This is a genomic window from Paenibacillus glycanilyticus (assembly GCF_030161375.1).
Classification (GTDB): Bacteria; Bacillota; Bacilli; order Paenibacillales; family Paenibacillaceae; genus Pristimantibacillus; species Pristimantibacillus glycanilyticus_B.
In genome coordinates, this window is record NZ_BSSQ01000024.1 from 1 (window position 1) to 115,343 (window position 115,343).

A 115,343-nucleotide genomic window follows, 5' to 3' on the forward strand; every position below is an offset into this window, starting at 1 on the left:
TGGTGTTGGTGTTGGTGTTGGTGTTGGTGTTGGTGTTGGCGTTGGTGTTGGCGTTGGTGTTGGTGTTGGTGTTGGCGTTGGCGTTGGTGTTGGCGTTGGCGTGCTAGTCGCCGTTACTTTGATTTCGTCCAGATTGACGTTCGCCGTATCGCCGGCATCATATTTGTAAGCAATCGTATTGTTGCCGGCACTCAGAGTAAGCGTTTCTGCTTTTGTTCCCCAAGTATCCCAATTCGCCAAATTCGGAAGCGCGGTCTGACGGATTTTTGTCCCGTTCACGTAGATACTGACAGTCCGGGAGGCACCGTTTGCGTTTGCGTACTTCAATGTAACGTCGTAGCTTCCTGCGGAGGATACGTTAGCCGTAAACGATGTTGCCGCCCCTTGCGTCCAATAGCCGTCTACAAATCCGGTACCGGAGTAACCGGGATGATCCGTGTTGACTTTCGCTCCGCCGGACAGAGACGCCAACTCCGCTTGATATGTACCTGGAGCAGGAGGAGTGCTAGTGCCATAAATTTCGAACTCGGAGAGCTGCGCCGCCGGCCAGCCTGTATTTGCCGTGACGTTAAGGCGGACATAACGCGTAGTTGTCGCCGCAAAATTTATCGTTACCGAGTTATTGGATACGTTAGGATCAAACAGATAACCCGTTGAAGCCACGATATTGGTGAACGTTGAGCCGTCATTGCTGCCTTGCACGCTTAACGTTTGCGTTCTTGCCCCCCAGCCCGCAGGCAGCTTCAGAACAACTTGATCAATGCTTGTAGCGGCTCCCAGGTCCACCTGGATCCATTGCGGAAACGCATTATTCGTACTTTCCCAATAAGTCGCCTGATTGCTGTCTTGTACATTGCTCGGGGCGTAGGTTTGCGATTGGCCGCTCGCGGTTATCGTCTTCCCTAACGATAAGTTTGGCCCTCCGGCAGCGGAAGCAGGTTCCCCGGCCGTCCATATCAAGCTGGTAATCAGCATGGATGCAATAAGCAGCCACACCACATACTTGTTGCGCATTTTATTCCTCCTCAAATGTTAGATGCCGTTCACTCATGGAAGCGATTGCAAGTTGTCCTTTTACAGCTCCTCCTTTCCGTAAGCGTATCTCTAATTATAGGAACATCGTAATTGAAGCCATAAGATGCAAATCTACGAAAAGTGTAGGTGATTCCAAGTTTATTGAAATAGAGCAGCAAATAAAAAACAGCGCACCCGACAAGGGTGCGCTGCATGAAGCAACCGTTAAGCCAACACGACCTGATCTTTCCTAGAGCCTCTCAACCAGCATCCGCCAACCAACATTCCGCCGGAAAAGACGGCTTCGCGCGGCGGTGCGGCCGCGATGGCATGCTGGGCGTTTAGCGCACGCGCCAAGGAGAAACTTGCTCGATCTCCCGCCTTTGGAACAAGTGAAGCCGATGACAGAAGCGGATAAGTTCTTAACAGCGCATCATCCGTAATCCAGCCGAATTTCTCAGCCAGGCGCGAGCCGCGCGCAAGCAAATCGCCATTGCCAAATGGACTCCACGAATCCAGAATGTTATCCGAGCCCACTTGCACCCGTACTCCTTCTTCAAGCAGCAGATCCACGGGTGGCATCGGCCTGTCGATCGGAACGCTAGTCATGATAGATACCCCGTTGTCTCTTAGTTTCTGGGCCAACAACCGCGTTTCCGCTTCGCTGACCTGCCCTAGACAATAAGCATGACTTACGGCTGTACGGCCGCTATTCCCCGCTTCTCCGGTTAAATCCGCAAAACGGTTAATCGTATAGATGCCAAGCTGGCCGGGATCATGAAGATGCAAATCCACGCCGGCATTAAATTCCGCGCTGAGCTCAAACATCGCGTTCAGACTCGCATCCACCTGCCCATCCAGACCAGCCGGATCAACCCCGCCTACCAAGTCGGCTCCTGCCCGAAGCGCTTCTTTCATGATAGGCATTGACTGCGAACGCAATAATCCTTGCTGAGGAAAAGCAACGATTTCGATGTCCATTCGACCTTTGAAATGCTCTCTGACCTCAAGCACATCCTCCAAATGGGATAAGCCAATCTTTGGATCCACATCCACATGGGTACGAATGGCTGTCGTCCCGTTCATCAAGAGCAGCTGCAACAGGCGGTGCGCCCGCTCTGCAGCCCGCGTAGGCAATGATTCCAGCATTTGCTTCTCGAATGCCAGCTGGCCGGGCAACGTGATAAATGGCTGTAGAGGTTTCCATGGCTCTCCGAGAAAATGTTTGTCCAGATGGACATGCATGTCGGACAACGCCGGCAGATACTGCAATCCCTCCGCGTCCCATAATTGAGCGAGATCAACCTCCGCATTTCTCGTCTGATCGCTTGATACGATGTCCGCAATACATCCAGTCATTAAATCCAGGGTCAAATCAAACAAACTTCCTTCTATTTGAACATTTTTCAAGATCGTTTTAGCTACCATTTCCTCTCACCTTCATCCCTTTTACTCAAGTTGGCTAATGCGCGCCTAAATAAGCTTTTACCATTCGCTCGTCCCGAAGCAAATCCTCAGACGGGCCGGACATGGCAACAGTCCCTTTATCCAATACATATCCTCGGCTCGCAAGGTGAAGGGCTTTATGGGCCATCTGTTCAACCAGCAGAATCGATGTCCCCCCTTGGGCCATCCCGTAGATCGCTTCGAATATTTCATTCACAATGATTGGGGCGAGGCCAAGTGAAGGTTCATCGAGCAGCAACAGCTTGGGCTTGCTGATCATCGCTCTAGCCAGGACAAGCATTTGCTGTTCCCCGCCGCTTAAGGTATAGGCGAGCTGGTTTCTGCGCTCGTGCAACTTCGGAAACTGTTCGTACAACGGGTCCAGTTCCCTCGCGAATTGTTCTTTTCTGACCGAGCCGATCTTTTGTTTCAAGCCCATTCTTAGGTTCTCGATGACCGTTAACGTTCCGAACACTTCCCGTCCCTCCGGTACGAGAGATACACCCAAGTTTGCGGTACGGTTAGCCGGCGTTGCCGTTATATCCTTACCTTCCAGCAACACCGTGCCGGAATTCGGTTTAACTAGCCCTAATACCGTTTGAAGAAGCGTCGATTTGCCAGCGCCGTTCGAACCTATGATGGCTACGATCTCGCCTTGCTTGACCTCGATGTCTACGCCTTTTAATGCTTCAACCGGGCCGTACCTGACCGCCAACCCATTAACGCTCAGCATCCGCGGCCACCTCCTCTTTGCCCAAGTAAGCCTGAATGACTCTTGGATCATTAAGAAGCTCTTCCGGTTTGCCCGTTCCGATCACTCTGCCGAAATCCAGTACGGTAACGGCATCCGATACGCGCTGCACAAAATCCATATGATGCTCGATGAGCACAATCGTCAATCCGTAATGAACAAGCTGCTTCAACAAATCCTCCAGCTGCTTGATCTCGGCTGCCGTCATGCCTGCAGCCGGTTCGTCCAGGAGCAGGACGCTTGGTCCAGTCGCTAGCGCCCTTGCAATCTCGACCATTCTCTGATGGCCGTAAGGCAGCTGGCTTGCGGACATATGCCGGTTACCTTCGAATCCGATCAGGTCAAGAAGGAGATGCGCCTTTTCCCGTAAAAGCTTCTCTTTGCGCCGTTGTCCAGGCGTTCGGAGCATCGCCGCGCCAAGACCGGTTTTTGCCTTAACCGTCATTCCCGTCATTACGTTCTCCAGTACGGTCAACTCCTTGAACAGCCGGGAATGCTGGAAGGTGCGGGCAATGCCTAATCCGGAGACCGACGAGAGAGATCCGGATAAAGAAGTTCCATGCAACTCCATCGTGCCGGACTCTGCCGCATACAAACCGGATATGACATTGAGCAGCGTCGTTTTGCCTGCTCCGTTTGGTCCAACTAACGAATGAATCGTTCCAGCCGTTACCGCAAAGGAAACATCGCTTAATGCCTTCAATCCGCCAAATGATTTATGAATGTTATCTAGACGCAGAGCGGCTGCCTTACCGATACGGCTCTTTATTTCTTGCTCAAACAACGTTCCATCGCTCGTCGCGTTGATTAATCGCCCGTCTTCCTGCGTAGCTAGCTTTAGTCCCAAACGCGCTTCCAACCAATCGTTCAAGGTCCCCATGATGCCCTTGGGAAGAAAATAAAGCACGGCAAACATAATTCCCCCATACAGCGCCATGCGCAGCTTTTCCATCTCCAGCAATTCCGGCAGGAAGACCAGAATAATGGCCCCAATTACCGGTCCAAGCAATGTACCGGATCCACCCAATATAACGATTAACACAAGTTGAACCGAAGCTTGAAAGTGATATGTATCCGGACTGATGAAGCTGTTCGTATGGGCATACAAGGTGCCTGCCAGTCCGGCGAGAACCGAGCTGACAGCAAAGCCGACAAATTGAGGCTTAAACTTCCGTATGCCAAGGGATGCGGCGGCAATCTCGTTCTCCTTCGTTGCGATCATGGATCTTCCCCAAGCTGAACGCCTGATATTATAAGCAAGAACTAATGACGCTGCCGCAATGACCAATACGAGCACATACATGCTTTGCAAGTCAAAGTCGTAACCGCCAAGCTTTGGCTTTGGGATTCCCGAGATGCCTAGCGGCCCTCCGGTCACAACATCCCATCTGATCAAAGCCTCATGCACGACAACGCCAAAAGCTATGGTGATCATCGACAAATACACGCCGCCTGCTTTTATCGTAGGAATGGCAATTATACTGCCTATCAATAGCGATACTGCAATTCCGGCAAGCGCGGACAGCCAGAAATTCAATCCGTATTGCGTACTCGCAATCGCAGATGTATACGCGCCTGCTGCCATTAGTCCAGCATGACCGATCGAGACAATTCCGCAATAACCGACCAGAATGTTCATTCCGACACAAGTAATCACGTAGATGCCGATTGTAAAAAATAAATTAAGCATATACGTATCCGTCGTCCACGCGGCGGATACTAAAGCGGCTGCCGCAACTATTCCGCCTACCGGCACTGATCTGCGGAAGATTCTGCTTTTATTGATTCCGTTCATTTCCGCTTCCCCCCAAGTAAGTCTGCCCTATACCTTCACCAATGTTTTCCGGACGTTAAACAGCCCCATCGGCTTCCAGTACAACACAAGAATAACGATTCCGTAGACGAACATCTCCCGGAACGCGGTTGAGACGTATTGGCCAATAAACACCTCTGCTACGCCTAGCAGCAATCCTGTGCCTACAATCCCTTTTGGATTATTGACGCCGGCAAGAATGGCGACGGAAATCGCCTTTAACCCAAGCGGCAAGCCAACATCGACGGACACCGCGTAATTGGTTGACATTAAGGCTCCGCCAATCCCCGCAAGCAGACCGCTTAAGACATAAGCGACAGCTACGACGCGTCCGCTGTTAATTCCCATCATCTCTACCGCTGTCCGGTTATCTGCCGTTGCCCGCAGCCATAATCCCCAGTGGGATTTCTGGTAGAACAGAATTAACAGAGCGAGCAAGATCCCGACAATCGGGAAGAAAATAAACTCTTTCCAGTAAATCCCCGCCTCGGCGATACGCAACATACCGTTGCCGGCCGGAGAAGGGACAACCCCTTCATCCGGACCGTTGAAGTATAGCGCAACATCTTGAATAATAATGCCTACCGCGATTGTGCTAAGCACCCACTCGACGGAGTTGGCTCCCTTATCGAATTTACGGATTGCCAGCCTCTCAATGACGAGATTCAGCAAGGCAACAACGATAATAGAAGCGGCAAACGCCAGCGGGAATGGCAAGCCCGCATGCTCGGTAAATCCAAACAGCAATACGCCGCCTACCATAACGAGTTGTCCTTGCGACATGTTTAATGTCCCATTGACGACATAGGTCAAGCTGTAGCCAAGTGCGATAACCGCATACAAGCACCCTACAGCAAGACCGCTGATGATTAATTGCAATACCAGTGACATAACGATCCCTCTTTCCGCTTCGTTACTGCTTGTCGGAAACGACAAGCTTGCCGTCCTTCCAAATGGACATCAAATACGAGTTCACGTCAATCGCATCATGATTTTCTTTCGTAAAGGCTTGATCCCAATCCTTAATCACCCCGCTGTAAGAACCAAGATTGCTTTCCAGCGTATTTTTGATCGCTTCGCGGTCCTTTTTCAGATTCCCCGTCAGTTCCGTCCGTTCAATCGCTTGGAACAACATCATCGCCCCGTCATAACCTTGCGCCGCAGAGGCGAATGTCGTAGGAATATGGTCAAATTTGGCGGTAAAATCTTCCAAAAACGTTGCCGCGGGCTCCCGGGTCTGCTCGACGTTAAAGTTAGCCGTCTGTATGGCATACGTCCCTTCGGCAAGCGCTTGCCCCACTTCTTGAACGCCTTTGTTCGCCATGCCGTTCTCGCCTACTATCGGCACCTTCCAGCCCAGCTTATCCATGGCTTGCAGCACGTATCCATTGCCGGCACCTTGCCCGAACAAATAGATCACCTCCGCGCCACCTTCCTTGGCGTGATTCACTTGCGCCGTCATGTCTTTATCCTTGGCGTTATCGAACGACTCAACCGCAACCGGCTTCAGCCCTTTTTCTTCAAGCGCCTTCGTCATTGCCGCCGCTGCGCCTTTCCCATAACCGCCGTTCTCATGAAGAATTGCGATTTTGTCTGTAGGGAAATGATCATTAATGAATTTGAGAGCGTATTGAGCCGTAACGTTCGCGTTCATCCTTACTCCAAAGGTCCAAGGCATGCCGCTTTCGACCGATGCCGGCACATTGGAGGTCGCGACAATAAACGGAAATTTCTCTTCCAGTATGATTGGAGACTGCGCTAGCATTACCGTACTGTAGAAACCGCCTATTGCACCCAGCACTTCTTCCTTCTGGCCAAAGTCCCTAATAATGCTGATCCCTCGCGTCGGGTTCTGCTCGGTATCGCGGACAACGAGCTCCACTTGGCGTCCATGAATCCCGCCTTTTGCATTAATCTGATCGACCGCTACCTGTACCCCTTGATACAAATTAATAGAATTCATGGCGTTATCGCCTGTTGCTTCCGTGGACATTCCGATTAGAATCGGCTTATCCTCCGCATTTCCTGCGGCAGGCTTATTACCTCCGCAGCCAGCCAGCGCCAGCACCAAAATGAGCGAACTTGCCGCGTACCACCTTTTAAACTTGTATGGCTTCAACATATCGAATCCCTCTCCCCGTGTCATGTTTTCTAACCTTCGTTTAAGCTAAATTCAGAATAAAGGTTCATCGGAGGAAAGTCATTGGCTATCCCGTCTAAAAAACAGACCGTTTTTTGGATGATGAATCCAAATTCAGGTTTACACCAACCCTATGACGTGTTACATTTCATAACATCATAGTTTTGGGCAAGAAGGGATGGGAGTCAATTTGCTGTTAAGCGAACTACTCGAGAACGGAATCTTTGAGCATGCGCGAGTTATCGCCGGGGAGCAAGGGCTCCAGCGTCAAGTGCAGACCGTCAATATTATGGATGCTCCGGATATCATTCGTTTCCTTAGACCGGGCGAACTTCTCTTGACGAACGGCTATTTCATGAAGGAGCAGCCTAATATGTTCATGGAGTTAATGCGGGACATGCAGCGCATGGCCTGTACGGGCATGGCCGTGAAGACCGAACGGTTTAAACTGGCCATCCCCGAGGAAGCTTTGCAAGAAGCAGACCGGCTCCGCTTTCCGATCATTGAAATTTCAAGGCTGGAATTGTCATTGGGAGAAATTTTGCAGAGATCAACCAGCCTGATCATGAACAACAAAAACGACGAGCTGCAATACGCCTTGCAAATCCATAAACAGTTCTCTGAAATGATCATGAAAGGAAAAGGAATTACCGGAATTGTTGATGCTCTAACCAAACTGCTCTCTTCCCCTATCCTTCTGCTCAACGGCAAACTGCAGATGATCGCCGAATCTAAACAGAGGCATTCGTCCATGATGACCGCGTTGGCTGCTGCGGCTGAATCCGTCCTGGACGGGGCGGCAACACCGTTGCAACCGACTTCCTTTTGCCTCGTCGATCCATCGCTCCGCAATCGTTGTCACGTTCTGCTGTATCCGGTTCATACTTACCGCCACGAAGGTTATTTAATTTCCTTCCATCCCATCGAGAAAATGTCCCGCTTATTCGGCCTGACACTAGAGCAAGCCGCCAATGTCATCGGCATGGAGCTGACGAAAGCGCAAGCGGTGAAAGAACGTTCCCGCCGCTACAAAAACGAGTTTTTCTCCGACTTGATCGACGGCTACATCGCTTCCGAAGCTGAAGCTATCCATCGTGGCAAAAAATACGGCCTGCAAACCGGAGGAACTTGGGTGTTATTGGCGGCTCGGCAGGATGGAACCACTTGGAGAAGCGGAATAAGCGAAAGCCAGCTTGACCGGCAGGAAGAGCGGAATGTAGCCGAACGGGAAGAACTTTATGAACGCATTAAACGCCAGTTCATGTTGCTCGGGCATTCTTTTGTCATGTTTACCAAAAACGATTCCTTTGGCCTGTTGTTGCATATTTCTACTTCAGGTTGGGACAAAGTCCTCTTTATCCAACAGTTATCGGATCTGACCGCGCGAATGTACGCCGATTATGGACTAAGCTTGTCCATCGGCATCGGCAAACCCGTCACGAACGCGCTTGGCATACGTCTCTCTTATGAAGAAGCGGTTAAAGCCCTTCAATTCGGCTACCGGCTCAATCGGTCCAAGTTCGTGCAGTCCTATCAGTCGAAGGACATCGGTTATTTGTTTCACATGTTGCCTCAAGAAGAGCTGAAGCAATTTTACGAGGAGGCTTTCCAAGGGTTACGGCAAATGGAGGAGGCGGAGAGGAAGGAACTTATTCGAACGCTTAGCGCTTTCTACGATACGCAATGCCAATTGATGGATACCTCTAAGCTGCTGTTTGTTCACCGCAACACCGTCATCTACCGCCTGGACAAATGCGAGAAGCTGCTGGGTATTAAACTGAAGGACCCCAATGAAAGTCTTCGGCTTCGCATCGCGCTTGCCATTGAGCCCCTATTAGCCGGCAGCAGCTCCACGTTCGTCAAATAATAGGTAACGCGAGTGTGTGATCGGACAAAAAGAATGTGATATCCGGCCTAGCAAATATATCCCCTCTCATTTAATATCGAACTACTATGTGAATCTAGGAGGAATTATGTTGCGAAACAGCCAAGTTGAGATCAGTCAAATTCAGCACTCTCCCTTACAACCGTTATCCTATCGGTCCGTTCAAATCAATGATGCGTTTTGGAGCCCCCGCGTTCAAATCGTCTTGAACCAAACGATTCCGTATCAATACGAACAATGCGAAGAAACCGGCCGCCTTGAGGCTTTCAAGCTGAACTGGAAACCCGGCATGGACAAACAGCCGCATTTCTTCTGGGACTCTGACGTGGCCAAATGGCTGGAAGCAGCCAGCTACAGCCTAGGCTTGCAAGCCGATCCGGAATTAGACCAGCTGGTCGACAATGTCATCGATCTGATTGTATCCGCGCAGCAGCCGGACGGTTATTTGAATACCTATTTCACGGTGGTGGAGCCGGAGAAACGCTGGCTGGATTTGCGAGACGGACATGAACTCTACTGCGCGGGACATCTCATTGAAGCGGCCGTTGCCCATTATGAAGCGACAGGCAAGCGCAAGTTGCTGGACGCCATGATCCGATATGTCGATCATATTGATTCCTTGTTTGGCGACGAACCGGGCAAGAAACGCGGCTACTGCGGGCATGAAGAGATTGAACTTGCGCTTGTGAAGCTATACCGGTTGACCGGCGAAGAGCGTTTCCTGCGCCTGAGCACCTTCTTCATCAATGAGCGCGGCCAAACGCCGAATTATTATGATTTGGAAGCGGCTGAACGGGGAACGCCTAATCTGTTCGACGAGCATAACGGCCGGGTTGGCATTCACGACGTGAAGATCCATACGCAGAGCCATCTTCCGGTTCGGGAGCAGACGGAAGCCGTCGGACATGCGGTCAGAGCAATGTATCTGTATGCGGGGATGGCTGATTTGGCAGCAGAGAACGGGGATGCTTCTCTAACCGAAGCTTGTCAGCGGCTCTGGCACAACGTAACCGCGAAACGCATGTACGTGACGGGCGGAGTCGGCACCTCATCCCATAACGAAGGGTTCACGCGGGATTATGATCTGCCTAACGAATCCGCTTATTGCGAGACCTGCGCTGCGATCGGATTAATGCTGTGGGGACACCGCATGCTGGCCCTTGATTGTAATGCCCGTTATAGCGATACGATCGAACGTGCCCTGTATAACGGTATTATTAGCGGAATGTCGCTTGACGGCAAAGCGTTCTTCTACGACAACCCGCTTGCAAGCAATGGAGACAAACACCGCAAAGAATGGTTTGGCTGCTCCTGCTGTCCGCCGAATATTGCGAGACTGCTTACTTCGCTTGGCAGCTACATTTACTCCTCGGATAACCGTACAGCTGCCGTTCATCTGTACGTGCAAAGCGAAGGCTCCTTCACGCTCCAAAGCGGCGAGGTCTCGCTCCGCCAGGAAACGAATTATCCGTGGGACAGCGCGGTTAAATTGACGGTTGGGACCGCTTCCGACATCAGCTTCGCGCTGAAGCTTCGGATCCCGGGCTGGTGCCCGCAAGCACGGATCTTCGTCAACGGAACCGAATGGCCGGCGGAAGAATGGCAATTGGTAAATGGCTACGCCGTCATTGACCGCGTGTGGTCGGATAGCGATGTTATCCATCTAGATCTGGCCATGCCGATTCGCCGCGCCTATTCGCATCCTAACGTACACGCGAACGCCGGGCGAGTTGCCTTGACCCGCGGGCCGCTCGTGTATTGCATCGAACAAACCGACCATGAGGCAGACGTAGCCGTCATCGGGCTGCCAGGCGATGCCAAGCTCCAGTCCCGGCATGACGCATCCTTGCTCGGCGGCGTTACCGTTCTGGAAGGATCAGCGGTTGCGATGGAGCAAGGCGACTGGCAGGATGACTTGTACCGGAGCGAACCTCCGGCATGGCGGAACGAGCCATTCACGGCCATTCCCTATTATGCCTGGGATAATCGCGAAGACGGCTCCATGCGCGTGTGGATTTTGGAGGCTTAGTTAGAAGGCGCTAATCCCATTAAAAAAAGACCCCGAAATTTCAGGGTCTTTTTTTGCGCTTAATTAATCGTAATATTATCCACGGTTACGGTAGCGGTATCCGCGTACCATACTCGGAATTCGAGATTCCGTCCCAATGTCTGATTGAAGGAAAGGTTGAAATCCTGATACTGGTTGGCTGAAGTGAACTGCTGTCTTGTCAGAGTCGCTTGCGTCACAACGGTATTCGAAGCGGCATCCCATACGTCGATAATTGCCACATTAGCATTATCGGATGTGTTGTTATCCACCTTCAGACGGTATGTGATCGTACGGTTTCCTACCGGAACATTCGTGTCGTAAGGACCGTACATCATATGCCCGGTACCGTCGAGTGAAGGCGTAGCTTGCCAGCCGTCCCCGCTCACCCGGCCTAACGAATGGCCCACTACCGAACCTTCCGCTTCGTATTTGCCAATTCTTTTTGTTACGGTTACCTTATCAATGCTGATCGTCGCTTTATCCCTGTAATAAGCCCTGAATTCCAGGCTGCTTCCGGCAGGATTGTTGAAGGACAGGCTGAAATCTTGGTAGGCGTTGTTCTTCTTGAATTGATTGCGGTATACGTCAACCGAAGCTAGCGTTTGCCCGGTCGTATTATCGCGTACATCCAAAGTCACGACATTGTCGTTTGTACCCGTATTGGTATCGATCTTCATTTTGAAGGTAGCCGTGTTGCGTCCTGTTGGAATGGAATTGTCATAGTTGCCGGACAACATGTACCCTGCATTATGCGCGCTAACGTTTGCCGACCAGTCGCTGCCGCTGGCTGCGCCGGTTGCATGCGTAAAGGCCGTTTCAGCCTCATATTGCTTCACGACCGCGGATGGATCAGTCGGCAATTGGTTGTTTTCGCGCATCAATTGGAAGTAAGTATCCGGTCTTACAAATACGATATTGCTGTTGCTGCTGAAATTATTTACCGCGTTGACGATCATCTGGTACGTGACATCCCAAGGATTGGATTGTATGCTCACGAATCGGGGAGCCGTTCCGTCCCAGCCGGCAATCGCGTTGTTAATCTCGGAAATAATCGTGGCTTGCGAATAACAATAAGTTGCGCTTAAGCCTTGCGTTGGCTGCGAATTGCCATAAATCGTAATTGGGCTGCCCGCATTTTGTCCCGTTAACCCTAACAACGACGGAGCATATTGCGCAAAGCTCGCTCCAACGTTTGCATTAATGCCGCCGGTAATCGTATTCCAGATGGTGGCAACCTTTAAGCCCGCACGGTTCATGTAATCATTGGATAAAGCTACAAAGCTGTTCAAATAGGTCTGGTTCGCCCAGGAGTTCGGATACGTATAACCAATGCCGGAAGGTCCGGAAATAAGAGCATCGTTAGGAGTGGCGCTATTATACAAATAGTTCAGTACACCGGGCATCGCATCCAGCATAGCCGGCGACACGGTCCAGCCTAGAGGTACGGCTCCTCGGTTAGGAGAATCCCACAGTTTCTTGAAGCGATGCTCCATATATTGCAGATTGTCGCCGTCACTCATAATTAGCGAGACGTAAATCTTGTTCTGAAGCGCTGGTTTGTTTGGCACCGGCTTCACGTTAACCGTTCTGGAAGTACCGCCAAATACGGTCAAATTGGACGACCAGTCGCTGGCCACTGTCGAGATGCCGTATTCGGACGCCGCTTGAACGCCAATCGCTTCATCCGGCCACCAACCCATGTAGACCCCGCTGCCATAAGGCATATCGGAGAAGAAGCTTTGCAAGAGTGTTTTTTCAGCCGGAACGGATGGATCCAGCCACACAACAGCCGCACCCGTTGCCAGGGCATAATCGCGCAAGGCGCCTTTAATACCCGGGTTTAAGCCGATTAGAAGCCTGTGAGTCACGGACGACCAATAATGATCATGCAAATATTGATACACTTGCAGCTTTGTAGTGAAATCTCCCCGCAAATCATCTAATATCGGCAGATTATACGGAGCGGATGTCAACTTGCTCACCAGACTCGGCGGCGCTACAATCCCTCCGGATTGCGAAGCGATCGTTGTAGCGAGGTTAACCGTATCCGGCAAAGCATCGTCATAAACGACAATCCCGCTAATCTCGCTGGCGTATTTGGTTATGAGCGACCAATTGTCCGCTACGTCGACATGTCCCATGCCGAGATCATTCAGCCATTTGTCTTTTCCGTCTTCATTCCTGACGTTATCGTCATACGAATAAATTCTTGGCTGTGTTTTGTTGACAAGTCCCTTAAGCGTCGTGAACAATACGGCTTCATCCGATTTGCCCTGTTGAATGGAACCTACGGCATCCACCTTCGTGTAAGCCCGGCCGTACCAATAAACCCTGAATTCCAAAGAATGGCCTGCGACCGGGTTCGTATAGTTCAGCGTGAAGCGCTGATAGGACCCGGCTTGCGTCCATTGCTGGCGCGTAATATCCCGGGTTGCAAGAGTTTGTCCAGACGTGCTGTCTCTAACATCAACCGTAACGATCACATCATTGTTAGCCGTATTATTATCGACGATCATGTCGAAATACGCTTGGTTTGCTCCCGCCGGAATATCCGTAGCATAAGGGCCGTATACCATGTGCTGATTAGGAGCGTCAATTGACGTTTGAGCCAGCCAGCCGTTGCCGTCCAAATGGCCCGTGCCGTGTCCAACCTGCGTGCCTTCTGCTTCATAGCGATATTCGCCTACCAGATTCATGACGTCCAGCGTGGAAGCAGGCGCCGAGAATGAGGGGAGTATTTGTCCCGCCGGCCAGGATAATCCGGCTGCCTCCGCTTTGGGAAGCCCTAGGATTGGAGAAGTTGCAGCCAATATGACCGCTGCGAGGAATGCTGAACCTACCTTCTTATTCCATTTCATCTCAATTCTCCTTTTTACCGTTAAATTTCTTGCAACTTCTTATGCGAGTCTCGCCAGTTGCCCGAAACATCCTTAAAACCCCCTCCTCCTACCACCTGCCCTCCACTATGATTTACGCATACAGACGGCAAAACAAAAAATAAGCGCTCCACAATCATGACCGTCTGCCTGAAAGTGTAAGCGCTTTATTCTTTAAAGATTATATCACTCATATTATTCATATTCAATATATCTATTTCTATATTTTACAGTTATTCTTCCATATTCTTTAACAGCTTGTCCTCCGATTCGTTTATAGTGAATACATACAGGGAGCTAGGTCAGGAGGAACAAATGTTGAAACGGGCAACAACCATTATGGTGCAAGGAACCGCATCCGATGTCGGTAAAAGCGTAATCACTACGGCGCTTTGCCGTATTTTCACGCAGGATGGCTGGCGAACGGCACCTTTCAAATCGCAAAATATGGCGCTAAATTCTTACGTAACATTGGACGGCAAAGAGATCGGCAGAGCGCAAGGCGTACAGGCAGAAGCTTGCGGCATAGCGGCTACGACCGATATGAATCCGATCCTCATTAAGCCGACCGGGGACATGAAAGCTCAAATCGTCGTGCATGGCAAACCTTTGGAAGAGATGAGCGCCTGGCGCTATCGGGAGGAATATATCCCGCTTGCCGAAAGCATTGTGGTAGAGGCGCTGGACCGCCTTCGCGCGGACTATGACGCAATCGTGCTGGAAGGAGCCGGCAGCCCGGCGGAAATTAACCTCAAAGACCGGGATATTGTCAATATGCGGATGGCCAAGTGGGCGGATGCCCCCGTTCTGCTTGTCGCGGACATTGACAGAGGTGGCGTGTTCGCTTCCATTGTAGGTACGATGGAGCTATTGGAAGAAGACGAGAGACGCCGCGTGAAGGGATTCATCATCAATAAATTCCGCGGCGACATTAGCCTGCTGCAATCGGGACTGGATTGGCTGGAGGAACGCACCGGCATTCCGGTGCTAGGCGTGATTCCTTATGTGCCAAATTTGGATATTGAAGCGGAGGATTCCGTCGTACTGGAGAGACGCGCCGAATCAAACTTTAACGATGCGAAGGAGCTGGACATTGCGGTTCTGAAGCTTCCGCGCATCTCGAACTTTACCGACTTCGATCCGCTTGAAGCAGAACCTGACGTCACGCTTCGTTACGTCGAAAGCGTTAACCAACTCGGACAGCCGGACATCATGATCATTCCGGGTTCCAAGAACTCCGTGGAAGACCTGCTCTTCCTAAGGCACTCCGGCTTAGCGGATGCCATTGCGACACGAGTCGCGGAAGGCTGCTTCCTCGTCGGGATTTGCGGCGGTTATCAAATGCTTGGACATAAGCTGTTTGATCCGCACCAGGTCGAATCCGCGAATGGAGAAGCAGACGGACTTGGCTTCCTCCCTCTCTTCACGACCTTCTATCCAGAGAAACGGACGGTACGCGTAAGCGGCAGCGTAACGAGCGGGCATCCCGATTGGCTTGCGATGCGGGGACTAACCGTGGAAGGTTACGAAATTCATATGGGTCAGACGACTTCACAGACGGAAGTCCACTCCCTGCTCACGTTAGACGGCCAAGCTGAAGGAACGATCTCGGGCGATGGCAGGATTTTTGGTACGTATGTACATGGAATATTCCATAACGACGATTTTCGAAGGCAATACCTGAATAAGGTACGGATACATAACTATCTGGATCCCGTCGAAGCCATTCTCCCTTTCCGGAGCAGACAGATTGACGCCTTCGATCGGCTCGCCGACCATGTCCGTGCCCATCTGGACATGGAGAAGATCTATCAAATAATCAACATCAACCAGACATAATTAGAAAAGGCATCCTCGGATGCCTTTTTTTAATGCGAACGATTTACGATTTAACTATCCTCGAATTCTGTGGCTCCGGAAGCTCTGCGAAGCGATTTAATATCTTGCAAAGGCGGTTGGCCAAACAATCTCCGGTATTCCCGATTGAACTGTGAAGGACTTTCGTATCCTACGCTCAATGCAGCCGTAGTCGCCCCAATCGGACCGCTCATCATCAGGCGCCTTGCTTCCTGCAGCCGAAGCTGTTTCTGATATTGCAATGGCCCCATCGTGGTCATGGCCTTAAATTTGTGATGCAGTCCGGAAGTGCTCATGTTGCAGGACTTCGCCAGCTCCTCGACCGTGAAAGGCTGCATGTAATTGGCCTGAATCCAACCAATCGCCTTCGCTACGCCTTCCGCCCGCTGATCGAACAAAACCTTCTGCATGAACAAATGCCCAAATTCTCCAGAGAGCAAATTAAAAATCATTTCCTTCTTCATCAGCTCGGATAGAAACCGGGCTTCTTTCGGCTTATCCAGCACCTTAAGCAACCTATAAAAAATATCGAGCAAACCGGCATCCGATTTGCCTATAAAAGCAGCGGCAGTCACATCTTTTTCTTTCGGCTCCACCGCCATATCGGCCTCCATGACAACGGAAGCGATCTCTTGCGTCGTGAAATCAACCCGAAGTCCGATATACGGCGATTCTTCCGAAGCTTCAACAACCTGGCCAAACGCGGGAATGTCGAGCAAGGAAGCTACATAATCCCCGGCTGCGTATTGAAAAATCTCCTGGCCAAGATAAAGTTTTTTCGTCCCTTGGAGAATTAGACAAAAAGAAGGCGTCAGCACCCCGGGACAACGCTCCGTATCGCGGCTTCTCCTAACGATGGAGAGATACGGGACAATCGTTGGATTACGGCCCTCTTCCAAGGACATTTGCTTTGTTATGGCAATAAGTTGATCAAGCATTTTCACGCCTCCCTCTGATTTCAGATTATATAAGTACTCAGAAGGCTTGCATAGCAAAGAATAAGCGAATTGCAGCTTTAGGCAATTATTAAGCAGGAACGATCTACTTCCATCCATGGTTTCCCCCCATAATAACTCTCAGAACCACAAATCATGAAACAGGGAAGGAACATGCAATATGCATACATCCAAATGGATGATTCTTACAATTATTATCGCATGCCAGCTTATTGTAGTGCTTGATGCGTCTGTTATGGTAACCGCCATTCCTCAAATTGGCCATTCCCTTCATATGTCGACTACCAGTTTGACATGGGTTCATAACAGCTACATTTTGGCATTTGGCGGCTTTCTGCTGCTTGGCGCCCGGGCCGGAGATCTATTGGGACGCCGAAAAATGCTCGGGATCGGAATCGCGTTATTCACGCTCACCTCATTGCTTGCCGGGCTAGCGCCAACCGCATCCTTTCTGCTCGTCTCCCGGTCCTTTCAAGGATTTGCGGCTGCCCTCGCCACGCCTGCCGCACTCGCTTTGTTATCGGCGAGCTTTGTAGAAGCGAAAGAGCGGGCTCGCGCCATTGCTATGTACAGCGCCGTATCGGCTGCAGGCGGCAGCGTCGGGCTAATTATCGGCGGATTTTTCACCGACTTTGTATCCTGGCGCTTCGGTATGTTTATTAATGTACCCATCGGAATTGTTCTTCTATATTTGGTACAAAAGCATATCCAACCAACAACGGTCCGTGCAGGACGTTTCGATCTTGGCGGCGCGCTAACGTCGGTTATGGGAATGTCGGCATTGGTGTATGGTCTCGTCCAAGCAGCCGAACTCGGCTTCGGGAACCCCGGTTCTTGGATTCCGCTTGCAGCCGGGCTTATTCTGCTCGCCGTATTTATCCGGATTGAAGCTAGAGCCGCGGAGCCTATTGTTCCTCTTCGGTTATTCGCGAGCCGCCAGCGCGCAGGCGCTTATCTGGGAAGATTCTTGATGGTAGGCGGAAACTTCTCGCTCTTCTTCTTCATCCCTCAATATTTGCAAAATGCACTTGGGTTCACTTCATTTGAAGCAGGCCTTGCCTTCTTGCCTTTTACAGTCGCTCAATTCGGAATGATGTATGTTATACCGGGACTTGTTCGCCGCTACGGCAACATTAAAGTACTTGCAGCCGGTCTAATAATTGCAATTATAGGAACGTTATTGCTCAGCCGCAGCATTGGGGGGCTAACGCATTTCTTTCCGGAAATGTTCATCCTGCTTGCGATTATGGGAATTGGTGCCGGCATGGTATTCCAACCTCTCACGACCATGGGGCTTACCCACGTGGAGCCTCAAGACAGCGGCGCGGCTTCCGGCCTGATTAACGTTGCGCATCAAAGCGGCGCCTCCTTTGGCCTCGCCGTACTCATCACGGTGTTCAATGGATCCAACCTCTCCGGTCAACCGGCAAATCTGGCGTTTGCGCATGCGGTCTCCAGCGCCATGCTAGGATCCGTCGCTTTCGTTAGCGCTGCACTGTTAGTGACTCTCATCTGCTTTGGTACGGTTAGACAAATTCGGCGCAAACAAGCTTTGCAGATTAATAAATAAAGATAAGAAAGGCTGCCTATTGTCGTTATAGGCAGCCTTTCTTATTTACTATTTACTAACGACGGAAGTTTGTGGAGCCGCCGCCGAGGCTTTGCTCAGCGATTTCAACCAAACGGCGAGTAATCGATCCGCCAATCTTGCCGGCATTGTACGTTGTAATATCACCGTTGTAACCATCACGCGATAACGAAATACCTAGTTGCGAAGCCACTTCGTATTTCATTTGATCCAAAGCTTGCGATGCTTGCGGTACCACTAAAGAATTGCTCTTAGCCATTTAAAAGCCCTCCTAATGTGTAGGTGTTGTGATGTAATTTTTGGTGCTGAAATTAATTTCTCCAACGCCATCCACATTATGCAAGGTGCTAGAAAACTTTTTTAATAACGTAGCCAAACGCTCATTTCGCCAGGTTCCCTGTTACCCCACAAGTAATACGGAACCGCCTTGAACCGAATCGATTTGAGCTGTTTATTCAACACCCGGTACGGCATCCCTGCCTCCCAACCGGCATTGTCCGTTACATAACCGTCACCTTCTACAACAACGCAACCTCCAAGCAAATCGGGAACTAAGCGTTCCGTTAAGCTAGGCTGATCGGCAAGCGACAAGGAAGCTAGCGGCTTGCCGTTATCGGCTTCTTCCAAACAATAGACGAGCGGACCGCGTTGGATGGCAGCTTTGCCGGCATCCGCGCGAATGAGCGGGTTAGCCGCAATTAACGTCGTCTCGATTGGCAGCAGCCACTCCACCTGATCGTTGTCCTTCCATGTCCGGTCGATCTTCGCATAACCTTGCTCGATCCGGTATTGCTGTATTTCGCCGTTAATCTTTAAGGTTGGACGTCCGTTATTATACCAATTCGGAATACGCAGCGATAAATCAAACTCGGCACCGTCTGGACTGTCAGTAAGAGATACCGTAAACGTGATTTGTCCGTTCCACGGCAGCTCCGACTGTTGGCTTAACGTCACCTTGCGTCCTTCCGTCTCGAACGATACTTCGCTGCCGATGTACAAATGGACGTGAACCGTACGGCCGTCTTCCGACACGCCGTAAATGTACTCATCGAGAGAACTGATCAAGCGTGCTACGTTAGGCGGACAACAGGAGCAGCCGAACCATTTCTGGCGGACCGGCTTTACATGGAATCGATCCGGGCTTTTGCTGCTTGCCTCCGGCCACACCTCAAGGGGGTTCACATAGAAGAAATGTTTGCCGTCTTTCGCCATGCTTCCAAGCACGTTGTTGTACAAGGCCCGCTCCATAACGTCGGCGTATTCGCTTTTCGCTTCCAATTGCAGCATCCGCCGCGCCCAGAAAATCAAGCCAATCGACGCGCAAGTCTCCGCATAAACGGTGTCATTGGGGAGATCATGGTCGAACGTAAACGCTTCGCCCAAATGCGTTGCGCCAATGCCGCCCGTGATATACATCTGTTTGCCGGTTGTATTCGCCCACAGCCGCTCGCAAGCTTCACGAAGCTTGCTGTCGCCCGTAAGGCGGGCAAGATCCGCCATTGCGGTATACAGATATACCGCGCGAACGGAATGGCCGACCGCAACCGGTTGTTCCCGAACAGGAAGATGGCTTTGATACACTTCCAGATTAGGCTCGCCTTGGGCCCAGATCGTTGTCCGTCCGCGGCGTTCCCACTCTTCGAGAAAATAGCTAGGCTTGCTGCCACGCTCGTCAATAAAGTATAAGCTGAGGTTCAAATACCGCTCTTCTCCGGTTGCGTGATAAAGCTTAACTAAAGCAAGCTCCACCTCCGGGTGACCGCAATAGGCCTTCATCTGGCCTGGATTCGTGCCGAACAAGCTGGCGATCAAGTCCGCAAAACGGCAGGAAATGTCCAGCAGCTTGCGCTTGCCCGTCGCCTCGTAATAAGCAACAGCCGCTTCGAACAAATGGCCCGCACAATACAATTCATGTGCTTCATACAGATTGGTCCACTCTTTGCCCGGTTCTTGGATGGTGAAGTAGGTATTGAGATAACCGTTCTCGCGTTGCGCTTGTCCGATCAAATCGATTGCTTCGTCCGCAATTGTCTCAAGCTCCGGGTCGGGATGACGTTCAAGCGAGTATGCAACAGCCTCCAGCCATTTATAGAGATCGCTATCTTGAAAAATCCATCCGCCAAACTCGCCTGTCTCAAGCCCCGCGGCAATCCGGAAATTACGGATGGAGTAGCTTGGCTCCGCATCCTGAATCCGATCGTTTAAGGCTTCCCATTGATACGGAATAACCGTGTCGCGCACTAGCTTCGAATATTCATTCCAGAAATGATCCTGAATCGATGTTTGGATTTGTTTCATGATAGCCTCCTCATATAATTAACGAATAAACGATAAAAATTGACTCTATGTACATACGAGTATATGCTTTATTTACTTCGCTAAACAGAAACGGATTGAACTTATTCTTATACAAAATAACACAGTAAGGCGTGTGGGTTTATTTTGAATACCAATGACTTCGTACGATTGCAAACTCCGCCTCTCCCCTACTATTGGGAGTCTGGCCGCTCCGAATTCCGCGTTGGGGACCGGCATCCCAATCGAAGAAATCTCGGCATATTTGACTTGATTATTGTAGCGGAAGGAGAGCTGTTTATCGGTGAGAATGGCCAGGAATGGGCGCTTGGTCGAGGAGACTCTTTACTGTTGCTTCCGGACGGGGAACATTATTCGGTTAAACCTTGCGAGCAGAACACGGTATTTTACTGGGTGCATTTTGAACATAGGAGCTGGAGCACAAGCGCCAAGCAAGGAGCAACAGCCAAGTCTTTCGCTAATCCCCATGCGATTTGCTTGCCGAAGCAGCTTTCGCTCGCCGATCCGGACAATGCCTTTAAGCTGATGCGGCAGCTTCTCCGGTTAACAGTCGGCGATTCCTTCTGGGAGGAACAAAACTTGCTATCGGCACTTCTCTCTTTGCTCGAGAGCGAAAGCTTGAACAAGACAAGCACGCCGGCAACCCGCCTTGCGGAGAAAGCAGCCTTTTACATTCAACAGAACTTCCGGGACGACATTACAAGCGAGATCCTGGCCGAAGAGCTTCATTTCCACCCCAATTACATCGTTCGTTGCATGAAGAAAAAATACGGCTTGTCGCCAAGCCACTATTTGCTCGAGTTCCGTCTGGAACAAGCCAAAAAACTGCTCTTAACTTCGGAGTGGACGATTGAACGAATCGCCGACGAGGTAGGATTCCGTTATGCGCCTTATTTCTCCGCTTGCTTCAAACGCAGAGAAGGCGTATCCCCGCTTCGCTATCGCAAATCGGTACAGAAATGAGAAGGGGCCGTCCCAAAAGGTAGGTGATCGCTCACTGCCAAGACGGCTCGCATTAGCAATTAAAGAGTTTTTTATAAAATGGCGCAGCAGAGGATTCACCCTTGCAGCGCCATTTTTGTCCTTCTGCTTTTCTTGGAGCCTGTTTTCTAGTTGCTGAACAGCATGCTCCTGCTTTTCGCTAGTGATGTCGGAAGTCTCTTCGAGCTCAGGAAGATCTAAGTTTTTCAGCGCCTGATCTTCCTATTTCTCTGCTTCTTCGATGGCAGCGAACCAGATTGCACCTTTTCGTGCAACTTCATCTTTTGTTAAATGATTGAAGAACAGCTATAAATGCAGTCTCTAGCACGTCTTTCATACGCTCAGAGCGAAACTGTTAATGGTGTGGATTCTAACAAGGGATGGATTCTTTTTTTGAGAGTTTTTTGAACAGGTGAAAGGCAGACGGAGCATTAAATAATTCTGGAGAAGCGAAGCTCATGCTTACGAAGTAGCTTTCTTTCAGAAAGCTTTGAAGCGTTCGCTTTTGTAAAGGGATTCCTACCTCTGAAATATTAATTCAAGGAATCCCTGAGCAATGGCGATCGGAAGAACATTTAATGCGCAGACTGCTGTTTAACCTACATAAAAAAGAGGGTGCCCCTCCGTCATTTTCATGACTTATGGGACACCCCCTTTCTTATTAACGCTGCTGCAGCAATCGAATGATTCGTTCGTAATCAAATACATTGTACGTTTTGAATGCTAATTTATGATGGCTGGCTCCTTCGGCGAAAGGGAAAACAATGTAATCTTTATTCCGTTCGTACTCCGTAGACAATTTGTCCTTGTTGATCACCGTTACTAGCATAGCATCGTCATCCGTTTGGAACATCGATTTCTTCATCACTTTGACTTCGGATTTACTAATAATAAAATAACCTCTGAACCGTACATCATTGATTAAGATGGTTAGATCTTTGATTTTGGTTTCGGCATTGTCTGCTTGGGCAGCATTGTCTGTGTCGGCGGCATTCTCTCCGCTCTTCGAAATAGCTCGGCGCAATCTCATCTCACCGGGCTGCTTGTCATTCGTGCCTGCCTGATCCACCAGCTTCTGCAGCAGATGCACGATCTCAGATAAACCAATAAAGAGAAAACCTCCCGCAACGCCCGAAAGCCACCAGTACAGCGCTAGGATCGGATGAAAGCCTCCCGCCTGAGTGGAAGCCACAACGATACCCGTTATGAAACTTATTGCAATGATTATAATCCCGATACCAAACAAGCAGGTAGAAATCGTATTTCTCATGTTGTTTCCCATTATCTATGACTCCTCGTCTGTCAGCGTAACGTTTCCTAACGGAATCATAGCAAAATTTAGTAGATTTAACCAGATTTTATTTCTTTGCTATTTCCGCTCCTGCTCCTGGATGACTTGCTCAATCCCGAGCAGAATCAGGTTCAAACCAAACGAAAAAGACTCGTCGGAGCCGATTAATTCAAACAAACCGTCCTTATACATTCTTTGGAATTCTCCCGCATCCGTCTCGCTCATCGAATGAAGCAATCGGTCGAGTTCTCCTTCGGGCAACACTTCCTGGTCGTTAACAATGGTGGAATAAATTCGTTGATGCTGTTCATTGTCCAAAACAAAATAGAGAACAAAATTGATGAGCGTGTTAACCGCTTGCAATCTTTGCCCTTCCTTAAGCGGCGTCGCTTCCATGCAGAGCAACATCCGGTTAGTGAAACGGATCATGTCAGGTTCGAGAGGCAACGTCAGCATCATTAATTGCGCAGAGCATGGATAACGGCTAAGCACTTTCCGCACCATAATGGCAAACTCCTCAAGCTGCTCTTTCCAATCGCCTTCGGAATGAAACTCCTCCACAATGATTCTTGATACTTGGTTGGCCAACCTCTGATAAAGACTTTGTTTGCTCTTGAAATACCAGTATAGAGACGGAGCTTGGATGCCTAACCTGTCGGCTAATCGTCTCATGCTTAATTTCTCAATGCCGTCTTCTCCAAGCAGTTCCCACGAACATTCTAATATTTTGTCCTCCGAAATTTGAGGCTGTTGTTTTTTCATCCTAAATCCGCCCTTTTATCTAACAGTGTAAGATTATGCTTTACAGGTTCTTAAGATGATGATATCATCTAACACTGTAAGGCACAACCTAACACTGTTAGATAGAACTAAACAAAAACAGATAAAGAAAGAAGTGACCCGCATATGGATACAGAAAATCTTCATTATTTCGAAAAAGCACCGGTCCCTAAAGCCGTAGCCCACTTCGCATTACCCGTCATGCTAGGCATGTCAATGAGCGTCATTTATTCGATCTTGAACGCCTTTTTCCTCGGTACGCTTGGCGATACGTCCATGTTGACCGCGCTCGCGCTAACCTTGCCGTTATTCGCGGCCATTATGGCTCTGGGCAACTTGATTGGCATCGGCAGCGGCACCTTCATCTCCCGGCTGCTTGGCGAGAAAAAGCTGGACGATGTTAAGCAGGTGTCCTCATTCGCCTTGTACAGCAGTTTAGCTCTCGGAATTATCCTCATGGCTATCGGTCTCCCGTTAATCGATCCGATCGTACACGGCCTCGGAGCAACGCCGGACTCTTTCGGATTCACAAAGGATTATGTCACCGTTATGCTCATTGGATCGCCGTTTGTCGTGTTGTTCTTCACGCTTGAAAATATTGTGCGCTCAGAAGGCGCGGCGATCACATCGATGATCGGAATGATTATCAGCGTTGTCGTGAATATTATTCTTGATGCGCTTGTCATCTTTGTTTTCCATTGGGATGTTGTCGGGGTCGCGACGGCTACGGTGATCTCCAACTTGATTGCAAGCATCTATTTCATTTTCCATATGGGATATAAAAGTCCATTTTTGACCGTGTCGGTCAAATGGTTCAAAGCAAGCAAAGATATATTGAGCAATGTGTTCAAAATCGGCGTGCCCGTCTTTATTATGAGTATCTTCCTTGGCGCTATGTCGCTCATCTTGAATCATTTTCTAGCAGAATACGGAGATCAGGCTATTGCGGCTTTCGGATTATCGTCCCGTTTATTGCAATTTCCCGAATGTATACTGATGGGATTATGCGAAGGAGTCGTGCCGCTTATCGCTTTCGCTTTTACAGCCAATAAAGCCCGAATGCAACAAACGATTAGTTTCACCATTAAAGCGATCATAACGCTCGCCGTATTGTTTGGCGTGATTGTCTATTTAACTTCGGACTACTTGATCGGCTTTTTCACGAATGATCCGCAATTAATCGAAATGGGCAGCTACATTTTGCATGTAACGTTCTTATCCTTGTTTATTTCGGGAACAACTACGTTGTTTACGGGAATATTCCAAGCTACCGCTCAAGGAACAGCCGCTTTTATTATGTCAATCATCCAAGGGATTACTCTCATCCCCGTATTGTTTATCGCTAATCATCTGAACGGTTTCCACGGGGTCGTCTGGTCGCTTGTCATCGCGGATGCGGTCGCTTTCCTCGTAGGCGCAACCATGCTCTATATCCTCCGCAACAAACTGCAGCCGGATTTGGAAGCTTTAGCACAATAATAGATTATAAAAAGAAGCAGGCAACTGATCACCATCAGTTGCCTGCTTCTACTATTCGCTTACGCCGTCAGAACAGGTTTTGGAATACTCGCGCGTGGTGCATTCACTTCGCTTGGAATGCCTGCTCGGAATTCAAACCCTGCCGTTTTTTCATCAAACTCTGCTTTGGCCTGCTCAAGTATGCCATCTTTATTAACAAGCAAATCGTAAGCCGATAAGGCCATTAGCTTAGCTGCATAATGCATGCCTTTCATGCCGATTGTCGAACCAAATGCCGCTGTTGCTTGCCAAGTGTGGAACTGTACGCCAAACGGCGCGCAAGTCGTGAAAATCTGGCCCATCGGCACGATCCAAGATACGTCGCCAACGTCGCTGGAGCCTCCAACCGTAATGCCATATTGCCTTTTGTCATTCCCCATTGCAGTAGGAAGAATAGACAACATTGGACCAGATGAAGCGAGTACCGCAGGATCTACGCTGCCACGCAATTGTTCTGCGAATGTTATCTCTTCTTCCGTGAACGATATAGTCTCTACCAGTTCCGCTTGGGCAAACATGAGATCATTTAACGCAACGTTAGGCAACGTATCAAAACATCCGGCTTTAATAACCCAATCCACCGTTGTTTCCGTCATCATCGCAGCCCCTTGCGCAACTTTTATTAGCCGGGCATAAAGATCGTCCACTTGCTTGCGATTCGCCCCGCGGAGGAAATAGTAGACGCTTGCTTTATCCGGCACGATATTGGGAGCTAATCCACCGTTCGTAATTTGATAATGTATACGGGAACCGTCCGGCACATGCTCCCGCAAATAATTGGCGCCAACGTTCATAAGCTCGACCGCATCCAATGCGCTTCGGCCAAGATGCGGCGCGCCGCCTGCATGGGCGGTTCTGCCGTGGAAGTAGAATTCCACTGCCGTTAATGCCTGCATGCTGAAATTGGCCGTCGCATTACCCGTGCCCGGATGCCAGGTCAATACAGCGTCAAGGTCATGAAAAATACGGTCGCGTGCCATGAAGGTTTTGCCTGACAACAATTCTTCCGCAGGACAGCCGTAATAACGGATCGTGCCGGAAATGCCCTCCTCCTTCATCCTCATGCTGAGAGCAACAGCGGCTTCAACACCAGCTGTGCCAAGCAGATTATGGCCGCACCCATGGCCAGGTCCCCCATTCACGATTGGACTCTGCTCAAAGGCGACATTCTGGGATAACCCTGGCAAAGCATCAAATTCGCCAAGTATGCCGATGACGGGATTCCCGCTTCCAAACTCCGCAACGAAAGCTGTGTCAACTCCGCCAACGCCGGTAGTTACGCGGAAGCCTTCTCCTATCAAATATTCCGATTGAAGATTTGAAGCGTACACCTCTTCGTATCCCACTTCGGGGTGATCCCAAATGTTTTTCGCCATTTCGGCAAAGACGTTTCCGTTTGTTTCCATCCAGGTTACGAGATCTTGTTTGCTCATACCTAATCACTCCTTGGCTATGAATTTAGATTAGTGGGACACGTGAAGCGGCGGTGTATTCGAATTCGAAACCTCATCGTTTAATTTCGACGATGCAATTGCAGCCATTTGTTTCTTAGAAGGCAATGTCAGCGTTGTGAGCGCGGCCAGTACACAAGACACGGTCAAGAACATAAACGCGCTGGTGTAGGAACCGCCGGATGCCGAGATCAGGAAGCCCATAATCATCGGCGAAAGAATGCCTGCCGCTTGTCCCCCGAAATTAATCATTCCGAATGCGGTACCCACGACTTTCTCTTTCATGTAACGGTGCGGAAGCGTGAATATAAAGGACGAAGTGAAGGACGCGCAGAACGTGGCAATGGATTGGTAGACGATAACTTCCGTAATCGTAGAAGATACAGATACGAGATATAGGAATATGGCAAACACAAAAGTGCAGCATACAACCACATATTTCACTTTTGTTCCGATTCTGTCCATGATTCTACCGCTGATCAACATCCCCATAACGCTGATTATGCCAGGGATGGCTACTAAGTAACCCGCGGATTTCAAATCAATGCCTAGCTCGTTAATCAAGTAAGTTGGCATCCAGGAGGACAATCCCCAGCCGGCAATATTAGAGAAGAAGAAAATGAGGACAACCTTCCATACGAGCGAATTGCTTAATAATTCCTTGTAGTTCCCTTTGGATGGTTTTGAGTCTAAATCGGATGAGATGGTTTTTGCTCGGCGGGTTGCCAGGACGAAACAAGCAACAACTACTAAGCCAAGACAGGAGACAATCAAGAAAGTATGGCGCCAACCGGCAGCAACCAGAAGCGGAGTACAAATAATAGGAGCCATGACCGCGCCAAGCGCATTAGACGACATCATCGTGGTTTGAGCTTTCGTTCTTTGTGCGGCAGGGAAATAATCGGAAATTGCTTTCGTACTGGCAGCCGGATATCCGCCTTCGCCAACTCCGAACAAGAAGCGCACCAGCAGCAACGACGCCAGCGACCAAGCTAAGCCGGTGAAGGCCGTAAAGATCGACCAGCATATTACGGCAACGATAATTACTCTACGCGAGCCATATTTGTCCGCCAGCCAGCCTCCGGGAATCTGCATGAACGCATACCCCATGAAAAAGGCACTTAACACAATTCCGAGCATACCCGCCGACAGTGACATGTCGTCTCCAATTTTCGAGAGGGCTAAGCTGACAACCGTTCGATCGATGTACGATACGATCCATCCCAGGTATAACACAGATAATATCAACTTGCTGCCGGGGTTAATCATTGCGGAATTTTTCATAAGTACCTCCCCCTAATTCGATGTTAGATTTAATAACATTATATAACACGAAATTCGTTCCAACATCGTGGGGATTAACAATTCTTTCGATTTTTAATTGTGGTTCACTACAATCCAAGGTCCATCTCCTATTGTTTATGTCACATAAAGTAACACAAAAAAACCGACAGCTTCAAACGAAGCGGCCGGTTTCACCTAAACGAATCATAGAATTTTCTTGTCTTTATGCTTCATGCACTTGTTCAAAAGCCTTGCCTTTCAAATCCCGCGAGGTATCGCGTCCACCTCTTCTAACTAGCAAGAAGTATGCGAGTATGGCCGCTAAACTTGTTGCTAATATAATGATGCCTAGCGGCACGGCAGTATCTTCGCCTGCGATTCCGACAAGCGGAGCAACAACCGCTCCGAGCAAGAACGGGATAACCCCGAGCAGAGCCGCTGCGCTTCCTGCCATATTAGCCTGGCTCTCCATTGCAAGCGGGAAAGCTGCCGTGGAGGTAATGCCGATAGAGGCTACAAAAACAAATAAAGGAATAACAAGCGTAAAGAGAGGACCTTCAACAAGAGTTACCACGACAACCGTCACACTTGCTAGTAAGGCCAGACATAAACCGAATAACAGCAAGGTACGCTCGGATATGCGATGCGACATTCGCCCAACAATCTGGGAACCGATGATCAGGCTGACGCCGTTAGATCCGAATAATAGAGCAAACACGGTCGGCGAGACGCCGTATATATTCTGATAAATAAACGGCGTACCGGATACATAAGCGAATACCCCCGCAATCATAATGCCCTGTGCCAGCATATATCCGACAAATTGACGATCCTGCAGTAGCGATCCATAGTTGCGAAGCTGTTGCCCGAAATTGGATGGGCTGCGGCGATCGCTCGGAAGAGTTTCCTTCAGACTCCATTTAGTCATCGCCCATAAATAGATACCGAGCAATGCCAATGAAATAAACACCCCGATATACGAAGTAACTGATAATACCCCGCTTCCGGCTACGGGCGCCACAAGCGGCCCCAAATTACCGACGAGCACGAGCAGCGAGAAAAACTTGGTGAGTTCATGACCGCTGAACAAATCGCGTACAATCGCCCGAGAAATAACAATACCCGCCGAAGCCGCAACGCCTTGAATAAACCGGAATATGATCAGCAATGCAATATTGGGCGCAAACGCACAAGCAAGCGACGATATAACGTAAAAAGCCATGGATATAAGCAACGGAGTTCTTCTGCCATGGACATCGCTCAAGGAACCCATCACCAGCTGGCCGATGCCAAGTCCAAGCAAACAAGCGGTAAGACTGAATTGAACGAGCGAGGCCGACGAATCAAGCTGCTCTACGATCTCCGGAAACGCCGGCAAATACATATCGATCGTAAAAGGCCCCAGCGTTGAAAACAAACCGAGCAGCATCGCCATCTTAACAAAATTTGATTTCTTGTTCATGTTCATGATGAATTAGAATCTCCCATCCCCTGTTCTTTGTCTTCTGTATGGTTCTTGTAGGATTATACAACCCGGAGCTTACTCCAAGTCAAGGAAAATTCACAAGAGCGGTCACCCGGAGGCGACCGCTCTTGTGTTAAACGCTAAACTTTGACATTGCGGTATTTTTTCGTGCGCCCATCGTCAATAACGCCGTTCCAATTCAGCCCGAAGCCAAAATCGTACGTATGCTTATCCGCATCCACGTAACACTCCATATCATGCGGAACGTCTTCAAACTGTTCTTCAACCGTCATCATGTTGGCTGGCATCTGCATAGGCAGCAGCCCCGAAGGCTCAACCGAACCGGAGAGCACTTCCATTATGGCTTGATCCTGAACGCCGAAGTTAACGATGATTGCGGCCGCTTCGTTCTCGAATTCCGCAACGATCGCCGGATTGGAGAGCAGCATCGAGACGATAACCGGTTTGCCATTCATCATTTTCTTGGTCTCCAGAACGGCGTCTAGATCCGATTCGTTCTGAGTCGTCACCGTTTTCCCTTGATACGAACGGTTCAGCACATCATCCTCGCGCGGATCGCCAATAATGCTGGTTTCGCGAGCATGCTCGGCTGTATATGGCTTGTATTGAAGGCTAATCGGCACGTAACCGTTGCCTCCGCTTGCGAGATCCTCTTGACTGTATCCAAAGCCCGGCTTGGGACCTTCGATGAACACCAGTGCAACATCGGCGTCAGCAGGGTCTTCCACCACTTCGAAGTATTTAGCCACGATGTCCAGGTTAACCGGATACTCCAGACTTTCGGGAGTTGGCATGCCGAACCAGTTTTTCCCCGCTGCCTTGAACCGCTTCGGAACATAGACGCGGCTGCGCGTTGGAAGCGGCAGCACGCTTCCTTCGTTCTTCAGCATCACGAGCGACTTCAATTGCGCATCGTAACCCGCTTGCATAAAGGCCGGGTTCCCTACCGTCTGCTCGCTCTCTTCCGGTTGCAGATAGGGGTTCTCGAAGAGGCCAACGCGGAACATGTTCTTCAAGAGCCGTACAGCCGAGCGCTCAAAGCGCGCTCGCATATTCGCTTCTCCGTGCTCCTCCACTCCCATCTGATAAGCCTCCAGCACAGGGCCTATCTCGTTATTTCCCCCGAATTGATCCACGCCTGCCATAAGCAGCTTATAATGCCGCTCCGCAACCGTTAAACCTTCAACCCCCCAGGGCTTGCCGCCAATAAACGTATCTTTGTTAGCTGCTTCGTCCGACGTAATCATCCAGTCCGTGCAGACCACGCCATCATACCCATATTGCTCGCGAAGCAGATCATTTATGAGATAAGAGCTATACGAATTGCCGACATTCTCTCCGTTGACCGGATCTTGGTTGCTGGAAATCGTATAATATGGCATAACCGCGGATGCCTGCCCCGTCTTCCCGTCAAGCTTAAAGGCTCCTTCCGTAAAAGGAAGCAAATGTTCTTCGAAATTATTCCCCGGATACACCGCGTATTTGCCGCAGCCGAAGTGGGCATCCCTGCCGCCTTCGCCCGATCCGCCGCCTGGCCAATGCTTCACCATGGCATTTACGCTCTCATAACCCCAGCCGCTAGCAATTTCACGGTCATCTTCGGAAGTTTGGAACCCGTCTACATAAGCTCTGGCCATGTCCGTTGCCAGCTTGGAATCTTCTCCAAACGTTCCGTTGAAGCGTAACCATCGCGGATCTGTCGCAATATCAATCTGCGGCGACAGCGCCGTCGCCAAACCAAGCGCACGGTATTCCTTCGCGGCAATATCGCCGAAATTCCGGGTAACGGCGGGATCAAACGTTGCCGCAAGACCAAGCGTCTCCGGCCACATCGAGATTTTACCGCCTGCTCCGGCATTAAATTCAGAGCTTGCGTCCGAAGCGTGGCGCGGATCGGAGCTGTTATTGGCTGGAATGCCAAGCCCCGTGCCTTCCGCGAACGATTGAACGACATTGTTCCAACGGGCTGCTACAAAGGGACTTTGAACGCCAACGAGCAGGACATGGCGAAGATGATCCTTGCTGAGGAAGCTGATCTGCTGATCCGTCAAATCCCAAGGTTTTGCACCGCTTTCTTCAAACGTCTTGCCTCCGTACGTTCCCGGGAACCAGGTGGTGCTAGCCGCCGGTACAAATTGATGCTGGCTGTACAGCATTAAGCCTGCAATCTGCTCGATTGTCATTTTGGAAGCGAGATCCTTCGCCCGCTCCTCCGGCGACAACCGCCAGTCCTCATACGGATCCAGCTTCCCGTCTCCGCTCAAATCCTTGAATCTCAGCCCGTCTTCTTCGATAATTTGAACGCCCGATGATTGGGAATAGCCCAGCAATGGTCCATTGTCGTTAGCTACATATTGAATTTGAACTTCCGTTACCGTACTTGCTTGATTATTAGTCATGCTTGTTTACCTCCCGGTATAAGTTTATTGGTGATGGATTTTTGCTCGTTCTGTTCAGCCGACTTGGCGACTTCAGGCAATGGCTTGAGGGCCAGTACACCTGCCGCCACGCAAAGCGCTAAGAATACATAAAAGAAGGACCAACCGCCAATAGCGAGCAATACCGGAGCAATAGCCGGAACGATCGACTGAGGCAGCGCATTGGCTACGTTCATCAAACCAAAGTCTTTCGCCGCATCTTCCTTGCGCGGTAGAATACGCGATACAAGCGCCATATCCACGGCGGTGAAACAGCCGCCGCCCAAGCCGATAATAGCTGAAGCTACAATGTATACGCTGTACTGGGGGATGAAAGCGAAGGCGATAATGCCAACGATCATAATGAGAGCGGAACCGTACAGGAACGGCTTTTGTTTGCCGAACCGATCCGACAGTACGCCTCCGAATATACTTGTCGCCGCCATCGCCAACATGCTGATAATGTTAATGGTGCCTACGCTTGCGGTCGCTTCCGCCTCCGTGAAGCCCATCCGATTCACGAGCATAACCGTCAAATACAAGCTGCTCGAATAACCCATCATAAGCAAAAACTTGGAGACAATAGCCCATGTAAAGGAAGGAAATTTCCGCGGGCTAGGATAAACCTGGCTTAATCGCTGACCAATGGTTTGTTGCTGTTTGGCAACGGTCGGAAGTTCGATCTTGCCTTCTTTAATAAGAAATAAACTAACAATTGGGGCAACCATGCCGATAACCGCCACAATCGTCCACTTCGTTTCCGACGAAATCGAAGTGAGGATCATCATCATTACCATGCCGATACTCATGCCGATGATCACGACCAGCCCGGCAATACCGGACATCGTTCCTTGCTTTTCTTGCGGCACCTGATCCGGAATTAACGCCGTATAAGCCGCCATGCCAAAGTTGAAGAACAATTGCGCAATCGCCCAGGCAATGGTTACTTGCCAAATTTCCGTTGCGAAGCCAATATACAGAACCGCTGCGCTGCCTACCAGCGGACCAATTAAGATCCAAGTACGCCTGCGGCCAAAGGAATTGTTCGTCCGGTCGCTGAACGCTCCTCCAAGGGGGTTGCCTATCAGCGCGAACACTGCGCCAATAGCGGCTACCAGACCATACGAAGACGTGTATCCGTCTGGATCGATCTCGATCATTTTGAACGATAACAACATCACCGCGGGAACCATCAACGCAAGCATCATTCCTCCATTGCCAATCAATAAGGCCAGCACCAATCTTCGAAATGGAGTGATTTGTTGTCCTGTTACTGTTTCTGCCATAGGGCTACCTCCTAAAATGAATTACCACCTACAAAAGGCAAAGGTTAAGCCGGTTGTGGTGATTCATGCTGCGAAAGCATACGCTTTAATGAATTGCACCTACAATTAGCAACGGTTAATGCAACCGCTTACAATATTGATTATAAAAGAAAAAGCCCGTCTCCTGACAGGCTGTTGCTTACTTCCTTTTGGGTCAATTTTTAACGTCATTTTTGAAAGCGCTTCATCCATTCTTGTTAGGCACATTAAAAATTAACCCAAAGGTTGTAGATCTAAAGAATCGGGATTAACTCAATCAGCTCAACCGAATGGGGCTCTAGTATTGAAGTTAATGGAATGTGGTTCTCAAGCAGCTCTACTTCTTGCACATGTCTTTTGGGGCTCGTCTTTGTCCGCAAATATTGAATATCGTCTGCAGTTAACGATTCCGGCGCACCTAATTGCAGCCACAGATCATAACTGCTGCCGTTCTCGCGATTCAAGGTATGGGTCACAACCCGATACTTGCCGCTTGCGATCCCGGCCAATTCAAGCTCCACCTTATAGGTCTTATCTTCCTTAAAGCCGTTATAACGATTCAACGCGTCAATAAACGACGTATCGCCAAGCGCGTACAGCTCGTCAAAGTGGCAATAGTTATAGGTTAGAACTTGATAACCCAAGCGTCCTTGCGTCACCACATAACCATTGCCTTGAGCAATCAGCCGATCGCCAAGCTTCGCTAGCAACGCGTAGGCAAAAAAGCCTGCTTTCGGAATGCCATATTGCGCGATGAGACCCAGTCCTCCGTGGAATAGCGCCGAGGAAGCTGCGGTCTCTTCAATATTGTCGCTTAGTACCCAATAGCCGAAACCGTCGATCGAGTCGAGGTTATCCACAATATTTTTCACGATATAAGCCGCTTTGTACATCGTGTCGTTCGTCAGCTCCCGGTGATAAGCGGTAGAATTCCATTCCGTCAAATATTGCTCCCGATCATTCAATCCGTACTCCTCCAGCAGCTTTCTCTCGCGGGCGAGCATGTCCTTCAAATAATCCGGGTTCGGAGATATTCCCATAAACTCGCTGACTAGCTGACGGTAGGTTTGCAGCTTAAACCATTCTCCCAGATCTCTGTTATCCCACTTCAACCGGTCTATATCCTCATGGGGATAAAAGTGAAGAGGAAGGAAATCCGGCAAACAGCCCTTCTCCCGGCAATACGCGATAAACGCATCAAACAGTTCCTTGGATTCAAACGTAATCACTCTACCCGGAGCGCCGATTTGCAGATTGCCGGAGATCGCCTTAAGCACGCGATAGGTCTGATGGTACATTTCCATATAATCTTCCAGCGTGCCGGGAAGGAAAATTTGCAGCTCTGGCTCGTTCCAGAATTCGAATTTCCAGCTCTCAACCTCTTGAAGCCCATACCGGTTAATGCAATGGCGCAAGAAACGATCCACCAATTGCCCCCAGCGGTCCATAGACTTGGGAGGACTTACGCAGCTGGACCGGTAAAATATCGTTTTGCTTTTATCGGCAGCCATATCAAGAGGCATGAAACCAAGTTCGACAAACGGCTTCAGCCCAATCGATCTCAAGAAATCAAATAGCTGATCGATAAGCCTGAAGTTATAATACGGTTCCCCGTGCTCATCTTCCTGGTAGACCATCATGTTATCGTCGAATATACCGTGGAAGCGCAAATAGCGAAACGGCGATGTCTGTTGCATCATGCGCAAATGCTCCTGCACATCCGCATGCAGACCTTCCTTCGCTTTGCCGATTGTAATCAGGCTTTTCCACGTATGACGCACAGGCTTGCTCATTGCCGTAACATCAATTCTTGCGTTCAGCTGCTCCAACGTTCGTACATCGGCAGTCTTAAGCGATTGTCCTCGCTGCAAATACTGGTTAATGATGCCTAGAGCATTTGATTGGTTAAACGAGAAATAGTTCGCGGAAGTCCGCTCTTGATCGATTTCGAGCTCCGGACGATACTGATTGCGATACTCGCTTGGAGTCACGTGATACTTCGCCTTAAAGGCGGCATAAAAAGACTTGGCATTCGGGAATCCATGCTCCAGAGCAAGGTCCGCAATCGGCACCTCGTCGTAACGAAGCAAGTCTTCAACCGTATTCTTGAGACGGATATTCGTCAAATAGGATTGAAAATTCAAGCCGATATTCTCACTGAAAAATTTGGATAAATAAGGAACGGACAAAAACTCGCTGTCCGCAATGGCTTGCAGCGTAATGGGCTCTTTGTAATGCTCTTCCATATACCGGATGATGCGGAGCATCCGCTCCATATATTTCTCGTTCATAGCGCCGCTCACGGCCGGCGTCTTAAACTGTTTCATGAGAATGGAAAAAATACTGAGCAGCTTAACCTGCATTTCCAGTACGTATACTTCACTCTTCTTATGCTTGAGCTGAACCATCTCCGCCATGTATTGGCGAATACGGTCAAGCGCTAGCCGTTGTTCGCTGCCAACCGAACCGGAATAGCAGTCAAAGTGAAACCGTTCGATTCCTCGAATATGTTCATTTAAATATGCCGCAGGAATTTGAAAAGTCGCGATGATATTCTGACCTAGGCCGATTACTTCGTGCACATGGCAATCATTAATGAGCAATACGTCTCCTTCGGAAAGTGGATACTGCCGGTTCATAACGGTAACGTCCAACCTCCCGCGAAGCACGAAGATCATCTCTAAGCTGTTATGCCAATGGCTCGGGACATAATTCACGCTATGGAGCGACACGTCGAATGGCAAGGAGTCGCTTGTCTCAACCATCTCATATATGGAATTTCTCAAAGTAAGCCCCCTCGCCTATTTGCTACATCCATATTAGCATTATCGAGGGACATTTGTCCTACATCAATCTCTAGGTCTACACAAACAAAAAGCCGCCCCATGCACGGACGGGACGGCGCTTATTACCTATTCTATTAGCCCTTCACGCTGCCTAAACGAATTCCTGCCACAAAATATTTCTGCAAATACGGGTAGACAAGCAGGATTGGAATAGCGGCTACAATCATTTGGGCCGCTTTCACCGAGCGGTCGTTTAACTTGGCCAGCCGCTGAGCCTCGCTTGCATTCATCGTATTAAAGTCAAATTTGATGACAATCGACTGCAGATACGTTTGCAGCGGGTAATGATTTCCCTTCATATAAATCATGCCGTCGAACCAAGCGTTCCAATGTCCAACAATACAGAACAGCATGATCGTTGCAATTGCGGGCATCGACATCGGTACGTAGATTTGCCATAACGTACGCAAATGGCCTGCCCCATCCATATAAGCGGCATCCTCCAGTTCATGAGGAACCTCCCGGTAGAAATTGAGCAATAAGATCACGTTGAACACGGTCACGGCGCCTGGCAGGACGAGAGCCCAAATCGTATCCAGCATATGCAGCTCTTTCACCAAAATATAGTTGGGGATTAATCCTCCATTAAACAACATGGTGAAGAATAGAATCCAGACATACACAAATCGGAATCTCAGCTTATGGCTAGGTTTGGATAACGGATAGGCTAGAAATATGACAAGGACAACGTTTAAGGTTGCTCCAATCAGCACGCGCTCCAGCGTCACGCCAAACGACCGCCAGAATGCCGTTCTCTCCAATACGTAACTATACGGCTCCCAAGTAAAATGAACCGGCCACAGCTTCACGAGTCCGCCTAATACGGCAGCCTTGTCGCTAAGCGACAAGGAGACAATGTGGATAAAAGGAATAAGACAGATCAACGCGCTGAGCGTCAGGAACAATAAATTGAGCACATTGAACCAATGATTTCTCGCCTTCTTCATCACGTTCATAAGATGACCTCCTAGAACAGCCGATATCGGAATAACCGATATGCTAAATAATAGGATGTTGTGATCATTACGAAGGACACGCCTGATTTGAGCAGCCCAACCGCGGTGGACGCGCTATATTGCGATTGAAGAAGACCCATCCGGTACACCATCGTATCGATAATATCGCCAGACTGATAGACCTGAGGACTATAAAGGTTGAAGATTTGATCAAAACCGGCGTCAAATATATTGCCTAGACTGAGCACCATTAACAACACGATAATCATCCGCATGCCGGGCAATGTCACATGCCAGGTCTGCTTCCAGCGGCTAGCGCCGTCAACGGCCGCAGCCTCGTACAAGGCAGGATCAATGCCGGCAATTGCAGCCAAATAAACGACGGTATTAAAGCCAAAGTTTTTCCAAATATCCGAAGCGATCATCGTGAACGGAAACCATTTATTTTCCCCCAGAAAATAAATCTCTTTGATCCCAAATACGCCAAGAAACTGATTGATCAACCCGCTGGAAGGCGACAGAACATCAATCATGATGCCGCTCAATATAATCCAGGACAAGAAATACGGAAAATAAATGACGGTCTGCGTCACGCGTTTGAACATGATGTTTTTCACTTCATTTAATAGTAGGGCAAATAATATCGCCGTAAACATGCCAAATACAATCTTAAGGGTTGCAATCAGCAAGGTATTGCCTACGACTCTCCAAATATTCGGCATAGAGAAGATATAATGAAAATTATCTAGCCCTACCCATTTCTGATCTCCAAACAAACCTTTGACGGGGTTAAACTGCTGAAATGCGATCATTACGCCGGTCATGGGAAGGTAAGCGAACAAGAGTATGAGTATTAACCCAGGGACCAGCATGAGATGCATGGGAATTTCTCTTCTCCATGCATGGCTTTTGGCTTTTCTCACGACGGTTCATCCTTTCCTAGGACTACGAGCCGGGCTATAGGCCTGGCTCGCATCTGACGGAATTGCTGCTTATTTCGCAGCTTGTGCGTTCACTTCTTCTAGGACGTTTGTTCCACCCAGCTTATTCCAGTTCTGAACCATGTTATCGAAATCGCTGTCCAGGTTCTTCTTCCCTTGAATCATAGCGGTAAACTCCGTATTCAGCAGCTCGTTCATCGAGCTCCAGTTCGTTGCCATCGTAGGTGTCGGAGCGCCTTCAAATTCACTCCACATCACTTGGTCCGGATAGGTCTGGTCAACGAAAGCAAACGGGGTGTCTACCGGTCCAAACATCATGCTCATTCCCCAAATGCCATCTTGCATCGTCTTGTAAAAGCCTTTCGCTACGCCTGTCAATTGATCGGTCGTTTTGTTCTCCAGCGCTTTCTTAATATCCTGATGCCCCTTCAGGTCAAGCGAAGGATCAAGGACATGTACCGGGCTCATCGTCCATACCGAGTCGATGTCTCCATCGGCCCAATATTTATTGAAATCAGCGTTTTCTCCGAATAAAGCTTCCGCATAAGTGTTTAACATTTCTACTAATTTCTCGGGATGCTTGAAGTTCTTGTTCACCACGTAAGTTCCGTCCGTTGAGTTCGTCAAAGGAATCGTGATGGGATTGGCCCCTTCTGTTGGCAAAGGTACAACAATCCATTTCGCATTCGGGTCATTGTCCATCGTCTTCTCGACCGAATATGCCGTCCAGTGTGGCGCATAAATCATCCCTGTCTTGCCAGCAACGACGGACTCCATCATCTTAGACTCATCGTTGGAACCAAATTCATGGTCCACAAACCCGTCTTTATACATCTTGGCCAGCATTTCCAGCGGTTTTTTCATTTCTTGCTGCACGCTGCCATATACAATCTTCCCAGCAGCGTCTTTATACCAGAAATCCGGGTAAGCTTTGTAACCCCAGAACAATCCCTTCATCCCGTACAAAAAGTCCTTGTGCAAGCCAAGTCCAAACGTATCCGCCTTGCCGTCGCCGTCGGGATCCTGCTGCGAGAAAGCTGCTGCGATAGTATAGACGTCATCCATCGTCTTAGGTCTTTGCAGTCCAAGCTTCTGAAGCCAATCTTCACGTATCCATAAGTGATTATAACCATTGGTCGAAGGCATCTTCGCAGGAACGCCATACACCTTGTCGTTGTAGGTCACCGGATCAAATACTTTCATGCTCTCCGCTTCGATGATGCTTTTTAATAACGGCGAGGCATATTGGTCGTAGATCGGCCCCATCTCTTGAATGGCGCCGCCTTCGGCCAGCTGCTTCAGATCGGATTTATCCGATACGATAAAGATATCGGGTAAATCGCCGGATGCGATAGACAATTTCAGCTTTTGCGTGTAATCCCCTTGATTGCTCATCATTTTGTAATGCGTGACTACGCCATTTTTCTCTTCGAATAATTGGGTCCATCGGTTATTTTCGAGTGTTTCGCCGGTCTTTTTCTCTAACAGACCAGCCTGCTCGCTATTAGGATCGATTGGCGTTCCAAATTGAATATCGATCTTACCGCTTGAATCGGAATCGCTTACATTATTCTCCGTATTGTTGTTGCTGCATGCTGTTGACATCAAGATGAGTACGAGCGAAATGGCGGCTAAACTTTTCTTCATCCTTGATCAGCTCCCCTTTTATCTATTCCAAGCTATCCAGCACAAGAATCCAGTCTCCATCTCTGCCGCTCGTAGGCGGTTGATAATGGACTTCCCCCTCATTCGCAATTATACCGGCATCCGTCCAAACGCCGGATCGCGGATCATACCAGGACGCCTTAACGGAAGTGCCTCTGATCTTGCCCATCGCGGCTTGGAACGGAATTCCGTTAGGGGAATAAATCATGGCATAGTTCTCTCCGCGCGTAGCGGTCATCCGATTAGCTCCACCGTAATTATGAGCAATTAAGCTTTGGTCCGGCACTCTGGAAAGAAAATCCCGCGACTCTATTAAACGGCGCAAATGCGACATTTGGGCAGCGCCCGGCCGGAGAATGGCATCCTGCCAGGTCATGACGAAATACGTATCCGGCTTAGTCGTCATGGACCAGACCGAATGATGGCCGTACGTATGGCCAAATGCGCCTGCGAATACGGCATGGTAAGCGGCTTTCCGGACATCATCTGCGTCAAAATAACCATTGTCCGCATTAAAATTAACGGGATGATCCTCATAACACGGCTCTCCGTCTACCACCGGTTTGATCGGCTCGCGCTCATAATCGGCTGCAACCTTCTCAAAGTTCGTGCGGATCCACGCATGGTGACCGGATTGAATCATATTAAAGGCCAGCCAAGGCTCCTCATGCATATGAACCGAAGAAGATTTATCGCCTGGAGGGTGGAAGGTCATCAGATGCGTTCCGCCGTCTCCTTCTCGAAGGCCCTCCGCCATTGAACCAATAATGTCGAAGTGTTCGCGGGTTAGCTGAGGACGATCGCCCCCGAGTACCCAGACGATATTCTCTTTATCCTTGTATCTTTCACCGAGCCATTGCCCGTAGTTCCTGGCATTATCTGCGGAGAAAATCTCCGGGCCCTTGCCCCACATCAAATTGTATTTATCTCCCCAGGTCGGTAAGAAAGCGATATACAGTCCAAGTTCGGCAGCCAGATCAACAATATAGTCTACATGCGCCCAGTAACTGTAGTCTCCGTCCAAATCGGGAAGGAGCGGATCGTATTGGCCTTGTTCGTTCTTCTTCAGCGGCAACCGTTCATAAGCGTTGCCTACCGTAAGGCCTTCATGTTCGGCTAGGGCTACTGCCTGGATAACGGAAAATCCGCGCTCGGCGCGATTGCGAAGATACAACTCGGCTTCTTCGCGGTTCAGCCTATGAAACAGCTCCCAAGCCGTATCCGCCAGCCAGAAAAAAGGTGATCCGTCCTCCCGTACAAGAAAACGTTTGTTATCGCTCACTTTTAATCGCTGCATGCGATCGGTCATGATAGAGAACACTCCCTTTTTGTATTTGCGGTTTAATTCAGCCGATAGACGGACTGCGCGCTGCGATACAATATCCATTCCTGCTCCTCTACGGTCAAACCGCATGTCTTAACCTTTGCCAACTCCGTCCCGGCGTTGTCCGCATGATCCGTGCCAAACATAAACCGGTGTGCGCCAAATTCCTGCGACCAATGCCGCAAATTAAACCCGGCCGTCCAGGTAATATCCGCGTACAGATTCGGAGCCGCTTTCATGGCGATTGCGGTTTCGCCTGCCATGATCATCATGCCGCAGTGGGCCATTATGATGTTCACATCCGGGAATTCAAGGGCCGGGGTTATCAGATTGGTCGGGTTCGCAAATGGAATTCCGGCTCCGGTATGCACCATGACCGGCACGCTCAGTTCCCTGGCAAGCGCGAATAATTTCCTGCCGTCCCGGCCTCCCGGATGAACGGCATGGGCGAAAGTGTGCATTTTAATTCCGACAAATCCTAACTCCTCCACGCACCGTCTAATTTCCGACTCATAGATCGCGTCTTTCAGATGAGGATTCGGATTGGCCATTCCGTAGAATTTCCCCGGATATACTTTTGCAGCTTCGGCAATCCGGTCATGCTGCTCTTTCACCGTCTCCAGATCGTGGCAGGAAGCCGGTTGCAGTATGGTCTTGGCAATGCCGTGCGTTTCATGCTTCTCGAGCTGTTCTTCCCATGTAAAATCCTCATCAAATACATAGTCCCATCCCAAATGGGCATGGACGTCAATAATCACGGTCATGTTCCCCCTATTGTCACCGGCTCGTGTTTGGCAGCGCTCTCATAAACGCCAAATACCATTCGCAAGGTAATCAAGTTATCGCTGCCCTCGGTAGCAAACGCAGCTCCGCTGTTCAAGCATTCCAAAAAATGCGACTGCAGCCGGACATGGCTCTCTTCATGGTCGAGCTCCGTTTTGTCCGCAACAATTCGTTCTATCGCTCCATCCTTGCTAACGATTGAGATTTGACCCGTCATATACATTTTGAGCGTGGCATCGGCACCATCTATGACAAGCTGTTCCAGATGGACGGGCCCAACCGTTGTGGCAAGAGGGCGGTCCAACTTCTGCCTGGTTGCCCAGCTGGCATCGATATAACCCAAGAAATGATCATAACCCATCGTCACGATCCCGGAGTCTTCGCCGGCGATATAGGGGCTGATTCTCTGAATTTCCGCATACAGCCGCTTTGGCGTACCGAATAAATAACGCCATGTATCAAACCAATGAGGACCCATTTCGAAAAATAATAGCTGGGGCATCTCCCTGAAAAAGGGCTGCGGAAGAAGGGTGTCCGGCTCCATCCTCGGCGTGTAATAATCGGTGTGTATGTATCTGGCATGATGAAGCGTACCAAGTGCCCCTTCATCAATGACGCCTTTGATGAGTTGGAATGGCTGCAGCCATCTCCAATTCTCGGTGACCATCAGCCGGACGCCCGCTTCCTTCGCGATGCGCACCATTTCCTCCGCTTCCTCCACGGATCTAGCAAACGGTTTCTGGCATAAAATATGCTTCCCGCTAGAAGCCGCGAGCCGGACAAGCTCCAGATGCGTATCCGGCCCCGTTACAATGTCGACAATATCGATATCCGCATGCTCCAGCATATCGGACAGGCTCCGGTACATATGGCTGCTAGGCACTCCGAATTCCTCGGCTTTCGCCTGGAGCCGTTCCCCATTCGAGTCGCAAAGCGCCCCGATCACAGCCCCCGGAATGCTGCGCCACGCTTTCAAATGTTTTTCCGACCACCAACCGGTCCCTACTAATCCAATCTTCCAGACTCTCATATTAGACATCCTTGAACTGGAGAGTTTGCAGCTTCTCCGGATGAAGCATCACGTCAACCTGCTCATAGACGCTCTCCGGCCGGAACAGCTCTTTCCATCCGTCTTTGATCATCGCCTTGCGGCCGTATTCGATCGCAACGAGGCAGGCATCTGAGAACGGATTCACCTTTTCGAACACGATCCCCAGTTGAACATTAATGTGACCAAGCATGAAATCTTTGGCCGCATCGTATGGCACGCCTTGCTTAACGGCTTCCTCCAGCGCTTCGCCAAGCACGGTGACCAGCATCGAGCTAACCGTCTCGGCCATGGCGGGCTCAAGGACAGCCATTTGGTCTACGGTAATCCGATGCGATCTCATGACAGGCGCATACATTTCCTTAGCGATGGTCTCGCCTAGCGCATAATGCTCTTCGGGGCCATGCATCAAAGCGCACACAATCGCTTGTTTGGCCGCCACGCCTCCGAATAAATCTCGCTTTGCTTCTAGCGTTACTTCATCGTTCAACACGGGCGGGTGACAAGGATGGGCAACAAAATAGGATACATCGCTGCGCGAAGGTAATTCTCCCAAATAAGCCGCCGCCGGATCAAGCAACATAAGCAGCGCTCCCGTCTTCATGAGAGGAACAACGGCTTTTGAGATTTGCCCAATGGCGATATCCGGTACCGCCAATATAATGACATCCGCTTCAGGGACCGCTTCTTCCTGCTTAACCGGGCTAATTCCGCGCTCAGCCAAACGTTCGATCCCTCTGCTGCCGATCTCGACGTAATCAACGCTGTGACTCCCTTTTCTCAAGTTGTCTGTAATTCGGCATCCCATTTTTCCACCTGCGCCAATCAGTGCGATTTGTACCAAAGCAAGCCCCTCCTAAAAAGAATTGGTAAGTATAAATGGCGGGCACATGCCGATTACTGAACCATTCTTGCTTCGTAAACATGCGCCTTATCGTTGTACGGTCAGACTACCACACAACTTCTCAGCACACAATATGTATACAATAAAAATATTTAAGAATTTATTTTGTATACAATTGTATTTACAAAGCGATTGTGGATACGTATACTTTTCTTAATAGATAACTTTTAGCTTCTCATTCAGGAGGGAGCACCATGAAGTTAGGAATCAGCAGTTATTCGCTCACGTGGTCCATCGGCGTACCCGGTTATCCCGCTCCGCGCAAGCCGATTGGCGCTATTGATTTACTTGAAATCGCCCATAGCAACGGTATTAAGCTTGTACAAATTGCTGATAATCTCCCTCTCCATCTCATGAGCGACGCAGCGTTGTTAAGGTTGAAGGCACATGCCGAAACGCTAGGAATCGAGATCGAAGTAGGTACTAGGGGAACGGAGCCCCAGCATCTTCTACAATATTTGCGTATCGCGAGTTTACTTGGTTCCACTCTTTGCCGTACATTAATTGTAGAAAAAAGCTTAACCGTACCCTTGCAACATCTTCGGGAGGTTCTTCCTCTCTTTGAGCAATCCGGTGTCCGCCTAGCTGTCGAGAACCACGGCCTACATACGACCAAAGAGCTTGCTTCCCTGTTTGAAGCCTGCAACCATCCGTTTCTCGGCTGCTGCCTGGATACTGTCAATTCCTTCAGCGCACTTGATAGTCCTGACACCGTTATTCAGGATCTCTCCCCTTACGTGATCAATCTCCACTTGAAAGACTTCGATATTACAAGAGTTGATCACCAAATGGGTTTTATGGTCTTGGGAAGACCGGCGGGGTATGGTAAATTGGATATAGACGGCCTGATGCAGACCATTCGCCATAATCAGAGTGACTCCAACGTCATTCTGGAGCTTTGGACGCCTTTTACCGAATCGGTTGATCGCACAGTCGAATTAGAACATCAGTGGTTTGAACAGAGTCTTCAATATTTGCATACGAACCATTTTTCGAAATAGGAGAATTCATTATGTCGGGTACAACTACTGTAACGTTGAAAGAAAAAGCTTTCGCTCATCTACGCCAATTGATCTTGAACGGAGAACTGAAACCCGGAGAAGTATTGACGGAACGAATGCTTGTGGAAATGCTGGAGATGAGCCGGACTCCTATAAGAGCGGCCTTAGAGAGGCTTGATGCCGAAGGCTTGGCTAACTATACGCCAAATAAGGGGTTAGTTGTCGCCGAGTTGTCTCTTCGCAAAGCGATTGATCTATACGATTACCGGATCGCGATGGAATGTTTTGTCGTACGAAAGCTAGCTTCTATGGAGCTGGAACAAAAAGACTTAATCTGGTTGGAACAAAACTTGCAACAGCAGAAGCAACATGTGGATCAAAGCGATTACGCCCTCTTCACGGAGGCGGATTCCCAATTTCACCGCAAGCTCGTCGAGATTTACGCCAATTCCGAAATTGCGCAAGCGATGGAACGGCTGCAGGATCAGCTCTATCGAATTGCCATAGGCGTTCTTCGCAAGGACCGGACTAGAATTAGCGTATCATATGAAGATCATGCCCGGATTTTCCAATTCATCCAAGCGGGCGAGGCCGATCAAGCTAGTCAAGCGATGGAGCAGCATCTTGAATTCGGCAAACGGATATTGATTATGTAAACAAGAAAAGGCTGTCTTGAATGGAACACCATTCAGGACAGCCTTTCTCTTATGAACCGCTTAATGATAAGTCTTGGCTATTTCCCTTTTGTCGCCTCTTCTTTATCAATATTTTCGACCTTAAACACGTCGAGCATAAACATAAAGATCGGAATGCCGATCAATAATCCCCAAATGCCCATGTAATGCTCGGACAAAATTAGGATAAAAAACGTATAGAACATCGGCAAATTTGTTTTTTGCGCATAAAGCCTTGGATTCAGGAAATAAGTTTCCAGCGCATGGATGAGCAAGACAAGAGCGACTACCCAAATGACCGTCGTAGTTCCGCCGATTTGGTAGCCGATGATGCCAATTGGAATAAAAGACACCACAACCCCTGCTACCGGAATCAGACTAAGCATAAATACCATGATGGTTAATGCGAATAGATACGGGAAACCCAGAATCCATAAACCGGCAATGGTGAGAAGCGTATTAATGACGGCGACCATCAGCTGTACTTCGAGCACTTTGCCAAAGGAAGCAATAAATTTGCCGCCGAAATAGCGGAATTCGAGATACAGCCAGCCAATAGTGCTATTGGCGAACTTCTCCGTGAACGTTACGATCTTCCGCCGCTCCAAGAGGAAGAAATAGCTGAGAATAATGACGAGAAGAATAATCTCTAGCCAGCTGCCAATTTTCTTCGCGTATATAAGCGCACTGTTCAAAAAGGTCTTATATTCAATCTTGTCGAGCGTATCGGCGACCACTTGGGCGATCTGATCGTTTTGCGAAGAACCGAGAAATTTCTGCACGTTGTTGACGATATCCACGATCTCGTTAATTAGCTTCGGCACATAATTGACTAGTCCGTAAACAAGGCCAAATATAAGCGCGACGTACAAGACAGAGGTCACGACAACCGGCGATATCGGTATCACCCGGCGAATTTGCTTGGTGATTATGCCTTGCAGGCGGCTCATGACAAACGTAACCATAAACAATAGCAAGAGCAAATTCAGCATATCCCGCAGGCTGTACAGTAGAGCAATAACAAGAACTACAAACACAACCCTTTTGACGATCGAATGGGCAAAAAATGTTTTGAGCGTTTCCACAGCGTTCCCTCGCTAAGTTGAATTTATAAACAATAATATCTACTATACCTTTTTTATTGATAAAAAGCACAAAAAAGAAAGCCGAGCATGGCAGCCCGGCTTTCTTGCAAATGGAAATTAATTAACCTTAACGTTATCTACCGTAATCGTTGCCTTGTCCGCATACCAGACTCTGTACTGGAGATTCTGGTTTTTCGTCTGGTTGAAGGACAAGCTGAGATCCTGGTATTGGTTCGCCGAAGCGAATTGCGATCTTGTGATCTTCTCTTGTTTGACGACGGATTTGGTTGTCGCATCCACCACATCAATAATAGCCACTACGTCTTTGTTACCTTTGTTGTTATCGATCTTCATACGATAAGTAAGCGTATGTTTGCCAATCGATACATTCGCATCATCTGGCCCGGTCAGCATATATCCGGCTGCATCGAGTGATGGCGTTGCCTGCCATCCGTCTCCGCTCAGACGTCCCTGTTCATGTCCTACGACAGAACCTTCGGCTTCATACTTGCCGACGTTTGTCGTGACCGTAACGTTATCAATGCCGATTGTCGCTTTATCCAGATAGTTAGCCCTGAATTCCAAGTTGCTTGCGGAAGGAGTATTGAAGGACAAGCTGAAGTTCTGGTACGTGTCGTTCGCCTTGAATTGGTTGCGGGTTACATCTACCGAAGCAAGGGTACGCCCGGACTTTTTATCCCGAACAGAAAGCGTAACGACATTATCGTTTTTGCCTGTATTCGAGTCGATCTTCATCTTGTAAGTCACCGTGTTGGTTCCTGCCGGAATGCTGTTGTCGCCATTAGCGTACAACATATTTCCAGCCTTGTTGCCACTCACGTTAGCCGACCAGTCGCTGCCGCTCACTGCGCCTGTATCGTGCTTGAAATCCGTCTCTGCTTCATATTGCTTCACGACAGTCGAAGGATCAACCGGAAGCTGGTTATTCTCGCGCATTAATTGGAAATACGTATCCGGTCTTACAAATACGATATCGCTGTTGCTGCTGAAGTTATTAACCGCATTGACGATCATTTGGTAGTTGACGTCCCATGGATTGGATTGAATGCTCACAAAACGAGGAGCTGTTCCATCCCAGCCGGCGATGGCGTGATTAATCTCGGAAATAATCGTTGCCTCGGAGTAGCAGTACGTTGCGCTTAATCCCTGCGTTGGCAACGAGTTGCCGTAGATCGTAATCGGACTTCCGGCGTTTTGGCCCGTTAAGCCCAATAAAGACGGCGCGTTTTGCGCAAAGCTTTCGCCTACGTTAGGATTAATGCCACCGGTAATCGTATTCCAGATGGTAGCCACCTTTAATCCTGCGCGGTTCATGTAATCATTCGAGATGGAAACGAATTTATCCAGATACGTTTGATTCGCCCATGCATTCGGATAAGTATAACCAAACCCGGATGGTCCCGAAATAAGCGCGTCATTAGGCGTAGCAGACTCATACAAATAATTCAATATGCCAGGCATCGCATCAACCATTGCCGGAGAGATCGTCCATCCGAGAGGTACCGTTCCCCGGTTAGCCGAATCCCATATTTTCTTGAAACGATGTTCCATGTACTGCAGATTATCGCCGTCGCTCAAAATTAGCGAGACATAAATCTTGTTCTGAAGAGCAGGTTTGTTCGGAATCGGCTTCACGTTAACCGTTCTGTCGGCGCCGCCGAATACCGTCAGATTGGACGACCAGTCGCTGGCAATCGTAGAAATGCCGTATTCGGACGCGGCCTGAACGCCAATTGCTTCATCCGGCCACCAGCCCATGTATGCGCCGCTGCCGGCAGGCATATCGGAGAAGAAGCTTTGCAGCAAAGTTTTTTCTTCCGGAACAGACGGATTCAGCCAGACGACAGCAGCTCCTGTTGCCGTTGCATAATCGCGAAGTGCGCCTTTAATGCCCGGACTCAATCCAATGAGCAGGTTATGGGTCAGCGAGGACCAGTAATGATCGTGAAGATATTGATAGACCTCAAGCTTATTGCTGAAATCTCCGCGCAAATCGTCCAGAATCGGCAGATTATAAGGAGCGGAAGTTAATTTGCTTACCAAGCTTGGAGGAGCTACGATGCCGCCGGATTGCGCAGCGATTGTAGTCGCAAGGTTTACCGTATCCTGCAAGGCATCGTCATAAACGACAATCCCTTTAATCTCGCTCGCATATTTGGTAATCAATGACCAGTTATCCTCTACATCCGTATGGCCGAGTCCCAGGTCATTCAGCCATTTATCTTTCCCGTCTTCATTTCTTACATTATCGTCATAGGTGTAGATTCTTGGCTGCGTTTTATTGACCAGTCCCTTAAGCGTTGTAAATAGAACATTCTCGTCCGATTTGCCTTGTTGAATAGAGCCTACGGCATCTACTTTGGTGTAAGCGCGTCCATACCAGAATACTCGGAATTCTAACTCATGCCCGGTAGACGGGTTATTATAGTCGAGCGTAAATCTCTCGTAAGAGCCCACCTTCGTCCATTGTTTCCGGGTAATATCGCGGGAAGCAAGTACTTCACCGGTCGTATTGTCTCTGACATCAACTGTAACGATCAGATCGTCATTAGCCGTATTATTATCGGTAATCATATCGAAGTAAGCCTGGTTTGCCCCTGCCGGAATATCCGTAGCATACGGTCCATAGACCATTAGCTTATTTGGAGCGTCAATCGAAGTTTGAGCCAACCAGCCGCTGCTCTCCAAACGCCCCGTATCATGCTTAACCTTGTTGCCTTCCGCATCAAATCTATACTCGGACACCAAATTCATAACGTCAAGCGTGGATGCCGGCTTCGAGAAAGACGGCAGGATTTGCCCGGTCGGCCAGCTTATTCCGGCTGCTTCGGCTTTGATATGCCCCACGAATGGAGATGATGCAGCCATAATGACGGTTGCAAGCATGACTGCGCCAAATTTCTTATTCCATTTCATCTTAAATCTCCTTTTCTCAATAAATGATTAATTAATTATTTCTTCTTAAGCCTGATTCCTGTTCTCTGTCCCTCCCTCCTATCTCATGTAAGCGCTTATTACGTGGAAGATTATACCACCTATATTATTTATATTCAATATATCTAATAGGCTAATTATTGTACCTATATTTGAGTCGCTTTTCCGCAAAATAAAACAAAGAAACCATGCTATAGCAGAGAGAGGGATCCTCTCTCTATGCTTAACATGGTTCCTTGTCTAGCTAATCTATTTGTTCAGAGCTTTATTTAATGCTTCCAAATTACTATACATGATATCCAAGTACGTTTTTCCATCCTTTATTTCTTGTTCCGTCAGACCTTCAAGCGGATTAAGAACGGCTGACTCGGCGCCTAGCTCTGTTGCAATCGTCTCGGCGATCTTGGGATTAACAAGCGTCTCGAAAAAGATCGTAGAGACGTCATGCTCCTTGGCAAATTCAACGACTTCCGCCATTTCCTCAGCACTTGGCTCTTGTTCGGGAGATAGACCGGCAATGGGAACTTGTGTTAAACCGTATTGCTTAGCCAGATAACTAAAGGCAGCGTGTTGCGTAATGAATGTTTTATTGCTTGCTCCGGCAAGCTTGGTCCTATAAGCCTTATCAAGCTCTTGAAGTTTAGCTAGGAAGGCATTGGCATGAATCTCATAATCCGCTTTATGGGCTGGATCAGCTTTGATTAAAGCTTCTTTGATGGTTTTGACTTCTTCTTGAGCAAGCACAGGGCTTAGCCAGACATGGGGATCAAGAGTAGACTCATGCGAATGTCCTTCTTCGGCTTCTTCATTTCCTTGCTCTTGTTCATGTTCATGTTCATGTTCATCCTCAACACTTTCCATCAAAGAGATGCCGCTGCTCGCTTCAACATCATTTCGTTTTGGATTCACGGCGCTCTCGAGAGCTGTATCGACCCAACCTTCAACTATACCGTTGTAGACAAACACATCGGCATCCTGAATGGCAGCCATATCCTTCGCGCTAGGCTCCCAGTCATGGGGTTCCACGCCCGAAGGAATAAGACCGATAACATTCGCATGCTCTCCGGCAATTTGCTTGGTGAATTCAACCATCGGATAAAAGGTAGCTACAATTTGAAGCTTCTCCCCTGTTGCTGCTGTTTCTTCAGGCATGGCTGATCCATTCACGGCGCTTGCCGCAGTGTTGGAATTATTGTCTTCTTTGCCGCATCCCGACAACATTAATGCAGGGAAAGCCGAAATTACAACTGCTTTTTTGAGCCAACTTTTCATTTATTCATTCTCCTTTGCACTTGATTAAGTGTAATAATTACGAATAGAGCTTTCGTGTTTTACGCGGTTTCTATAGACGCGAAGAATCGCTTTTTGCAGCAACACTCCTGAGACCAGGAAAACAAGCAATATTAGAGCAATCGTTCCGCCTGGCGGCGTATTAAGACGGTAAGATGCTGTTAATCCGGAAAATACGCCTGCAAGCCCCACCGCGCATGCAATTAGAATTGCAGCGTTAAAGCTATAAGCGATCCGAACCGCAATGGCTGCAGGGAGTATAACGAGGGCTGAAACAAGCAGAACCCCTACAATAGGCATTGCAGCCGACACGATCATGCCGGTCATGACGCTAAACAATAACGAAATCGATTTGACGGGCAAACCGTCGGTTTGTGCTGTCTCTTCGTCAAATGAAATCTGGTAAAGCGGTCTTCTTAGGAAGAAGAAAAATAGAGCTCCGGCTGCAGCAACAAGGATCATAATACGCAAATCCGATGTATTTACCGCAACAACCGAACCAAACAAGTAGGAAGATAAGCTTTTACTCGTTCCTTTGATTAGACTCATAAGCACGACAGCGGTAGATAAACCGCAGACCATAATAATCGCAACCGAAACCTCGCTAAAGGTTCGATAGGAACGCCTTACATACTCAACCGCAATGGCGCCTAGAATGGCGACAACAAACCCTGCAAGGGAGGGATTAATATGTAAGTAGGTTCCTGCAGCAACGCCGGCTAGCGATACATGCGACAACATATCGGCGATTAGCGCTTGACGACGAAGCATGAGGTATACGCCTAACGTTGACGCCAAGACCGCTATTATTCCGCCAGCCCAAAATGCCCGCTGCATAAAGTCGTAGTGCAGCATCCCCATGTGTCCTCCTCCTTTCTCGTTAATTCGATCGTTCTGTCAAGGAAGGAGTCTAATTCCTGCTGCTCATGCGTCACCATGATAACGGTGCGGTTGTACTGCGTAACTTGCCGCCGCATTTGTGCATATAAGGCATTGCGGCTTTGCTGGTCCATGCCGGCCGTTGGCTCATCCAGAACGAATAAATCCGGTTCGCTCGCTAATGCGCGCGCCATGCAAATCCGCTGTTTTTGACCACCAGACAACTCGCCAATCCTCCGTCCGCGCATTTCCCACATGCCGACATCCCTCAACGCTTGCTCTACTATGCCATGATCCTTCGGCGTTAATCTCCTCAACCACGAACCTTCCTTATATCTCCCAGAACGGACAAATTCGTGAACTCTGCTAGGGAAACCGCTGTTAAATGCAGCAATATGCTGTGGAACATAGCTGACTTTTAACTTTGTTCCGTCTGGCTTTCCGCTCTGAAGCTTAACCTCTCCGCTCTTCGGACGGAGCAACCCTAATGCCAATTTCAGTAGAGTGGATTTGGACGAGCCATTTGGCCCGGTAACGGCAACGAATTCGCCTGCGGAGATTTGGAGAGAAACATCTTGCAAACAAGGAATTTCCGAGTATCCAAATTCAACGTTATCCATCTTAAGCAACACCATCATTGTTCACCCTTTAATTCTTATTGCATATCCGGTTGATTAGGGAATTCGTCATGAAACAAATGCCATTCCATCTTTAATTCATCAGGAGATAATAGGCATCGATCCAATTCGCCGGTGATCGCTTCGCGATCCAAACGAAGACCGATAAATACAATCTTATTGACCCTATCGCCAAATGGCTCATGCCAAGATTGTGCCAGAGACGGATCGTCCAGCAGCAACTCCATCCGTTCCTCCTCAGGAAGCGCCGCCATCCACTTCCCTGCCGGTCCGAACTGGATGGAAGGTCCGGCTTGGCTGAAATTTTGCGCCATGTCATTTCGCGTGGCCAGCCACACTATGCCTTTGGCGCGTACGATTGCTTCCGGCCATTCGCTCATCCAGCTCATTAATCTTTCCGGATGGAACGGTTGTGCCCGTTCATACACAAACGAGGAGATTCCATACTCTTCCGTCTCCGGCGTATGATGCTCCTTCGCCATTTCCTGAATCCAGCCTGCCGATTGGCTGGCCGCTTCGAAATCGAATAAGCCCGTATTTAATAGTTCAGCCGGATCGACTTGCCCACGTTTAGAACGAATCAACTTGGCACGGGGCTGAAGGCTTCGAAGTACGGTTTCCAGCTCTATCAGCACGTTCTCATCCACCAGATCGCATTTATTCAAGATCAATACATCGCAGAACTCAATCTGATCAATGAGCAAATCAACAACTTCCCGGTTATCGTCAACCGCAACCTCTTGCTGTCTATCAAGCAAAGTCTCGCCGGAAGAGAAATCGCTCCAGAATCGATATGCATCCACTACGGTAACCATGCAATCCAGCTTGCAGAACTCGGTCAGATCTATCCCCTGCTCCTCATCTATATAAGAGAAAGTCTGGGCAACGGGAACAGGCTCTCCAACACCGGTCGATTCGATCAGAATATAATCAAATCGCTGTTCTTTGGCCAATTTTACCACTTCTCTTAGAAGGTCTTCCCGAAGCGTGCAGCAGATGCAGCCGTTGGACATTTCGACCAACTTCTCTTCGGTACGAGATAGCCCCCCGCTTCCTTTAATCAAATCCGCGTCTATATTTACCTCGCTCAGATCATTTACGATGACGGCCACCCGCAAACCTTGTCTGTTATTCAAGATGTGATTTAATATCGTTGTTTTCCCTGACCCTAAATATCCGCTTAATACGGTTACAGGCAACTTCTTGTCAATACTCAATAGTACGCACCCCTCAATTAATAGTAATCATTACGTTTTGTTAATTGTAATTATTACGATTAGTGAAGTCAACCTATTTTTTACTCTTTAGCTTTTCAACTTCTGCCTGCACAACAAAAAAAGCCCCATTCCGGGGCCCTTTTTGTTATTTTTGATTTTCAAGATAACGCGTGTAGGCTTCTTGTACGTAACCGATAATTTCATACCAGCCGGCTTTGTCGAGATCTTTCAAATATTTGTCCCAATCTTCGTCAATACCGCCGTCCGTAACCCACTTGCGACGATTGTTATCCATAATCTGATACACCTGAGCGGAGAGCAATGCCATCTTGTCGGCAACTTCCGGTTCATAGAAAATCGTGTGCGGAATGTAAGGATCGTTCAAATGCTTATCGATAAATCCAACCGCCTTCATGTCATCCAACAAACGTTTTGCGTCTTGCGGATATTCCACGACTTTATCGTAATAATCGGTCAAAACGGCAATCGGAGATCCTCCGCCTATCGTATTCCGGCTGCGCATTTCGTTATACGTCTTCAGACCGTCCTTCAGATCGTCGAATACCATAACGCCTTTGTCATTCAACTTATACTGATAGCCAAGCGGACCCCAGTTGGTCTGCACCGACCAGCTTGGATCGTACAAGCCGTCCGCCCACTTGAGAATTCTTGCAGGATCTTTCGCTGCCTTCGTCAGAACGAAAGCTACCGGATTATGCATCTCGACAAGGTTCTCGCGCGTGCCGAATTCTCCGCCTGGACCTGTCAGATAGGGAACGGCAACATAATCCTTGGCACGCTCTTTATCCACCATGTCACTGATCGAGAAGGTCATTACGCTGCCGACAATAACGTCGGGATTTCTCAGCTTAGCTTGAAGCTTAGGAGTGTCCGTAATCAGGTACTCTTCGTCAATCAAACCGTCTTTGTACATGTCATGCAAATATTTAATGCCGGTTTTGTAAGCTTCCGTCGTTGACGTGCTGAATACTTTGCCGTTTGCGTCGACACCCATGCTATCGTTGCGGTCCGCCTGGCCCCATAGGCCAAAGAACTGTCCGAAGTCATTGGCATTCCGCCAATGTCCAATGCCCGAGGTTACGTCTTTATTCGCCAGCGCCAAACCGATTTCATCCTTCTTGCCATTGCCGTTCATATCCGATTCCACGAATTTCTTAAGCGTATCCCGATATTCGTCAATCGTTTTTGGAATTGGCAATCCCAGCTTATCTAACCATGGTTTATAAATTTCCAGAATACCTTGGTTGCTTATTAATCCGTACATCTCTTCAATATAAGGAAGTCCATAAATGTGGCCATCCGGCGCGGTAATCAAAGCTTTGTATTCCGGGCGTTCCTCCAGTACTTTGGAGAAATTCGGCATATCCTTTATGTAATCTTCAATCGGAAGGAAGATGCCTTGATCCACGTTTTTCATCACCATACTCGTGTCAAGCGTTTGCATGAACGCCTCGGGCAGGTCTCCGGTAGACAACATCAGATTTACTTTCTCGGACGCGGATTCCGAAGGGATCTCTTTCCAATCAACATCAATGCCGGATACTTTTGTATAGTTTTTGTACCAGATCATGTCTTTAGCAGGCAGGTTTTGCGGACTTTTCGGGCGAACGATGCGGATTGGTGCTTCAGAATTACCTTTTGTATTTGCGGATTCCGATGCTTTGTTATTTGCGGAAGGCTCGTTGCTGCTGTTCGAAGAACAACCGGCGATAATCCCCGGCAGCATAATTGCCGTACATATTATTGCGACCATCTTTTTCATTCTACTCTTCTCCCCTTTGTATAGAAATAACATTTAGCCTTTAATCGATCCAACCATTACCCCTTGCGTAAAATACTTTTGCAGGAATGGATATACCGTCAAGAGCGGAAGACATGAAGCTACGATTACGCCATATTTCAGCTGTTCCGCAATGCGTTGGCGTTCAGCCATGGACATCGCGTCCGACAGCATTTGGTTTCCAACCTCGTTCGTAATCAATAGGTTCCGCAGGATAACTTGCAAAGGGAACTTGTCTTCGCTCGAAATATAGATAAGCGGTTCGAAGAACGAGTTCCAATGCCCGATTCCGTAGAATAACGCCATTACCGCCACAATAACCTTGGATAGAGGCAACACAATGGACAGGAAAAACTTGAAGTCCGAACAGCCGTCCATAACCGCCGCTTCCAGCAACTCATCCGGAATTGTGCTTTGGAAAAACGTACGGGTGATGATAATATTCCACACCGATACGGCAGCCGGCAGAACTAAAGCCCACATCGAGTCCATAATGCCAAGCTTGTTAATGAGAAGATAGCTCGGAATAAGACCCCCGCTGAAGAACATCGTAAAGATGAACAGCAGCATAATAGGTTTGCGTCCAACCAAATCTTTTCTCGAGAGCGCATAAGCGCCGGTAAGCGTGAAGACTAGATTAATTGCCGTGCCGCAAACCGTATAAAGAATAGAGTTCAGGTAACCCGTCCACAGCGGTTTATAATCGAAAATCTTCGCATAACCTTCCGTATACAAGTGTTCCGGTACAAGCAGGATTCCTCCCCGATTGACAACGTTAGGGTCGGAGAACGAAGCAACGACGATGAAGTAGAGTGGGTACAGAATACATAGCGTTATCGCTGCCATAAGCGTGTAATTGACTATGGTGAATATTTTGTCGCTCAGGGACAAGGATTTCATGCGTCTTGATTCCTCCATTCGGAAGCTACCATAAGCTGTTTCCAGACATTTTTCTCGATACATAGTTTGTAAAGATAAGAAGCGTAAAGTTGATAACGGAATTGAATAGTCCAATTGCGGTTGCGAAGCTGTACTGCGCGTTGAGCAAGCCCACCTTGTATACATAAGTAGAGATAATTTCGGATACCGGAAGGTTCATGCCTTGCTGCATCAGGAATGCCTTCTCCCAGCCTACGGACATGATACTGCCTATTCCAAGAATAAAAAGGATCGTAATGGTCGGCCGGATCGACGGCAGATCGACATGCCAGATCCGTCTCAGCTTGGTTGCCCCGTCTACCGTTGCCGCTTCATGCAACTCCGGGTTGACGCCGCTTAAAGCCGCAAGATAAATGATTGCGCTGAAGCCCATGGTCTGCCAGATTCCCGAGGTAATATAGACCGTGCGGAACCATTCTTCCCTTGCCATGAAGTTGACGGCATCACCGCCAAACAACGTAATGAGGTTGTTGATGATTCCGGTGCTAGGTGCCAAGAAGACGTTCAACATCGATACCAGAACGACGGTTGAGATAAAATACGGTGCGTAAGTAACCGTTTGCACAAATCGCTGGGCTAGCCGGTTCCTTATTTGATTGAGCAGCAAGGCAAATATAATCGGAATGGGGAAGCTAATCGCAAGCGAGAACAAGCTTAACTTAATTGTGTTTGTCACGATCTGCTTAAAGACAAAAGAATCGAAGAAAGCTTTGAAATGCTCCATGCCTACCCATGGACTGCCAAGGATCCCCATACTGGATTTAAAATCTTTAAAGGCGATGATGATCCCATACATGGGGACGTAATGGAACAACAAGATGTACAGTAAGGAAGGAAGCAGCAGCACATAAAGCTGCCACCGCTTCAGCATATTAGCCATCGTCCCTCTGCTGTGCATGGTGAATCCCTCCTGTTACCTGCTCGGAATGGAACGAATCGTGATGTTGTGGAAGCTAACGGCTCCGAATTGGGCAAAGAATCGCAGATAAGCATGCTCTCTGTTAATTCGACTGATGGAAGTACGTTGATCGTTTACGCAAATATCAATGAACGCTTCCTTCACAACTGCTTTAACGCGGACAGGTCCCTGGAGCCCTTGCACATGGTAAATGGACGACACTTCATCCTCTTGGAATCCTACGCACACCGTATCATGAACGCCAAGTTTATGATTGGATGGCTCAAATCGAATATCGTTCCCTTGTTTGAATTCAGAGTCTCCAGCTACGGAGAAACCATAGAACATCGTAGAATGCTCGGGCACAGCCTCAAAGGTCAGCTCATATTCGCCTTCTACTCTTCCAATCAAATGCTCAGAGAATCCATTTAAGTTCGCGAGGTTTACTTGATCGATGTGCTGAGTCTCCGCGTAAGTCGTCAATCCTTCGAATTCGGCCGGGAACTTAAGCCCAAGCGATCCATCCTCTTCTTGAACAAGTTCGCGAATGACCAACTCGCCGCCGTAACGGCCAGGACCGGAGAGGAATCCCGTAACCATTCTTCTTCCGCCCGGGAAAGCCGCCGTCTTCGGAACGCGCAGCTGAACGCTGTCAATCGTATCCATCGCGGGACGAAGCCAAGGACCAAACGGTTTTGTCGAATAACGGTAACGTGCAAGGCCGTCATTGCTGAAGATCAAGTAGTACATGCCGTTCCATTCAAAATAATCCGAGCACTCCGGCTCGCCATGATAACCCGGCACAATAAATGGCTCTTCTTCTTGCCAATTCTTCAGGTCGCCGGATGTGAGATGGGCTAGACATCCTTCATGCTTGACGCCGTCTACTAGACTTGTCGTAACTAGCATATGGTAGATACCTTCCGCATCTTTGAATACATGCGGGTCTCTGACCGAAGACAACAGGTAACGGCTTGAAATCGTTATGTACGCCTCAGATTTAGTGAATTCAATACCGTCGTTGCTAACCGCATACGTCAATTGGGCTGGCGAACCGTCAACGGCACGAACGGCATAAAACGCATAATATTCGTTGTTTTCCTTAATAACGGAACCCGTGCAGATCGACCCTTCCCATTCGCCGGTCACAGCGACTGCCATTGGATGGTGAGTCCAATTCTTCAAGTCTTTCGTCGAGATGTGTGCCCATTGATGCGCGCCTAAGCTCCATTTGCTGGCGTGGCCCCGGCGATCGAACAAATAATAGACATGGAAGGTTTCTCCGTCGAAGTATGGCATGCAATCGCCAACACCCGTATTGAATCCTCTTGGTTTCCAATATTGGATCGAGCTTGGTTCAGTGCCAAGGTATAACGTCTCCCGGTTCTCCACACCTTCCTTATCTTGCAAGAGATTATTGCGCTCTTCCTCGGTCAAGGCATGTGGCCACACTTTGGCTTCCAGCGTTCCCTCATAGGTTTGTACCGTTGCCTTCTCCAACTGAACGGAACCCATCGGCCAGTCCTCGTCCACCAACACGCCGTCTACGAACAATTCAACGATATGGCTGTTATAGCGCAGAAGGAGATCATGCTCTCCCGCTCCAATGGCATTCCACGGTACAGATAAGGTTAACGGCTTGTCTTTGGCATCCGTATATAGATCAACGGATAGAAGCAATCCATCAACCGCTGCTTGTTCACCAGAACGGATTAGAATGGCAGAAGTTCCAAGCTTGCCTTGAATTCGGAGCAGCTCCTCGCTTGTTTCTCCGCCTCTTACACGCGCGCTAACCGTTAATGTTTTGACGGATCCGAGGTCCAACGGTTGTTCAGCTTGTGTAGGGTTTAGCTCTATAAAGTTACCGCTATCGTTAACATGTATCATTATTTCAACACTCCTGACTCATTCGTAATGGTATTCAGCATAGGAAAAATGTCCTTGTTGTGCTCATAAAGCTTGCTATAGACCGCATATTGCCGATCATAGACGGCATGATTGCCAGCGTTTGGCCGTATCGGATTTTCGTGCAGCTTAACGACCGTTTTACAACCTTGCTCGACGGAGCTATACAACTTAACGCCAACCCCGGCCATAATCGCCGCTCCCACGCATGCCTGCTCCTCCGTCGTGCTTACATATACGTCCTGATTCAGAATATCCGCTAGAATCTGGCTCCAGAGCGGGCTTTTTGCTCCGCCGCCGGATATGATGATTCTTCTGAGGTCAACCTCGAGTGAACGGATAATCTCTACCCCGTCGCGAAGCGAATAACATACCCCTTCAAGCACGGCTCTGATCAGATGCGTGTCATTGTGGTCTAGCCTAAGTCCAAAGAACATCCCGCTTGCTTGCGGATCCATATGAGGCGTACGGTCCCCGGTCAAATAAGGCAGAAACAACAATCCGTTACTTCCTGGCGAAACCTCGTTGGCCTTCCTATCAAGCGCTTTGTAATCATGAACCTTCAGTACTTGCGATGCTAGCCACTTAAGCGACAACCCCGCGCTCATTGTCGCTCCAAGCAGATACCACCGGCTTGGAACGGCGTGCGCGTAAGTATGCGTCCGAAGCTTCTTGTCATAGACGGGCTGATCAATCGTAGTGAACAACTGTCCACCCGTTCCAATCGTAACGGACAGATCGCCAGGTTCAATGATACCGTTTCCAACCGCCTGCATCGCTTGGTCTGCCCCGCCAAATACAACGGGAGTTCCTGCCTTGAAGCAACTCTCGGATTCGGCTTGTTTGGTCACATAACCAGCTATCTCCCAAGGGTTCCCTACCGGCGGAAACAACTTGCTGTCCATTCCTGCCATCGTAATTAACGGTTCCGACCATTCAAGCGAACTTGCATGAAAGGCCGATGTGCCTGAAGCATCCGTCGTGTCTGTTCCGATCTCACCGGTCAGACGGTAGCGGACATAATCTTTGGGCAGCATAACTCGATCTATCCGGTTGTAGAGATCCGGCTCATTTTCCTTGATCCACATCAACGATAGAATAAGAAACCCGGTAGACACGGAGTTCTGAATCATATTTCCCAGCTGCTCTGGCGTGAATCGGGATTCCAGCATGTTCTTCTGGGGAATCGTCCGCTGATCGCACCAGATGATAGACGGGCGAAGCACCTGACCTTCTTTATCCAATGCCACCAAGCCATGCATTTGACCCGAGAAACCGATCCCTTCTATTGCTCCTCCGTCAACGCCGGCTTTCATAATCGCCTCAGCGCTTGTTCGTTTGACCAGTTCCCACCACTCATCCGGATTCTGCTCTGCGTACCCCGGGACAGGAATAGCGATGTCGTATTCCGTTTGCGCAAATCCAAGCACCTTGCCTGAAAGATCCATAACCATGGATTTCACACTTGAGGTGCCGATATCAATCCCCATCAACAGCGACATGTTGCGGCCCCCCACTATTTGATTCATTGTTTAATATCATCGTTTACATTATTACTATAAATCTATTTATTGATTTAATCAAGTAATAAATTTCTTTCTTTTTACGCGCACTAAGCACAAAAAAACAGCCCGGCCGGAAACGACGTCTCCGGCCGGGCTGTTTGAACTGGTTTTGCTTTAGGTTTGCTGGTTTAAATAACTGGACGGCTGATCCAAAATACTCTCAATCGCCACGATTGCCGAGCCGACCAGCATTGTATCCATGTCGTCAGCAGCAAGCTCTACGGTCAATTTATTCGATACATCAGGCAAGACATATTCGTTAATTACGGATCTCACCGTATCGTGAAGCAGCGCGCCGGCTTCGGCGAATTCATCACCGAGGATGATTCGGTCAGGGTTAAACGTATTGATGATGTTCACAAGCCCAAACCCAAGAAACCATGCTGCTTGTCTAACCGCCTCTACCGCATCACCGGTCTCTTCTTCGTGGATCGCTTTCCAAACGGACTTTAACGAAGCATGTTCCTTATTTAAGGTTTGCAGTAAAGCCGAAGTGGAACAATATAATTCGAGACAACCTCTATTACCGCACTCGCACTTTGGCCCCTTAAAGTCGATGCTCATATGACCGATTTCTCCTGCCATGCCAAGTGAACCTCGAAAGACTTTGCCATCTACCACAATCCCCGCTCCCACGCCTTGACCCGCAGCCACGTAGATCATAACTCCTTGCTCTTGATGGGAGTTGCCAAACCACCAATGTGCAAGCGCCCCCGCCTTAGCATCATGCTCAATATAAACAGGGAGATCGAAATCTCGCATCAGTTCTTCCTGGATGTTAATTTTCTCCCAGCCAGGAAAATAAGTCATAAGACCAATCCGGCCTTCATTGCGAAGCAACGGGCCTGGCGTAACTACGCCAATGGCGATGACTTGGCCGACCGAATTGGAAGAGATCATCTCCTTGATCAGTTCCTTCATTCGATTGAAAGCACGGGTTGAGCCGTCCGCGATATCGATGGGAATCTGCTGCTTGCTGTATTCGATCCCTTCCAGATCGTACAAGGCAACCGTAATGGATTTCCTAGCCAGGCGAATCCCAATAATCTTGTAAGGCTCGCAATTCAACTTAATGCCGATGGAACGGCGGCCTTTCTTGCCGTCGATCACGCCGGTCTCCACCACAATGCCCCAACTGATCAACTCGTTAATGATATTCGTAATCGTCGATTGATTCAGTCCGGACTCCTGCGTTAATTCCGCTCTCGAGCATACCTGTCTTCTTCGCATGAGGCGAATGACCAACGAACGATTCATTTCCTGTACGTCTTCCAGATTCGTCCCGCGCTTCGTCTTGGTTACGATCACTATATATCCCTCGCGATATTATATTATTCAATCAATTATTACACTTAATGAAAATAGTATACCATTTTCAAAAAATGCACGACAAGATAGAACAATTAATTCGGCCTGCTTGCCATTCCGGCCAGAAAGCTAAGCATGAACTGAACCGCAAGACGAGAGGTCGCGTTACGGAAGTCCACGGAAGGGTCAATGCATACAAAGTCTATCCCCGTAACTTGCGGAGAGGCTCCCAGCCGAAAAAGCGCGTCTAAGGCATCCCATGAACTTAATCCGCCAGTACCGATAGCCGGACAGCCCGGCGCAAAAGCTTGATCGATCACATCGACGTCGAAGCTGACATAAATGGCTTCCGTCCCGTCACCGGCAATCGTTAATGCTTGGTCGAGAATGGGATCTATCCCCTTACGCCTAACATCGCGCGAGGTAAAGACGCTTACCCCTTTGCTAACCACATAGTCATGATATGGCTTCGCATTCATAAAGCCGCGGATGCCGATCTGCGCGATATTCCGCCCGTCTACAAGTCCCGATTCCAATATGCCGCGAAAAGGAGTCCCGTTTGTAACCCCGCCGTCTTCGAAATTTCTAACGTCATGATGCGCGTCAAAATGAATGATCCCGATTTTTTTGCCAGCGTAACGCTTAGAGAAGGCTTTGACAGACGGACAACTGATGGAATGATCGCCGCCAATAATAATGGGAACGAATGCCGGATAATTCTCGTACAAAGTCCGCAAACTTTCCTCGATTCGCCGATGGCATTCCGCCATGTCTGTCGCATGCATCTGAATATCGCCCAAATCGCGTACAGCCAATTCCTGCAAGTCGACCCCGTATTCCATCGAATAAGTGGTAAAAGAATAAAAAGCATTGCGGATCGCCGCCGGTGTTGTAGAAGCGCTAGAGATCGAGATTGAAGTTTTGGACAACGGAACGCCAACGATTCCCGCAAGCAGCGGCTCCGCCCAGTCCCAACTCCTTATCCAATGGGCGACTTTCGTCTCGAAGCGATCTTTGAAGACCGCTTGCTCCGGATTTTTCAAATACGGGATCTCTCGGTTCATGCCCTCGCCTCCATCTTCATCATATATTTGCATTCGGCGCAAGGAGTTGCCGCTCCCACACAACTGCTTGCCCATTCTTAATTACGCCGTATGTGTGGTTGATGCCGAAATGGTAGGGCAGATAGGCGAGATTCGGCACATCAAAAAGCGCGATATCCGCCTGTTTCCCAACCTCGATGGAACCTAACCGGTCTCCTCGCGCAATCGCGTTAGCCGCATTTATGCTGCATGCGGCAAGAATCTCCTCCGGCGTCATCTTCAGGTTAAGCGACGCCAACATCATGATGAGCTGCATCGATTCGGTCGGACAGGAACCCGGATTGTAATCGGTGGCCAAAGCTACGGGCAACTTGAACTTATCGATCATATCCCTCGCCCTTGCATGTTTGTTCAGTCCCAAATTAAACGACGTACCGGGCAGCAACACCGGAATAACGCCGCCTGCCGCCAGCATGCCGAGCCCTTTATCCGATGCGGCCAGCAGATGTTCGGCGGATATGGCGCCAAGCTCCCCCGCTAATTCCGCGCCGCCAAGCGACTCGATCTCATCCGCATGTATTTTGGGCAATAAGCCGTTGCGCTGTGCCTCCAGCAGAATCCGTCTGGATTGCTCAACCGTAAACACTCCCTTCTCGCAGAAAACATCGCAAAACTCGGCCAGCCTAAGCTGCGCGATTTGCGGAAGCATGCCGCAGACAAGGTCGACGTATTCATTCGTTTTCCCTTTGTACTCGGCGGGAACGGCATGCGCGCCCATGAACGTTGACACCACTTCAAGCGGATGGTTGTCACTCAGCCGTTTTGCGGCACGCAGCTGTCTCTGTTCAGCTTCAATAGAAAGACCGTAGCCGCTTTTGGCTTCCACTGTGGTGACGCCTTGCAGCAGCATGATGTTAAGGCTTTGGTACGCTTTCTCGTACAGTTCTTGTTCGCTTGCCGAGCGAGTCGCTTGCACGGTGCTAAGGATTCCTCCGCCCTGTGCGAGAATTTCCAAATAGGGTACGCCCGCGCGTTTGAGCGCAAGCTCATGCTCGCGCGAACCTCCGTGAACAAGATGCGTATGCGGATCGATGAGACCCGGTGTAGCCAAACATCCGCGCGCGTCTAGCGTTTCCAGGATTTCTGCACCGTTCAGAGCGTTCATCACCTCTGTTTCCGTACCAACAAAGGCGATTCTACCTTCCTGAATCGCGACGGATGCTTGCGGGATTTGCCTGATTTCGTTCATCTGTTCCCCATAGCGTGGTGCGTCTCCCGGCGGGGTAACCAAGCAGCCGATTCCTTTTAACAACAGGTCGATTCTCGTGGTAATCCTCCCCTTTCAAGAAATCTATCCGCAAGCCGGCTCAATCGCGCATCGGGATGCGGATGCCATGTTTCTCGGCGGTCTCTACCGCTTCGTCGTAACCGGCGTCTACATGCCGGATCACGCCCATACCCGGGTCGGATGTTAATACGCACTTCAACCGCTCCGCTGCCTCGTCCGTGCCATCTGCCACGACCACCATGCCGGCATGCAAGGAATACCCCATGCCCACTCCGCCTCCATGGTGCACGGATACCCAAGACGCACCGGCGGACGTGTTGATTAAGGCGTTTAGGATTGCCCAGTCTCCAACCGCGTCCGAGCCGTCCTTCATCGCTTCCGTCTCCCGGTTCGGCGAAGCCACGGAGCCGCAGTCCAGATGATCGCGGCCAATCACGACCGGAGCTTTCAGCTCCCCGCTTCGAACCAATTCGTTTAACGCAAGGCCAAATTTCTCCCGTTCACCGTAACCAAGCCAACATATCCGCGCTGGAAGTCCTTGGAACGCAACGCGTGCTTGCGCCATTTGAATCCATCGGCATAATCGCGCATTCTCAGGGAACATACGCAATACAAGCTCATCCGTCTTCCGGATATCTTCCGGATCCCCGGATAGAGCAGCCCATCGGAAAGGACCTTTTCCTTCACAAAATAAAGGGCGAATGTAGGCAGGCACAAAGCCCGGAAAATCAAAGGCGGCCTTGACGCCTTCGTCAAACGCGACTTGCCGGATGTTGTTGCCGTAGTCGAATACAACGGAACCGGCTTGTTGCAAATCAAGCATCGCCTGAACGTGAATCGCCATGCTCGCCTTGGCTAGCTGAACGTAATGCTCGGGATCGCTCGCCCGCAGGGCGGCGGCTTCATCAAGAGAGAAACCTGCAGGGATATAACCAACAAGCGGATCATGCGCGGAAGTTTGATCCGTCACGAAATGCGGCTTGATCCCGCGGCGGACGATCTCCGGATACACCTCGGCCGCGTTCCCTACGAGTCCAATGGAAAGCGCATGTTGCTTGGCAAGCGCATCATCGGCAAGTGCCAGCGCTTCCTCAAGCGTCTCCGCCAGAACATCGCAATATCTCGTCTGGATACGTCTTGCAATTCGACTGCGATCAACTTCGACGGCTATAACGACTCCTTCATTCATCGTGACCGCAAGCGGCTGCGCGCCGCCCATTCCGCCAAGGCCAGCGGTCAAAGTAAGCGTGCCTTTCAACGTTCCGCCCGCATGCTGACGGGCGGCTTCGGCGAACGTCTCATACGTGCCCTGGAGAATGCCTTGCGTTCCGATGTAGATCCAGCTGCCTGCCGTCATTTGGCCGTACATCATAAGTCCTTTGCGCTCAAGTTCGCGGAAGTGCTCCCATGTCGCCCATTTGGGAACAAGGACGGAGTTGGACAGCAGTACGCGCGGCGCTCGTTCATGCGTCCGAAAGACGCCCACCGGCTTGCCGGATTGCACGAGAAGCGTCTCGTCGTTTTCCAGCCTTCGAAGTTCTCTGACGATAGCTTCATAAGCCGGCCAGCTGCGAGCCGCTTTGCCAATCCCTCCGTATACGACCAGCTCTTCGGGGCGCTCCGCGACATCGGGATCCAGGTTATTCTTAAGCATGCGGAGGGCAGCTTCCTGTACCCAGCCTTTGCAGGATAACTCCTTGCCGCGCGGGGCGCGGATTTCACGTTTCCTATCGCTAGACTCATTTGTTGCCATAACAGATTCCTCCCTCAGCTTATGCTTTTGAAAAGTTAATACAACGAGCCGGCAACGGATTCTACCGCCTCGAGCCACTCTCCGGACAACAAAGCTGCCGCTGTTATTTCAATATCCTCCGACAGCGATCGGTCGTAGACAACGGGCCTGACAAGCGAGCGCAATTTCTCATGAAGCACGCGAGTCGCTGGCGCCAAGCCATCTACCCCAACGAATTCGGCTGCTTCGGCTGCACAGATCAGCTCAATCGCAAGCACCTTCGATACGTTGCTCACAATCTGCGCTGCATGCCTTGCAGCCGTTGTCCCCATGGATACATGGTCTTCCTGGTTGGCCGACGAAGGAATGGAATCCACGCTCGCGGGATGCGCAAGCACTTTATTCTCGGAGACGAGCGAAGCACTGACATATTGCGTAATCATCAAGCCAGACGCAAGGCCGGGCTCATGACTGAGGAAGGAAGGCAACCCGCCTGATAGAGCGGGATTCACGAGCCGTTCGGTGCGGCGTTCCGAAATATTGGCGAGCTCGCTCATGCCGATTTTTAGAAAATCCATCGCAAACGCAATCGGCTGTCCATGGAAATTGCCGCCCGAGACGACTTGCCCGCCTTCAAGAAACAAGAGCGGATTATCCGTGGCCGAATTGATTTCGATGGCAAGCTTTTCACGCACGTAAGCAAGAACTTGCCTAGTAGCGCCATGTACCTGGGGTAGGCAGCGGAGCGAATATGCGTCCTGAACCCGGATTTCGCCTTGGCGTGTCGTCAAACGGCTTCCTTGGAGCAGCGCGCGAAGATTTCTCGCCACGCCGATCTGCTCGGGATACGGGCGCGCAAGATGCACCTCCTCTGAGAATGCTTCCGGAATCCCATGCAAGCTTTCGAGCGTTAGAGATGCAATAACGTCGGCGATTTTGACAAGCCGCTGAGCTTTTATATAAGTCAGCGTCCCAATCGATGTCATGACTTGGGTCCCGTTGATAAGGGCCAGCCCCTCTTTTGCTTGCAAGGCAATCGGCTGAAGTCCCGCCCTCGCCAGCGCTTTTGCGCCCGGAAGGCGTTCACCCTGGTAGTAAGCTTCTCCTTCGCCCGCCAGAACAAGCGCAAGATGGGACAACGGAGCCAGATCTCCGCTCGCGCCAAGCGAACCTTGCGCGGGCACAACCGGATGAACGCAACGGTTCAAGCAGTCGATTAGCAGTTGAAGCGTTTCCGGGCGAATGCCGGAATATCCCTTGGCAAGCGCATTTGCTCGCAGCAGCATGATTCCGCGTACGGTCTCTTCCGGTAGTGGAGGGCCAACTGCGCAGGCATGGCTGCGGATAAGATTCATTTGCAGCTTTGACGTATTTTGCGGCGATATTGGGACATCGCTGAATTTCCCGAAGCCCGTGTTTACTCCGTATACGATATGTCCGGCTGCCACCAATTCTTCCACCATCTCGCGACAGCGTTTAACCCGATCGCTGGCCATATCGCATAACAGTACTTCTTTTCGTTCAACAGCTACTTCCATCACTGCTTCCGGCGTCAGCTTCTGTCCGTCCAGGATGATCGGCATCTTAAGCAACACCCCTCTCATGTTGTAAGCGACATCGAACAGAATAAGTCGTTTTCTTTCTTGCTTTAACAGAAGAAAGGGACCGTACGGAAGCTTTCAGCTTCCACGCGGTCCCTTTTTTTCATAAAGGGCAGTATGCGATTGTCCCGTATCAGCTTACGCCAATCCTTCATCGCGCCCCACTTCCATTCCGTGAACGGTTATATTCCCTTTTATTGTCACTTGTGGACTAGAACCTTGTCAATGGGCTTCTGCCTATGCTGTTACCGATCGCTTGCGCAATTCTAATAAAGCATCTATAATGTGCTTATTAAAGTTGCAATTAATTGAGGAATGGGAGGGTGAACATATTGAGAAACACGTCTAGAAGCGTTCACATTGGTCCTCCACGTCTAAAAATCGCCGTTCACGCCATCGTATGGCTGGCCAGAAGCGGCAGCATGCTGAGCAGCGCGATGATTGCGAGTCAAGTCGATTCACATGCTACCTTCTTGCGCAGAGTTATGCAATCCTTAAGTCATGCCGGCATTGTGGACTCGAAAGGCGGACGGGAAGGCGGCTATTTTCTGAAAAAGTCTCCGGCTGAGATTACATTAGGCGATATTTACGAAGCCATTTGTCCTGTTTGCAATGAATCTGAAATAAAAGTGGACTGCGGGGAACAGATCGATATCGAACTCGAAAAAATTCTCCAGGAAGCCGAACTACAAACGATTGAGTATTTGCGTCATTACACCATTGCTCAATTCATGGATCGCATCCATTTTTCATAAGAGCAATAAATTCGCCCTTCCATCTTAAGTTGCTGAATCTGATGCAACTTTTTATTACCGTTAATTGTGCTTCCGATAAGCACAATTAATCATTTACACTATTTAACAACAAAAGGAGTGTCTCCATTGAAACTTAGCATTCTCGACCAATCCCAAATTTGTGAAGGACAAAACGCTTCCCAGACTCTGATTCAAACCACCAAGCTGGCCCAAGAAGCCGATCGTCTCGGATACCACCGCTATTGGGTATCGGAGCACCATTCTTCCCGCGCGCTGGCTCACTCTAGCCCGGAAGTTCTGCTCGCCCATCTTGGCGCGAATACGACTCGAATTCGGCTAGGCTCCGGCGGCATTATGCTTCCCCATTACAGCTCGTACAAGGTAGCGGAGAACTTCAAGCTTCTCGAGGCGCTTTATCCGGGACGAATTGACGTAGGTCTTGGCCGCGCGCCGGGCGGAATGCCGCTCTCCACTCGGGCTTTGCAGGAAGGACGATTCAGCGACATCGATCGTTACCCGGAGCAAGTGTCCGATCTGCTCAACTATCTGTACGACTCTCTTCCTGCCGGGCATCGCTTCTCCGGCTTGCACGCTGCCCCCGCGCTCCAATCCCATCCCGAGTTATGGCTTCTTGGCTCTAGTCTCGGAACGGCACAGATTGCGGCCCGCATGGGTCTGCCGTATGCTTATGCTCAATTTTTCGGCGTTCCGGGCAGCGAGGATGCCATCCATTATTACAAAGACAGCTACCGCCCTACCGCTCTCTATCCGGAAGCTCGGGCGCTCGCCGCGGTTATGGTAATCTGCGCGGACACCGAAGAAGAAGCTTCCCGCCTGGCTCAGAGCACCGATCTATTTTTCCTTTCCCTGGAGCATGGCCGGTTACTTGACTACTTCCCGTCCGTCGAGACAGCCGAGAGCTATCCGTATACGGATTACGATCGCGAACGCATCCGCCAGACCCGGTCACGCCGTATCATTGGCACGCCCGAGCAAGTAAAAACTCGCCTGCTTAACATGCAGGACCAGTTCGGCATTGACGAATTCATGATTGTGACCGTCACTCACGACTTCCAAGCCCGGATCCGCTCTTACCAGCTGGTAGCCGAAGCGTTTGGCCTTGCGGCTAATTAATGACAAGGGGCCGTCCCAAAAGGTGATCGCTCACTTTGAAGACGGCTCGTATTTACAATTAAAGAGTGTCTTTTTGAATATATCGCTGCAGAGGGTGATATTTTTGCTCTTGCTGCTTTCTTCAGCAAATTATGGGCAAGCGAAAACACCACCCGACCTCGAGGATAACTTTCGGTAAGCCTCGAAGCTGGAATCTGCGGAATCTCCGGTTATTTTCTTTTTGTTTGAGCATTTCTTGAACAGGTTAAGGGTAGACGGAGCATTAAATGATTCTGGAGAAGCGAAGCGTTCGCTTTTGTGAAGGATTCCTACCTCTGAAATATTAATTCAAGGAATCCCTGAGCAATGGCGATCGGAAGAACATTTAATGCGCAGGCTACTGTTTAGCCCAAATATAACTAAAAGAGGTGTCCCATCGTCATTTTCATGACTTATGAGACACCTCCTATTTGTTGCACTAGATTAGCCAAGGTCCAAAGCGGCGTTGAGCAGCTGCACGTCATCGACGAATAAGTCTACGGAATTGGCCAGCGAACTTGTCATAATGAAGATTTGAGCGATGGTCCCTCCCGAGAAGGCAGGATCCACGTTGAAGTAGGCCGTTTTCCAGTTATTCGCCGTGCCATCCGGCAAGCGAGAAGGTATGGTGGCTACAAGGCCCGTATTGGTAAATACAAGACTAGGAGTGAAATAAAAGACGCCGATAATAACGGATGGGCCTAGACCGGAGCCGTTCTTTGACAAAGCGACCATCAACTCGAAGCTATTGCTGTCCGGAACGCTTACCAGCTTATAGATATATGAACCGGACGTCCCCCCTGCAATCTGAACAGAGTTCGTACCGGTATTGCTATAGGTCGTATTAAGGCTAACCGTTCCAGATGTCGCCCACCCTGTCGTTCCCGATTCGAAACCGCTATTCGTGACATAGTTAATAATGCTCATTGATTGTTTTCCCCCTCATAGGTAGATTGTGAAGCTACATCATCCTATGAAGGCTTGTACGGCTTGGTTCTTCCAACCGCCTGTCTTTAAAGCCCATTTAATAGATTGGTAATATAACAAACAACGCAAAAAGGCTCACCTACAGTCGGTGAGCCCTTTCAACAGCAGGCTATTTAGATTTTTGATACCATTCATTAACTTCCTTCGTAATTTCTTCCCCGCCAATTTTATTCCACTCGACAACGAATTTATCGAAATCGTCAATCGGCTTGCGGCCATAGATAATGCCAAGGAACGTCTCGCCTTCCAATTTGGCCAAGATGCCGCTTTTGCTTTGCATCGTTTTGGTTGGCGAACCCGTAAAGGCGTTTGGAACATACGTATTGGCGTTCCAGCCGTCATCCACGTATTCCGATGCTTTTAACGTTTTTGGATTGCCCGCCTTCGTTCTTTCTTCAGCGGCATTGCTAGGCGTTGCTCCTCTGCTGATCTTCGCGTTTGTTTTCATCAGCGTAAATGGAGCTTTGGGTTCCATTAGCAGATACTTGGCTGGGCCAACTTTTCCGCCGGGGATATCCGCTTCGTCTACCGAAATCGTTCCGTCCGCTTTCACCGTGTAGTCATAATCTTTATACCATCCGTTCTCAAATTCGCTTCCCGGATTGCCTTTATCAAAGATGCGGTTCAAGTACAGGAATAAGGCATCGGTATGTTCAAAGTCCTTCTTAACGATCATTCCGCCACGGAGGAAAGTTGAATCCCTTGCTCCCGCCTTGCCGTTTAAGCCTGGAATCGGGAATGGATTCATCGTTGCGCCAGGCACGTTTTTCTCCAAGTCGGGAATCGGCCAGTTAGGCAGCCAATATGGCGCAACGACAATGCCTACGCGCCCTTGGCCAATCAATTCAGCAAGTTTGTTCTCGTCATGCAAGCCCGCTTCTTTCGAAATATAACCTTTATCGTACCAGTCTTTCAATCTTGCTAAGCCGTCCTTCATCTCCGGAAGCGTTGAACCATGAACCAATGTACCGTCTTTATTCAACCACTGATTAGGAATCGTGCCTGATGGTCCAAATACCCAAGTGCTTTCTCCAAGCCATCCGTTAAAGATGCTAGGGGAGGAACCGCCGGACCCGAGGCTTAATCCCAGCGGAATAATGTTTTCAAACGCACCCGTTTTTTTGCTATTCATGGCCTGCATAAGCGCTTCCAATTCTTCAAACGTTGTTGGTGCCTTCATCCCTAATTGGTCTAGTAAATCTTGCCGAATCCACATGACAGCATTATCGTTGCCCGAGAAAGCAAAGTTTGGAAAAGCCATCTTCTTGCCGTCATAAGTAACTTGACTCCACATCAATGGATCCGAACTATAAATCTCCTTGATCGTAAGAGAAGCGTATTTCTCGTAATCCTCCGAAATATCTTTGTACTTGCCAGATTCGATGAGCTCGTTGAGAAGCGTCATATCCTCGGTCATTAGCACGTCCGGCAAATCTTCGCCGGAGGTCAGCATCAATCTCATCTTTGTAGCGAATTGGTCGCCCGGAACTTGCCATAAATATTTAAGGTCAATGCCCAGCTCGTCGTGAGCCCATTTGGTGTGCACGTTATTTTCCAACGTTTCGCCATTTTTATATTTCATGGTGGAATCCGTCGCTTTAACCGTTGTGATCGTCACGGGCGTTTCGAACTTGTAGGTTCCCTTCTGGATCGCTTCTGCTTTGGCTGCGTCTGAATCTGCTGTTGGTTCTGTTCCCGCCTGCGATTGAACCGGCTCGCTCGATGGCGAATTGGTTTCATTGTTTTTGTTGCCGGAGCAAGCAGCTGTAAAGACCAAGAGCATAATCAGTGCAATAAACACGAATAATTGTTTGCTTCTCATCTTGGTTTTGAGTCCCCCTATCGGTTATGGTGTGTTGCAATTCCATCTTATTACAGCGCTTACAACCGAGTAAGAGATAAAGTTTTAAGATGATCTATCAAATTATTAAGGTTTAAATTGATAACGTTCTCTGTATTCCTGAGGAGTAGCCCCGTAATAATTTTTAAACAGCCTGCTGAAATAAGGCGGATTCTGGAAGCCTAACTGGCTTGCCAGTTCATAAATTTTGATGTCCGAGGTTGAGAGCAGCATCCCTGCTTTTTCCATTCGGTATCTCATAATGAAATCGCTGATGTTCTCTTTCGTCTCCTGTTTGTAGAGCGTGGACAGATAGACGGGATGTAGATCGACGTGATCGGCGATCGTTTGCAGAGATACGTCTTCAGCGATCCGGGCTTCAATAAAGCGATGAATTTTGACGATCAACTTCGTCTTCGTATCTTTGATCTCCCGAACGCTACCAGACTCCAAATAGCCTAGTACCCGATCAGCCCATTCCCTGACGCGTCCAATTTCGCTTAAACCTCGCGGATCCGCCGCTATATCCGAATCGTAACCCGTTACTTCCATCAACGTTTTGTTTTGGAGATGCGCAATATAAAGAAATGAATTGGTTAGACAGTAGACGATCTCTAGCATATGCTCTTCCGTGTCCAATTTTTTCACCTGTACTTCCGCAAATACATCTATTATTTTGGCACGGGCATCTTCCCAGCGTCCCGCTTCCAGTAGCTGCTGAAAGCCCGGGGGACTGTACAAGGATTGCAAGGAGTTAGACAGCGAATAGGTCGTCGTTGTACTGATGATTATACCTCGTTCACTGCGGGGCACCTTGCGAAAAGCATTTAAAGACTTGCGGTATTGCCCGGCTGCTTCTTCCGGAAAACGGCATGTCTCGCTGACCAGTATGGACGTTTTCCCCTTGAGATACCGAGACACGTTGGATTGGATTTCCATAGCGGCATGTTCCAACTCTTGTTCATCAACTACATCCATGTTGATCTTCTGCAGCAATAAGCACAAATAACCATAGGAATCTTTATACGACCAAACCTCATATTTTTTATCCAATAGTTCAGCGGCAATATTATAGACGGCAAATTCATACAACGCGAAATCCTGATCGGATTCTCCAAATGCTTCATCCATTCTAATAAGCAGCAGGTTACAATCGATTCCTGTCCGGAACGGTAGCCGGTATTCCCTTAATCTCTCGATCAGCCTATCTTCGGGCAACAGGACTCCGGATAACAAATCGTCTAACAATTTCTCTCTTAACAAGGGGAGATGAACATGAAGCGTCTGCAAAGCTTGCTCGACATTCCCCTTCTGCTGCCGCTCGTTATCCAAGCCGGACTTTACTGTTGACACTTCTTCCATCAACTCTTCATCCTTAATAGGCTTGAGCAGGTAATTCACCGTCCCGTAACGCAAGGCAGCTCTGGCATATTCGAATTCGCCAAATCCCGATAATAGAATACATTTTGTTCTTGGATAATGACTTTGAATATGTTTGCACAGCTGAAGGCCGTCCATTCCCGGCATCCGGATATCCGTAACCACGATATCGATGGCGTGCTGCCGCAAAATATCGAGCGCCTCCAGGCCGGATGATGCCTGAAATACCTCTTCAATTCCGATAAGCTCCCAGTCGTTGGCCGCCATACTCATTAGCAGCATAGGTTCATCATCTACAAGCAGCAACTTCGTCATAGCAATTCTCCTTCCAGATTTCTTTTCCAGCGCAGCTTCACGCTTAGCCCGGACAGTTTACCCGAAGGCTGTATGAAGACACCGGCTTCAGGGCCGAATCGTTGCTTCAACCGCTGATGAACATTCCATAATCCGCAACCCGAGCTGTCATCCATGACGGGCTGATCCAATTGCAACAAATATTGTGCGATCTCTTTATCCGTCATTCCATTACCGCTGTCCTCCACCATGAGAATATTCCAGTCCGGTTCCTGGTGACCCGTTACGAACACCGTTCCCCTTCCTGGCTTCGGCTCAATGCCGTGTACAATCGCGTTCTCCACTACGGGTTGCAAAATAAGCCTCATCACGGGTTCGCTCCACATAGCCTGCGGAATATCGATTCGATAGTCAATACGTTCTAAACGGAACGTATAGATTTCCATATAGTGAGTCACTAATTCGATTTCCTCTTGGAGCAAAGGCATTTGATTTTCTACCCGCGTTATATAGCGATAATAACCTCCTAGATGGTACACCATGTCCTTTATCCTATCCGTGCGGCCCACCTTCGCGCAGGCCGCGATAAAGGACAAGCAATTATACAGAAAATGCGGATTAATTTGAGACTGCAACTGCTTTAGAGTCGCTAGCCGCGAACGATTTTGCTCTTCGTATACATCTTGAATCAAATGTTGAATTGTTGTCCCCATGTCGTTAAAGCGTTGAATCATATAGTCGAATTCATTACGAATGCTTCGATGGATCCGGAACGAATAATCTCCCATTTCGAAATGCTTTAAACCTTTCATGATCATCTTCACCGGTCGTTGTACATGCAAATAAAGCGTGTAGGACGCAATGAGTCCAAGAACGATAATAATGACCATGCCGATATAAAACAAATTTCTGCTGTCAATGATCGGTTTATAAAACAAACTAACGGGCACGTAGTCCATCAAGTAAGCATCCAGCTCCGGAAGGTACACATAACTGACAAACACCTGCTCGCCGTTAAACTTTACATTCGTATGACCGTCACCATGAAGGCCCTCTTTCATCAAATCGGCGCCAAATTCCTCATACATCCCGTTATTTGACTCTACATCCGAGAATGCGCTGCCATCAGCCGTAAGCAGAAAGCTGTTGCCCGGACTGTCCTGATTGTAATGCTGCAACGTCTTTGCAATGTTGTCGAGGCCAAAGCGGACCTCGAATACCGCGTTGATCGATGAATCCTCCGCATTCGAAATACCCGGATCCCATAGAAAAAGTTGGTAATAAGCAGAATTAGCCGAATCCCCAGGCTGAAACCTCCACTTGCCATTTACAGCCTCATCCAAGAGGCGTTGATTATACGTGTCCTTCAGTTCCGTTGACACCACGAGCTGAATAGCTGGCAAATAGACAAACAAATTATTCGACCATGTACTGGAGAGACTTTGCAAATACAGCTTTTCCTTCAGATGGGTCTGGAAATCCAGCGTACGGTAGTAGTCTTTCGTCAGAATGCTAAGCTGTAAGTCCAGAATGGACGAGTCTCGCACTAATATATTGGACGACAAAGATAGCCGTTCCGCGTTCGTCTCAATCTGGTACTTCAAGAACATAAGCTGGCTCTCTTTGTAATCGATCATCTGCGAATCTATGACATGAAAGCTTGTTCTGCTGAAGTAGGTATACATGAGTATGATCAGAAGCAGCAGAATAAGGATAACTGCGTTCATCTTAAGAAATACCGGCCTATGCCGCGTCATCGGTTTCCCCCCTTAATATAGTGACAGCGACCTTAAATATATCTTCTATACAATAAAAACGCTTCCAGAATAGAATGTGATTATTCCACACACTAAAGCTAAGGAGGATTACGGTTGGAAAATATCGCTAGAAGAACGCCAGCGGCTTCGATAAAAGCAAGACGCAATCGGATGTTCCGCAAAACCTGGAGGCTGCACGCCATGCTGCTGCCCGCCGTGTTATCCGTGTTCATCTTCAAATACGCGCCTATGCCCGGCATCGCCATTGCTTTCGAGGATTTCAAGCCATGGCTTGGCATAACCGGCTCCGATTGGATCGGTTGGGATAATTTCACCCTCATGTTCAACATGCATGATTCCGTTCAAGTCATTTGGAATACCCTATTCATCTCCATACTGAAGATCCTGTTTGGCCTAATCGTCCCGGTTATATTCGCGCTATTGCTTAATGAAGTTCGTAACATGGCGGTCAAACGGTCCATACAAACGTTGGTCTATCTTCCCCACTTTATGTCTTGGGTTATATTGGGCGGAATATTGCTAGATTTATTATCGCTAGAGGGGATTGCGAACCGTCTCGTTTCTTTTCTTCGCTTGGAGCCAATTATGTTCCTGGGAGACGGCAATTGGTTTAGAGCTACCGTAATAACCAGCGATCTATGGAAAGAATTCGGATTCTCGGCGATCGTGTTCCTGGCCGCCTTGTCCGGCATCAACCCGGCTCTCTATGAAGCTTCCGAGATTGACGGCGCCGGCAGATTCCAGCAGACGATCTATATTACGTTGCCATCCTTGCTTCCAATCATCATAGTCGTGTTCACTTTGTCTCTGGGTAATGTATTAAGCGCCAACTTCGACCAAATCTATAATTTGATCAACCCGCTGGTTCTCGAGAAAGGCGATATTATCGATACTTATGTGTACCGCACCTTCCAGGGAGGACAATATAGTCTTGCTACGGCTGTAGGAATATTCAAATCCGTGGTAGGTTTTGTATTAATAAGCGGCGGCTACTACTTCGCGTACAAAGTAGCGAATTACCGTATTTTCTAACTTTTTAAGTACTCATATCGGAGGATAAGAACATGTATTATAAAAATTCGTCTTATCGGATTTTTTACTACTGCAATCTAGCTGTGCTAATAGCCGTTTCCATACTTTGCATATTGCCGATGATCCATATTTTTTCCGTTTCCCTGAGCGGTAAATCCGCGGCGGATTCCAACCTTGTCTCTTTCCTGCCTATCGACTTCACGCTGGAAAGTTATGAGAAAACGTTCGATAACGATAATTTCTTATCCGCCATCTGGATTTCGGTTCTACGGAGCGTAATTGGCACGGCAATGAGTATGCTGGTGACGATGCTTGCGGCCTTCTCTTTATCTAGAAACCCTGCCGAATTCAAAGCACGCGCCTATTATGTATGGTATTTCCTCATCATTATGATTTTTGACGCCGGACTGGTTCCCCACTATATCCTGAATCAAAAGCTGGGTCTGGTAAATTCCTTCTGGGTGCTTATTTTGCCAAATCTCGTAAATGTGTGGAATATGATTCTCATGCTGAATTTCTTCCGGGCTATTCCGAAAGATTTAGATGAAGCAGCGATAGTGGACGGAGCCTCTCACTTCAAAATCTTCTTCTCCATTTATTTGCCCGTATCGATGCCGGCCATCGCGACGATCTCTTTGTTCACCTTGGTCGGACATTGGAACAGCTGGTTTGACGGGATGTTGTATTTGAGAGACGCGGCGCATTGGCCGCTTGCTACCTTGCTGCAAACGATCGTGGTTGTACAAGACTTCAGCAAGACCGGCATTAATCCCGAGCAGTTGGAGATGTTATCGAATCGGAGTGTAAAAGCAGCTCAAATCTTTATTGCCATGCTGCCGATCTTGGCAGTCTATCCGTTACTGCAGCGGTACTTCGTAAAAGGGATTGTACTTGGCGCAGTTAAAGAGTAAGCATTTGAAACATCTGAAACCTGCCGGAGCTTGAGCTCCGGCAGGTTTCCTTTTATTTGCTTGCATTCATTTCCCCGTACCGCGCATTAATCTCTTCTCCTAACCAAGCCCCTTGCCGGACAAGCCTTTGCTGCAAAGCTGCCGTATCGATGCTGCGCGTCTCACGCGAGCCTTGCCCGGCAAGAATCGCGGCAGCCGTACCCGCAGCTTCGCCCATTGCGAAGCAATTTGGCATGACCCGGGTAGAACCTTGAGTGGCTCTGTCGGTCGAAATTGCTCTACCGGCTACGATCACATTCCGCAAGCCAATTGGAAGCAGCGACCGGAACGGAATCCCGTGCGATTCTCCTGGCGGAAGATGTACCATAGTCATTCCGCTAGCCGCATTAGCCATATGAATATCGATGAAATAAGCATTACGCGCGATATCGTCCGGGAAGGACCGGCACTTCAGGAAATCATCCGCCGTAATGACGTAATCGCCAACGATTCGGCGGGTTTCGCGTATGCCAACCTGCTCTCCGGTTAAAGAGAGATAGGCATCTTCAAATCCAGGAATGGTCTCCTTCAGCCAGTCTGTAATATGCGCAACCAGGGCACGCCCTTCAATTGCTCCTCTAGTCAGATCATCCGTATTCGAACCGTCAATGCCAAACACATGGCCAAAGTTAAAGCCAGCCGTATGATTGTTCAGCCATGAGATTCCCGCCCAATCGCGAGCAACCTTCAATCGTCCATCACTTTTGGCCTTATTGATCGCATGCTTCAAATCACTGCCGTGAATATCCGCGCTTGCGAGAAACTTTTGCCGATCCAGGTTGTTTAATACGAAGCACATCGTACCGGGCTGCAGCTCTCCTTCATTGCCGCCTTTCTCGAGTTGACCGCCGGACAGATAGGTCAAATCCGCATCGCTTGTCGCGTCAATGAACAGGCTCGCCTTCACGGCTTGAGTTCCCGTCTTATTGTGAATAATTGCCGCTTCGAGAACGCCATCCTGCTCAAGCACGTTGCCGACAAACGTATGATAAAGAACCTTGACACCGGCCTCCACCAGCTTTTCGTCCAATAATCTCTTTAATACTTCGGCATCAATCGGCACCCAATCGAGCTTCTCTTGCCACTCTTCCTGGAACGCAATCTCCATGGCGCTTTTCATATCATTTAGAATTTCCAGCCCGATGCCTCGAATGACCGGTTTCTCATGATCGGTATATGGACAAAAGGCCGGAACCTGCGAGACCGTCGCCATTCCCCCCAGATAACCTCGTTGTTCGATTAGCAGAACAGATGCGCCGTTTCTTGCTGCGGCAAGCGCAGCTCCAATGCCTGAAGGGCCGCCTCCCGCCACCATAACATCCACTTCCGCGTAAACCGGAATTTCTTTCTCGGGCACTCGTACAGTTGGTACCGTACTGCTCATTTCTAACCACCTCCATCAGATTTGTCTTCATTGTATCGTTTATGAAGCTTTATTTTTAGTTTCATTTTTATTTCATTTTTCCTATAATAAAAGCAATTGCATCTTAGTTGAGGTGGGTCTTATGCCTAATAGAAAACAAATTACATTACGTACCCTTGCCGACCATTTGGGGTTAACGGTGCATACCGTCTCCAAAGCTTTGCGCGGTTTACCGGGAATGTCAGAACAGACCCGCAAAGAAGTCATTGACTTAGCCATGAAGCTTGGTTACAGAACGAAAAATCAAGAGCAAGGCATGGCCGTGGAGCATATCCCCATTTATTCCTCGAAATCGAGGAGATTCGCTTTTATCGTACCGAATACGGGAATGGTCTATATTCACCAATCTTTATATGAAGGCATTCAGTCAAGGCTTGCGGAATTCGGCCATAAACTCGAGATGTTGTTCGCGCCAAGCGACGCCGTTTCCGATGAAGCGTTTAACGAATGGGCGGACAAGTACAGTTTGCTATTCACGGACGGCTTGTTCCTTACCCCGATGATTACGGCGAAGACGGAGGAGAAGCTGCTCAGTCTCCCGCTTCCGAAAGTATTGCTTAATTATCCGCCTCCGGCAGCACAAGTGGATAGCGTCATGTGGGACGTCTCTTCCGCTGTCCACCAATCCGTTCAATACCTGTTAAGCAGAGGACACCGGAGAATCCTGTATATCGGCGACATTCATTTGCATCGCGGATTTCGTTTGCGTTGGCAGGCTTTCCGGGAAGCAATGGCCACTGCCGGGTTAACGGTGGATGAAGAGCATCATTTGACTGACACCGGATCTCCAGACACCTATACCTTGAAGTTAACTAGAATGCTAGAGCGAATTAAGCCTACAGCGATCATCGCGGGTATCGATCATGATCTAAGCTGGGTGTATTACGGATGCAGCCTGATTGGACGAAAAATTCCAGTCGATTATTCGATCGTAGGTTTGGAGCATTCCCCGAATATCCGCATTTCGGATTTAACCCGTCCTATCCTGCCGATAAAAGAAGTAGGCTTCCGAGGAGCGGATCGCATGTTGTGGAGGCTGGCCAATCCGAATCTTCCCTTTGAGCACATACGGCTTCAGGGCGGCTTTTATGATGGAGCAACGGTATTGCCATTATAAAGATACGGGTGTCCCATCATCTTCCTATTGATGGGACACCCGTCTTTCTACTATTGCATTTCCGTCACGCTTACATTGTCGAGAGAGAACGATTGATTAAATGATCTTGCGCCAATTTTCCCGCTGCTTAAACTCGTGTCCGCTTTAGAAATCTTTTCTACCCCGTTCAGATAACCTTTCACCGTTGAACCGTTCACCGCCAATTTCAGCGTGTACGAGGTTCCGACCGTTACATTCTCCGCCGATTCGCCAAGAAGGGTGAACGTACCGGCAACTCTCTTATACAGCTGTAGCTTGCCTGATAGATTAAGCCTGAGCATGTAAAAATTATTGCTGTCCGTATACCGGGCCAATATGCCGGATCCCGTATCGATAACCTGATTATTAAGCTTGATATCCGCTTGCACCGCGTAGTTGTCCCATGAGGAGTCGCCTGCATAAGCATTGGCTTCGCCGGATGTATTGGTTTGCTTGTATACTTGCGTTCCATCCGTCGCGACGGACCATGTACCGTTCACGGTAGTCCAACCGGAGGAATTGCCGTCTTCGAAATTATCGCTAAATATGGCTGGCTGCCCGACATGGAAGTAATCGAAATTCGCTGTCAGTCCCGTACCCGCGCAAACAATAAAGCCGACCTTCGGATCGGTGAGATCAGCGGTTTGCGCAGTACCAATCTGAGTAAACGTTACTCCATCCGCGGAGTAATAGGCGCTATAGCTGTTGCCGGTCTTTATAAGTCTGAGGTAAGACACCGATGAAGCAATGGTATCCGCCACCTCCGTATGCGTGCGCACGCCACCGATCTGCTTGTCGAACTGGAACTGATTGCCGCTTCCATATAACCGCGTTACTCGCAAATACGTGAGATCATCCACATACACGATCAAACCGCCTTGCGACCATTGGGAAGTTGGCTTGCCATCGAGTTTCGTATCGATTGTCCAATCCCCTGCTGGCGCGCCTGTCAGCAGCACGTTTTTCGCATCCGCCCTGCCGGCAAGATCGCCTGCTTCGCTTACGATTCGCATCGAACCGGGATTGGTGCTCAACGACCACGTTGCATTGTTTTCCCTAATCCAACCCCATTGGGAGCTTAGCGTTGTGCTATTGAACTCGTCGTTAGTCCCTTCTGGAAACACGGAACCTGTGCCGCCAGGCGCCGCACTAAACTGATACAATTCCATATCGTCAAAATAAACGTCGCCGGAGCTAGCGCCTTTATACAGATACACCGTTGCGCTCGTATTGGAGCTGCCTGTCGTGAAGGTAAGCTCTTTTCTTCCATACGTGCTTGACGTCACATGGACGTCGATTGCGCTGCCGCCGTAATTTTTCACGCCAAGCACTGCATCGCCGCCGCCTGCGCTGATCCCCCATGCGTACATCTTATAGATCGTATTAGGATATAGATTCACGACGGTCTGCTCGATCCCCGCATTGGAGCCGGTAAGTTTGGCGGCGTATGTTCCCGTATGGGGGTTAACATTTCCGATGGTGGACGAATTATAATGGTTTGGCCAATAAGTGAAATCGCCCGTTTCAAAACCTGCGTTTTTCAGCAAATTCACATCTGTTGGTGGCGTTGGCAGAGGCGGAAGATTGTTCGGATCAAGCCCCGCTCCTTGATAAGCTCCAATATTAGGCGTTGAAGTTGAGGATACCGGATTACCGAAGTAATCTTTGCCTCCGTTATTGGTCATCAACTTGCCGGTACCAATCGCAGGAGAGGTGTTTAATAGTTGATAGCCTGCAACGGAAGTTTTGCCGATTCCTCCTGATCCCGGTGAAGCCAGCTGCGGGTCAACCGTAATCTTGTAAGGGTCAGCCGGTTCGGTCGCCGGGTGATTGCCGTAAAAAACGTTGTTCTCAAATACGTTGTTCGTGCTGGTGGCGAAGGTGTAACCGCCCGTTCCCAGATTGTAGATGATATTATTGTAGAAATACGTATTTTGGGCATATCCACCCCAGTTGGAATGATTAATGACCTTAGCTTGGGAAGTCTTTGGCAAATAGATCGTATTGTTATAGACGTAGGTTGTCTTTGGCGTTCCGTTGAAATTAAATACGGCACCGCCGTCGTTCTGGCTGATATTGTAGCGGATAACGGTATTCGTGTTGAAGTTGCTCGCAACCGTTCCGTCGTTGACGACCAGGAAGCCGCCCCCCGCATTGTTGTGACTGTAGTTATACTGAATGATCGTGCCATCGCTGTTGTAATCGGCGTCATAAGCCATGGCGTCTCCGCCTGCTGCCGTATTGTATACCTCGTTGTATTGAATAATGTTGTTTTTCCCGGCAAAAACCCAGAGCGGTACATGGTAACCGCCAGCTCTGACGTGAGTGTCATGGACGATGTTATTTTCAATCAAACCGTTTGTCGTATTCAAGACAAACGCGCCATCCGCGGCTACGTCGTAGATCAGATTGTTCGTCACTTTCAGATCGGAGGAGTACTTGGTTTGGGCGCCGTTCAAATAAATGCCTACGCTGTCGACCGTATGGATGGTGCAATTGTTAATTGTCACATCCGATACGTGGTAATCCCAAGTCGTTCCCCAGACAATAATCCCGCCGTTATGGGCGTAATCCGTATTGACATCGCCCTTCACATTATGGATATCCAAATTTTCCAGCACAAAATGCTGGTACACTTTCGGATTCGTCCAAGTGCCGCTGCTTCCGTCCAAATGGATCCCTCTGCGCACGCCGCTTGTTGCCGCATCGTTGGTAATCTCCAAATTCCGGATTTCCCACTGCTCCTGATTGTAGAAGTATACGGCTGACGCAGCGCCTGCCCCGGCAATTAGCGGTTTGCTGCCTGTTCCATACTTATCAATCTGAATCGGGTTGCCTGCCGTACCCGAGCCTTTTGGACTTAGTGTTCCGGTCCATACACCGCCCGCCTTAAATTGGATGGAATCGCCCGGTTGGAAAGTGATGCTGTTCACTTTGTCGAGCGATTGCCAAGGCGCGCCTGTCGACGTACCGGAATTCGTATCGTTCCCATTAGCGGAATCCACGTAATATACGGTACCTGCCGCATGAACGACGGATGGTTTGACGAACGGCAGGAAGCACACGGCTACCATAGCCAATACTAAGGTAATAGGGATGAGCCTGAATTTCATTTGCTAATTCCTCCTCACAAGGTTTATTCATCGAGAAACCGCTTTCAACATTTTCATGTACAAGCTACTGCACGGTCATTTTGTCGTAGTTCTCCGGAATAATTTGAACCTTTGCTTCATCAATCAGCTTGTTCAAATATGCTGTATAAGCCGAATCCAAATAACTGTTCCGCACAGTGCCTTCATTGTCGTCTAGACTCGTGTACCCGTCTGCCTCTCGCTGCATTATCTTGATCAATGCATATTCTCCCTGCTGCTCTTCATCAATGACGCCACTAACTTCGCCTGGCTTCATATCTCCTGAAAGCGCGGAGAACAGTGCTGGCTGAGATTTGAAATAGCTGCCTGCCGTATTGGCATTCCATTCTTCCTCGGAATATCGGACCAAATGGCCCGACTCCGTCTCCATAGCCGCCTCGCTCATTCCTTCCCCTTGCTTGACAAGTTGAAGTGCCGATTCTATATGCTTTCTTGCCGCCTGCTTCTGCTCATCACTGCCGGATCCGGCTTCCTTGTAAGATACCGCAAGCTTCTGAAACCGAATACGCCCAACGTCTGTGAACAACGTCTCTTTGAGCTGTTCATAGACGTTTTTCATATCCTCGTCGCTTGCTTTCAGTTCCTTCTCGGATAGCTTTTCCTTAAGTTCATTCCGAATCTTGCTCATATAAACATTTCTAAATGAGTTTTCATCTAGCTGAACAGGACCAAAGATTGGTTGATTGGCTTTGACGGCAGCCTCTCTTCGTTTGTTCTCCTTGTCCATCTCCTGCCGTAATTCAACGTCAGTTGTTCCCTTAACGAGTCCATACTTTTGGGCTAACGCCAGTTCTACTTTCATTCGGACGAGTTCATCCAATGCTTTTTGCTTGGCCGCAGATTCCGGCGTTTCCCCATTGTAATCGGTCTTCCAAAACTCGCTTCCGTATTCTGCGCCGTAAGTTAAGCGGAAGCTATCGATCACCGAAGCTCTTTGCCGCTGCAACTCGCTCATGAATTCCTTCGCCGTAATCTCGGCTCCGTTCACTTCGGCAACCGGTATCCGGTCGGCAGCTGCCTTCCCCGATGATGCATAATAAATGGTGCCTCCAATAATCGAGATCGCTGCGAGAATGATGGCAGCCGTTAATTTGCCCTTCAACCTGATCACCACGCCTTCATCGTTGTAGCCGGACGCCACCTTCCCTCCTTGCAAGTTATTGATTTACAATCAAATCCTATACCAGCGCCTTCATTCGAACTAGATACAAAGTTTTAAGATCATATAGGAAATTATTAAGATTCCGCAATATAAACAATAGCTATATGACCTATAGAGAAGACATTATTGATAGGACTGCAAAAGAGAGACTAAGATGTTCCTAGCACGACTAACATGTTTGTGGAGGTATTAACTTTGGAGATTAAACAAGGCCAATTAACGACTAGTTGGGGAGCGCCAGTTGGCGATAACCAGAATTCCATGACAGCCGGCTCTCGAGGTCCAACGCTCATTCAAGACGTCCATCTTCTTGAAAAACTGGCTCATTTTAACCGCGAGCGAGTTCCTGAACGCGTTGTGCATGCAAAAGGTGCCGGGGCTCACGGGTATTTTGAAGTCACCCATGACTTGTCTTCCTATACGAAAGCCGGCTTTTTGTCCAAGATTGGACAACGCACCCCTGTGTTTGTACGTTTCTCGACTGTGGCAGGCGAACTTGGATCGGCCGATACCGTACGCGATCCACGCGGATTCGCCGTGAAATTTTACACCGAAGAAGGAAACTATGATTTGGTAGGAAATAACACGCCTGTCTTCTTCATAAGGGATGCTATTAAATTTCCGGATTTCATACATACTCAGAAACGGCATCCTCAAACTCATCTTAAAAACGCTACCGCCGTATGGGATTTTTGGTCTTTGTCTCCCGAATCTCTGCACCAAGTATCGATCTTGATGTCCGATCGGGGTATACCTGCCACGCTTCGTCATATGCATGGTTATGGAAGCCATACTTTTAAATGGGTCAATGCGGATGGACATGCGGTATGGGTCAAATACCATTTCAGAACGGAACAAGGCGTTAGAAATCTGGATGTCGAACTAGCTGCCAAATTAGCCGGCAACAACCCGGATTATCACACGGAGGATTTGTTCCAGGCCATTGCAAACGAGAACTTCCCCGCATGGAAGCTGTATGTACAAATGATGCCTCTGGAAGATGCAAATACTTATCGGTTCGATCCGTTTGATGTCACGAAGGTTTGGTCGCAGAAGGACTACCCTCTCATCGAGGTTGGGCGCATGGTGCTCGACCGCAATCCGGCCAATTATTTTGCCGAAGTCGAACAAGCCACGTTTTCTCCCGGTGCGTTCGTACCTGGTATCGAGGCTTCCCCGGATAAAATGCTCCAAGGGCGTTTATTCGCTTATGCCGATGCCCACCGCTACCGGGTTGGCACCAACCACCATACGCTGCCCATTAATAAACCTGTCGTCGAAGTAAACAATAATATGCGGGATGGCCAGATGCGTACTGACCGCAATGGAGGGACTTCGGTTTACTACGAACCGAATAGTTACGGCGGAGCGACTGAATCAACAGCGCACAAAACAACCTCGTTTGAAGTATCCGGTTCAGCAGACAGCGTCCCTTATGACCATAATGACCATTACACGCAACCCGGAGACTTGTACCGGCTGCTTGGTTTGGAAGAACGGCAACGCCTTGTGAATAACATTGTCAACGCTATGAAACCCGTTGAGAAGGATGAAATCAAACTTCGTCAAATCGCCCATTTCTATAAGGCAGATCCGGAATGGGGACAAGCGGTTGCCGAAGGGCTTGGTTTACGAGATGTAGAGCTGGCTTAATCCATTTATGGCTACAAAACAAAAAGCAGTTATTCACGGCTAATGCTAGCCTGAGTAACTGCTCTTTATTTGCGTTATCTAATGCTCAAACGAACCTAAGCTTTAGCAAGAAAAGCGGCCACTTCCGCTAACCGGGAAGCGTAACCCCATTCATTATCATACCAAGTAGCTACGGATAACAGCCCGCCTTGCACTTGCGTTAACGGCAAATCAATAATCGACGAATGAGGATCTCCGACTATGCGGGAGGAAGCCCATTCTCCTTCCAACACATTCAGGACTCCTTTAAGCTCGCCTTCTTGGGCTGCAAACCGGAACATCTCGTTAATGTCCTGAACGGAGCAGGACTTCTCCGTGATTAGATTCAACTCCGCAATACTGCCGGTACGGGTCGGAATTCGGTAGGCTTTCCCGGTGATTTGAAGATCATTCCAAATAAACTTCAAAGCTTTGGCCGCTCCCGATGAGGATGGAATAATATTTTCAGCCGCTGCCCAAGAGTCACGCCGGTCCTTCATAGGCTGGTCCGTCAAGGATTGCGTATTGGTATAAGAATGTACCGTCGAGAAAAGCCCGTATTGAATACCGTAATTTTCCCTGACTAACTTAACTACCGGTGCCAACGCATTGGTTGTACAGCTTGCCATGCTTATAATCTTATGCTTCTCCGGATCAAAGCTGGCTAGGTTAATGCCTTTGAGCAAGACGGCGTCGCAGTCTTCCAGACTTTTACTAGGCCCGCTGACAAGCACGCGTTTGGCGCCCCGATCCAGATGCTGCTGCGCAACCGGTCTAGTTACGGCGCGTCCCGTGCAATCAATAACCAGCTCAACGCCTAGTTCTCCCCAGTTAGGCACTTCGCCGGACGAGTTGATATACCGGATTTCCCGGCCTCCAATGCGGATAGCACCTTCCCGGCTAGTGACTTCTTCATGCCAACGTTTATAATTCGTATCCACCTCAAAAAGCGCCGCAAGCGTAGATTCATCTCTAATATCCGAGATCGAATAAGGTACAAACAACTTCTCTTGAAGGGCCACTCTTAGCAATTGCCGACCAATCCGCCCGAAACCGTAAATCGCAATGTTACTCATCATACTCTCCCTTTCGCCTGTACCTCTATAGGAGGCAGGTTTCTCTCAATTTCATCTCGGCTGTCTTCAAACCAGGACGGCAGCATTAACTTTTCGCCCAGATGCTCTTCAGGCTCGTCATTTGCAAATCCTGGGGGATCTGTAGCAATCTCAAACAAAATACCGCCATGTTCGCGAAAATAAATCGCGTGGAAATACTGCCGGTCAATAATAGGCGTAGAATGATAGCCGTTATCCGCAACGTGGCCTCTCCAAGCTTCATGCTCTTCCCAATCCTTGGCCCGCCATGCGATATGATGAACGGTGCCAGCACCAGGAGTACCCCAATCCATGGACTCCTCATTTACATCAATGAGATTGCCGAGATCCCCTTCTGCCCTAAATCGGATAAAGCCGTTATCTTTCCCTACCTTTTCAAGGCCTAGAATCTCTTCTAGAGTCAACATGGTCTTGTCGGATGCCGTACTGTACAACACAGCGCCTCCGAAACCTTTGATCGCCTTATCCGCGGGGATATCGCCGTGTGACCACGTATTGAGAGCACCGCCTTCCCGCTCAACAATCTCTAGCTGCAGACCGTCGTAATCCAAGAATTGAATATAACTTTCGGAGAAACGGGTACTTTCCGTATAGGAAATATGAAATGCGGCAAGACGCGATTTCCAAAAACCCATTGCGCCAATGGGTACCACATACGTAGTCGTCCCTACTTGCCCTCCCCCTATATGACCTTTACTTGAAAACTCGTAAGGGAAAAACGTAATAATGGTACCGGGGCTGCCTTTCTCATTGCCGAAGTACAAATGGTAGACTTCCGGCGCGTCAAAATTTATTGTTTTTTTGACAAGACGAAGGCCCAAGACCCCCGTATAAAAGTCTACGTTTCTCTGCGCGTTTTTAACGAAACAAGTAATATGATGAATACCTGCCGTTTTCATTAGAACTTCACTCATCTATACCCAACTCCTTCTATATGATCTCTCCCGCAGTCTGATCACACTTACCCCAAGAATGATTTCAACATCCATACATGCTTTTCGAGCGAGTAATGAATGGCGAGGAGCATATCGCCGGTTGTCTCGTCATCCTCAAGGTTTGCGATACTCATCCCAGCTTTGAGCTCATTGACAATAATCCCAAAATCTCCGACAAGCGTGCGGACCATCTCCGTTGCGTTCTCATTGCCGCTTGCGTCTTTTACCGTTGCGATCTCTAAAATCTCATGAAAAGTCGCTACGGGACTGCCGCCTAATGCTAGCAGCCGTTCGGCCAGATTGTCCACATGAAGCGCAGCTTCCGTGTACAGTTCTTCAAACTTCAAATGCAAGGTGAAGAACTGCTGACCTTTGACATACCAATGATAGTTATGGAGTTTGGTAAACAATACATTCCAGTTCGCGATTTGAACGTTAAGTATTTCATTTAATTTTACAGACATCACAATATGCCTCTCTCTCGTTTAGCATTAAATTCCAGAACAAAATATAACATAGCCATATTTTTATGTATATACGGATTCATAATTATAGAAAAGTTGAATACGAGACATAGAATTTTCGATATTGTTCATGCGAAGCATCATTTATACGATTATGTTATATGTCTATATCACGAAGTAGAAAGAGGAGGATACACTTTTGAATACCCCTGTTAAACCGCTTGCACCGCATTATAGTCTCACAACCCTTATTCTGTTCTGGTGCTCATTAATTGTCGTCTCCGCGCTCTATTTAACGATCCCGCTGTTTACGTTGTTTGAGGACGTCTTTCAAATCTCGTCTTCCACGGCCGCTTGGGCCGGAAGCGCGTTTTCTTTTGCTTTTGCCGGAGGTGGACTATTATTTGGCGGGCTTTCCGATCGCTATGGACGAAAAAAAATGATGATATTGGGCTTAAGTTTGCTTACGTTATCAACCCCGCTTATCGGCACGGTTCAAGAGTTTCATTGGCTCATTGTACTTAGGGTTATTCAGGGATTGGCAGCGTCCATGTTTCCGCCGGCAGTGTTAGCCTACGCGCTCGAGATGTTCCCGGCTAACAAAAGAGTTACGATACTCGGGTTTATAAGCAGTGCCTTCTTAATGGCCAGCATCGTTGGACAAATCTATAGCAGTACCGTCGTTTTGAATCTGAGCTGGAACGATGTATTTTATATCCTTGGCGGCGTATATTTAGTTTCGCTAATGATGTTGACAACCTGTATCCCGAGAGATGTAGTCCAAAAGCAGGGGGGTAATGCGTTGTCTCCTTTGCGACGCATTGGCGGCATATTTAAGAAACAAAGCTTGCCTTACTTCTTCATTATTTCCTCCACTCTATTTATTGCTCTAGTCGGTTTTTTCTCCACTCTTGGAAGTTTTCTAAGCAGCGACCAATTTGGTTTAAACCACCAAGAAATATTATGGGTGCGCGCTGCCGGCATCATTGGGATGTTCATCTCTCCGTTTGACGGGAAGCTCGTTCAGAAGTATGGCGTCAAAAATGTTCTATGTTGCGGCTTGATTATGGCCGGTATCGGCCTAGGTCTGGTTGGGATCTCGGGGAACCTTATCCTCTTAACCTTGATGAGTATTATATTTACCGGTGGCATAGCGATGGCCCTACCTGCCTTGTTGTCTTTAATTGGCTCTTTAGCGGGCGAATTAAGAGCAAGCGCCTTATCGTTCCACATGTTTATGCTGTTTATCGGAGCCTCGCTTGGCCCCATTCTGTCCATTTATTTAATCGACTCGGAAGGCCACAGATTTACGTTCGAGGCATTAGCGGGCATATTGCTGCTTAGCACCCTTGTTCCCTTGTTTATTCCTTTAGAGAGAAAGGATACCGCCGTTACCGTTAAATAACCGTGAATGCAACAGAGGCCGTCTCAAAAGGTGATCGCTCACTGTAAAGACGGTTCGCAGTAGTAATTAAAGAGTGATTTTTATAAAAATGGCGCTGCAGATGTTTACCCTTGCAGCGCTTTTTTTAGCTCGTGCTGCTTTATATTCCATGCTAACCTTTATTTCTCGATCTCCTTGTGCCTTTGTCCACCTGTCCTTTAGCAGACAACACTCATAGGAAATACTGCGATAGTTGCGAGTAACGATCTCGTACCCACTCTCAGTCGAACTCATGCTTTCATAACGGAATAGCAGTTTCTGCCCTGCTGCACATGTCCAGGAGTATTGTATTCCTGAGACTCTAGATAAGCATCACTTTGTCCACGTGTAGCTTGAGACAACGCGTATCTGTTGGACGTTTATGAATGCTGTAACTGAGAATGAATTAATCTTCCGTTCCGATCTGCACGTTATGTCCCGGCTTCAGTTGACCATTGCGCATATGGTCTACCTTCATGCGCATGAAGGGTCGGCTTCTTTTTGTTTGAGCATTTCATGAACAGGTTAATGGCAGGCGGAGCATTAAATGATTCTGGAGAAGCGTCAGCGTTCGCTTTTGTAAAGGGATTCCTACCTCTGAAATATTAATTCAAGGAATCCCTGAGCAATGGCGATCGGAAGAACATTTAATGCGCAGACAGCTGTTTAGCCTAGATTAAAAAGGAGGTGCCCATCGTCATTTTCATGACTTATGGGACACCTCTTTCACATTGTATTCTAGAAGACAAAACAATCTAGATCGCAAAATCCGCTGCCATGATGATGATTACATTTATGGTAATGATGTACCTGCTTAGGCGCAAGGACACTTGATCCTCCACCATATACCGATTCCTTGTAATAACCGCCAAAGACATTATGCGGAGACCAGTCCGGACTCGCCTTTGGAGCCGGTGGCGACAACGATTCGAATTCGTTAGTGCCGTAGACGATCTTGCCGCCTACAACCGTGAAGACGGATTCCATTTTTTTAATCGCTTCTTCGGGGACAAGCAAGAAATTATCGGAAAGAATCGAAAAATCAGCATAATGCCCCTCCTTAATTTGCCCTTTTACATCCTCTTCTTTCGAAAACCAAGCATTCCCCGACGTGTACATGCGAAGCGCTTCATGCCGCTCCACGCGATTGGACTCAGGGTACAGGCTTAATCCGCCCAAAGTTTTACCTGTCACTAACCAATATAATGCAACCCATGGATTGTAACTGGCTACTCGAGTGGCATCTGTCCCCACGCCCACATGTAATCCATGCTTAATCATCTTCCCGATTGGAGGTGCATTTTCCGCGGCTTCAGCCCCGTATCTCTCGACGAAATATTCCCCTTGGAAAGCCATTCGGCTTTGAACCGCAATAGACCCGCCGAGTTCCACAACCCGTTCTAAATCCTTCTCCCGGATCGTCTCGGCATGATCGAGAATCCAGCGCAAGTCTTTGAACGGCACCTCTTTGTTCACACGCTCAAATACATCGAGAAAACGCGTAATCGACTCTCCATACGTTGCATGCAGACGGAACGGCCAGCGCTGTTCAACAAGATGCCGCGATACGTCAAATAACTCGTCTTCAAGCACGGCAGGAAGTTCTGGACGCGGCTCTACAAAGTCTTCAAAGTCTGCCGCGCTATAGACCAGCATTTCACCTGCACCGTTATGCCGATAATAGGAGCTGCCCGTATAAGGCTGAGAAGAAGCGGTCCATGTTTTGAAATCATTTAATTCATTTTTCGGATTTTGCGTAAATAAATTGTAAGCCGTGCGAACCGTAATTTCTCCGCGTTTATCAAGTTCATCAAACACCTGATAGTCGTCGGGATAATTCTGAAAGCCTCCGCCGGCATCAATCACGCTAGTAACTCCAAACCGGTTCAACTCCCTCATGAACAACCGGGTTGAATTCATTTGGTCCTCGTAGGAAAGCTTTGGCCCTTTCGCTAGAGTAGCGTACAAAATCGTTGCATTAGGGCGGGCGATTAGCATCCCCGTTGGATTTCCTTTGCTATCTCTTTGGATTTCTCCGCCTGGCGGGTTAGGCGTATCTTTGGTATAGCCAATTACCCGCAAGGCCGCTTTGTTCAGGAACGCTTGTCGGTATAGATTAAGGATAAAGACCGGGGTATCCGGAGCAATGCGGTTGATTTCATCTAATGTTGGCATACGGCGTTCGATGAATTGAAACTCTGTCCAACCGCCAACAACGCGGACCCAATGCGGAGCAGGCGTGCGATCCACTTGTTTTTTCAACATTCTAAGGGCATCCGCAACGGATGGCACCCCGTCCCATCGGAGCTCAAGGTTATAATTAAGACCTCCCCGAATGAGATGTATATGAGAATCGTTCAAGCCGGGAATTAACATCCGTTTATTCGCGTTCACAACCTGAGTAGCCGGCCCTCTATATTTCATGACATCGGCATCGTCTCCCACGGCCAGAAAATGGCCGTCTTTGACCGCAAGCGCTGTTGCTGTAGATTTTGAATCGTCCATCGTTACGATATTGGCATTGTGAATGATCAAACTCGCTTCAACGTCTGTCTTGGACATGATTCCAGTCCCCCTTTAAATGATTTTATTCGCGGTTAACCATTGATGAATCCAAGGAATTAATCGCTGTCCAATATACATACCGGCTAGTCCCAGCAAGCCCAGAAAAGGCGGTGCCGGTGAAGGGATCTTAAGCGACTGAAACACAACCCCGATGACTGTGCCTGCGGCAAAAGCCAGAATCATAGAAACCAAACTCATTTCTTCTCTCTCCTCTCTTCATTCTATTTATAAGTCTAAGAGTCGGTTTTTTTACGAGCAATAAGGCTTTCTCTATAACATCTATAGGAATAACTTATGCTTGTGGATTATAAAACTTTTGAACGATATAGTTTTTCCCTATGAAATGTATAGAAAACTGCGGATGGTTTGCCCTACCGCCTTCCAATAGACTAAGTACATGCAGCGCGGTTTCCATTGCTTGCTGCAATTAACTTTTGGGAAAAGGTAGGGATATTCGTATGTTTAACGGAAAGACAGATTTGCTTACGGGTGATAACTCCGCAATTATTCTGGTAGACCACCAGCCACAAATGCTCTTTGGCGTTCAAAGCGGAGACCGCCAAACCATTATTAACAATACCGTTGGCTTAGCCAAGACGGCCAAAGTTTTCGATGCGCCTATTATACTTACAACAGTCGCTGCGGAAAGCTTCTCGGGCCCGCTTCATCCGCAAATTCAAGACGTATTCCCCGATCAGAAACCAATTGACCGCACAACCATGAACTCTTGGGAAGATGAGAATTTCTTAGAAGCCGTCAAGCAAACAGGCCGCAAGAAACTTATTATCGCGGCGCTGTGGACGGAAGTTTGTCTTGCATTCCCCGTAATTGCAGCGATTAAAGACGGTTATGAAGTATACATCGTAACGGACGCTTCCGGCGGAACGACTACGGAAGCGCATAACATGTCCATTCAACGCATGATCCAAGCAGGAGCAATTCCCGTTACCTGGTTGTCTGTTCTTCTTGAGTATCAACGCGATTGGGCGCGCCAAGAAACTTACGATGCCGTGTTGGCTATTGCCAAGGAACATAGCGGAGCTTATGGCGCGGGGCTTGTATATGCTCAAACGATGTTTGGCGGACATGGGGGATAACCCTTTTCACCTTAAATAACACTATATAAATAGAAAGCGGAGTGTGAAGTATGCCTAAATTAACAGTTGGAGAAGAAAACGGACAAGCGATTGAATTGTATTTTGAGGATCTTGGCGCAGGCAAACCAGTCATTCTGATCCATGGCTGGCCACTAAGCGGGCGCTCTTGGGAAAATCAAGTTCCCGCGCTTATTGGAGCAGGTTACCGTGTAATTACTTATGACCGCCGCGGATTCGGACAATCCTCCCAGCCGTGGAACGGTTATGACTACGATACGTTTGCAATGGATCTGCACAAGCTGATTACACATCTGGACCTTAAGAATGTAACTTTGGTCGGATTTTCGATGGGCGGCGGAGAGGTTGCCCGTTACGTTGGTACATACGGAACAAGCCGTGTTAGAAAAGCCGTACTCGCCGCGGCGGTACCGCCATTCTTCTACAAGTCGGCCGAGCATCCGGAAGGTGGTCTGGATGAAGCCGCTATTCAAGCTTTCCAAGACGGCTTGAAACAAGACCGTGTTGCGTTCCTGGACGGCTTCACCCACAATTTCTTTAAAGCAGGTGATCGGACTGATCTCGTGAGCGAGCCTTTCCGCCATTTCAACGTAGAAATTGCTTCTAACGCTTCGCCTAAAGGTACGCTCGATTGCACGGATGCTTTCGGTCGGACCGACTTCCGCGGCGACTTGGCGAAATTCGATATTCCACTGCTTGTCATTCATGGCGATTCCGATGCGATCGTACCGCTTGAAGTAAGCGGTCAATTGTCTTACGAAGCTGTTGAGGACAGTCAGCTTGTCGTGATTGAAGGCGGACCGCATGGTTTGAACGCGACTCACCCTCAACAATTTAACAATGCATTGATTGACTTCCTTCATACAAAATAATGAGCGTTGACCCATAAGACTGCTCCTTTGAGAAAAGCGGCTTTCTTGTGGGTCATTCATTTTCAGTTTTGAAATTGTCTTCGTTTGCTTCTAAATTCCAACGCTGTAATGCCTTCGGTATGCTTGAATATTCTAGTAAAATGCTTCACGTTCTCGAATCCAACCTGCTCGCTGATCTCGTATACCTTCAAATCGGAGTTCACCAACAGTTCCTTCGCCTTGTCCAACCTTAGCCGGCGAACATAGCTTGAGAAGCTCTCGCCGCAATATTCTTGAAAGGCCTGGCTGAAATACGAGTAATTTAGCGAGAAATGATTGGACACGACAGCCATGTTCAAATCATCGGCATAATGCGTCTTCAGGTAGGCTAGAACTTTTTGCATCGTCGTTTGCTCCGTCGGAACTTGCTCAGCCCGATTCTCTTGGATGAATTGATCCAAGTGATTAAGAAGCTTCTCTACCGCGATGCGATAAACTTCAAACCGATCGAAGTTTCCAATGTGACCGACAGAAGCATGAGTCTTTAATAGCCCAAGTATCTTTTGCCCGTAGATTCGGTGCAACTTATCAAACAACTCCTCGTTGAAAAGCTGGCTGATCCGCTCCAGATAACCGATTTCACTGACGCTAATCATGCGAGGATCGAGGATTTGATCCAGAAGTTGCTTCATTTCATCCCCGCGCCCCATTCCGATGAGATTCCAAATACGTTCGATCAATTCAACGGGAACGGCATGCCGTTCGTTACGTTCGCTAATGCTGGTGTAACTCAGCACGTCAAGATCCGGGATCAGGATACCGTATTTCGAGGTTTGCTTCGCCTGACTATAAGCCTGCCTGATCTGTTCAATCCCTGGAACCGAGTGGCTAATCGCAATCTGCAACCTTGAATCATCCACGCGGAGCTTCCACCGTTCTGCCAGTTGGTAGAACATATCCGCCTCACGTGCAATCATAATCGTTCCGCCGTTGCCGTCACGCGACAGCACCCAGTCCGTATGATCTTGTAACAATTCCGCGATTTGATTCTTGAAGGAAACAACATCCGTTCGTTCAGCCTGTAATCTCCCGCCGCGCTCCGTAAACAAGCCAAGCGTATAACCGTTTTCCATCCAGCTTAAGCCGGGCTTGCTCCGCAATAAAGACTCTCCCGCGTCTTTTTGGGTCAAATGCAAAGTAACCCATTCGGCGGCGGCAAGGCCGGCAGCTTCGCCCGCCTGTTCTGCCCGCTGCTCTTCTCTTAATATTATTTCATTCCTCAATCGCTCAAGGACGGCAAACAACTCTTCCCGCACGACGGGTTTTACGAGATAATCCTTCACGGCGTATCGTATCCCCTTCTGGGCATATACGAAGTCGTTATAGCCAGACAGCAATACAATCTCCGGTTTAATCTGGTGTTCTTGCAGCTGCTCTAACATTTCGATACCGTCCATAATGGGCATTCGAATATCCGTGAACATAATATCCGCAGGCTCCAAGCGAAGCATCTCCAGCGCTTCTTGACCGTTCTCGGCGAACCGGTAGCTGAACAATTGAGGAAACTGCCTCTCTATAACCGATTGCAAACCCCGCCTTATAAGCTTCTCGTCGTCAACGATCAGTAAGCTAATCATTACTGTCTACTTCCCCTCCCATGACCCGATACGGCAACGTCATGATTATGCATGTATAGCTTCCCTCTTGACTCTCGATCCGAATCCCGTATTCGGCCCCGTAGCTCATCACTACGCGCTGGTCCACATTTCGCAGTCCGATTCCATTACTGTCCTGATGGTCTTTACGTGCAAATAGTTGCCTTGCCTCCTGATAGGCAGACTCTTCCATTCGGAGCATCTGATTTAATAACTCCAATTTCTCATCCGCGATGCCGCAACCGCTGTCCGTGATCTTTATAACGCAAGTATGATCCAGTCTCTCGGCATCAATCCTAATGGCAAGATTCCCGTCACTGGAATGCATACGGCTCATACCATGCTTGATTGCATTCTCAACAATTGGCTGCAATGACATTTTGAGCGATTCTTGCTTGAAGCATTCCGGTGCAATCGACATCCTTAAGTCAAGTCTTCCATCAAATCGCGTGTTCATAATAGACACAAAATGCTGAACTTGCTGAATTTCATCGCTAAGCATGACATGATCCCTCTTCCAATCAATGGAATACCGCATCATGCCGCCCAGCGAAGTCATGATGTCCGAAATATGGTATTGACCCTCAATCTCGGCCAGCATCTTGACGTTCTCCAGCGTGTTATAGAGAAAGTGAGAATCAATCTGGTTTTTTAACGCCCGGAGTTCAGCCTCTTTGCCTGCGGCTTGTCTGGTTGCCTGTTCCTGGATAAGCTCGTTAATTTTCAGAATAAGTTGTTGGTAATGGAAGCTAAGCTCTCCTACCTCATCGGTTACCGCAATAGGCGGCAGTTCGATGTTGAAATTACCGCTTCTTACCTGTTGCATGGACTCTCTTAATGCCCTCAATCTACTCAAAATCTTTGACTGCATCAAATAGGAGAGTAAGATGAGAAAAACTACCAATAACGAAATGAGCACAATATAACGAACTCTCGAATGGTTAATGCTTTTATTCGTCTCGGCTAAGCTGGCCATATTGACCAAATGGATGTCAATCGACGGAATATAGCTCTGAAAGGCCAAGTAGGACTCCCCATTAACCTTGAACTGAACTTTCTCGTAATCAGTGTTGCTTGTCAGTTCCAAGCTGTTCATTAATTCTTCCGCACTATGTTTTTTAAACACGGGAGAATCCTTCAGGCTATAAGCCTGACCGCTTCTCGCCACTACAATTAGCTGGGAGTTCGTATCCTGCACGCTGCTGAACGTTTGAGAGAAAAAATCCGACAGTTTCATCGATATTTCTAAAATTCCGTTATGTACTCGGTTATCCGGATATCTGAATTCCTGCAAATAAGTCATGAAGGGCTCGTCCGCTGTTTGTTCCGAAGGCACGCCGGTGAGGCCAACATCCTCCTGGATCTCCCACCAGGGTAAGCCGTTTTGCGCCATCACCGCATGATGCCAAGGTTTGTCCTGAATGCGGGCTTCCTGCAGGATAACCGGCCAAATCTCATTTACGAAAGAATTGTCCGTGAACAACCGGACATTCGCGATTCGCGGATTATTGAACAAGAAATATTGAAAGCTGTTGACCACGTCGCTCTTAATATGAAGAACTCGAGCCGCATCCTGCATCTGTTCAATCTGCAAATAATTGTTCATTTCGCGGTTGGATAACGCAAGCTGACCGGTCCATCCCATCAGCTCTACGTTATTCTCAATGTTGATCTTCTCGACCTTCAGCACATTTTTATTGTTTTCCGACAATTCTTTCATTGCCTTGGCAGACTCTTCATTAAGCGTATACCAGGAGAATAGAATAACCGGAATAAAGATGATGAATACGAAGGACAGAATGAGTTTAACTTGAAGCGAAAGCTTTAACGTGAAAGTACGTATCCCCATTAACCAACGGTTTACGGCAAATGCCATCTCCTGTTTCACATCCTGCTGATTCCTCTACTACTTGGCTAATGATTGAGCGACGATTTAAGCTTCTTCACATTACGCTCATAGGCCGCTTGGCGGCTAGCAACGATAGATTCATATTCGGGTTCCTTGGTAATGGTATTCATGAAATCAGCAAACAATTTATCAAATTCTTCGTCTGACTTCGACATGAGCAGCTTCGGCAACGTCTCGGCCCACAGCCGCGTGTTTTGGCCTTCCGCTATCCCTTCTTTTGTCGTAGGGTCCGGGTCCAGATTCTCGAACTCACTCATGCTGACCGTCTTGCCCTTCGTCCAATCTCCGATTTGTTTGCCGGGCTCCGCATCCATTCCCGTCATCCATGCTAGATTTTTGTTTGTATCCATGAGCATCCAGTACAAATAAGAACCGCCATATTGGCGATCGAACGCTTCTCGGTTCGTGTTGAGCAGTTTCATGACATCAGGCAGGAATTGGTCTTTGCCGTTAATGTTATCGTAAGTGACGCCTTTTTCTCCCAGGAATAAATCTTTGTTTCCCTCTTCGCTTAACAAATAGCTGAGAAAAGCAATAGCCCGCTTCTTATCCTTGACGTTTTTCGAGATTAGCGTTACCGTCCAACCGGAGATTCCATTTCCTGCAAGGGTTGGCTTATCATGCTCATCATTTGCCGGGCCATCAATGGCAATATAGACTTTATTGGGATCTTTTTGATACAACGCTTGGTTGATTTCCGTAAAGTCGGACCATTGATACAACATGGCAAAATACCTGCCTTGCGATATTTTCTCATCCTTCTCCAATCGCTTCTCATCAATATAGACATCGGTAGGCATTAGACCGTCTTCATTCGCTTGACGAAATACCTTCAGCCACTTCAAATAGACGGGGTCGGTTCGACGGTCATACAGTTTGCCGTTCTTCTGCTGGGGTATAGCCAGGAAATTCTGAAGATACTCATCCAGCGAATAATTGCCGGTTTCCGTAAATTCATGCAGGCCAATCGGAATAAGAGGCTGGCCGTCTACTTCCGGAAACTTCTTCTTCGCCGCTTTGAGCGCGCTTAGAAATCCTTCCGGTGTACTCATATCCGGTTTCCCAAGTGCTTCATACATATCCTTCCTAACAACAAAGGTCTGATTGGACGTAAAAAGCTGACCATATTTGTCAAAATCCGAAGGGGACGAAGAGGCATTCGGGTAACTATATACGTTACCGTTAGGTTGTGTATACCAGCTAAGCTTCGCGGGGTCAGCGACTTTAAAGAAATAAGGATCATATTGATCTGCAAGCTCGTTTAATGGGAGTACCATATCGCCATTTATCATTTTCATCACGGAATCCTCGTATGAGCCTAGCGTAATGAAGTCAGGTAGCGACCTTGCTGCCATCATCGTATTCAGTTTTTCGCTCGCGTCGCCAGCGGGCACGATAAAGTTCAAGCTTACGCCTGTCTTTTTTGTTATGTAATCGGAGACGACATTCCCTCCCCATTTGCCGGTGAACCAGTCGAAGTTGATATACCAGTCAAACGTAATAGGTGTCGTGTCAAGCTTCCAGGCAGGCACATCCGGAAAAGGTTTTGTTGATGAACCGTCCGCCGCTATTAGATTGGAGTTCGTATGATCCTTAGCAGTAGCATTGCTAGATTGACTGACATTCGAAGAACAAGCTACTAACATCCAACACATACTCAAAGCTAATAACAATATAAGCGATTTACGACTTTTATCCATTGATTATTCCCCTTTGTCTGTGCAAAATGAGCATATTATACAAATATTGGATTATTGCTTTATGAACAAGATTCATTTGTTCAAAAGCCTCAAAATTATTAGTATAAAGCCTATTGCAATCAAAGGAAAGAGCTTACATTATGGCTGGTTGCATATTGGCATCGTTTATCTTCAACGCCAACCAGCGAGCACAACAAGGAATACTCCTTGAACTTGGCTCGCTATTATAAATATGATGTTCTAATCTAGTCCCCGCCGCCACTTGCCAGCAAGTAATCGATACATTTCTGAGCCGTAAAATGATTGTCGGGATGTTTCTTCATAATAATCTTAAGTTCTCGGAGCGGTACCGGACCTACAAGACGAATCCATTTCAGTTGCTGGCCAGAAAAACGTTCAACTAATGAAATTGGCAAAATAGCTGCACCCATCTTTTGCATTACCATGGAAAGAATGATTTCCGGGGAAGTGGACTCAAACTTTGAATGCCTAAATTTGTTAGCACTAAATATTTGCAGTTGCTTGGACAAGCTACTATCACCAACAAATAAGAAACACTCTAAATCTTCTAGTTCTTGCAAAGAAACTATAGTTCGGTCAGCCCAAGGATGATCCGCATATACGACTAACGCCTGCTCTTCTTTATATAGATGCATCATATGTATTTCTTTGCCCGCAACATATTTGTCGGTAATCCCGATATCAATGCTGCTGCTCAATAATTGCTGCGATATATTCTCTGCGGGAACGAAGTTTAATGCGATATCCGGATATTGTTCATGGAATTTCATAAACCGGGGAATTAAATAAAAAAAGTCCGAAGGAGAAATACCAATTGCTAGCTTTTGTACCCGAGTATGCTTTAACTCGTAAGTTTCTTTTTTAGATTCCTCAATGAGCCTCATAACGGAAAGTGCCTTTTCGTAAAGAATTTCCCCGTCTGCCGTAATCTTCACCCCTCTGCCAAATCTCTCAAACAGAGGACTCCCAACCTCCGTCTCTAGAAATCGAATCTGTTGGCTTAGGGTAGGCTGAGAGATCAATAACACTTCCGCTGCCTTGGTAAAACTGCCTTCTCTACAAATTTGAATAAAACATTCTAATTGCCTGAACATGCCTGGCTCACCTCAGCCTCTCTGACATAAGACTCCATCTCGAGAATGAATTTGTTGGCAGCGGACTTTCTCCGAGCGGATTGAAGATAAATAAGTGAAATATCCCAAGATGGAATATGGCCGTCCAATTTGACCATCCGCAATGAGTCATCCTTCATACTCTCATGCAAGGAAGTTGGTATAAGCGCAGCGCCAAGACCCTGCCTGGCCCAATTCATCAATACGGAAATGGAGGACGTTTCTATTATCGACTTCAAGGTAAATCCACAAAATGAACTATACCTATCGATTAATGATTTATTTTGTTCCCGGAACATGACCGATTGAATTTGCTTCAATGATTGGAACGGGATCGAAGATTGATTAGCCAAAGGATGCTCGGAATGTACGAGCAAAACTAATTCTTGTTTATATAAATGAGTAGAGATGAGCGAAGGAACAGCAAGCGGATAGGCCGTAATTCCAATGTCCAACGTTCGCTCCAAAACTTTATTCTCGACATCTTCAACGTCCATTATTTTCAACAAAATACTCGGGTGCTTTTGATGAAATTTCATAAAGAAAGGAGCAAGATATTCAAGTTCCGCGGGGCAACATCCAATCGAAATGGTTTCTCTAGCTTTATGGTTTCGTCCTACGATTTCATTGCGCGCTTCTTCAAGAAGATTCATAATGGCATTGCCTTTATTTAAGAGGATTCTCCCTGCTTCCGTCACTTCAATTCCTCTGCTTACCCGATCGAACAACGGAATATTGTATTCGTCTTCCAAAACCCGAATCTGCTGGCTTAGAGTAGGCTGCGTCACGCCTAATTCGTCTTTCGCTTTCGTAAAACTGCCTGATTTGCAAATTTGGATAAAATATTCAAGCTGGCGCAATTCCACCGCGTATCCCCCTTAACCCCCTGTATTGCAACACGACTTCAATATTTTTTGTCTACCATCTTTACAGCCGTTGGTGATTCCGCTACTGCCGTACATCATCGCTTTCATTACGATTCCTCCTGCTGTCTTGTTGTCTCGTAGTACTTACTCTTCCTTCAAGTTTCGGTATATAACCGTTTTCCTTCACCACCCTGTCATACTATGCCGGTCTATATGCTTATTATAGGTAGGATGCCGTATAGGAAGATATCCGCTGCATTTCAGGTTAAGGTTACTGGATTTTAGGGGGCATGTACTAAAAAAATTCACGAAGCCAATTTGGCTTCGCGAATTTACTCTTCCTATTGAATTAATGTCCTTCGCTTGCGCCGAACATTTCTTGCGAGTACGTAATGCCTAGACCATACGCGCCGCCATGTTCTTTAGCAATATCAGTTGTCGCTTTGTACGTTTCGGAACGCGCCCAGTCACGTTGCAGCTCTAGCAGATATTGTTCCCAAGTAATTGGTGCAGCACCGGCTTGGATCATGCGTTGAATCGCCATGTCATGTGCTTCATCGGAGACACCGCCTGAAGTATCCGTTACAATGTAGACTTCATACCCTTGATCGATCGCGGACAACACAGCTGATAAATCGCAAACCTCTGTCCATAGACCGGAAATAACAAGCTTCTTCTTGCCGTAGCTGTTCACCTTATCCACCACTCGTTTATCTTCCCAAGCATTCATCGTGGTGCGGTCAATTGGCTTCTGGTCAGGGAATACGGCTTAAATTTCAGGGAAGATTGGTAATCTGCTATAGATCGAACAATTCTCAGTTTTCTATACATCATATAGGTCTAAGCTATACGGATTTACTTTTCCCGTGCGGGCAACAAAAAAGCACTAACCCTCGAAAGAGTTAGTGCTTATCGCATATACTTCCATAATACCCAGCAGAGCAAAGCGGAGATCCAAGATACAAATCCGAAAATAACGACAATCTTATTCTCGCTCCAGCCATATTTCAAACTGAAATGATAGTGAATCGGCGCCATCCGGAACAACCTTTTTCTCGTTCGTTTGAAAAACCAGACCTGCAATATGACCGATAATTGTTCAGCCAAGTAGACGGAGAATAATATTGGAATAAGAATTTCGACCTTTTCAATAACCGCCAGAAAAGTTAGCGACCCGCCAATCGCAAGCGAACCCGTATCGCCCATAAAAGCTTTAGCCGGATAAATATTGTACAGGAACAACCCGAGCAAACACCCGATCATAACTAACGAGAACGTCTTCACTTCTGTCTTGTCCGAAATCATAAAGAAGAAAAAATAGGTTGGGATAGCGACATTAATCAGCAGTCCGTCAAGCCCGTCTGTGAAGTTGATCGCGTTCGCGGAGCCTACGATAAACAGCATCATAAGTATCAGATAAACCCATACCGGCAAGTGAATCGCGTAGTTATAAAACAACTGAATATCAGAACTCAAATGAAACTCCGTCAACAGAACATATAGCAGAAGAATCGTAAACGCGAACTGGAATACTAGCTTTGTTTTCCCGGAAATACCCGAAGGATCTTGAAAAGCCGCCTTCTTCATATCATCCATAAATCCTACCAGGCTGAATAAAATAAACGTTGCTCCTAGAAAAAGCACAAGCGGCTTCGGGTGAAAATAGATAGATGTAAATACGCCGGTAAGCAAAATGAGTCCCGCCATTAACGGCGTTCCGCGTTTGGCCTGATGATCCGCCGGCAGCTCAACCCGTATAGGCTGAAGCAAATTCAGTGTGCGGAGCCCCCAGATCAAGACTGGAGTAAACAACGTCACTAGAACAAATGAAATACTTAGTGCGACAAGTAACGACGGATCCACTTCCGTCACTCTCCCTTACTTACATAAGCTTCTCTTTTATGCTTATCCAATATTTTACTGCGGTATGACTCCATCTACAATGATTCGTCACTGATAATTGCATGATTAATTAGAAAATGCCCCATCGTCATTTCATGACATTGGGGCACAATCTTGTTAACTCACCTTTATCACCGATTAATCTTTTGCTATTACATCTTCCGTTGTTTCAACCGCATCTGATACGGGCTGCTTCAATAGCGCCAGTGATGCTTCGATCTCCGCCGTGAGCGCCGGATCAAAGTACTGCGGAGCGGACCGTTTAGCCAACGCGTTGAAATGATTCATGGCTTCCAGCTCCGACTCGACCATCAGCACCCTCTCCTCCGCGCGAGCGAATCCTTTGATCATGCCGCTAGTTTGAAACGATATAACGCTCTGGTTCAGCTGCTTCAACGAGCTTGCCACATTAACCCGGGACTCAAGTAGTAAACGGCGATGATTGTACTCCTCTGATTGCGCCTGTAGCTGGGCGATACGTTCTTCCAGCATGTTCGTTTGCTCCCGGATTGTTGCGTACTGCTTGAGGTAGACGGCAAGCTTCTTCTCCTCCAGAAGTTTCTCCTGCAGAGCCAGCTTCGCAATCTGATCCTCGCCCTCAGCCACCGCAAGTCTCGATTGGCGATCCCGCTTCTCTACCGCTGCCTCGGCATTGGCAATCAGCAACGCTTGTCGCTTCTCAATAAACAACTGGTGCGCAAGCGCCTTCTGCCCTTTTTCCAACTCGGCGCTAAATTCCCGCATATATTGATTGACCATGTGCAGCGGCTTCTCGCACTTATCGATCAATTCGTTCGTTTCGGCTAAAAACACGTCTTTAACACGTTTGAAGATCCCCATCTCACTTCGACTCCTTCGTTTGGTTTTGCTGAATTTCCCATTGGTCCAGAAAGTCCGATGCCGAAGGAATGCCTGCTAACACGCTTGACCCCTCTGCTATTCTCGACTGTCTACCTCTCTTTCTCATGAATAGCAATAGCAACCCAACGATTAGAATCGTTCCGCCTACTAGCACTACGCCGGTTCCAACACCCTGATCTAATCTTGGTTCGATATGTATGCCGCCCTCACGAAGCTGGAGCACTTGCGCCGGCATCGTTCCTTCCCCTCCGCGCGGAGCCGGTACGGCTGCGGACTCGCCGCCTCTCATTTCACCCTTTATGCTGCCTACAGGACTGCCATGAAACTCCTGACTAACTCTTACGATGTTCCCTACATCACGTCCGTGCGTACCCGCTACAATACTTAATCCTGCTCCGACAGCTACGATGATGACAGTTACTAACACCGCTTTTTTCACCCAAGGTTTAAAACGTCTCACTTATTAATCATCCTTTCACAACAATATTCATGTCTCTACAGTAGCAACTATATCGCGCGTTGGTAAAAGTACGGTAAAGGACAGAAAAATACCCTTTCTATTCATTTACTGAAGCGAAAGGGTTTGTCCGGCGTGCTATACAGGAAACTCTACTGAAAATGTACTTCCTTTTCCAGGTGTACTCTCCAGGACAACCGAGCCGCGGTGGGCGATTACGATCTGTTTCGCAATCGCCAGCCCAAGTCCCGCGCTGCCTTCCTCGCGAGAACGATGTTTCTCGACCCGGTAGAACCGATCGAAGATGCGTGGCTGATCCGCTTCGGCAATGCCAATGCCGCTGTCCCGCACAATGATCCGCCACTGCCTCGGGTTAGGATCAAGGCCAACGTCAACCTTGCCTCCCTCCGGCGTGTACTTGATCGCGTTATCCAACAAAATATAAACCAGTTGTTTCAACCGCTCCGGATCGCCCTTTACCGTTAGCGTATCCGGCATCATCATCCGTAGCGTTATCGCTTTCTTCTGAGCAACGCCTTCAAAAGCTAGCACCCACTGACGGATCTTCGCCGCAATGTCGAAATCGATCATCTCGAACTCGACTGAACCCGCGTCGGACCTTGCAAGCATGAGCAGATGCTGCACCATGCGGCTCATCCGGCCAATCTCTTCCTTCATATCCGAAACGACTTCCTTCGAGTAAGGCGTGATGTTATCGCCATTCTCCAGCTCAATGACATCAAGGGAAGTATTCATAATGCTAAGCGGCGTTCTTAATTCATGCGAGGCATCCGCCAGAAATTGCTGTTGCTGCTTAAAGACAAGTTGAATGGGAATCATCGCTTTTTTGGACATCGAAGAACTTAGCTTGACCGCTGCAACAATGAAAATAATAAGAATAATGACAAATACAATGAACAAATTGCGGAGGATATCCCAATAAAACGTTACATCCTTCGCAGCATAGATCGTTGCCGGCCCACTCGCCGTCAGAATGGGATGAGCGCCTACAAACAGCAGGCGGCTATCTGTCTTCATAATAAAATTCCCAAAACGCTCTTGCCATTCGGGCTGCCAGCGTAAACGGAACTTCTCTTCTTCCGGCCGCCATTTTTGAATCACAGCGATATTGTGCTCGCGAAGCTGCGGAAGGGAATCGCTCTCTGCAAGAACTTGACCGCGATTATCCAGTACATAAAAAAAGGTCAAATCATCGCTGCGATTGTTCTCCAAATCCGGAACAACTACTCGGCCCTCATCAGTAGCGGACAAGGTTGTGCGAAGCGAATTGCTCTCTTCCCGGTACGTCATAAAGATGAAGAACAGCGATACGATGATCGAGAATAACACCAGAAACAAAACGATAAGCCACGTGTAAGTAAACGTCAGCTTATTTTGCGTGTATTGAAAGATATCCCGCTTCTTCCCCTGTTTAAGCGTCCATTTCAAACCGGTAGCCTACCCCCCTGATGCTCTGAATGATCGTTTCACCCGCGGAATCATCCAGCTTGTCCCGGAGCATCTTCACGGTCACATCAACATTCTTGTACGAAACATCGCTGCCAAGTCCCCATATGCGATTAAGAATAGCCTCTCTCGTAAGTACGTTGCCGCTATTCTGCAGGAAGAAATCAAGCAGCTGATACTCCCTCGGACTAAGTTGAATTTCCGCGTTATCTCGCGATAATTGGCGCGAGGTTCGATTCAGCGCGAAAGACCCGAACCGAACAACATCGAGCTGCCTAGGAGCAAAGTTCCGCCGTGCCAGCACGCGTAGACGGGCAAGCAGTTCATCCATTTCAAATGGCTTCGTCAGATAGTCGTCGGCTCCTGCATCAAGACCATAGATCTTATCCTGCAGCGAATCCTTAGCCGTCAATAGTACAATGGCTTGTCCATAATTGCTGCTCCTTAAGCTTTTACACACATCAACACCGTCCATTAGCGGCATCATCCAATCCAATATAAGCACATCATAAGCCGATCCGCAGGCATAAGAGAGCGCATCCTCGCCGTTCTCTACCCAATCAACGTGATAACCGCCTTTCCTCTCCAGCATATACTTCACAAGTTTACCCAGCTTCTTATCATCTTCCGCCAATAAAATATTCACCTTTAATTCACCGCCGCTACAATTCGAAATAATAGGTTAGTATACCAAAGAAACGGTAAAAGTACGGTAAAATTTGAACAAAAAAAATAGCTGACCCTAAGGACAGCTATTTCGTTACTGCTTATTCGTTAACAAATTGACTTCCCGCTATATTCTCACCGCGTGCAAGCCAAACCTTAAAGCCCGGATTCTTCTCCGGAATAACTCTCGCCTCCGTGGAGAAGTATCGCATCGTATAGCCGCATCTGCGGAAAGGACTCGTGTTCGCCGCAGCTCCATGAATAATTCTCGAATCATGCAGAGAACATTCTCCAGGTTCCAGTTCGAAATATACAGCCTCCGATTCATTGATATTCTTAATCTGACTGCCGAAAATATTGTTGTCTTCGTTTACGGACTCGTATTCAGAAAAGCCGTTGGTATGAGTGCCCGGAATAACTCTCATACAGCCGTTTTCCTTATTGCTCGGATCAATGGCTAACCAAACGGTTACAATCTTATCCATTCTGTCTAGTCTGCCTTTCCAATAAGCAGAATCCTCATGCCACGGCGTCTGTTTGCCTACAAGCGGCTCTTTGGCTATAAAATGGCTGGACCAAAGCCCGATATTAGGGCCAATGAGCGGTTCGACCAGGTCCAGCACTTCATCGCTGAGCAGAAACTTTAACAAACGTTCATCGCGGAAATGCGGGGTATCCAGCTCGCTGTTCAGCTTTCTTCCTACCGCTGCCCATTGCTCTTCGAATATTGTAGAGAGTTCCAGCATTTTTTCAGGTGAAAACAAAGGTTTTTGGTGCAGCAGGTATCCATTGTTCCGATAGTAGGATACTTCATCATTCGTAAGCAACAAATTAGTCATCATTAACTCGCTCCTTTACATGATTTCTTTCATATCCCTATCATAATTACTTCGGCTTTGCTCAGCTACGTATCCATTCGGAGAAATGATGCATATTTTCGGATTATTCAAAAATCATCTTTATAATCGACATGAAATCCGATATAGTTTTATCAAAAACAGGTGGCGACTTATGACTGTCGAATGGACTCCCGAAAGATTGTTAAATGAACAATACTTAGACGTTTCCTCCCCTTTTCGCATATTCCACCATTCAATTTCCAGCAAAATTGAAACTCATTGGCATGAATTTTTCGAAATCGCCTTTGTGTTATCCGGAAGTGGAGTACATACGCTTAATGGCGTATCTAAGAGATTGGAGCGAGGCATGCTGTTTCTACTCACTCCTGCTGATTTCCACGAGATTGTACCCGATCCCGGAGAGACAATCCTGCTATACGATTTAATTTTCCTTGAATCCTTCATCAGGGACGAAATAATCGAGCTCATCTTTGCCAATTCACCATACTTGCATCAATTTGAGGATAAAGAAGCCGATCGATTAGAGGAGCTTTGCCGCCGCATCTGGGATGAAAGCCGTCAGGCCGACATTGGCCATCGCATTGTTATTCAAGGATCACTTGAACGACTATTAATAGACTTGGCAAGGGCCTGTAGATCATTTGCCCCGGCCGAATCAACAAGTTCTTCCGATCCCACTCTCCTTCATCCGTCGCTTCGCCGAACCTTGGTTTATCTGCATCACCATTTCAGAGAGCCGCTCACACTTGCCAAGGTGGCGGATTATGCGGGGTTATCCGCTACATACTTCAGCGAATGCTTCAGCAAGCAAGTAGGCCTTCCTTATCAAATTTACTTACAGCAATTAAGATTGCAATTTGCCAAATCTCTTCTTGCTTCCACAGAACTGACGATTACCGAGGTATGCTTTGCAGCCGGATTTAATACCGTTCCCCATTTCGAGAGAGTCTTCAAACAAACTTACCGTCAAACGCCAAGCGGTTACCGCAAAACGCAAGCTTAGAACCCCCCAGTCCATTGGAATGGGGGGTTCTGCTAAGCCTCCTTAACCTCAAATGGAAAGCAGGCTTTACATTTATCGCACTTAACGATATACTCGCTTCATGGAAAGTTAACTTTCCGTATGGGGAGGGGGCGACTGTATTGAACAACCGTTTAGAAGAAATACGCAAAGAGCGCGGAATTAAACAAGAAGAATTAGCAGCGGCTCTTGAGGTATCCAGGCAAACGATCGGTTCGCTTGAAAACGGACGTTATAACCCATCCATCCTGTTGGCGTTCAAGATTGCTCGTTTTTTCGGTATGAGTATCGAGGAAATTTTTATTTATGAGGAGGATGGACAGGTATGAACAAATCGATTTATTTTCTTATGTTGGCTAGCGTAGTCCTGCTAGCTGGCGGTCTGTACTTCATCAAAACCATTGAAGATCCCCAAGGCATGCTGCAAGCTTTGCCTTTTATCTGCTTTGGGCTTGGTTGCGGTATGTTTGGTCACGGAATGGGAGAAATTTTGACCGGCTTTGCCATGAAGCATAATCCCGCGGCGGCAAAGAAGCTAGAGATTGAGAAGAAGGACGAACGTAACCTGGCAATTACCAATCGGGCAAAAGCAAAAGGATATGACATGATGACGTTTATGTTTATCCCAATAATTACGGCCTTATCTTTAATGAGTATAGATATAACCGTTTTATTGCTATTGATTTTCGTCTATTTGTTTTCACTTGGATATAGCTCTTACTACCGCGTTAAATATTATAAGGAGATGTAAGTGCAGTCGTCTCCTAGTAAGCCGTCAGATTGGGGAAGATCCTTCTGTCGGCCAATGCCACCGCACCAAATCTTCGCTCCATGCGATCCCGATGCAAGCATGCGTATCGAATATGATTTCTTCGTCTTGCGGTCCCGTACCATGATAAAACATGACGTATTTGCCGATTCCTTCGAATGAAGTGCCGTCCCATACGAACCCGGCTGTGATCCGACCGCGTGCCCATTCCCATTGCTGTTGCCCGAGTGTAATCAGCCCAGCGTCATGAACCCAATGAACAAGATCATTCGAACGCATGACGCCGATTCCGTTCTTCGGTGAATGCAGCATGACATATTGATCCCCTCTGGGAATGACGCATACGTTCTCTCCAGCATCCGCATGTCCGGCGTAGGTCCAATCCAACAAATCGTAGGAGTACGACATGCTGACTCCGTTCTGTTTGTAAAAGCACCACCACTTGCCTGGCTCCTGCCTGCTCTCAACGAGATACGGGTCGATCATCCGTCCCATCTCCGCGACGGAAACATCGTCCCCCTTCAGTCTAAGCAGCTCCGGTTTCGTCCAGTTAACGAGGTCCAAACTATGCATGACAAAGATACGGGCCGACTCGTTCGCGTACTTCTCACCGTTAGGCCGCGGGTACGTCTGCAAGCACATCGTCCAACGATCTCCTTGCCGAACAACGTTTCCGGGGCTAGAATAGTTCAAACCTGCATCCCTCGGCGTCAGCTTGCGCGGCTCGCTCCAGTCGATTAAGTTCCGGCTTTCGCTCGTTGCCGTATACAGGTACACCTTACCATCGGATTCCGTCTCTACTAAAGTATAGAACATCCGAAAACACCCGTCGGCGAAGAGGACCGCAGGATCCCGATACGCGGTCCGGTCATCGCCTTTCAATAAAATTGGCGAAGGAATCTGCTCTAATTTTACGTGCTGCATGAAATTTGTCAGCCCTTCCCTCCCCGCTTCGGAGGATATTTTAAATCTTCCATATTCCCATGCCGTTCCCGCGAAGCGCTTGATCTCTATACTCACCCGGCGTCTTGCCGGTCTCCATCTTGAACGCTTTGGCGAACGACTGTACCGTTAAGTACCCGACCTGCAAGGCAATGTCTTGGACTTTCAAGTTCTGCTCGCTTAGCAACTTCTTGGCTTTCTCAATCCGCTTGCCGCTTATCGTTTCCTTAAGCGTCAAGCCAGTCTCTTCCTTATAAATTTTCCGCAAGTGGGAGGTACTGATTGCAAATAGTTCGCTGAGCCGCTCGATCGACAAATCCGCGCCAAGATTCTCGTCCACGTACGCAGTGACGCTTGTGACTAACTCTTTGTTCTTCATGCTTCGCTTCTGATCCAGCTGGTCAAGAATTAAATCGTACAGAACCTGCATGTACTTCACCATGCTTTGCATCGTTTCCAGCTCGATCAGGTCCGTATAGCTGAGCTGCTGAATGGATGATTGAAAGCCGAGATTCGCATCAATCTCGTAAATACACCTTAAGGAAGATGAGAATAGCTGTAAGAAGTATTGTCTAACAACTTCAAGCTGCTTCGAATGATGTTCCACCATATGGCTTTCGAAGGCCAGCAGGCTTTGAGTTACGCCTTCACGGTTGCCCGTCTTAAAAAAGGTGAGCAGTTGCTTCTCGATCTTGAGCGGATACAACGCGATGGCCGACTCTGCTTGCCGTTCTTCATAAAAAATAATGTTGTTATATCCATAAATCAGCTTTTGGCCAACCGCGGAATCGGCTTCCGAATAACACTCGCCAAGTTCGTTTAATCCTCTATGGACCGAGCTGACGCCAAGCGTAACCGTCATTTTAGATTCAGCCTGCAGCTTCTCGTGAAGTTCCCGCAGCCACGTATACAGCTCGGCGCGAATGGATTCAAATTCATCACCGGCATGGCGAGAGTTGAGGACGAGAACCATCTCGTTCGACTCGGCTTCGACCAGATAGCCCCAATAAGTTCTCTCAACAAACGCCTCTGTTTGAATCTGCTCGGTTACTTTTACAAGCAGCTCGTTGCGCTGAGATTCATGTGCTTCCTGACTGAATTTTGTGAAGTCGTCCAGAGAGACGATCACGATAATAAAGTTTCCAACCGGATCAAGTTCAACTCCGTAATATTCCAGGCGTTCCTGCGTTCGGGACGAATCCGTCTCGGCCCCGCCGGCAAGCCGCAACAAAAATTTATTCCGGCTCTGCTTCTCGTAATCTTTGAGCAGCAACGTCAAATCCTGGTTGTGAACGATGAGCCGATTTACGTTATGCTCGATTTGCGCCATTTCCTTGCTGTTGTCCGCGACGGATCGAACCTCATCGCGCGAGGCCCCTCGGAGCAAATACAATAGACGGTTAAGCGGATTAAAGATGCGCCTTGATAACAGCAGCGATCCTAGTAAACTCAGCAAGATGGCAAGCGTACATATCATAACCGTAACTTTGCTCCATACGTTCAGGCTCTTGGTAATCGCCGACTTTGGCATCGTGTAAATGTATTTCCAACCGCTTGATTCCGATTGCACGTAGCAGATAAGCGATTTCGTATTTTGTACAGTCGCAAAGATGCTGCCCGAGATGCCTTTCAATAACGAGATATTGAATTCACCCGGCAAATTGCCGATCGACGGCGAGTCTGCTGAGGTTTTCTGCGATAGAATGTGGCCATCCCGGTCGGTAACGACCAGTTGAGCGTCTTTATTCGTGTTGAGAGAGTCCATGATTTTAATCAAATAATCACTCTTAATGTTCATGACGACGTAAGCTGCAGGCGTACCGCTATGAATAATCGGCAATGTCTTCACGATGGTAATGACTGTCTCGTCCCGAACCGAAGAGATTCCGGGCAATGCCCGGGTACGGTCGAACGACTTATCGATGGATTGACCGACTAGAGATTCCGCAAAAGCGCGGTCGTTGAACTGGTCAAGCGGCAATGCGCCATATGTGGAAGATAGAACGAATTTGGGTCCGGTATAGTAAATATAAACCGAATGAATATAATCGGTTGCCAGAACGACGCTGTCTAATCTTTGCTGAATCCGCAGCTGCATTAAGATATCCGAGCTATTCTGGTATTCCATATAGTTCATAAAAGTAGAATCCAGAAATACGGCCTCCATCGCCTTATCGACTTCGGATAGGACGATCTCTTGGCCGTTCTTCAGCAACTGTAGCGTATTGCTGTTCGACTGGATCGCGTCCTTCCACAGAATCTTCGAGGACGAGTAGTACAGGGCACCGCCTGATGTAAACGCAACCAATAAAGATAATGCCAAGAAATAATAGAAGTATTCATATAAGCTGCTCTGCATGAAGCGCCATCTTCTTCTATTCATAGATGATTCTCCTCCCCATGCTAAGCCGAATAGTTGCGTCTCATCATTCGCAGATCCCCTATATCCCTGCAATTAATCGGGTACCCTTAAGTTCGTTGTACTTCGCTACCTTGGAGTCAAATACCGATTTGCCTCCTTTCTTCTTCCACGTCTCGACGTAGTCGCCCCAGTTATCCAGCGGCTCACGGCCTGTAACAAACTGAATGAACATCTCTTCCTCGTATTTCGCTACTTCGGCGCCATAAGTCTTATATTCTTCGGTAAGCGGAATTCCGTAGAAAATATCCGAATACAACGTATAGTTCGAAGCGGCATCGATAAAGCGGTTGTTCTCCCTCTCTACCGGATCCTTCGTGGCAGCTCCCATCTGCTGGACCAGATCGATGCGGGATACGATCTGGCTGAGCGGGTCCAGCCACTTCTCGTCGTAAGCTAGCTGACCTTCCGTCGTTCTTGGCTCGGTCGCGGACGTATAATGAGTCCCTTTAATTCCGAATTTCGCCAGTTCCCATCCTTCTTGCGTAGACAAGTAATCCAAGAATCGAACAGCAGCTTCCGGATGCCCGGATTTTGCGGATATCGCGATCCCTGCACCGATCTTGCCGAAGGAAAACATGCCGCTCTTGCCGTCGGGACCAGCTAGGGCAGGCAGAATTGGGGCCCATTTTGCACCCGGAACGATTTCGTTCATTTTTAGTTGCTGCATCAACTGCTGCGGAGCAATTGACCACCAGGCGTTGAAATAGCCAATCTTGCCCTGCGCCGCTTTCATTAACGATTGATCGGACTTCATTGTGAACAATTCGGGATCGATGACCTTCTCGTCCCATAGTTTCTTAATATAGGCAATAGCCGCCTTATACTCCGGCGATATCGCAACGGGAACGATCCTTTCCCCTTTGACATAACTAGCCATCGGAGTGCTGCCGCCAATAAAACCCGGCCCGATGCCAAACGCGCCAAAGATCGGCATAAACGTCTCGCTATAAGTGTTCGCGACGCCTAGCCCGTACGTGTCGCTTTGGCCATTGCCATCCGGGTCATCAAACGTGAACGCTTTCATAATGGCTTCGAATTCGTCCAAGTTCGTCGGCATGCTCAGATTGAGCTTGTCTAGCCAGTCCTTTCGAATGACAGGTACCTCTTTGCCCGCAACATTTTCGTAAGGGATGACATATTGCTTTCCCTTATATTTGGTAAGCTCCCATAAATCAGCCGGGATATTCTTTTTCAAATTCGGCGCGTAGCGGTCCAAGTATTCCGACAAGTCCAGGAAGAGACCTTGATCCGCATAATTCTGATAATCGAAGGAACCCAGACGGCTGATGTCCGGGATGTCCCCGGATGCGGCAAGCACGTTATATTTGCTATTGAAGTCGTTGTTCGGGTACATCGTGACATTCAGTTTGACGCCCGTACGCTCTTCCAGCTCTTTGGTAGCCGGATTGTCGTCCTTCCATACCCGACCGAGGTCGGGCTGGATGATAGAGAGCGACACGGTAGAATTTTGCTTGGAATCTTCATCGATCGGAATGGACCCTGCCGATGAGGAACTGCCGCTAGCGCAACCGGTAACCCAGACGATGGTAAAGCACAGGGTGAACAACGCGTTTTTTTTCATCATTGTTCTGAGCTCCCCTCCCTCTGAGTGTTATTTTTTTCATTATAAGCCAAAGTCTTGTTTATCACCTAGTCTTTTATCCTTTAACAGAACCTACCATCAAGCCTTGGACAAAGTACTTCTGTAGAAATGGATAGACGAGCACAATCGGCAACGCTGACATCATGATGGTTGCGGCACGAATCGTCTCGACCGGGGGAGGTAGACTATCACCGCTTAGCTGGTCGATGGAAAACGTGTACATTTTACGCAAAATGAGCTGTAACGTGGATAAATCCGGATTGTTAATATAAATAATGACGTTGATATATTCGTTCCAATGCCCTACTCCGTAAAAAAGGGCAAGCGTGGCGATAATCGGCAGCGATAACGGCAGCATAATTCGAAACATGATCCCAAGCTCGGAGCAACCATCTATTCGGGCCGATTCTCTTAATTCCGTCGGAACTCCTTGGAAGAAGT

88 protein-coding genes and 2 pseudogenes (1 of these 90 running past the window's edge) are annotated in these 115,343 nt (G+C 48.4%); 20 read left to right on the forward strand and 70 right to left on the reverse strand.

Annotation, left to right across the window (positions count from 1 at the left end; all coding sequences use genetic code 11):
* The 6 genes from QQK89_RS26325 to QQK89_RS26350 all read right to left on the reverse strand — a co-directional run.
* The coding region (locus QQK89_RS26325) for a discoidin domain-containing protein (protein ID WP_284241734.1) at window positions 1–1,014 on the reverse strand (1,014 nt) is incomplete at its 3' end.
* Window positions 1,015–1,239: 225 nt separating this feature from the next.
* Entirely contained in the window at window positions 1,240–2,442 is a 1,203-nt protein-coding gene (locus QQK89_RS26330; protein ID WP_284241735.1) for an amidohydrolase family protein, read from the reverse strand.
* Between the two features lie 34 nt (window positions 2,443–2,476).
* Window positions 2,477–3,193, reverse strand: coding sequence for an ABC transporter ATP-binding protein (locus QQK89_RS26335; RefSeq protein WP_284241736.1), 717 nt, complete (start codon window positions 3,191–3,193; stop codon window positions 2,477–2,479).
* A complete protein-coding gene (locus QQK89_RS26340) occupies window positions 3,180–5,006 on the reverse strand; it encodes a branched-chain amino acid ABC transporter ATP-binding protein/permease (RefSeq protein ID WP_284241738.1) in 1,827 nt (608 codons plus the stop codon). Before QQK89_RS26340 ends, QQK89_RS26335 begins: the two co-directional genes overlap by 14 nt.
* Window positions 5,007–5,033: 27 nt before the next feature.
* Window positions 5,034–5,915, reverse strand: coding sequence for a branched-chain amino acid ABC transporter permease (locus QQK89_RS26345; protein ID WP_284241739.1), 882 nt, complete (start codon window positions 5,913–5,915; stop codon window positions 5,034–5,036).
* A gap of 22 nt (window positions 5,916–5,937) precedes the next feature.
* On the reverse strand, window positions 5,938–7,146 hold the full coding sequence (locus QQK89_RS26350) for an ABC transporter substrate-binding protein (protein WP_284241740.1): 1,209 nt from the start codon (window positions 7,144–7,146) through the stop codon (window positions 5,938–5,940).
* 196 nt (window positions 7,147–7,342) lie between these two features.
* Between QQK89_RS26350 and QQK89_RS26355 the strand changes: the two genes are divergently transcribed.
* Window positions 7,343–9,031, forward strand: a complete 1,689-nt coding sequence (locus QQK89_RS26355; protein ID WP_284241741.1) for a PucR family transcriptional regulator — start codon at window positions 7,343–7,345, stop codon at window positions 9,029–9,031.
* A gap of 106 nt (window positions 9,032–9,137) precedes the next feature.
* A complete protein-coding gene (locus tag QQK89_RS26360) occupies window positions 9,138–11,078 on the forward strand; it encodes a glycoside hydrolase family 127 protein (protein WP_284241742.1) in 1,941 nt (646 codons plus the stop codon).
* Window positions 11,079–11,137: 59 nt separating this feature from the next.
* Here the strand turns inward: QQK89_RS26360 and QQK89_RS26365 are convergent, their stop codons facing one another.
* The gene (locus QQK89_RS26365; protein WP_284241743.1) at window positions 11,138–13,957 is read right to left on the reverse strand and encodes a GxGYxYP domain-containing protein; all 2,820 of its coding nucleotides are present in this window, start codon (window positions 13,955–13,957) and stop codon (window positions 11,138–11,140) included.
* Window positions 13,958–14,290: 333 nt separating this feature from the next.
* Between QQK89_RS26365 and QQK89_RS26370 the strand changes: the two genes are divergently transcribed.
* Complete coding sequence (locus tag QQK89_RS26370; protein WP_284241744.1) at window positions 14,291–15,814, forward strand: cobyric acid synthase; 1,524 nt, start codon at window positions 14,291–14,293, stop codon at window positions 15,812–15,814.
* Between the two features lie 50 nt (window positions 15,815–15,864).
* On the opposite strand, the gene QQK89_RS26375 is transcribed toward QQK89_RS26370, so the two are convergent.
* On the reverse strand, window positions 15,865–16,770 hold the full coding sequence (locus QQK89_RS26375; RefSeq protein ID WP_284241746.1) for an AraC family transcriptional regulator: 906 nt from the start codon (window positions 16,768–16,770) through the stop codon (window positions 15,865–15,867).
* 178 nt (window positions 16,771–16,948) lie between these two features.
* Here QQK89_RS26375 and QQK89_RS26380 point away from each other — a divergent pair, with 178 nt between their 5' ends.
* Window positions 16,949–18,358 (forward strand): MFS transporter, encoded by a 1,410-nt coding sequence (locus QQK89_RS26380; protein WP_284241748.1) that lies wholly within the window; start codon window positions 16,949–16,951, stop codon window positions 18,356–18,358.
* A 55-nt stretch (window positions 18,359–18,413) separates the two neighbouring features.
* On the opposite strand, the gene QQK89_RS26385 is transcribed toward QQK89_RS26380, so the two are convergent.
* Entirely contained in the window at window positions 18,414–18,635 is a 222-nt protein-coding gene (locus QQK89_RS26385; protein WP_284241749.1) for an alpha/beta-type small acid-soluble spore protein, read from the reverse strand.
* Window positions 18,636–18,736: 101 nt separating this feature from the next.
* Window positions 18,737–20,674: a glycoside hydrolase family 127 protein gene (locus tag QQK89_RS26390; protein WP_284241750.1), complete on the reverse strand. Its 1,938-nt coding sequence runs from the start codon at window positions 20,672–20,674 to the stop codon at window positions 18,737–18,739.
* A gap of 144 nt (window positions 20,675–20,818) precedes the next feature.
* Here QQK89_RS26390 and QQK89_RS26395 point away from each other — a divergent pair, with 144 nt between their 5' ends.
* Complete coding sequence (locus QQK89_RS26395; RefSeq protein WP_284241751.1) at window positions 20,819–21,655, forward strand: AraC family transcriptional regulator; 837 nt, start codon at window positions 20,819–20,821, stop codon at window positions 21,653–21,655.
* A 114-nt stretch (window positions 21,656–21,769) separates the two neighbouring features.
* Here the strand turns inward: QQK89_RS26395 and QQK89_RS29775 are convergent.
* From QQK89_RS29775 to QQK89_RS26405, 3 genes and pseudogenes are all read right to left on the reverse strand, one after another.
* Window positions 21,770–22,028, reverse strand: a pseudogene (locus QQK89_RS29775) (IS1182 family transposase); the annotation flags it as partial.
* A 306-nt stretch (window positions 22,029–22,334) separates the two neighbouring features.
* Entirely contained in the window at window positions 22,335–22,955 is a 621-nt protein-coding gene (locus QQK89_RS26400) for a hypothetical protein (protein WP_284241752.1), read from the reverse strand.
* A gap of 87 nt (window positions 22,956–23,042) precedes the next feature.
* Window positions 23,043–23,726, reverse strand: coding sequence for a TetR/AcrR family transcriptional regulator (locus QQK89_RS26405; RefSeq protein ID WP_284241753.1), 684 nt, complete (start codon window positions 23,724–23,726; stop codon window positions 23,043–23,045).
* 144 nt (window positions 23,727–23,870) lie between these two features.
* Here QQK89_RS26405 and QQK89_RS26410 point away from each other — a divergent pair, with 144 nt between their 5' ends.
* Complete coding sequence (locus tag QQK89_RS26410; protein ID WP_284241754.1) at window positions 23,871–25,223, forward strand: MATE family efflux transporter; 1,353 nt, start codon at window positions 23,871–23,873, stop codon at window positions 25,221–25,223.
* Between the two features lie 59 nt (window positions 25,224–25,282).
* Here the strand turns inward: QQK89_RS26410 and QQK89_RS26415 are convergent, their stop codons facing one another.
* From QQK89_RS26415 to QQK89_RS26475, 13 genes are all read right to left on the reverse strand, one after another.
* Window positions 25,283–26,695: an amidohydrolase gene (locus QQK89_RS26415; protein ID WP_284241755.1), complete on the reverse strand. Its 1,413-nt coding sequence runs from the start codon at window positions 26,693–26,695 to the stop codon at window positions 25,283–25,285.
* Between the two features lie 30 nt (window positions 26,696–26,725).
* The gene (locus QQK89_RS26420; protein ID WP_284241756.1) at window positions 26,726–27,997 is read right to left on the reverse strand and encodes an MFS transporter; all 1,272 of its coding nucleotides are present in this window, start codon (window positions 27,995–27,997) and stop codon (window positions 26,726–26,728) included.
* 223 nt (window positions 27,998–28,220) lie between these two features.
* Window positions 28,221–29,465 (reverse strand): multidrug effflux MFS transporter, encoded by a 1,245-nt coding sequence (locus tag QQK89_RS26425; protein ID WP_284241757.1) that lies wholly within the window; start codon window positions 29,463–29,465, stop codon window positions 28,221–28,223.
* A gap of 137 nt (window positions 29,466–29,602) precedes the next feature.
* On the reverse strand, window positions 29,603–31,882 hold the full coding sequence (locus tag QQK89_RS26430) for a glycoside hydrolase family 3 protein (RefSeq protein WP_284241758.1): 2,280 nt from the start codon (window positions 31,880–31,882) through the stop codon (window positions 29,603–29,605).
* Complete coding sequence (locus QQK89_RS26435) at window positions 31,879–33,186, reverse strand: MFS transporter (RefSeq protein WP_284241760.1); 1,308 nt, start codon at window positions 33,184–33,186, stop codon at window positions 31,879–31,881. Before QQK89_RS26435 ends, QQK89_RS26430 begins: the two co-directional genes overlap by 4 nt.
* A gap of 272 nt (window positions 33,187–33,458) precedes the next feature.
* Complete coding sequence (locus QQK89_RS26440; protein WP_284241761.1) at window positions 33,459–35,990, reverse strand: GH39 family glycosyl hydrolase; 2,532 nt, start codon at window positions 35,988–35,990, stop codon at window positions 33,459–33,461.
* A gap of 134 nt (window positions 35,991–36,124) precedes the next feature.
* Window positions 36,125–37,006 carry a carbohydrate ABC transporter permease gene (locus tag QQK89_RS26445; protein WP_284241762.1) on the reverse strand — a complete coding sequence of 294 codons (882 nt, stop codon included), beginning with the start codon at window positions 37,004–37,006 and terminating at the stop codon, window positions 36,125–36,127.
* A gap of 11 nt (window positions 37,007–37,017) precedes the next feature.
* Complete coding sequence (locus QQK89_RS26450; RefSeq protein WP_434481784.1) at window positions 37,018–37,887, reverse strand: ABC transporter permease; 870 nt, start codon at window positions 37,885–37,887, stop codon at window positions 37,018–37,020.
* A 111-nt stretch (window positions 37,888–37,998) separates the two neighbouring features.
* On the reverse strand, window positions 37,999–39,594 hold the full coding sequence (locus tag QQK89_RS26455) for an extracellular solute-binding protein (protein ID WP_284241764.1): 1,596 nt from the start codon (window positions 39,592–39,594) through the stop codon (window positions 37,999–38,001).
* 22 nt (window positions 39,595–39,616) lie between these two features.
* The gene (locus QQK89_RS26460) at window positions 39,617–40,999 is read right to left on the reverse strand and encodes a glycoside hydrolase family 140 protein (RefSeq protein ID WP_349816749.1); all 1,383 of its coding nucleotides are present in this window, start codon (window positions 40,997–40,999) and stop codon (window positions 39,617–39,619) included.
* Window positions 40,954–41,694 carry an amidohydrolase family protein gene (locus tag QQK89_RS26465; protein ID WP_284241765.1) on the reverse strand — a complete coding sequence of 247 codons (741 nt, stop codon included), beginning with the start codon at window positions 41,692–41,694 and terminating at the stop codon, window positions 40,954–40,956. The genes QQK89_RS26460 and QQK89_RS26465 overlap by 46 nt, the downstream gene beginning before the upstream one ends.
* 2 nt (window positions 41,695–41,696) lie before the next feature.
* Complete coding sequence (locus tag QQK89_RS26470; RefSeq protein WP_284241766.1) at window positions 41,697–42,749, reverse strand: Gfo/Idh/MocA family protein; 1,053 nt, start codon at window positions 42,747–42,749, stop codon at window positions 41,697–41,699.
* Between the two features lies 1 nt (window position 42,750).
* Window positions 42,751–43,611 carry a phosphogluconate dehydrogenase C-terminal domain-containing protein gene (locus QQK89_RS26475; RefSeq protein ID WP_284241768.1) on the reverse strand — a complete coding sequence of 287 codons (861 nt, stop codon included), beginning with the start codon at window positions 43,609–43,611 and terminating at the stop codon, window positions 42,751–42,753.
* A gap of 254 nt (window positions 43,612–43,865) precedes the next feature.
* Between QQK89_RS26475 and QQK89_RS26480 the strand changes: the two genes are divergently transcribed.
* Window positions 43,866–44,672 (forward strand): sugar phosphate isomerase/epimerase family protein, encoded by an 807-nt coding sequence (locus QQK89_RS26480; RefSeq protein WP_284241769.1) that lies wholly within the window; start codon window positions 43,866–43,868, stop codon window positions 44,670–44,672.
* An 11-nt stretch (window positions 44,673–44,683) separates the two neighbouring features.
* Window positions 44,684–45,328: a GntR family transcriptional regulator gene (locus tag QQK89_RS26485; RefSeq protein ID WP_284241770.1), complete on the forward strand. Its 645-nt coding sequence runs from the start codon at window positions 44,684–44,686 to the stop codon at window positions 45,326–45,328.
* Between the two features lie 77 nt (window positions 45,329–45,405).
* Here the strand turns inward: QQK89_RS26485 and QQK89_RS26490 are convergent, their stop codons facing one another.
* The 16 genes from QQK89_RS26490 to hutH form a co-directional block, all read right to left on the reverse strand.
* Window positions 45,406–46,431: an AI-2E family transporter gene (locus tag QQK89_RS26490; RefSeq protein ID WP_284241771.1), complete on the reverse strand. Its 1,026-nt coding sequence runs from the start codon at window positions 46,429–46,431 to the stop codon at window positions 45,406–45,408.
* A gap of 117 nt (window positions 46,432–46,548) precedes the next feature.
* Window positions 46,549–49,368 carry a GxGYxYP domain-containing protein gene (locus QQK89_RS26495; RefSeq protein ID WP_284241773.1) on the reverse strand — a complete coding sequence of 940 codons (2,820 nt, stop codon included), beginning with the start codon at window positions 49,366–49,368 and terminating at the stop codon, window positions 46,549–46,551.
* Window positions 49,369–49,635: 267 nt separating this feature from the next.
* Entirely contained in the window at window positions 49,636–50,658 is a 1,023-nt protein-coding gene (locus QQK89_RS26500; RefSeq protein ID WP_284241774.1) for a metal ABC transporter substrate-binding protein, read from the reverse strand.
* A gap of 24 nt (window positions 50,659–50,682) precedes the next feature.
* Window positions 50,683–51,537, reverse strand: coding sequence for a metal ABC transporter permease (locus QQK89_RS26505; RefSeq protein WP_284241775.1), 855 nt, complete (start codon window positions 51,535–51,537; stop codon window positions 50,683–50,685).
* Entirely contained in the window at window positions 51,483–52,175 is a 693-nt protein-coding gene (locus QQK89_RS26510) for a metal ABC transporter ATP-binding protein (RefSeq protein WP_349816750.1), read from the reverse strand. Before QQK89_RS26510 ends, QQK89_RS26505 begins: the two co-directional genes overlap by 55 nt.
* Window positions 52,176–52,210: 35 nt before the next feature.
* Window positions 52,211–53,404, reverse strand: coding sequence for a GTP-binding protein (locus tag QQK89_RS26515; protein ID WP_284241840.1), 1,194 nt, complete (start codon window positions 53,402–53,404; stop codon window positions 52,211–52,213).
* A 151-nt stretch (window positions 53,405–53,555) separates the two neighbouring features.
* On the reverse strand, window positions 53,556–55,193 hold the full coding sequence (locus QQK89_RS26520) for an extracellular solute-binding protein (protein WP_284241776.1): 1,638 nt from the start codon (window positions 55,191–55,193) through the stop codon (window positions 53,556–53,558).
* Between the two features lie 33 nt (window positions 55,194–55,226).
* Window positions 55,227–56,111, reverse strand: coding sequence for a carbohydrate ABC transporter permease (locus QQK89_RS26525; protein ID WP_284241777.1), 885 nt, complete (start codon window positions 56,109–56,111; stop codon window positions 55,227–55,229).
* Window positions 56,112–56,136: 25 nt separating this feature from the next.
* Window positions 56,137–57,048 carry an ABC transporter permease gene (locus QQK89_RS26530; RefSeq protein WP_284241778.1) on the reverse strand — a complete coding sequence of 304 codons (912 nt, stop codon included), beginning with the start codon at window positions 57,046–57,048 and terminating at the stop codon, window positions 56,137–56,139.
* Window positions 57,049–57,063: 15 nt separating this feature from the next.
* Window positions 57,064–58,935, reverse strand: coding sequence for a glycosyl hydrolase (locus QQK89_RS26535; RefSeq protein ID WP_284241779.1), 1,872 nt, complete (start codon window positions 58,933–58,935; stop codon window positions 57,064–57,066).
* Window positions 58,935–60,455 (reverse strand): xylulokinase, encoded by a 1,521-nt coding sequence (gene xylB / locus QQK89_RS26540; protein ID WP_284241780.1) that lies wholly within the window; start codon window positions 60,453–60,455, stop codon window positions 58,935–58,937. The genes QQK89_RS26535 and xylB overlap by 1 nt, the downstream gene beginning before the upstream one ends.
* A gap of 177 nt (window positions 60,456–60,632) precedes the next feature.
* On the reverse strand, window positions 60,633–61,826 hold the full coding sequence (locus QQK89_RS26545; protein WP_284241781.1) for an ROK family transcriptional regulator: 1,194 nt from the start codon (window positions 61,824–61,826) through the stop codon (window positions 60,633–60,635).
* 95 nt (window positions 61,827–61,921) lie between these two features.
* Complete coding sequence (locus tag QQK89_RS26550; RefSeq protein WP_284241782.1) at window positions 61,922–62,890, reverse strand: agmatinase family protein; 969 nt, start codon at window positions 62,888–62,890, stop codon at window positions 61,922–61,924.
* 19 nt (window positions 62,891–62,909) lie between these two features.
* Window positions 62,910–64,181, reverse strand: a complete 1,272-nt coding sequence (gene hutI / locus QQK89_RS26555) for an imidazolonepropionase (protein WP_284241783.1) — start codon at window positions 64,179–64,181, stop codon at window positions 62,910–62,912.
* Between the two features lie 55 nt (window positions 64,182–64,236).
* On the reverse strand, window positions 64,237–65,910 hold the full coding sequence (gene hutU / locus QQK89_RS26560) for a urocanate hydratase (protein ID WP_284241784.1): 1,674 nt from the start codon (window positions 65,908–65,910) through the stop codon (window positions 64,237–64,239).
* A gap of 35 nt (window positions 65,911–65,945) precedes the next feature.
* Window positions 65,946–67,472 (reverse strand): histidine ammonia-lyase, encoded by a 1,527-nt coding sequence (gene hutH, locus QQK89_RS26565; protein ID WP_284241785.1) that lies wholly within the window; start codon window positions 67,470–67,472, stop codon window positions 65,946–65,948.
* A 350-nt stretch (window positions 67,473–67,822) separates the two neighbouring features.
* On the opposite strand from hutH, the gene QQK89_RS26570 reads away from it, so the two are divergent.
* Window positions 67,823–68,245: an RrF2 family transcriptional regulator gene (locus tag QQK89_RS26570; protein ID WP_284241787.1), complete on the forward strand. Its 423-nt coding sequence runs from the start codon at window positions 67,823–67,825 to the stop codon at window positions 68,243–68,245.
* Window positions 68,246–68,371: 126 nt separating this feature from the next.
* A complete protein-coding gene (locus QQK89_RS26575) occupies window positions 68,372–69,379 on the forward strand; it encodes an LLM class flavin-dependent oxidoreductase (protein ID WP_284241788.1) in 1,008 nt (335 codons plus the stop codon).
* 462 nt (window positions 69,380–69,841) lie between these two features.
* On the opposite strand, the gene QQK89_RS26580 is transcribed toward QQK89_RS26575, so the two are convergent.
* The 4 genes from QQK89_RS26580 to QQK89_RS26595 form a co-directional block, all read right to left on the reverse strand.
* Window positions 69,842–70,324, reverse strand: a complete 483-nt coding sequence (locus QQK89_RS26580; protein WP_284241789.1) for an NTTRR-F1 domain — start codon at window positions 70,322–70,324, stop codon at window positions 69,842–69,844.
* Window positions 70,325–70,493: 169 nt separating this feature from the next.
* A complete protein-coding gene (locus QQK89_RS26585) occupies window positions 70,494–72,206 on the reverse strand; it encodes an extracellular solute-binding protein (RefSeq protein WP_284241790.1) in 1,713 nt (570 codons plus the stop codon).
* Between the two features lie 105 nt (window positions 72,207–72,311).
* Complete coding sequence (locus QQK89_RS26590) at window positions 72,312–73,919, reverse strand: response regulator transcription factor (RefSeq protein WP_284241791.1); 1,608 nt, start codon at window positions 73,917–73,919, stop codon at window positions 72,312–72,314.
* Complete coding sequence (locus tag QQK89_RS26595; RefSeq protein ID WP_284241794.1) at window positions 73,916–75,655, reverse strand: sensor histidine kinase; 1,740 nt, start codon at window positions 75,653–75,655, stop codon at window positions 73,916–73,918. Before QQK89_RS26595 ends, QQK89_RS26590 begins: the two co-directional genes overlap by 4 nt.
* A gap of 171 nt (window positions 75,656–75,826) precedes the next feature.
* Here QQK89_RS26595 and QQK89_RS26600 point away from each other — a divergent pair, with 171 nt between their 5' ends.
* Both QQK89_RS26600 and QQK89_RS26605 read left to right on the forward strand, forming a co-directional pair.
* Window positions 75,827–76,708 carry an ABC transporter permease gene (locus tag QQK89_RS26600; RefSeq protein WP_284241841.1) on the forward strand — a complete coding sequence of 294 codons (882 nt, stop codon included), beginning with the start codon at window positions 75,827–75,829 and terminating at the stop codon, window positions 76,706–76,708.
* Window positions 76,709–76,740: 32 nt separating this feature from the next.
* Complete coding sequence (locus QQK89_RS26605; protein ID WP_284241795.1) at window positions 76,741–77,619, forward strand: carbohydrate ABC transporter permease; 879 nt, start codon at window positions 76,741–76,743, stop codon at window positions 77,617–77,619.
* Window positions 77,620–77,671: 52 nt separating this feature from the next.
* Here the strand turns inward: QQK89_RS26605 and QQK89_RS26610 are convergent, their stop codons facing one another.
* Complete coding sequence (locus QQK89_RS26610) at window positions 77,672–79,042, reverse strand: FAD-dependent oxidoreductase (protein ID WP_284241796.1); 1,371 nt, start codon at window positions 79,040–79,042, stop codon at window positions 77,672–77,674.
* Between the two features lie 121 nt (window positions 79,043–79,163).
* Here QQK89_RS26610 and QQK89_RS26615 point away from each other — a divergent pair, with 121 nt between their 5' ends.
* Window positions 79,164–80,198, forward strand: coding sequence for a LacI family DNA-binding transcriptional regulator (locus tag QQK89_RS26615; RefSeq protein ID WP_284241797.1), 1,035 nt, complete (start codon window positions 79,164–79,166; stop codon window positions 80,196–80,198).
* Window positions 80,199–80,248: 50 nt separating this feature from the next.
* Here the strand turns inward: QQK89_RS26615 and QQK89_RS26620 are convergent, their stop codons facing one another.
* Both QQK89_RS26620 and QQK89_RS26625 read right to left on the reverse strand, forming a co-directional pair.
* Window positions 80,249–83,329, reverse strand: a complete 3,081-nt coding sequence (locus QQK89_RS26620) for a right-handed parallel beta-helix repeat-containing protein (RefSeq protein ID WP_284241798.1) — start codon at window positions 83,327–83,329, stop codon at window positions 80,249–80,251.
* Window positions 83,330–83,393: 64 nt separating this feature from the next.
* Window positions 83,394–84,509, reverse strand: a complete 1,116-nt coding sequence (locus QQK89_RS26625) for a peptidylprolyl isomerase (protein WP_284241799.1) — start codon at window positions 84,507–84,509, stop codon at window positions 83,394–83,396.
* A 195-nt stretch (window positions 84,510–84,704) separates the two neighbouring features.
* Between QQK89_RS26625 and katA the strand changes: the two genes are divergently transcribed.
* Complete coding sequence (katA, locus tag QQK89_RS26630) at window positions 84,705–86,183, forward strand: catalase KatA (protein WP_434481782.1); 1,479 nt, start codon at window positions 84,705–84,707, stop codon at window positions 86,181–86,183.
* 95 nt (window positions 86,184–86,278) lie between these two features.
* On the opposite strand, the gene QQK89_RS26635 is transcribed toward katA, so the two are convergent.
* From QQK89_RS26635 to QQK89_RS26645, 3 genes are read right to left on the reverse strand one after another with little or no spacing between them, the layout of a single operon-like run.
* Window positions 86,279–87,280 (reverse strand): type I glyceraldehyde-3-phosphate dehydrogenase, encoded by a 1,002-nt coding sequence (locus QQK89_RS26635; protein ID WP_284241800.1) that lies wholly within the window; start codon window positions 87,278–87,280, stop codon window positions 86,279–86,281.
* Window positions 87,277–88,230 (reverse strand): ring-cleaving dioxygenase, encoded by a 954-nt coding sequence (locus tag QQK89_RS26640; protein ID WP_284241801.1) that lies wholly within the window; start codon window positions 88,228–88,230, stop codon window positions 87,277–87,279. The genes QQK89_RS26635 and QQK89_RS26640 overlap by 4 nt, the downstream gene beginning before the upstream one ends.
* A 47-nt stretch (window positions 88,231–88,277) precedes the next feature.
* Window positions 88,278–88,715 (reverse strand): Dps family protein, encoded by a 438-nt coding sequence (locus tag QQK89_RS26645; RefSeq protein WP_284241802.1) that lies wholly within the window; start codon window positions 88,713–88,715, stop codon window positions 88,278–88,280.
* 199 nt (window positions 88,716–88,914) lie between these two features.
* On the opposite strand from QQK89_RS26645, the gene QQK89_RS26650 reads away from it, so the two are divergent.
* Window positions 88,915–90,120, forward strand: coding sequence for an MFS transporter (locus tag QQK89_RS26650; RefSeq protein WP_284241803.1), 1,206 nt, complete (start codon window positions 88,915–88,917; stop codon window positions 90,118–90,120).
* A 756-nt stretch (window positions 90,121–90,876) separates the two neighbouring features.
* Here QQK89_RS26650 and QQK89_RS26655 read toward each other — a convergent pair.
* Complete coding sequence (locus QQK89_RS26655) at window positions 90,877–92,700, reverse strand: amidohydrolase (protein WP_284241804.1); 1,824 nt, start codon at window positions 92,698–92,700, stop codon at window positions 90,877–90,879.
* 15 nt (window positions 92,701–92,715) lie between these two features.
* Complete coding sequence (locus tag QQK89_RS26660; RefSeq protein WP_284241805.1) at window positions 92,716–92,901, reverse strand: XapX domain-containing protein; 186 nt, start codon at window positions 92,899–92,901, stop codon at window positions 92,716–92,718.
* A 260-nt stretch (window positions 92,902–93,161) separates the two neighbouring features.
* On the opposite strand from QQK89_RS26660, the gene QQK89_RS26665 reads away from it, so the two are divergent.
* A complete protein-coding gene (locus tag QQK89_RS26665; protein WP_284241806.1) occupies window positions 93,162–93,800 on the forward strand; it encodes a hydrolase in 639 nt (212 codons plus the stop codon).
* A gap of 50 nt (window positions 93,801–93,850) precedes the next feature.
* A complete protein-coding gene (locus QQK89_RS26670; RefSeq protein WP_284241807.1) occupies window positions 93,851–94,690 on the forward strand; it encodes an alpha/beta fold hydrolase in 840 nt (279 codons plus the stop codon).
* A 62-nt stretch (window positions 94,691–94,752) separates the two neighbouring features.
* On the opposite strand, the gene QQK89_RS26675 is transcribed toward QQK89_RS26670, so the two are convergent.
* The 12 genes and pseudogenes from QQK89_RS26675 to QQK89_RS26730 all read right to left on the reverse strand — a co-directional run bounded on the left by QQK89_RS26675 (window position 94,753) and on the right by QQK89_RS26730 (window position 108,127).
* The gene (locus QQK89_RS26675) at window positions 94,753–96,306 is read right to left on the reverse strand and encodes a response regulator (protein WP_284241808.1); all 1,554 of its coding nucleotides are present in this window, start codon (window positions 96,304–96,306) and stop codon (window positions 94,753–94,755) included.
* Entirely contained in the window at window positions 96,299–98,200 is a 1,902-nt protein-coding gene (locus tag QQK89_RS26680; RefSeq protein WP_284241809.1) for a sensor histidine kinase, read from the reverse strand. The genes QQK89_RS26675 and QQK89_RS26680 overlap by 8 nt, the downstream gene beginning before the upstream one ends.
* A gap of 38 nt (window positions 98,201–98,238) precedes the next feature.
* On the reverse strand, window positions 98,239–99,933 hold the full coding sequence (locus QQK89_RS26685) for an extracellular solute-binding protein (RefSeq protein WP_284241810.1): 1,695 nt from the start codon (window positions 99,931–99,933) through the stop codon (window positions 98,239–98,241).
* A gap of 245 nt (window positions 99,934–100,178) precedes the next feature.
* A complete protein-coding gene (locus QQK89_RS26690; RefSeq protein ID WP_284241812.1) occupies window positions 100,179–101,048 on the reverse strand; it encodes a LysR family transcriptional regulator in 870 nt (289 codons plus the stop codon).
* Entirely contained in the window at window positions 101,033–101,932 is a 900-nt protein-coding gene (locus QQK89_RS26695; protein WP_284241813.1) for a LysR family transcriptional regulator, read from the reverse strand. The genes QQK89_RS26690 and QQK89_RS26695 overlap by 16 nt, the downstream gene beginning before the upstream one ends.
* Window positions 101,933–102,281: 349 nt before the next feature.
* Window positions 102,282–102,680, reverse strand: a pseudogene (locus tag QQK89_RS26700) (isochorismatase family protein); the annotation flags it as partial.
* Window positions 102,681–102,841: 161 nt separating this feature from the next.
* The gene (gene mraY, locus QQK89_RS26705) at window positions 102,842–103,795 is read right to left on the reverse strand and encodes a phospho-N-acetylmuramoyl-pentapeptide-transferase (protein ID WP_284241814.1); all 954 of its coding nucleotides are present in this window, start codon (window positions 103,793–103,795) and stop codon (window positions 102,842–102,844) included.
* A 177-nt stretch (window positions 103,796–103,972) separates the two neighbouring features.
* Entirely contained in the window at window positions 103,973–104,674 is a 702-nt protein-coding gene (locus QQK89_RS26710) for a PspA/IM30 family protein (protein WP_284241816.1), read from the reverse strand.
* A gap of 1 nt (window position 104,675) precedes the next feature.
* Window positions 104,676–105,155 (reverse strand): hypothetical protein, encoded by a 480-nt coding sequence (locus tag QQK89_RS26715; RefSeq protein WP_284241817.1) that lies wholly within the window; start codon window positions 105,153–105,155, stop codon window positions 104,676–104,678.
* A gap of 135 nt (window positions 105,156–105,290) precedes the next feature.
* Window positions 105,291–106,601: a sensor histidine kinase gene (locus QQK89_RS26720; protein ID WP_284241818.1), complete on the reverse strand. Its 1,311-nt coding sequence runs from the start codon at window positions 106,599–106,601 to the stop codon at window positions 105,291–105,293.
* The gene (locus QQK89_RS26725; RefSeq protein ID WP_284241820.1) at window positions 106,585–107,265 is read right to left on the reverse strand and encodes a response regulator transcription factor; all 681 of its coding nucleotides are present in this window, start codon (window positions 107,263–107,265) and stop codon (window positions 106,585–106,587) included. The genes QQK89_RS26720 and QQK89_RS26725 overlap by 17 nt, the downstream gene beginning before the upstream one ends.
* 121 nt (window positions 107,266–107,386) lie before the next feature.
* Window positions 107,387–108,127, reverse strand: a complete 741-nt coding sequence (locus tag QQK89_RS26730; RefSeq protein WP_284241821.1) for a phytanoyl-CoA dioxygenase family protein — start codon at window positions 108,125–108,127, stop codon at window positions 107,387–107,389.
* A gap of 169 nt (window positions 108,128–108,296) precedes the next feature.
* Between QQK89_RS26730 and QQK89_RS26735 the strand changes: the two genes are divergently transcribed.
* From QQK89_RS26735 to QQK89_RS26745, 3 genes are all read left to right on the forward strand, one after another.
* Window positions 108,297–109,148, forward strand: coding sequence for a helix-turn-helix transcriptional regulator (locus QQK89_RS26735; protein WP_284241822.1), 852 nt, complete (start codon window positions 108,297–108,299; stop codon window positions 109,146–109,148).
* 140 nt (window positions 109,149–109,288) lie between these two features.
* Window positions 109,289–109,495 carry a helix-turn-helix transcriptional regulator gene (locus tag QQK89_RS26740; RefSeq protein ID WP_284241823.1) on the forward strand — a complete coding sequence of 69 codons (207 nt, stop codon included), beginning with the start codon at window positions 109,289–109,291 and terminating at the stop codon, window positions 109,493–109,495.
* On the forward strand, window positions 109,492–109,917 hold the full coding sequence (locus tag QQK89_RS26745; protein WP_284241825.1) for a DUF6442 family protein: 426 nt from the start codon (window positions 109,492–109,494) through the stop codon (window positions 109,915–109,917). The genes QQK89_RS26740 and QQK89_RS26745 overlap by 4 nt, the downstream gene beginning before the upstream one ends.
* A gap of 24 nt (window positions 109,918–109,941) precedes the next feature.
* On the opposite strand, the gene QQK89_RS26750 is transcribed toward QQK89_RS26745, so the two are convergent.
* The 4 genes from QQK89_RS26750 to QQK89_RS26765 all read right to left on the reverse strand — a co-directional run.
* Complete coding sequence (locus QQK89_RS26750; RefSeq protein WP_284241826.1) at window positions 109,942–110,859, reverse strand: hypothetical protein; 918 nt, start codon at window positions 110,857–110,859, stop codon at window positions 109,942–109,944.
* A 40-nt stretch (window positions 110,860–110,899) separates the two neighbouring features.
* A complete protein-coding gene (locus QQK89_RS26755; protein ID WP_284241827.1) occupies window positions 110,900–113,260 on the reverse strand; it encodes a helix-turn-helix domain-containing protein in 2,361 nt (786 codons plus the stop codon).
* 58 nt (window positions 113,261–113,318) lie between these two features.
* Window positions 113,319–114,884, reverse strand: a complete 1,566-nt coding sequence (locus QQK89_RS26760; RefSeq protein ID WP_284241828.1) for an extracellular solute-binding protein — start codon at window positions 114,882–114,884, stop codon at window positions 113,319–113,321.
* A 73-nt stretch (window positions 114,885–114,957) separates the two neighbouring features.
* Window positions 114,958–115,343 carry the end of a carbohydrate ABC transporter permease gene (locus QQK89_RS26765; protein ID WP_284241829.1) on the reverse strand. The gene runs 487 nt beyond the window's last position, so only the last 386 of its 873 coding nucleotides appear in the window; its start codon lies off the right edge, out of view; the stop codon is at window positions 114,958–114,960.

Coding starts and splice junctions, on each gene's coding strand:
- QQK89_RS26355 (WP_284241741.1), top strand. CDS start 7,343: ATGGGAGTCAATTTGCTGTTAAGCGAACTACTCGAGAACGGAATCTTT.
- katA (WP_434481782.1), top strand. CDS start 84,705: ATGTTTGTGGAGGTATTAACTTTGGAGATTAAACAAGGCCAATTAACG.
- QQK89_RS26500 (WP_284241774.1), bottom strand. CDS start 50,658: ATGAAAAGTTGGCTCAAAAAAGCAGTTGTAATTTCGGCTTTCCCTGCA.
- QQK89_RS26400 (WP_284241752.1), bottom strand. CDS start 22,955: ATGGGAAACAACATGAGAAATACGATTTCTACCTGCTTGTTTGGTATC.
- QQK89_RS26530 (WP_284241778.1), bottom strand. CDS start 57,048: ATGCACAGCAGAGGGACGATGGCTAATATGCTGAAGCGGTGGCAGCTT.
- QQK89_RS26620 (WP_284241798.1), bottom strand. CDS start 83,329: ATGAAATTCAGGCTCATCCCTATTACCTTAGTATTGGCTATGGTAGCC.
- QQK89_RS26495 (WP_284241773.1), bottom strand. CDS start 49,368: ATGAAATGGAATAAGAAATTTGGCGCAGTCATGCTTGCAACCGTCATT.
- QQK89_RS26640 (WP_284241801.1), bottom strand. CDS start 88,230: ATGAGTGAAGTTCTAATGAAAACGGCAGGTATTCATCATATTACTTGT.
- QQK89_RS26345 (WP_284241739.1), bottom strand. CDS start 5,915: ATGTCACTGGTATTGCAATTAATCATCAGCGGTCTTGCTGTAGGGTGC.
- QQK89_RS26360 (WP_284241742.1), top strand. CDS start 9,138: ATGTTGCGAAACAGCCAAGTTGAGATCAGTCAAATTCAGCACTCTCCC.
- QQK89_RS26505 (WP_284241775.1), bottom strand. CDS start 51,537: ATGGGGATGCTGCACTACGACTTTATGCAGCGGGCATTTTGGGCTGGC.
- QQK89_RS26675 (WP_284241808.1), bottom strand. CDS start 96,306: ATGATTAGCTTACTGATCGTTGACGACGAGAAGCTTATAAGGCGGGGT.
- QQK89_RS26390 (WP_284241750.1), bottom strand. CDS start 20,674: ATGAAACAAATCCAAACATCGATTCAGGATCATTTCTGGAATGAATAT.
- QQK89_RS26690 (WP_284241812.1), bottom strand. CDS start 101,048: ATGTTCAGGCAATTAGAATGTTTTATTCAAATTTGTAGAGAAGGCAGT.
- QQK89_RS26450 (WP_434481784.1), bottom strand. CDS start 37,887: ATGCATCTCATGCTGGTCCCTGGGTTAATACTCATACTCTTGTTCGCT.
- QQK89_RS26445 (WP_284241762.1), bottom strand. CDS start 37,006: ATGAACGTGATGAAGAAGGCGAGAAATCATTGGTTCAATGTGCTCAAT.
- QQK89_RS26335 (WP_284241736.1), bottom strand. CDS start 3,193: ATGCTGAGCGTTAATGGGTTGGCGGTCAGGTACGGCCCGGTTGAAGCA.
- QQK89_RS26590 (WP_284241791.1), bottom strand. CDS start 73,919: ATGACGAAGTTGCTGCTTGTAGATGATGAACCTATGCTGCTAATGAGT.
- QQK89_RS26365 (WP_284241743.1), bottom strand. CDS start 13,957: ATGAAATGGAATAAGAAGGTAGGTTCAGCATTCCTCGCAGCGGTCATA.
- QQK89_RS26435 (WP_284241760.1), bottom strand. CDS start 33,186: ATGGCAGAAACAGTAACAGGACAACAAATCACTCCATTTCGAAGATTG.
- xylB (WP_284241780.1), bottom strand. CDS start 60,455: ATGTCGCTGTTGATGGGGATTGATATCGGCACCTCAAGTGTGAAATCC.
- QQK89_RS26550 (WP_284241782.1), bottom strand. CDS start 62,890: ATGAACCGAGAGATCCCGTATTTGAAAAATCCGGAGCAAGCGGTCTTC.
- QQK89_RS26380 (WP_284241748.1), top strand. CDS start 16,949: ATGCATACATCCAAATGGATGATTCTTACAATTATTATCGCATGCCAG.
- QQK89_RS26605 (WP_284241795.1), top strand. CDS start 76,741: ATGTATTATAAAAATTCGTCTTATCGGATTTTTTACTACTGCAATCTA.
- QQK89_RS26580 (WP_284241789.1), bottom strand. CDS start 70,324: ATGAGCATTATTAACTATGTCACGAATAGCGGTTTCGAATCGGGAACG.
- QQK89_RS26525 (WP_284241777.1), bottom strand. CDS start 56,111: ATGAAATCCTTGTCCCTGAGCGACAAAATATTCACCATAGTCAATTAC.
- QQK89_RS26480 (WP_284241769.1), top strand. CDS start 43,866: ATGAAGTTAGGAATCAGCAGTTATTCGCTCACGTGGTCCATCGGCGTA.
- QQK89_RS26710 (WP_284241816.1), bottom strand. CDS start 104,674: ATGGGGATCTTCAAACGTGTTAAAGACGTGTTTTTAGCCGAAACGAAC.
- QQK89_RS26455 (WP_284241764.1), bottom strand. CDS start 39,594: ATGAAGAAAAGTTTAGCCGCCATTTCGCTCGTACTCATCTTGATGTCA.
- QQK89_RS26615 (WP_284241797.1), top strand. CDS start 79,164: ATGCCTAATAGAAAACAAATTACATTACGTACCCTTGCCGACCATTTG.
- QQK89_RS26680 (WP_284241809.1), bottom strand. CDS start 98,200: ATGGCATTTGCCGTAAACCGTTGGTTAATGGGGATACGTACTTTCACG.
- hutH (WP_284241785.1), bottom strand. CDS start 67,472: ATGCCGATCATCCTGGACGGACAGAAGCTGACGCCGGAAGCAGTGATG.
- QQK89_RS26350 (WP_284241740.1), bottom strand. CDS start 7,146: ATGTTGAAGCCATACAAGTTTAAAAGGTGGTACGCGGCAAGTTCGCTC.
- QQK89_RS26520 (WP_284241776.1), bottom strand. CDS start 55,193: ATGAAAAAGATGGTCGCAATAATATGTACGGCAATTATGCTGCCGGGG.
- QQK89_RS26460 (WP_349816749.1), bottom strand. CDS start 40,999: ATGGATATTGTATCGCAGCGCGCAGTCCGTCTATCGGCTGAATTAAAC.
- QQK89_RS26340 (WP_284241738.1), bottom strand. CDS start 5,006: ATGAACGGAATCAATAAAAGCAGAATCTTCCGCAGATCAGTGCCGGTA.
- QQK89_RS26410 (WP_284241754.1), top strand. CDS start 23,871: ATGGATACAGAAAATCTTCATTATTTCGAAAAAGCACCGGTCCCTAAA.
- QQK89_RS26670 (WP_284241807.1), top strand. CDS start 93,851: ATGCCTAAATTAACAGTTGGAGAAGAAAACGGACAAGCGATTGAATTG.
- QQK89_RS26745 (WP_284241825.1), top strand. CDS start 109,492: ATGAACAAATCGATTTATTTTCTTATGTTGGCTAGCGTAGTCCTGCTA.
- QQK89_RS26645 (WP_284241802.1), bottom strand. CDS start 88,715: ATGTCTGTAAAATTAAATGAAATACTTAACGTTCAAATCGCGAACTGG.
- QQK89_RS26425 (WP_284241757.1), bottom strand. CDS start 29,465: ATGAACATGAACAAGAAATCAAATTTTGTTAAGATGGCGATGCTGCTC.
- QQK89_RS26405 (WP_284241753.1), bottom strand. CDS start 23,726: ATGAAAAAACAACAGCCTCAAATTTCGGAGGACAAAATATTAGAATGT.
- QQK89_RS26735 (WP_284241822.1), top strand. CDS start 108,297: ATGACTGTCGAATGGACTCCCGAAAGATTGTTAAATGAACAATACTTA.
- QQK89_RS26420 (WP_284241756.1), bottom strand. CDS start 27,997: ATGAAAAATTCCGCAATGATTAACCCCGGCAGCAAGTTGATATTATCT.
- QQK89_RS26755 (WP_284241827.1), bottom strand. CDS start 113,260: ATGAATAGAAGAAGATGGCGCTTCATGCAGAGCAGCTTATATGAATAC.
- hutU (WP_284241784.1), bottom strand. CDS start 65,910: ATGGCAACAAATGAGTCTAGCGATAGGAAACGTGAAATCCGCGCCCCG.
- QQK89_RS26665 (WP_284241806.1), top strand. CDS start 93,162: ATGTTTAACGGAAAGACAGATTTGCTTACGGGTGATAACTCCGCAATT.
- QQK89_RS26635 (WP_284241800.1), bottom strand. CDS start 87,280: ATGATGAGTAACATTGCGATTTACGGTTTCGGGCGGATTGGTCGGCAA.
- QQK89_RS26655 (WP_284241804.1), bottom strand. CDS start 92,700: ATGTCCAAGACAGACGTTGAAGCGAGTTTGATCATTCACAATGCCAAT.
- QQK89_RS26595 (WP_284241794.1), bottom strand. CDS start 75,655: ATGACGCGGCATAGGCCGGTATTTCTTAAGATGAACGCAGTTATCCTT.
- QQK89_RS26370 (WP_284241744.1), top strand. CDS start 14,291: ATGTTGAAACGGGCAACAACCATTATGGTGCAAGGAACCGCATCCGAT.
- QQK89_RS26760 (WP_284241828.1), bottom strand. CDS start 114,884: ATGATGAAAAAAAACGCGTTGTTCACCCTGTGCTTTACCATCGTCTGG.
- QQK89_RS26430 (WP_284241758.1), bottom strand. CDS start 31,882: ATGACTAATAATCAAGCAAGTACGGTAACGGAAGTTCAAATTCAATAT.
- QQK89_RS26535 (WP_284241779.1), bottom strand. CDS start 58,935: ATGATACATGTTAACGATAGCGGTAACTTTATAGAGCTAAACCCTACA.
- QQK89_RS26375 (WP_284241746.1), bottom strand. CDS start 16,770: ATGCTTGATCAACTTATTGCCATAACAAAGCAAATGTCCTTGGAAGAG.
- QQK89_RS26730 (WP_284241821.1), bottom strand. CDS start 108,127: ATGATGACTAATTTGTTGCTTACGAATGATGAAGTATCCTACTATCGG.
- QQK89_RS26485 (WP_284241770.1), top strand. CDS start 44,684: ATGTCGGGTACAACTACTGTAACGTTGAAAGAAAAAGCTTTCGCTCAT.
- QQK89_RS26685 (WP_284241810.1), bottom strand. CDS start 99,933: ATGGATAAAAGTCGTAAATCGCTTATATTGTTATTAGCTTTGAGTATG.
- QQK89_RS26385 (WP_284241749.1), bottom strand. CDS start 18,635: ATGGCTAAGAGCAATTCTTTAGTGGTACCGCAAGCATCGCAAGCTTTG.
- QQK89_RS26585 (WP_284241790.1), bottom strand. CDS start 72,206: ATGAGAAGCAAACAATTATTCGTGTTTATTGCACTGATTATGCTCTTG.
- QQK89_RS26470 (WP_284241766.1), bottom strand. CDS start 42,749: ATGAGAGTCTGGAAGATTGGATTAGTAGGGACCGGTTGGTGGTCGGAA.
- QQK89_RS26660 (WP_284241805.1), bottom strand. CDS start 92,901: ATGAGTTTGGTTTCTATGATTCTGGCTTTTGCCGCAGGCACAGTCATC.
- QQK89_RS26510 (WP_349816750.1), bottom strand. CDS start 52,175: ATGGATAACGTTGAATTTGGATACTCGGAAATTCCTTGTTTGCAAGAT.
- QQK89_RS26610 (WP_284241796.1), bottom strand. CDS start 79,042: ATGAGCAGTACGGTACCAACTGTACGAGTGCCCGAGAAAGAAATTCCG.
- QQK89_RS26750 (WP_284241826.1), bottom strand. CDS start 110,859: ATGCAGCACGTAAAATTAGAGCAGATTCCTTCGCCAATTTTATTGAAA.
- QQK89_RS26415 (WP_284241755.1), bottom strand. CDS start 26,695: ATGAGCAAACAAGATCTCGTAACCTGGATGGAAACAAACGGAAACGTC.
- QQK89_RS26330 (WP_284241735.1), bottom strand. CDS start 2,442: ATGGTAGCTAAAACGATCTTGAAAAATGTTCAAATAGAAGGAAGTTTG.
- QQK89_RS26600 (WP_284241841.1), top strand. CDS start 75,827: ATGTTCCGCAAAACCTGGAGGCTGCACGCCATGCTGCTGCCCGCCGTG.